113 protein-coding genes, 1 tRNA gene and 2 riboswitches (1 of these 116 only partly in view) are annotated in these 115,343 nt (G+C 39.7%); of the genes, 42 read left to right on the forward strand and 72 right to left on the reverse strand.

Translation table 11 applies throughout. The annotated features are described in order from the left end of the window. The 3 genes from F565_RS0106920 to purL all read right to left on the reverse strand — a co-directional run. On the reverse strand, positions 1-20 hold the beginning of the coding sequence (locus tag F565_RS0106920; protein ID WP_020212478.1) for a fasciclin domain-containing protein. The gene continues 541 nt to the left of window position 1, outside the view; the window shows 20 of its 561 coding nt (coding positions 1-20); the start codon lies at positions 18-20; its stop codon lies beyond the left edge, outside the window. Between the two features lie 286 nt (positions 21-306). Beyond that, positions 307-627, reverse strand: a complete 321-nt coding sequence (locus tag F565_RS0106925; RefSeq protein ID WP_020212479.1) for a DUF4288 domain-containing protein — start codon at positions 625-627, stop codon at positions 307-309. Positions 628-826: 199 nt separating this feature from the next. Further along, positions 827-4,486 carry a phosphoribosylformylglycinamidine synthase gene (purL, locus tag F565_RS0106930; protein WP_020212480.1) on the reverse strand — a complete coding sequence of 1,220 codons (3,660 nt, stop codon included), beginning with the start codon at positions 4,484-4,486 and terminating at the stop codon, positions 827-829. Between the two features lie 198 nt (positions 4,487-4,684). On the opposite strand from purL, the gene F565_RS0106935 reads away from it, so the two are divergent. Next, on the forward strand, positions 4,685-4,960 hold the full coding sequence (locus F565_RS0106935) for a type II toxin-antitoxin system HigB family toxin (protein ID WP_197062250.1): 276 nt from the start codon (positions 4,685-4,687) through the stop codon (positions 4,958-4,960). Between the two features lie 2 nt (positions 4,961-4,962). Then, on the forward strand, positions 4,963-5,322 hold the full coding sequence (locus F565_RS0106940; RefSeq protein WP_026299930.1) for a helix-turn-helix domain-containing protein: 360 nt from the start codon (positions 4,963-4,965) through the stop codon (positions 5,320-5,322). A 187-nt stretch (positions 5,323-5,509) separates the two neighbouring features. Here the strand turns inward: F565_RS0106940 and F565_RS0106945 are convergent, their stop codons facing one another. The 3 genes from F565_RS0106945 to F565_RS0106955 form a co-directional block, all read right to left on the reverse strand. Further along, on the reverse strand, positions 5,510-5,914 hold the full coding sequence (locus F565_RS0106945; RefSeq protein ID WP_020212483.1) for a hypothetical protein: 405 nt from the start codon (positions 5,912-5,914) through the stop codon (positions 5,510-5,512). 61 nt (positions 5,915-5,975) lie between these two features. Beyond that, positions 5,976-6,626: a DUF1579 domain-containing protein gene (locus F565_RS0106950; RefSeq protein ID WP_020212484.1), complete on the reverse strand. Its 651-nt coding sequence runs from the start codon at positions 6,624-6,626 to the stop codon at positions 5,976-5,978. A 61-nt stretch (positions 6,627-6,687) separates the two neighbouring features. Then, positions 6,688-8,316, reverse strand: a complete 1,629-nt coding sequence (locus F565_RS0106955) for a hypothetical protein (RefSeq protein ID WP_020212485.1) — start codon at positions 8,314-8,316, stop codon at positions 6,688-6,690. A 189-nt stretch (positions 8,317-8,505) separates the two neighbouring features. On the opposite strand from F565_RS0106955, the gene F565_RS0106960 reads away from it, so the two are divergent. The 4 genes from F565_RS0106960 (at position 8,506) to F565_RS0106975 (ending at position 11,083) form a co-directional block, all read left to right on the forward strand. Then, the gene (locus tag F565_RS0106960) at positions 8,506-8,943 is read left to right on the forward strand and encodes a PaaI family thioesterase (protein ID WP_020212486.1); all 438 of its coding nucleotides are present in this window, start codon (positions 8,506-8,508) and stop codon (positions 8,941-8,943) included. Between the two features lie 77 nt (positions 8,944-9,020). Beyond that, entirely contained in the window at positions 9,021-10,076 is a 1,056-nt protein-coding gene (locus tag F565_RS0106965; RefSeq protein ID WP_020212487.1) for an isochorismate synthase, read from the forward strand. A gap of 150 nt (positions 10,077-10,226) precedes the next feature. Further along, on the forward strand, positions 10,227-10,943 hold the full coding sequence (gene bshB1, locus F565_RS0106970; protein ID WP_020212488.1) for a bacillithiol biosynthesis deacetylase BshB1: 717 nt from the start codon (positions 10,227-10,229) through the stop codon (positions 10,941-10,943). Positions 10,944-11,007: 64 nt separating this feature from the next. After that, a tRNA-His gene (locus F565_RS0106975) sits at positions 11,008-11,083 on the forward strand. A gap of 167 nt (positions 11,084-11,250) precedes the next feature. On the opposite strand, the gene F565_RS0106980 is transcribed toward F565_RS0106975, so the two are convergent. From F565_RS0106980 to F565_RS0107005, 6 genes are all read right to left on the reverse strand, one after another. Next, positions 11,251-11,661, reverse strand: coding sequence for a hypothetical protein (locus F565_RS0106980; RefSeq protein ID WP_020212489.1), 411 nt, complete (start codon positions 11,659-11,661; stop codon positions 11,251-11,253). A gap of 19 nt (positions 11,662-11,680) precedes the next feature. Beyond that, positions 11,681-12,205: a hypothetical protein gene (locus tag F565_RS0106985; protein ID WP_020212490.1), complete on the reverse strand. Its 525-nt coding sequence runs from the start codon at positions 12,203-12,205 to the stop codon at positions 11,681-11,683. A 2-nt stretch (positions 12,206-12,207) separates the two neighbouring features. Further along, complete coding sequence (locus tag F565_RS0106990; protein ID WP_020212491.1) at positions 12,208-12,468, reverse strand: hypothetical protein; 261 nt, start codon at positions 12,466-12,468, stop codon at positions 12,208-12,210. 92 nt (positions 12,469-12,560) lie between these two features. Further along, positions 12,561-13,355: an ABC transporter ATP-binding protein gene (locus tag F565_RS0106995; RefSeq protein ID WP_020212492.1), complete on the reverse strand. Its 795-nt coding sequence runs from the start codon at positions 13,353-13,355 to the stop codon at positions 12,561-12,563. Then, on the reverse strand, positions 13,356-14,390 hold the full coding sequence (locus tag F565_RS0107000) for an iron ABC transporter permease (protein WP_020212493.1): 1,035 nt from the start codon (positions 14,388-14,390) through the stop codon (positions 13,356-13,358). It abuts the gene before it with no gap. A gap of 3 nt (positions 14,391-14,393) precedes the next feature. Next, on the reverse strand, positions 14,394-15,530 hold the full coding sequence (locus tag F565_RS0107005) for an ABC transporter substrate-binding protein (RefSeq protein ID WP_020212494.1): 1,137 nt from the start codon (positions 15,528-15,530) through the stop codon (positions 14,394-14,396). Positions 15,531-15,578: 48 nt separating this feature from the next. Further along, a riboswitch (cobalamin riboswitch) is annotated at positions 15,579-15,782 on the forward strand. 29 nt (positions 15,783-15,811) lie between these two features. On the opposite strand from F565_RS0107005, the gene F565_RS0107010 reads away from it, so the two are divergent. Together F565_RS0107010 and F565_RS0107015 are read left to right on the forward strand one after the other, a co-directional pair. After that, on the forward strand, positions 15,812-17,641 hold the full coding sequence (locus tag F565_RS0107010) for a TonB-dependent receptor plug domain-containing protein (RefSeq protein WP_020212495.1): 1,830 nt from the start codon (positions 15,812-15,814) through the stop codon (positions 17,639-17,641). A 6-nt stretch (positions 17,642-17,647) separates the two neighbouring features. Continuing rightward, positions 17,648-18,718 carry a YncE family protein gene (locus F565_RS0107015; protein WP_020212496.1) on the forward strand — a complete coding sequence of 357 codons (1,071 nt, stop codon included), beginning with the start codon at positions 17,648-17,650 and terminating at the stop codon, positions 18,716-18,718. Between the two features lie 236 nt (positions 18,719-18,954). Here F565_RS0107015 and rpe read toward each other — a convergent pair whose 3' ends face one another. Then, complete coding sequence (gene rpe, locus F565_RS0107020) at positions 18,955-19,617, reverse strand: ribulose-phosphate 3-epimerase (protein ID WP_020212497.1); 663 nt, start codon at positions 19,615-19,617, stop codon at positions 18,955-18,957. Positions 19,618-19,866: 249 nt separating this feature from the next. On the opposite strand from rpe, the gene F565_RS0107025 reads away from it, so the two are divergent. The 3 genes from F565_RS0107025 to F565_RS0107035 are packed head-to-tail and all read left to right on the forward strand — an operon-like array spanning position 19,867 to position 25,335. Further along, a complete protein-coding gene (locus tag F565_RS0107025; RefSeq protein WP_020212498.1) occupies positions 19,867-20,940 on the forward strand; it encodes an efflux RND transporter periplasmic adaptor subunit in 1,074 nt (357 codons plus the stop codon). 2 nt (positions 20,941-20,942) lie between these two features. Next, positions 20,943-24,026: an efflux RND transporter permease subunit gene (locus F565_RS0107030; RefSeq protein WP_020212499.1), complete on the forward strand. Its 3,084-nt coding sequence runs from the start codon at positions 20,943-20,945 to the stop codon at positions 24,024-24,026. Between the two features lie 10 nt (positions 24,027-24,036). Then, the gene (locus F565_RS0107035) at positions 24,037-25,335 is read left to right on the forward strand and encodes a TolC family protein (RefSeq protein ID WP_020212500.1); all 1,299 of its coding nucleotides are present in this window, start codon (positions 24,037-24,039) and stop codon (positions 25,333-25,335) included. A gap of 596 nt (positions 25,336-25,931) precedes the next feature. Here F565_RS0107035 and F565_RS0107040 read toward each other — a convergent pair. From F565_RS0107040 to F565_RS0107060, 5 genes are all read right to left on the reverse strand, one after another. After that, complete coding sequence (locus F565_RS0107040) at positions 25,932-26,795, reverse strand: sigma-70 family RNA polymerase sigma factor (RefSeq protein ID WP_020212501.1); 864 nt, start codon at positions 26,793-26,795, stop codon at positions 25,932-25,934. A 147-nt stretch (positions 26,796-26,942) separates the two neighbouring features. Further along, positions 26,943-28,655, reverse strand: a complete 1,713-nt coding sequence (locus F565_RS0107045; protein WP_020212502.1) for a hypothetical protein — start codon at positions 28,653-28,655, stop codon at positions 26,943-26,945. Beyond that, entirely contained in the window at positions 28,645-29,196 is a 552-nt protein-coding gene (locus tag F565_RS0107050) for an RNA polymerase sigma factor (protein ID WP_035642105.1), read from the reverse strand. Before F565_RS0107050 ends, F565_RS0107045 begins: the two co-directional genes overlap by 11 nt. A gap of 51 nt (positions 29,197-29,247) precedes the next feature. Further along, positions 29,248-30,105: a hypothetical protein gene (locus F565_RS0107055; RefSeq protein WP_154652556.1), complete on the reverse strand. Its 858-nt coding sequence runs from the start codon at positions 30,103-30,105 to the stop codon at positions 29,248-29,250. 72 nt (positions 30,106-30,177) lie between these two features. Beyond that, on the reverse strand, positions 30,178-31,140 hold the full coding sequence (locus F565_RS0107060; protein WP_020212505.1) for a hypothetical protein: 963 nt from the start codon (positions 31,138-31,140) through the stop codon (positions 30,178-30,180). Positions 31,141-31,243: 103 nt separating this feature from the next. Between F565_RS0107060 and F565_RS0107065 the strand changes: the two genes are divergently transcribed. Both F565_RS0107065 and F565_RS0107070 read left to right on the forward strand, forming a co-directional pair. Then, the gene (locus F565_RS0107065) at positions 31,244-32,002 is read left to right on the forward strand and encodes an LA_2272 family surface repeat-containing protein (protein WP_020212506.1); all 759 of its coding nucleotides are present in this window, start codon (positions 31,244-31,246) and stop codon (positions 32,000-32,002) included. Between the two features lie 4 nt (positions 32,003-32,006). Next, positions 32,007-32,609: a CDP-alcohol phosphatidyltransferase family protein gene (locus tag F565_RS0107070; protein ID WP_020212507.1), complete on the forward strand. Its 603-nt coding sequence runs from the start codon at positions 32,007-32,009 to the stop codon at positions 32,607-32,609. A gap of 79 nt (positions 32,610-32,688) precedes the next feature. On the opposite strand, the gene F565_RS0107075 is transcribed toward F565_RS0107070, so the two are convergent. Beyond that, positions 32,689-33,057: a TM2 domain-containing protein gene (locus F565_RS0107075; protein WP_020212508.1), complete on the reverse strand. Its 369-nt coding sequence runs from the start codon at positions 33,055-33,057 to the stop codon at positions 32,689-32,691. Between the two features lie 41 nt (positions 33,058-33,098). On the opposite strand from F565_RS0107075, the gene F565_RS0107080 reads away from it, so the two are divergent. Then, positions 33,099-33,977, forward strand: coding sequence for a hypothetical protein (locus F565_RS0107080; protein ID WP_020212509.1), 879 nt, complete (start codon positions 33,099-33,101; stop codon positions 33,975-33,977). A 1-nt stretch (position 33,978) separates the two neighbouring features. On the opposite strand, the gene F565_RS0107085 is transcribed toward F565_RS0107080, so the two are convergent. The 5 genes from F565_RS0107085 to F565_RS0107105 all read right to left on the reverse strand — a co-directional run bounded on the left by F565_RS0107085 (position 33,979) and on the right by F565_RS0107105 (position 40,063). After that, complete coding sequence (locus F565_RS0107085; protein WP_020212510.1) at positions 33,979-35,430, reverse strand: TlpA family protein disulfide reductase; 1,452 nt, start codon at positions 35,428-35,430, stop codon at positions 33,979-33,981. A 173-nt stretch (positions 35,431-35,603) separates the two neighbouring features. After that, positions 35,604-36,482, reverse strand: a complete 879-nt coding sequence (locus F565_RS0107090) for a hypothetical protein (RefSeq protein WP_026299931.1) — start codon at positions 36,480-36,482, stop codon at positions 35,604-35,606. 135 nt (positions 36,483-36,617) lie between these two features. Then, positions 36,618-38,951 carry a polyribonucleotide nucleotidyltransferase gene (locus F565_RS0107095; RefSeq protein WP_020212512.1) on the reverse strand — a complete coding sequence of 778 codons (2,334 nt, stop codon included), beginning with the start codon at positions 38,949-38,951 and terminating at the stop codon, positions 36,618-36,620. Between the two features lie 147 nt (positions 38,952-39,098). Continuing rightward, on the reverse strand, positions 39,099-39,368 hold the full coding sequence (gene rpsO, locus F565_RS0107100; RefSeq protein WP_020212513.1) for a 30S ribosomal protein S15: 270 nt from the start codon (positions 39,366-39,368) through the stop codon (positions 39,099-39,101). Between the two features lie 230 nt (positions 39,369-39,598). Further along, positions 39,599-40,063, reverse strand: a complete 465-nt coding sequence (locus tag F565_RS0107105) for a GAF domain-containing protein (protein ID WP_020212514.1) — start codon at positions 40,061-40,063, stop codon at positions 39,599-39,601. Positions 40,064-40,144: 81 nt separating this feature from the next. Between F565_RS0107105 and xrtF the strand changes: the two genes are divergently transcribed. The 6 genes from xrtF to F565_RS0107135 all read left to right on the forward strand — a co-directional run bounded on the left by xrtF (position 40,145) and on the right by F565_RS0107135 (position 44,955). Then, positions 40,145-40,696 (forward strand): exosortase family protein XrtF, encoded by a 552-nt coding sequence (xrtF, locus tag F565_RS0107110; RefSeq protein ID WP_020212515.1) that lies wholly within the window; start codon positions 40,145-40,147, stop codon positions 40,694-40,696. Beyond that, positions 40,674-41,108 (forward strand): exosortase F system-associated membrane protein, encoded by a 435-nt coding sequence (locus tag F565_RS0107115; protein WP_020212516.1) that lies wholly within the window; start codon positions 40,674-40,676, stop codon positions 41,106-41,108. Before xrtF ends, F565_RS0107115 begins: the two co-directional genes overlap by 23 nt. A 43-nt stretch (positions 41,109-41,151) precedes the next feature. After that, the gene (locus F565_RS0107120) at positions 41,152-41,568 is read left to right on the forward strand and encodes an HYC_CC_PP family protein (RefSeq protein ID WP_020212517.1); all 417 of its coding nucleotides are present in this window, start codon (positions 41,152-41,154) and stop codon (positions 41,566-41,568) included. Positions 41,569-41,636: 68 nt separating this feature from the next. Beyond that, positions 41,637-43,907: a TonB-dependent receptor gene (locus tag F565_RS0107125; RefSeq protein WP_020212518.1), complete on the forward strand. Its 2,271-nt coding sequence runs from the start codon at positions 41,637-41,639 to the stop codon at positions 43,905-43,907. A gap of 208 nt (positions 43,908-44,115) precedes the next feature. Further along, positions 44,116-44,457 (forward strand): heavy-metal-associated domain-containing protein, encoded by a 342-nt coding sequence (locus tag F565_RS0107130; RefSeq protein WP_020212519.1) that lies wholly within the window; start codon positions 44,116-44,118, stop codon positions 44,455-44,457. A gap of 111 nt (positions 44,458-44,568) precedes the next feature. After that, the gene (locus F565_RS0107135; protein WP_020212520.1) at positions 44,569-44,955 is read left to right on the forward strand and encodes a hypothetical protein; all 387 of its coding nucleotides are present in this window, start codon (positions 44,569-44,571) and stop codon (positions 44,953-44,955) included. 546 nt (positions 44,956-45,501) lie between these two features. Here the strand turns inward: F565_RS0107135 and F565_RS0107140 are convergent. Beyond that, positions 45,502-47,868 (reverse strand): hypothetical protein, encoded by a 2,367-nt coding sequence (locus F565_RS0107140; protein WP_020212521.1) that lies wholly within the window; start codon positions 47,866-47,868, stop codon positions 45,502-45,504. 335 nt (positions 47,869-48,203) lie between these two features. After that, entirely contained in the window at positions 48,204-49,154 is a 951-nt protein-coding gene (locus F565_RS0107145) for a LysR substrate-binding domain-containing protein (protein ID WP_020212522.1), read from the reverse strand. A 117-nt stretch (positions 49,155-49,271) separates the two neighbouring features. Between F565_RS0107145 and F565_RS0107155 the strand changes: the two genes are divergently transcribed. After that, positions 49,272-49,769, forward strand: a complete 498-nt coding sequence (locus tag F565_RS0107155) for a Dps family protein (RefSeq protein ID WP_020212524.1) — start codon at positions 49,272-49,274, stop codon at positions 49,767-49,769. A gap of 95 nt (positions 49,770-49,864) precedes the next feature. Beyond that, entirely contained in the window at positions 49,865-50,512 is a 648-nt protein-coding gene (gene can, locus F565_RS0107160; protein ID WP_020212525.1) for a carbonate dehydratase, read from the forward strand. A 53-nt stretch (positions 50,513-50,565) separates the two neighbouring features. Here the strand turns inward: can and F565_RS0107165 are convergent, their stop codons facing one another. Then, positions 50,566-51,057, reverse strand: a complete 492-nt coding sequence (locus F565_RS0107165) for a DUF4199 domain-containing protein (protein ID WP_020212526.1) — start codon at positions 51,055-51,057, stop codon at positions 50,566-50,568. A gap of 52 nt (positions 51,058-51,109) precedes the next feature. After that, positions 51,110-52,315, reverse strand: coding sequence for an LETM1-related biofilm-associated protein (locus F565_RS0107170; protein ID WP_231559604.1), 1,206 nt, complete (start codon positions 52,313-52,315; stop codon positions 51,110-51,112). Between the two features lie 268 nt (positions 52,316-52,583). Here F565_RS0107170 and F565_RS0107175 point away from each other — a divergent pair, with 268 nt between their 5' ends. Continuing rightward, entirely contained in the window at positions 52,584-53,186 is a 603-nt protein-coding gene (locus F565_RS0107175; protein ID WP_026299933.1) for a DUF4142 domain-containing protein, read from the forward strand. Positions 53,187-53,203: 17 nt separating this feature from the next. Then, on the forward strand, positions 53,204-53,368 hold the full coding sequence (locus F565_RS22830) for a lmo0937 family membrane protein (protein ID WP_020212530.1): 165 nt from the start codon (positions 53,204-53,206) through the stop codon (positions 53,366-53,368). Between the two features lie 303 nt (positions 53,369-53,671). Here F565_RS22830 and F565_RS0107180 read toward each other — a convergent pair whose 3' ends face one another. From F565_RS0107180 to F565_RS0107225, 10 genes are all read right to left on the reverse strand, one after another. Then, positions 53,672-55,474, reverse strand: a complete 1,803-nt coding sequence (locus F565_RS0107180) for an acyl-CoA dehydrogenase family protein (RefSeq protein ID WP_020212531.1) — start codon at positions 55,472-55,474, stop codon at positions 53,672-53,674. Positions 55,475-55,513: 39 nt separating this feature from the next. Further along, positions 55,514-55,882, reverse strand: coding sequence for a four helix bundle protein (locus F565_RS0107185; RefSeq protein ID WP_020212532.1), 369 nt, complete (start codon positions 55,880-55,882; stop codon positions 55,514-55,516). Between the two features lie 75 nt (positions 55,883-55,957). Further along, the gene (locus F565_RS0107190; protein ID WP_020212533.1) at positions 55,958-57,139 is read right to left on the reverse strand and encodes an acetyl-CoA C-acyltransferase; all 1,182 of its coding nucleotides are present in this window, start codon (positions 57,137-57,139) and stop codon (positions 55,958-55,960) included. Between the two features lie 44 nt (positions 57,140-57,183). Beyond that, positions 57,184-59,574 (reverse strand): 3-hydroxyacyl-CoA dehydrogenase/enoyl-CoA hydratase family protein, encoded by a 2,391-nt coding sequence (locus F565_RS0107195; protein WP_020212534.1) that lies wholly within the window; start codon positions 59,572-59,574, stop codon positions 57,184-57,186. 72 nt (positions 59,575-59,646) lie between these two features. Continuing rightward, entirely contained in the window at positions 59,647-60,096 is a 450-nt protein-coding gene (locus tag F565_RS0107200; protein WP_020212535.1) for a MarR family winged helix-turn-helix transcriptional regulator, read from the reverse strand. Positions 60,097-60,283: 187 nt separating this feature from the next. After that, positions 60,284-60,994 (reverse strand): DUF2071 domain-containing protein, encoded by a 711-nt coding sequence (locus F565_RS0107205; protein ID WP_020212536.1) that lies wholly within the window; start codon positions 60,992-60,994, stop codon positions 60,284-60,286. 80 nt (positions 60,995-61,074) lie between these two features. Beyond that, positions 61,075-62,037 carry a hypothetical protein gene (locus F565_RS0107210; protein WP_020212537.1) on the reverse strand — a complete coding sequence of 321 codons (963 nt, stop codon included), beginning with the start codon at positions 62,035-62,037 and terminating at the stop codon, positions 61,075-61,077. A 44-nt stretch (positions 62,038-62,081) separates the two neighbouring features. Continuing rightward, positions 62,082-62,585 carry a hypothetical protein gene (locus tag F565_RS0107215; RefSeq protein WP_020212538.1) on the reverse strand — a complete coding sequence of 168 codons (504 nt, stop codon included), beginning with the start codon at positions 62,583-62,585 and terminating at the stop codon, positions 62,082-62,084. Between the two features lie 183 nt (positions 62,586-62,768). Further along, positions 62,769-64,553 carry an AMP-dependent synthetase/ligase gene (locus tag F565_RS0107220; protein ID WP_020212539.1) on the reverse strand — a complete coding sequence of 595 codons (1,785 nt, stop codon included), beginning with the start codon at positions 64,551-64,553 and terminating at the stop codon, positions 62,769-62,771. Between the two features lie 138 nt (positions 64,554-64,691). Then, the gene (locus F565_RS0107225) at positions 64,692-65,282 is read right to left on the reverse strand and encodes an LURP-one-related family protein (RefSeq protein WP_020212540.1); all 591 of its coding nucleotides are present in this window, start codon (positions 65,280-65,282) and stop codon (positions 64,692-64,694) included. A 242-nt stretch (positions 65,283-65,524) separates the two neighbouring features. Here F565_RS0107225 and mutL point away from each other — a divergent pair, with 242 nt between their 5' ends. Genes mutL through F565_RS0107245 form a run of 4 tightly spaced genes read left to right on the forward strand, consistent with a single transcriptional unit; the run spans position 65,525 to position 70,206 of the window. Continuing rightward, a complete protein-coding gene (gene mutL / locus F565_RS0107230) occupies positions 65,525-67,405 on the forward strand; it encodes a DNA mismatch repair endonuclease MutL (protein ID WP_020212541.1) in 1,881 nt (626 codons plus the stop codon). Beyond that, positions 67,402-68,223, forward strand: a complete 822-nt coding sequence (locus F565_RS0107235) for a rhomboid family intramembrane serine protease (RefSeq protein WP_020212542.1) — start codon at positions 67,402-67,404, stop codon at positions 68,221-68,223. The genes mutL and F565_RS0107235 overlap by 4 nt, the downstream gene beginning before the upstream one ends. Positions 68,224-68,227: 4 nt before the next feature. Further along, a complete protein-coding gene (locus tag F565_RS0107240) occupies positions 68,228-69,130 on the forward strand; it encodes a rhomboid family intramembrane serine protease (RefSeq protein ID WP_026299935.1) in 903 nt (300 codons plus the stop codon). Between the two features lie 32 nt (positions 69,131-69,162). Then, entirely contained in the window at positions 69,163-70,206 is a 1,044-nt protein-coding gene (locus tag F565_RS0107245) for an endonuclease/exonuclease/phosphatase family protein (protein WP_020212544.1), read from the forward strand. A gap of 1 nt (position 70,207) precedes the next feature. On the opposite strand, the gene F565_RS0107250 is transcribed toward F565_RS0107245, so the two are convergent. The 18 genes from F565_RS0107250 to F565_RS0107350 form a co-directional block, all read right to left on the reverse strand. After that, entirely contained in the window at positions 70,208-70,822 is a 615-nt protein-coding gene (locus F565_RS0107250) for a WbqC family protein (RefSeq protein ID WP_020212545.1), read from the reverse strand. Between the two features lie 16 nt (positions 70,823-70,838). Next, positions 70,839-71,210 carry a four helix bundle protein gene (locus tag F565_RS0107255; protein WP_020212546.1) on the reverse strand — a complete coding sequence of 124 codons (372 nt, stop codon included), beginning with the start codon at positions 71,208-71,210 and terminating at the stop codon, positions 70,839-70,841. 69 nt (positions 71,211-71,279) lie between these two features. After that, positions 71,280-72,977 carry a signal peptidase I gene (lepB, locus tag F565_RS0107260; protein ID WP_020212547.1) on the reverse strand — a complete coding sequence of 566 codons (1,698 nt, stop codon included), beginning with the start codon at positions 72,975-72,977 and terminating at the stop codon, positions 71,280-71,282. A 48-nt stretch (positions 72,978-73,025) separates the two neighbouring features. Next, positions 73,026-73,724 (reverse strand): 4-hydroxy-tetrahydrodipicolinate reductase, encoded by a 699-nt coding sequence (gene dapB / locus F565_RS0107265; RefSeq protein ID WP_020212548.1) that lies wholly within the window; start codon positions 73,722-73,724, stop codon positions 73,026-73,028. Between the two features lie 2 nt (positions 73,725-73,726). Beyond that, the gene (locus F565_RS0107270) at positions 73,727-74,296 is read right to left on the reverse strand and encodes a DUF5683 domain-containing protein (RefSeq protein WP_020212549.1); all 570 of its coding nucleotides are present in this window, start codon (positions 74,294-74,296) and stop codon (positions 73,727-73,729) included. Next, positions 74,296-75,195, reverse strand: coding sequence for a ParB/RepB/Spo0J family partition protein (locus F565_RS0107275; RefSeq protein WP_020212550.1), 900 nt, complete (start codon positions 75,193-75,195; stop codon positions 74,296-74,298). The genes F565_RS0107270 and F565_RS0107275 overlap by 1 nt, the downstream gene beginning before the upstream one ends. Next, the gene (locus tag F565_RS0107280; RefSeq protein WP_020212551.1) at positions 75,192-75,968 is read right to left on the reverse strand and encodes a ParA family protein; all 777 of its coding nucleotides are present in this window, start codon (positions 75,966-75,968) and stop codon (positions 75,192-75,194) included. Before F565_RS0107280 ends, F565_RS0107275 begins: the two co-directional genes overlap by 4 nt. A 127-nt stretch (positions 75,969-76,095) precedes the next feature. Then, a complete protein-coding gene (locus tag F565_RS0107285; protein ID WP_020212552.1) occupies positions 76,096-77,913 on the reverse strand; it encodes a T9SS type A sorting domain-containing protein in 1,818 nt (605 codons plus the stop codon). A gap of 202 nt (positions 77,914-78,115) precedes the next feature. Continuing rightward, entirely contained in the window at positions 78,116-79,000 is an 885-nt protein-coding gene (locus F565_RS0107290) for an SDR family oxidoreductase (RefSeq protein WP_020212553.1), read from the reverse strand. A gap of 148 nt (positions 79,001-79,148) precedes the next feature. Beyond that, positions 79,149-79,358: a hypothetical protein gene (locus F565_RS22835; protein WP_154652557.1), complete on the reverse strand. Its 210-nt coding sequence runs from the start codon at positions 79,356-79,358 to the stop codon at positions 79,149-79,151. Positions 79,359-79,572: 214 nt separating this feature from the next. After that, on the reverse strand, positions 79,573-80,859 hold the full coding sequence (locus F565_RS0107300; protein ID WP_020212555.1) for a Glu/Leu/Phe/Val family dehydrogenase: 1,287 nt from the start codon (positions 80,857-80,859) through the stop codon (positions 79,573-79,575). Positions 80,860-81,334: 475 nt separating this feature from the next. After that, positions 81,335-82,054, reverse strand: a complete 720-nt coding sequence (locus F565_RS0107310; protein WP_020212556.1) for a DUF72 domain-containing protein — start codon at positions 82,052-82,054, stop codon at positions 81,335-81,337. Next, positions 82,051-82,782: a hypothetical protein gene (locus F565_RS0107315; protein WP_020212557.1), complete on the reverse strand. Its 732-nt coding sequence runs from the start codon at positions 82,780-82,782 to the stop codon at positions 82,051-82,053. The genes F565_RS0107310 and F565_RS0107315 overlap by 4 nt, the downstream gene beginning before the upstream one ends. A 147-nt stretch (positions 82,783-82,929) precedes the next feature. After that, positions 82,930-84,060: an alpha/beta hydrolase gene (locus tag F565_RS0107325; protein ID WP_020212558.1), complete on the reverse strand. Its 1,131-nt coding sequence runs from the start codon at positions 84,058-84,060 to the stop codon at positions 82,930-82,932. A 204-nt stretch (positions 84,061-84,264) separates the two neighbouring features. After that, positions 84,265-84,618, reverse strand: coding sequence for a 50S ribosomal protein L19 (gene rplS, locus F565_RS0107335; protein WP_020212560.1), 354 nt, complete (start codon positions 84,616-84,618; stop codon positions 84,265-84,267). 176 nt (positions 84,619-84,794) lie between these two features. Beyond that, the gene (locus tag F565_RS0107340; protein WP_020212561.1) at positions 84,795-85,277 is read right to left on the reverse strand and encodes a DUF4352 domain-containing protein; all 483 of its coding nucleotides are present in this window, start codon (positions 85,275-85,277) and stop codon (positions 84,795-84,797) included. Between the two features lie 76 nt (positions 85,278-85,353). Continuing rightward, complete coding sequence (locus tag F565_RS0107345) at positions 85,354-85,707, reverse strand: nuclear transport factor 2 family protein (RefSeq protein ID WP_020212562.1); 354 nt, start codon at positions 85,705-85,707, stop codon at positions 85,354-85,356. Positions 85,708-85,774: 67 nt separating this feature from the next. Continuing rightward, on the reverse strand, positions 85,775-86,632 hold the full coding sequence (locus F565_RS0107350) for a helix-turn-helix domain-containing protein (protein ID WP_020212563.1): 858 nt from the start codon (positions 86,630-86,632) through the stop codon (positions 85,775-85,777). Positions 86,633-86,836: 204 nt separating this feature from the next. On the opposite strand from F565_RS0107350, the gene hxlB reads away from it, so the two are divergent. After that, complete coding sequence (gene hxlB / locus F565_RS0107360) at positions 86,837-87,430, forward strand: 6-phospho-3-hexuloisomerase (protein WP_035642118.1); 594 nt, start codon at positions 86,837-86,839, stop codon at positions 87,428-87,430. Positions 87,431-87,465: 35 nt separating this feature from the next. Continuing rightward, on the forward strand, positions 87,466-88,101 hold the full coding sequence (gene hxlA / locus F565_RS0107365; RefSeq protein WP_020212566.1) for a 3-hexulose-6-phosphate synthase: 636 nt from the start codon (positions 87,466-87,468) through the stop codon (positions 88,099-88,101). A 100-nt stretch (positions 88,102-88,201) separates the two neighbouring features. Here the strand turns inward: hxlA and F565_RS0107370 are convergent, their stop codons facing one another. The 4 genes from F565_RS0107370 to F565_RS0107385 all read right to left on the reverse strand — a co-directional run bounded on the left by F565_RS0107370 (position 88,202) and on the right by F565_RS0107385 (position 90,069). Beyond that, positions 88,202-88,708 (reverse strand): GNAT family N-acetyltransferase, encoded by a 507-nt coding sequence (locus F565_RS0107370; RefSeq protein WP_020212567.1) that lies wholly within the window; start codon positions 88,706-88,708, stop codon positions 88,202-88,204. 142 nt (positions 88,709-88,850) lie between these two features. Beyond that, complete coding sequence (locus tag F565_RS0107375; protein ID WP_020212568.1) at positions 88,851-89,111, reverse strand: DUF6952 family protein; 261 nt, start codon at positions 89,109-89,111, stop codon at positions 88,851-88,853. Further along, positions 89,092-89,406: a thioredoxin family protein gene (locus F565_RS0107380; protein ID WP_020212569.1), complete on the reverse strand. Its 315-nt coding sequence runs from the start codon at positions 89,404-89,406 to the stop codon at positions 89,092-89,094. Before F565_RS0107380 ends, F565_RS0107375 begins: the two co-directional genes overlap by 20 nt. Positions 89,407-89,430: 24 nt before the next feature. After that, positions 89,431-90,069 (reverse strand): peroxiredoxin, encoded by a 639-nt coding sequence (locus tag F565_RS0107385; RefSeq protein ID WP_026299937.1) that lies wholly within the window; start codon positions 90,067-90,069, stop codon positions 89,431-89,433. Positions 90,070-90,272: 203 nt separating this feature from the next. Here F565_RS0107385 and F565_RS0107390 point away from each other — a divergent pair, with 203 nt between their 5' ends. Both F565_RS0107390 and F565_RS0107395 read left to right on the forward strand, forming a co-directional pair. Continuing rightward, positions 90,273-92,192, forward strand: coding sequence for an amino acid permease (locus F565_RS0107390; RefSeq protein ID WP_020212571.1), 1,920 nt, complete (start codon positions 90,273-90,275; stop codon positions 92,190-92,192). Positions 92,193-92,509: 317 nt separating this feature from the next. Then, positions 92,510-93,268: a slipin family protein gene (locus F565_RS0107395; protein ID WP_026299938.1), complete on the forward strand. Its 759-nt coding sequence runs from the start codon at positions 92,510-92,512 to the stop codon at positions 93,266-93,268. An 89-nt stretch (positions 93,269-93,357) separates the two neighbouring features. Here the strand turns inward: F565_RS0107395 and F565_RS0107400 are convergent, their stop codons facing one another. The 6 genes from F565_RS0107400 to F565_RS0107425 all read right to left on the reverse strand — a co-directional run bounded on the left by F565_RS0107400 (position 93,358) and on the right by F565_RS0107425 (position 99,235). Beyond that, complete coding sequence (locus tag F565_RS0107400) at positions 93,358-94,617, reverse strand: voltage-gated chloride channel family protein (protein WP_020212573.1); 1,260 nt, start codon at positions 94,615-94,617, stop codon at positions 93,358-93,360. Between the two features lie 38 nt (positions 94,618-94,655). Further along, positions 94,656-94,728, reverse strand: a riboswitch (Fluoride riboswitch). Between the two features lie 28 nt (positions 94,729-94,756). Further along, positions 94,757-95,659 carry an alpha/beta hydrolase gene (locus F565_RS0107405; RefSeq protein ID WP_020212574.1) on the reverse strand — a complete coding sequence of 301 codons (903 nt, stop codon included), beginning with the start codon at positions 95,657-95,659 and terminating at the stop codon, positions 94,757-94,759. A 33-nt stretch (positions 95,660-95,692) separates the two neighbouring features. Beyond that, entirely contained in the window at positions 95,693-96,052 is a 360-nt protein-coding gene (locus F565_RS0107410) for a heavy-metal-associated domain-containing protein (RefSeq protein WP_020212575.1), read from the reverse strand. Between the two features lie 43 nt (positions 96,053-96,095). Beyond that, positions 96,096-96,860, reverse strand: coding sequence for a TIGR02757 family protein (locus F565_RS0107415; protein ID WP_020212576.1), 765 nt, complete (start codon positions 96,858-96,860; stop codon positions 96,096-96,098). Between the two features lie 39 nt (positions 96,861-96,899). After that, complete coding sequence (locus F565_RS0107420; protein WP_020212577.1) at positions 96,900-98,573, reverse strand: DUF8201 family protein; 1,674 nt, start codon at positions 98,571-98,573, stop codon at positions 96,900-96,902. Next, positions 98,573-99,235, reverse strand: coding sequence for an ABC transporter ATP-binding protein (locus F565_RS0107425; RefSeq protein WP_020212578.1), 663 nt, complete (start codon positions 99,233-99,235; stop codon positions 98,573-98,575). The genes F565_RS0107420 and F565_RS0107425 overlap by 1 nt, the downstream gene beginning before the upstream one ends. A 137-nt stretch (positions 99,236-99,372) precedes the next feature. On the opposite strand from F565_RS0107425, the gene msrA reads away from it, so the two are divergent. Then, a complete protein-coding gene (msrA, locus tag F565_RS0107430) occupies positions 99,373-100,047 on the forward strand; it encodes a peptide-methionine (S)-S-oxide reductase MsrA (protein WP_020212579.1) in 675 nt (224 codons plus the stop codon). A 205-nt stretch (positions 100,048-100,252) separates the two neighbouring features. On the opposite strand, the gene F565_RS0107435 is transcribed toward msrA, so the two are convergent. The 3 genes from F565_RS0107435 to F565_RS0107445 all read right to left on the reverse strand — a co-directional run bounded on the left by F565_RS0107435 (position 100,253) and on the right by F565_RS0107445 (position 102,424). Next, positions 100,253-101,356 carry an AI-2E family transporter gene (locus tag F565_RS0107435; protein ID WP_020212580.1) on the reverse strand — a complete coding sequence of 368 codons (1,104 nt, stop codon included), beginning with the start codon at positions 101,354-101,356 and terminating at the stop codon, positions 100,253-100,255. 133 nt (positions 101,357-101,489) lie between these two features. After that, positions 101,490-101,777, reverse strand: coding sequence for a DUF7683 domain-containing protein (locus F565_RS0107440; protein WP_020212581.1), 288 nt, complete (start codon positions 101,775-101,777; stop codon positions 101,490-101,492). A gap of 104 nt (positions 101,778-101,881) precedes the next feature. Further along, positions 101,882-102,424: a hypothetical protein gene (locus tag F565_RS0107445; RefSeq protein WP_154652558.1), complete on the reverse strand. Its 543-nt coding sequence runs from the start codon at positions 102,422-102,424 to the stop codon at positions 101,882-101,884. Between the two features lie 147 nt (positions 102,425-102,571). On the opposite strand from F565_RS0107445, the gene F565_RS0107450 reads away from it, so the two are divergent. Further along, positions 102,572-104,434 (forward strand): ABC-F family ATP-binding cassette domain-containing protein, encoded by a 1,863-nt coding sequence (locus F565_RS0107450; protein WP_020212583.1) that lies wholly within the window; start codon positions 102,572-102,574, stop codon positions 104,432-104,434. Between the two features lie 65 nt (positions 104,435-104,499). After that, positions 104,500-105,138, forward strand: coding sequence for a hypothetical protein (locus F565_RS0107455; protein ID WP_020212584.1), 639 nt, complete (start codon positions 104,500-104,502; stop codon positions 105,136-105,138). Here the strand turns inward: F565_RS0107455 and F565_RS0107460 are convergent. Both F565_RS0107460 and F565_RS0107465 read right to left on the reverse strand, forming a co-directional pair. After that, positions 105,135-105,389 (reverse strand): DUF7218 family protein, encoded by a 255-nt coding sequence (locus F565_RS0107460; protein ID WP_020212585.1) that lies wholly within the window; start codon positions 105,387-105,389, stop codon positions 105,135-105,137. The genes F565_RS0107455 and F565_RS0107460 overlap by 4 nt on opposite strands. Before the next feature lie 158 nt (positions 105,390-105,547). Then, positions 105,548-106,249, reverse strand: a complete 702-nt coding sequence (locus F565_RS0107465; RefSeq protein WP_020212586.1) for a hypothetical protein — start codon at positions 106,247-106,249, stop codon at positions 105,548-105,550. 320 nt (positions 106,250-106,569) lie between these two features. Between F565_RS0107465 and F565_RS22315 the strand changes: the two genes are divergently transcribed. The 7 genes from F565_RS22315 (at position 106,570) to F565_RS0107500 (ending at position 114,086) form a co-directional block, all read left to right on the forward strand. After that, positions 106,570-107,727: a proline and serine-rich protein 1 family protein gene (locus F565_RS22315; protein ID WP_020212587.1), complete on the forward strand. Its 1,158-nt coding sequence runs from the start codon at positions 106,570-106,572 to the stop codon at positions 107,725-107,727. Between the two features lie 105 nt (positions 107,728-107,832). Further along, positions 107,833-108,051, forward strand: coding sequence for a DUF2188 domain-containing protein (locus tag F565_RS23390; protein WP_020212588.1), 219 nt, complete (start codon positions 107,833-107,835; stop codon positions 108,049-108,051). Between the two features lie 177 nt (positions 108,052-108,228). Further along, positions 108,229-108,657: an Hsp20/alpha crystallin family protein gene (locus F565_RS0107480; RefSeq protein WP_020212589.1), complete on the forward strand. Its 429-nt coding sequence runs from the start codon at positions 108,229-108,231 to the stop codon at positions 108,655-108,657. Between the two features lie 90 nt (positions 108,658-108,747). Then, entirely contained in the window at positions 108,748-108,912 is a 165-nt protein-coding gene (locus F565_RS22840) for a hypothetical protein (RefSeq protein WP_020212590.1), read from the forward strand. Between the two features lie 32 nt (positions 108,913-108,944). Further along, positions 108,945-110,111, forward strand: a complete 1,167-nt coding sequence (locus F565_RS0107490; protein WP_020212591.1) for a glycosyltransferase family 2 protein — start codon at positions 108,945-108,947, stop codon at positions 110,109-110,111. Positions 110,112-110,194: 83 nt separating this feature from the next. Further along, positions 110,195-111,526 (forward strand): dihydrolipoamide acetyltransferase family protein, encoded by a 1,332-nt coding sequence (locus F565_RS0107495; protein ID WP_026299941.1) that lies wholly within the window; start codon positions 110,195-110,197, stop codon positions 111,524-111,526. 79 nt (positions 111,527-111,605) lie between these two features. After that, positions 111,606-114,086: a T9SS sorting signal type C domain-containing protein gene (locus F565_RS0107500; protein WP_020212593.1), complete on the forward strand. Its 2,481-nt coding sequence runs from the start codon at positions 111,606-111,608 to the stop codon at positions 114,084-114,086. Positions 114,087-114,133: 47 nt separating this feature from the next. On the opposite strand, the gene F565_RS0107505 is transcribed toward F565_RS0107500, so the two are convergent. Next, on the reverse strand, positions 114,134-115,165 hold the full coding sequence (locus F565_RS0107505; RefSeq protein ID WP_020212594.1) for a helix-turn-helix transcriptional regulator: 1,032 nt from the start codon (positions 115,163-115,165) through the stop codon (positions 114,134-114,136). Positions 115,166-115,343 lie beyond the last annotated feature (178 nt).

A 115,343-nucleotide genomic window follows, 5' to 3' on the forward strand; every position in this document is an offset into this window, starting at 1 on the left:
AAAATTTTTGAAGTTTTCATGGTTTGTTTTTTTAAATGTTTATAAAGACAGATACGCCACAAAACAAATCATGGTTTTTTAACAGGAGAATTTTTAGAAAACATTAACTTTTGCCAAAGTAATCCTTTTGTTGCGGAGGTTGATATAGTATATATTTTATATTCAGGATTTAGCATTGTGTTGCCATTTCGATACACATGTTACTATCTGTATATCAGATTTCACCGGATTCAGGTGGCGGACTTATATGAACTATCACTCTTCTGTAGAAAATTTTCCTTGCTATTGTTGCGGAAAAGACCCATACTATTTTTCTTTATTTTTAATATTGCCTATCAACTCATCTTTGCTGATAGCAAACCGGTTTGCTCTTTTATTAGATATGTCGCCGTAGTCTGTCCACATAAGTTCTGCGCCATCTTCAATATTTTCATATATGGGTAGTAAATCTCCAATACCCACAAAGGACCATTGCATTTCTTTATGGTTAGCATTAATGAATTTGTATTCTTTTTCCTTACCTATTTTTAAGCCTTTTTTATAGGCTTCTTCAGGAGATTCAGCTTTTACTAAGTGTGTGTTTCCCCAAGTTGTTACCCTTCTTAAATCGTTAGTTTTGTTACTCACAACCGGTTCGCACTTTTCGATAATTTCAATCAGGTACCATTGTTTATTCTGATTAGCTATTTATTCTGAAGTTTGCATTTGTAGCTTTTATTATATTTGGGAATATACTAAATTAATAAAAGCAAAAAACGCCCCCATTTCTGGAGGCGTCTATCATCTATTATTTTTTGTCTGAAAATCTAACAGTCCAATAATCTAATTATCTCTTCTCAATCCACTCACGGGCGTTAACAAACGCTTCGTGCCATGGCGAAACCTCATCAGTACGGCCTTCAGGGTAATAAGCCCAGTTCCACTGGAACATAGAGCGCTCTATGTGCGGCATCATAACCAGGTGGCGGCCATTGTTGCTTGCCATCATAGCAATATCAAAGTGCGAGCCGTTAGGGTTAGCCGGGTAGCCGTTGTAAGCGTATTTTGCCACAACATCATACTTATCTTCGGTGTAGGGTAAGTCGAATTTACCTTCACCATGAGATATCCACACACCCAGCGTACTGCCGGCAAGCGTGCTTAGCATAACCGAGCTGTTTTCCTGCACAGTAACCGATGTAAAGCCACTTTCGTGTTTTTTACTGTCGTTATGCAGCATGCGCGGTTTTACTTCATGGTCGGGGTTTATAAGGCCAAGCTCTATAAACAGCTGGCATCCGTTACAAATACCTACCGATAGTGTATCTTCTCTCGCAAAGAATTTTTCTAAAGCAATTTTAGCTTTTTCGTTATAAAGGAAAGCACCTGCCCAGCCCTTAGCCGAACCCAGTACATCGCTGTTGGAGAAACCTCCCACAGCACCAATAAACTGAATATCTTCAAGTGTTTCACGGCCGGAAATAAGGTCGGTCATGTGTACGTCTTTCACATCAAAACCGGCAAGGTACATGGCATTTGCCATTTCACGTTCCGAGTTACTGCCTTTCTCACGGATAATTGCCGCTTTAGGGCGTGGTTTAGACGGGTCTAACACCACTTTTTTACCTGTAAACTGGCTCGGGAATGTGTATTGTAACGGTTGGTTTTTGTAGTTGTTGTAACGCTCCTGTGCTTTTTGTTTGCCACTTTGTTTCTGGTCAAGCAGGTAAGAGGTTTTAAACCAGGTATCCCTTGTTTCTTTAACGTCAAAGGTATAGTTGGCATCGCCGTTTTTAACGGTTACCGTGTTGCCCTCTTTAGGCTTGCCTATAAGAGTGAACGCTACGTTGTTTTTAGCAAAAACTTCTTCGACAGTAGTATCTGCCTGAATAACAATCGCAATGTTCTCAGCAAATAGGGCTTTTACAGTATCAGCTTCGTTAAGGTTTGTCAGGTCGTAATCAGCACCCAGGTTAACCTCGGCAAAGCTCATTTCAAGAAGTGTAGTTATTAAACCACCGCTGCCTATATCGTGGCCTGCTGCAATTTTACCGTCTTTAATTAAATCTTGTATAGTATTAAAAGCATTTTTAAAATTGGCTGCATCCCTGATGCTAGGTACTTCGCTGCCCACTTTGTTAAGCACCTGCGCGAAAGACGATCCGCCAAGTTTAAAGGCATCGCCGCTAAGGTTAATATGGTAAATGTTACCGCCGTTCTTTTTAAGTACAGGCTCTACCACTTTACGAATGTCGCTACAGTTACCTGCGGCAGATATTATCACGGTACCCGGGGCAATAACATCGCCATCAGGGTATTTTTGTTTCATGGAAAGCGAATCTTTACCGGTAGGGATGTTGATGCCCAGTTCGATAGCAAAATCGCTGCAGCCTTGTACGGCTTCATACAAACGGGCATCTTCGCCTTCGTTCTTACAAGCCCACATCCAGTTTGCCGAAAGCGATACGCTTGCCAAACCGTCTTTAAGCGGAGCAAAAACAATGTTTGATAAAGCCTCGCCAATAGAGTTACGGCTACCCGCAACAGGATCTACCAATGCCGAAACAGGGGAGTGGCCTATAGTAGTTGCTATACCTTCTTTACCGGCATAATCAAGCGCCATAACGCCCACGTTGTTTAACGGTAGCTGAATAGGGCCTGCCGTTTGCTGCTTGGCAACTTTACCGCCCACACAACGGTCTACCTTATTAGTTAACCAGTCTTTACTGGCCACGGCTTCAAGCTGCAATACCTGGTTAAGGTAATCGTGCAGTTTTTCCTGTGTATATTCAGGGTTGCTGTAATTAACGGCAACCGTTTTGTCTTCCATGATGGTTTTTGGCGAAGAGCCAAACATGTCTTCCAGCGCAAAATCCATTGGTTTTGCATGGGTTGTGGCACTCTCAAAAGTAAAGCGGTGGTCGCCTGTTACATCACCCACAGCATACATAGGGCTACGCTCACGATCGGCAATGCGTTGCAATGTATCAATATCTTTTTGCCCAATAACAAGGCCCATACGTTCCTGGCTCTCGTTACCTATAATTTCTTTAGCCGAAAGCGTAGGGTCGCCCACCGGCAATTTGTCAAGGTCTATTTTACCGCCTGTCTCTTCTACAAGTTCGCTAAGGCAGTTTAAGTGTCCGCCCGCACCGTGATCGTGAATAGAAACAATAGGGTTAACATCGGCCTCTACCAGTCCGCGTACAGCGTTAGCGGCACGTTTTTGCATTTCGGGGTTAGAACGCTGCACGGCATTAAGCTCGATACCTGATGCAAAAGCACCTGTATCTGCACTTGATACTGCTGCACCACCCATACCTATGCGGTAGTTTTCGCCACCCAGTATAACAATTTTGTCTCCCACCTGTGGTTTTTGCTTGGCCGCCTGGCTGGCTTTACCATAGCCTACACCACCGGCAAGCATTATTACTTTATCAAAGCCTAACTTACGGCCTTCTTCCTCATGTTCAAACGTAAGTACCGACCCTGTAATAAGCGGCTGCCCGAATTTATTACCAAAATCAGATGCTCCGTTAGAGGCTTTTATTAATATATCCATTGGGGTTTGGTACAGCCATTTGCGCTCGTCCATACCCTCTTCCCATGTCCTGTTTTCTTCCAGTCTTGAGTAGGCCGTCATGTACACAGCTGTACCTGCAAGAGGGAGCGATCCCTGCCCACCGGCAAGCCTGTCGCGAATTTCTCCGCCTGCACCCGTAGCAGCACCATTAAAGGGCTCTACCGTGGTAGGAAAGTTGTGGGTTTCTGCTTTTATTGAGATAACAGAGTTAAATTCTTTAATCGCGTAGAAGTCGGGTTTATCAGCCGTTTCAGGGGCAAACTGCTGTACGCGCGGGCCTTTTATAAACGCCACGTTGTCTTTGTATGCCGAAACGATATCGCCCGGTGTCTCTACCGATGTTTTCTTGATAAGCTTGAATAACGATGATGGTTTTTCTTCGCCATCTATTACAAACGTACCGTTGAATATTTTGTGGCGGCAGTGCTCGCTGTTAACCTGAGAGAATCCGAATACTTCGCTGTCAGTTAATTTTCTGCCAAGTTTGGTTGCCAGGTTATTAAGGTAATCTACCTCTTCCGGGTTAAGCGAAAGCCCTTCCTGTTTATTGTAAGCCGCGATATCCTCAATTTCGAGGATAGGCTCGGGCTTGATGTTTATAGTGTAAATGTCCTGATCAAGGCCGTCATACTTTTGCGAAAGCATAGGGTCGAATTTGGCATCGGCCTCAGCTACTTTCTCAAACTCCTCGATGCGGATAATGCCTTCGATGCCCATATTCTGGGTAATCTCTACAGCATTAGTGCTCCAGGGCGTGATCATGGTGGCACGTGGGCCAACAAAAAAATCCGTAAGGACGGATTTTTCTATTTTATGCGCGTTGCCAAAAAGCCAGTTTAATTTTGAAATATCCTCTGCCGAAAGCTGGTTTTGCGACTGTACTGCAAAAACCGTATTGGTCTGGTTTCCGAAGAAATGGATCATTAGTATGTGTGTTGTTGTTTAAGGTGCAAAATTAATCAAAAAAGCGGAATTAGGCAAGTGTAAAAGAGTTGATTTGAAAGGCGATAAATTTGTTGAACAGGCATAGTTTTAGTTTTCAAATTGAAAACTTTTTAGTAATTTTGTTGAATGAAGGTGTTGGTTAAGAAGACGGTTTTATTTTACATAAAAAAATATCCAATGGCGGAAATGCCGTTAATGATTTGGTATAATGATTTTTCTAAAAATGAATTCGCTAATTTTAATGAACTTAAAAAGGTTTATGGGAATGCCAGTATTGTAAACAACGGAAGGGTTGTATTTAATATTAAAGGAAATGATTTCAGGTTAATAGTTTCAACAAATTTTTTGCAGGGTGCATGTTATGTTATTTGGTTTGGAACTCACAAAGAATATGATAAAGTTAATGTTGAAACAGTTGTATTTGATACTTCGATTTTAACGGAAAAAAAATAAAAATGATGAACTGGAAAGTATTAAAGACGGAAGAAGATTACAATAGTGCTTCGATGCGTATGATGGCTATATTTCATGCAGAGCCAAATACACCTGATGGTGATGAGTTAGATATGCTTATAGTTTTGATAAAAGATTATGATGATAAGCATTATCAATTACCTGAGTTAGATGCACTGGAAGTAATTAAATATAAAATGCAGGAGCGCGGAATAAAAGCAAAAGACCTTGAGCCTATTATTGGAAGTAAAGGCCATGTTTCTGCAATTTTATCAGGTAAGCGTGAAATTACATTAAAAATGGCTCAAAAATTAAAAAAATATTTTGACATACCTGCTGAGGTATTCCTTCATGGGGTATAAGTATCTTTTTAATAAATGTTACCTTTAGCTATTTGTCATAACAATAAATCCGGCCGCATAGCCGGATTTATTGTTAGTGGAAATTCGTGTAATTCGTGGCACGTTACCTCTTCCTCTTCAGCACAATTTCCATACTCTTAAATTCATTTTGGCCTTGTTTAGTGTCGTAAAATTGTAGGTGATGAGGTTAACCGCTTATTCTTGAGTTATCATAATCTTTATCAAAGTGCGTGCTTACAAATTCGAGTGCTTCTTTGTATGCGTTATCTGACCAGTCGCCAGTTTCATAAATAAAATTGGTGTCGATATCACACAAACAAATTACCCCGTAATAGGAAAGTTGGATAACAAATTTATTTACATTACCTTCAAATATCGCAAAGCTATCTTTGGTGTTGGCTACCCCAACGCACTTACCGGTACGAACAGTTGCCTTGTAAAATTTCAGCTTTTCGAATACTAATGGGAGCGAGTCCTTTATCATCAAATAAAAATCTTTCCCAAAGCCATCATAACGGTTGGTAAATTCGGTAAACGTTTCTTCGACATGTTCATCGCAATCGCCAAGCGCCTCAATGATAAAATCTTCCATAAATTAAAGTTTTACTATGTAAGCAAGCTATTATATTGAAATTTGTATGATAGATGGCAAGCTATTTCTTCCTCTTCAACACAATTTCCATGCTCTTGAATTCCTTTTGGCCTTGTTTAGTATCGTAGGTTTCAAGCTTGCGGGTATTGGCATCTACAAAAGTATACACCTCGCGCATGTTTATATTCTTTCCGGTAATGGGGTCTATCATTTGGCCTGTAAGGTTAATAGCTTTTACGGCTTCGTCATAATGGCCTTTAGTAATCATCATGCCGGTACCCATATTGTCTATCCAGGTAGAGGTATATTCGCCGCTCTTGTTGTTGTATGCCAGGGTGCTTTTGCCTTCAAACGGCATACCCATCATGGTGCCGCTGTAAAAGGTTTCCTGGTAATGGCCGCTTAGTATCATCCTCACTTCGGCTGTGGAGGTGTATGCTTCAGGCAGCGCATCGGGGTTCATCCAGAAGGTCATGGTAACATCCCATTTCCCCTGTTCGTCGGCCATCATTTTGTGGGCAAAACCGGGTGTGGCATAGTCTTTCCATGCCTGCTCTGTTTGCGCGGAGTCAAGAGGTTTATCGTTAACCGTGTCTTTAACAGGTATAGTATCGTTCGTTTCGGTAGTGGCTGAGGTTTGGATTTTTACGCCGTCTTTGCACGATATTAAACACAGCGTAAGGGCACAAAGGGCAATGCAGGTACTTTTCATAATTATTGATTTTAAGTTGGTTGCCTAAAATTATGAAAAATACCTGAATTACAGGCAATAATTATTCTGCCGGAGCGGGCTGGCTTTCGTAAGCACCCATATCCGGTGCAGATGCACTGCGGGCAACACCTTTAATGTCCGGACCTACGACTGCCGCAACTACAGGGTCGGCACTGCCTTCAGGACCTGGATTTGCAGGGGTTGCAGCATCATTGGTAATAAGGTTTAGCTTATTGTTTGGTGCATCTTCAAACCTTGGCCTGTTATTATTAGCTGTTTTTGCAATCACGCAGGTGTTATAGTAGGTGTCGTCTGCAGTAGTGTTTGTTTCGTACTTATATAAAGAGTTATTGGCAAGCTGGTTGCCTGTGTCTACCAATTTTATAAGGCAATGGTTAAATACCGATTTAAAGATAGTGGTATCATTACCCGTTGGAGGAACAAATTTCTCTAACGATATGCCTAAATTACCGGATCCATACATAATACAGTTATCAAAAGAGGCAACCATATCAGAATAGCGCGTTACATTGCCAACATCCCAGTAATTGTTCATAAGCACAGGTACCTGGTTGTAGCTGTTAAAGTAGTTTGCAAAAGTACATTGCTTAAAACTGTGCGTACCGCCCTGTACTAAAGAAAGCGATGCCTGGCCTGCATTGTTAATTACAAGGTTTGTACCTGTAGTATTTCCATGTATGCTAAAGAGGCCAAAGTTTGTGCTGTTGTATATTTGTGAGTTGTTGATTTTTAATTTTGGTATGGTATTGTTGTCGCCAATTGGTGCCTGGGCAAAAATACCTATGTTGGCATTTTTTACGGTAAGGTGGTTAATGGTATTATCTGCTTCTGACATTATTAAAACCGACCCCCATTGTCCGGGAATATCATGGAAATCCGGCTCAAGCCTGTCGCCTTCAAAAATCACTTCATTTTCTAAAGCGGCTGTAGACGATTGCGAACCATTAACTTCCAGCCTTGCGCCGGGACGAACCATAAGCCCGGAATCGGCATGAAAGTGTATCCTCGCGCCCGGGTCTACCACAAGTGTTTCACCAGATGGGACATTGGCATAGCCATATATTACATAAGGCTTGGTGTTTTTCCAGTGGTATTCGTCATCATGATCGGCATGGTCTAAGTTAAAGCCGTAAATATAAGTAGGCTCGGTAGTATTACTATCGCTGTCATAACGTACAGCTTCATAAAGTCCCTCATCGTTGCGCTGCGGGAACAAAAAGTAAGCGTCCTGTACAAGGGTAACGAGTTCTACCTTTTGGTTGCCGTTGCTGCTTGTAAACTGTATGTTGTCGGTATATAAAAATGTGGTATTGTCATTGGCATAGTCAGTATAATCTATAGTGGTTTCTATAAAAACAAACATACTGTCCTTTGCTAAAAGCTCTACATTGTTAAACACCTTGCCGGGAACACCATCTACCATAAGACGGTATTTAGAGTTTTCTGCCTGGCCCAGTGCTATACGTGGAATGCTAATGTCTTTATTGCTGCGGTTGTATACCTTTAGTGTATAAGTGCTTGATCCTACGTTGGTAAAAACGGTATCGAGGTATACTGTATCGCGCGAAAATTCGAGTCCGCCGGTGCTGGGTTCAAATTCAAAATCATCACGGCAAGAGGTAAAGGTTACGGCAAAGCCCAGTAAAAGCAATAGTAAAAGATGGCGCATAGCGTTAAACAATTTTTGGTAAAAATAGCTATTAATTTATAATTTTTAAAGGCAATCTAATGGTTAACGCGGGTAAAGTGTTTTTAGTTTGTATTTCGTTGTTTATTGTTAGTAGTTTATAGTTTTATTGCAGCAATTCCCCCTTTGGGGGTTAGGGGGCTTTTTCTATCTTTACAAAAACAAACCACAATGGCATTCGATAAAGAAAAAGCACTTAAAATGTGCAACGACTATAGTAAAAATACATTAATGGAAACTCTGGGTATTGTTTATACCGATGCTGCCGAAGGTTTCCTGCAGGCAACTATGCCTGTTAACCCGCGTGTACACCAGCCCATGGGGTTACTGCATGGCGGGGCAAGTGTAGCATTAGCCGAAAGTGTGGGCAGTGCAGCATCGCTTATGTTTGTAAACCCCGAATTGCAGGAGGTTAGGGGTATAGAGATATCTGCAAACCATTTGCGCAGCAAGCGCGAAGGCGTGGTAACGGGTACTGCACGGATTGTACACCAGGGCAGGAGCCTGCACTTATGGGAAATAAAAATTACCGATGAAGAAGACAGGCTGATATCGCTTTGCAAAATAACCAATATTGTCTTGCCAAGGAAGAGAGCCGGGGGAGAGTAGTGGCAGTATTCAGTCGCAGTTTTCAGAAGGCTGCATGTAAAATTTGTGTGAATTTGTGAAATTCGTGTAAAGAAAAAATGAGAAATATATTTTTAAAAATAAAAGAACAGCTTGCTGCGCAATTGCCTTTTGCGGTGTATAGTAAACCTGGCAGTGAAGCTATAACCGGTGTTTTTCAAAAGGATGATGCACAGTATAGCCCTGATGACTTTAAAAAGAAAGGTTTTGTGTTTGCTCCATTTGAAGGCGAGGCGGTTTTTATTCCGTTTGATGCTGCTGAGGTTGTAAATGCCGAAATTGAAGTGGGCGGCTTTAAAAAATTACAGCCTAAATCGTTCGATATTAATAAGGAAGCCAAAGCCGATTTTGAAGCATTGGTAGCTAAAAGTGTAGCGGCTATAAACACCGGGCAGTTTAAAAAACTGGTTACATCACGCACCGAAGCTGTTGAGTTTGATGATGCCGATGTTACCCTGATTTATGAAAAACTGTTGTACACTTATCCTGCGGCATTCAGGTACTGTTTTTACAGTCCTCAGTCCGGTTTATGGATGGGGGCAACGCCGGAACAATTGCTTAAGGTAGAAAATAATACCGTACACACAGTGGCCCTTGCAGGTACACAATTGTTTACAGAAGAGCAGGAAACCGTTTGGGAAACCAAAGAGCAGGAAGAGCAACAGTTTGTAACCGATTATATTCTAAAAGAACTGCGTGAACATGCTGCCGACATTGTTACCACCGAGCCGTACACCTTTAGGGCGGGGAATATTGTGCATATAAAAACAGATATATCGGCAGAGCTAAAAATGGATAGTAGCATAAAAGATGTTATAAGTACATTGCACCCTACACCTGCAGTATGCGGCTTACCTAAGGCTGATGCCAAAGCTTTCCTAATACACAATGAAGGTTACGATAGGGGGTTTTATTCGGGTTACCTAGGGGAACTTAACGCAGATGCTGCTACAGGCCATCATAAAACCGACCTTTTTGTTAACCTGCGCTGTATGAAAATAGAGGGCAATATTGCAAACCTATACATAGGCTGCGGCATTACTAAAGACAGCAACCCGGAGAAAGAATTTTTTGAGACGGTAAATAAAAGTATGACGATGAGAAAGGTGCTTTAAATTTAGATTTAAGAATGTAGATTTTATATTGAACTTCGATTATCCAAATTACTATCTTTATCAAAGGTTGTACGACCTAACTCTGCTACTTTGAAACTTCCTCCACAAAATCTTTGTAACTTTGCAGCTATAAATTTTGCAATTACAATAATGAAATTAGATATACTTGTTTTTGGTGCCCACCCCGATGATGTAGAATTAAGTTGCGGTGGTACAATAGCCAAAGAAATTTCGCTTGGTAAAAAAGTCGGGATAATAGATCTTACCCGTGGAGAGCTTGGTACCCGCGGCACTGCCGAGATAAGGGATGAAGAGGCAGACAATGCCGGAAAAATATTAGGTGTAGCCATTAGGGAAAACCTGCGTTTTCGCGATGGTTTTTTTACTAACGATGAAGAGCACCAGCTTAAGGTAATAGAGATGATACGCAAGTACCAGCCGGAAATTGTTATTGCCAATGCCATAGAAGACCGTCATATAGACCACGGGAAGGGCAGCAAGCTTGTTAGCGATGCTTGTTTTCTTTCAGGACTGCGTAAGATAGAAACTCAGCATGAAGGTATTAGTCAGGAGACCTGGAGGCCGGCAGTGGTGTACCATTACATACAGTGGAAAAACCTGAAACCCGATTTTGTGGTAGATATTACCGGATTTATAGATGTAAAAGTAGCATCGCTTATGGCATATAAGTCGCAATTTTATGACCCAAACAGTACAGAACCGGTAACGCCTATTGCAACAAAAAACTTTAAAGAAAGCATTTTGTACCGTGCAGCCGACCTTGGGCGACTCATAAATACTGAATATGGCGAAGGTTTTACAGCCGAAAGGCATGTGGCAGTGAGCAGCTTAAGCAATTTGATATAAAAAAATTTAAATTTTGCTTGCAGAAACAATAACAGTATAGTATATTTGCACTCGCAAAACAGATGGTGGTTTTAGCTCAGTTGGTTAGAGCGCTAGATTGTGGTTCTAGAGGTCGCCGGTTCGAACCCGGTATTCCACCCTTATTTCAACCCTTCAGGAAACTGAAGGGTTTTTTTATGCTTAGTATTAATACTCAGATACAATATAAGCCAATACACCATAAGCTAAACATATATACATGGTCTAACAATGTAAAATGCTTTTCTGTCGAAGTAAATATTAGCAATACACTTTTTAAGGGATAATGTTACTCTCCGGCGTGGGTGTTGCCACGGTTAACCTTGTTATCAGGGTTAGAATTATCATAACGTCCTTTCTCAGTATCGTTATTAAAGTCGCGGTTCTCTGCAGTTTCTATATCTTCGGCTTCGCTCGCAGTGCCACGGCTTTTACTAACAACTTCCCCATCATCGCGGGTGGTGTTGTCATTTTCACTTACCGGTGGCGCTTTCTTTTCATCAACATCGCGGGCTCTTTGCTGTGTTTCAACATCGCCGTTTTTCTTTTTATCCAGTTCGGCCTTTAATTTATCAGATGACGGATCATAATTTTTAGGCAGGTTATCGCCACTAAAACCTTCGTTTTTATCGCTTTGCTTTTCCTGTCCATTTATTTTTTTATCGCCAAGGTCTTTAGTATCGTCTGTTCCCGGTATCATAAGTTTTATTTTTTTGTGGTTATCTAAAATTCATCAGGGCTTCATAATGTGATTGTACAATTGCATTTACTGTAGTTTCCAGCGAAATATCAAGGTTTGTATACCCTTCTTTAAGCGTTCCGTCGCTTTTAAAATAATCTGATAAGGATGATTGTACAGGCGTATTATTATCAGTGTAAATTTGTGTCACAGTAAAAGTCAGTGTATATCGGTTCTCATAAAAAGTGAACTTCATAGTATACTGTATGCGATGCTCAAACTGTTCGCCCAGATTAGTATAATAAAAAGCATTTTTTTTAAAGCCTGTAATCGTTATAGTGTTGTCTGTTACATTAGTAAAGTCATAGCCTTTATCCTGGTCAATCTTCCTGCGTTGCCTTTCTAAAGCCCATGTTTTTGTAACCGAGACAAGCTTTTCGGGTTTAGTAGCAGGAATACTTACATCAATGGGTTCAAAGCCACCTTCGCTCAACTTCATTTCGGGAGGCTGTGCACTGGCAATGCCGCAGATAAGGATTATAAACAGGCTGTAAAGCTTTAGCATGGCTATACTTTTTTAAGGGCTTTTTCAAACTCATCTTTAATCCTGTCGTGCGATACTAAAAATGGTTTTTTATCTATAGAGATGTTTATATCGTCGCCATCAATAGTATACGAACCTTCAAAATTGCCAATAGGGGTACTGCCCTCAAACTGGCCTTTTTGCTCATCGCCTGCAAAGGTACCTTTGTCGCCTATGGTACTCTTTATTTTGCTTATTAGACCAGACTTATCTCCGGGATATTTTAATGTAAACTGATTGCTCATAATAATTATATTTAGTGTGTTATGTAAATATAATCATTGTATAACCTATTACTGTTTAGCTTTTGTTAAACCTTATAGACTGTAATTTTAGTTTACTGTTTAATGATGAAACTTCTTTTTTCGGCATCAAAAACAATTCCGTCATCATTAAACAATGTATCAAATATATCAGATTCAATGCACCCCTGCGGAGTGTCCTGTAGCACAATATTGGGTGTCATAATAATAAGTTCGTCGCTTAATTGTAATGCCAGGTCCAGGTCGTGAGTAGAATATAGGATACATTTATTTTGTTCTGCAGCCAGTTTTTTAAGCAGCCGCAGTAAGCTAACTTTATGCTGAAGGTCTAAATGTGTAGTGGGTTCGTCAAGAATAATAAGCGGGGTATCCTGCGCCAGTGCCCTTGCTATTAATACCTTTTGCAGCTGGCCATCGCTTATTTCAAAATGTTTTTTATAAGATAAATGGTCTGTCTGGGTAAGTTTTAAAGCCTCGGTTATTTTAGAGCGGTCATCTCCCGACAGGCTGCCCACCCAGTTAGTATACGGCTGGCGGCCAAGGGCAACAAGTTCATAAACAGTAAGGTTACTTGGCGGCAGGCTTTCGGTTAAAACAATGCTAAGCTGTTGTGCAAGGTCTGCCGGAGTGTAAGCTTCAATGTTTTGTCCGTTAAGTATAACACTGCCTGCCAGTGGCTTTTGTATGCCTGTAAGCGTTCTAAGCAGTGTGCTTTTACCAATACCATTTGCGCCAATAAGAGCAGTTAGTGTTCCGCTTTTAAGCGTCAGGTTAATGCCCGGCGCTATAACATGGTTTGCTTTTTTAGTACTGTAACCAATGGTTATGTTATTTGCCTGCAGTATTGTTTTACTTTTCTCCATAGCCATTTAATTAAAGATGCCTTTGTGCCTGTTAAGCAACAACCCAATAACTACCGGAGCACCTATTATAGATGTTATGGCGTTTATGGGGAGTACAAAAGAACTTCCCGGCAATTGCGTAAAAATATCGCATAACAGCATAAGCACACTGCCAATGAGCAGCGTTGCCCAAAATAAAACGTTGTGGCTGCTGGTTTTAAAAAGGAGTTTTGCCATGTGTGGCACAACCAGGCCTACAAATGCTATAGGCCCGGCAAAAGCGGTTATACAACCTGTAAGCAGGCTGGTAGCCAGTATAATGACAAAGCGCGTACGGTTAAAGTTAATACCCATACTCTTGGCATAACGTTCGCCAAGTAAAAGTGCATCAAGAGGCTTGAGGGTAACGGCTGCCATAATCAGACCCATAAGAACGACGAGAGCGAGTAATACAATGTTGTTCCACGGAAGGTTACCAAGGCTTCCTAATGCCCAAAAGGTGTATTTCTGAAGTTGTTCGGCAGTACTAAAATAGGTTAATACACCTACTATTGCACCTGTAAAACTGGTAAACATCAGTCCTATAATAAGTATAGCCATAGTATCGCGCAGGCGTTGCGCAACGGCTAATATTGCCAGTAAAACAATGAAACTTCCTGCCACCGATGCCAGTACAATACCATAAGCCGAAAGAAATACCCCCGCCAGCGCAACAGGAAGCATACCCGATGCCAATATTACAAAAGCCACGCCCAGGCTGGCACCACTGTTAAGCCCCAAAACATCTGGCCCCGCTAATGGGTTTCGGAAAAGCGTTTGCATGAGCAGCCCGCCTATAGATAAGCCTATGCCCGCTAGTAATGCCGTTATAGCTTTGGGCAGCCTGTAGTTTATTATGATGTATTGCCAACTGGTTTTAGATGCTTCGCTACCGGTAAGGCTCTGTAAAACATCAGTTAGCGGGATTTTAACCGCACCCAGGCTTATATTCGCAAAGAAAAACACAAGTAGGGCAAGCCCTAAAAGTGTAAAAAGCGTGATATGCAGGCGGTTGTTTTGCAATTGTTATTTCAATTTTTCAAAAAAGTTTAACTGGTATCCCGGCAGCAGCTCAGGATGTAAAATGCTTATCAGGTCTTTTAAAACCAGGTCGGGGCGGTTAGGGGCAAGCTCAAAATACAACAGCCCGCCGGTTGCGCCTTTTTTGTTACTGTACGAATATACCTGTTTGTTTTTAAATGATTTAAATTGCGCATAATGCGGGTTGGTATCGGTCATTTCCTTAAGCGATGTAAACTGGCTTGGGCCTATCCATACATCTGCATTTTCGGCTTTTTCCAGCACGGTTTCAAATGACAGGCTTATGCTGCCCGTGCCTGCGCTGTCTGCCCAGAGGTAACTGGCTCCGGCATCTTTTAAAAATAAGGCACCCCAGCTTCCACCCTGTGGCATGTACCACTGGTCCTGAAATAACGCCCCTGCCATAACCGTAGGTTTGCTGCTTACTTTCTGCGCCAGTTTTAGGGCTTCGTGATAATCTTTCTCAACTTTATTAAATAGTGCATTGGCCTCTTTTTCTCTGCCATAAAGTGCCCCGAAAAATTTAATCCACTCTGCTTTACCAAGGGGAGACTGCTCTGTCCAGTCGCCATTATAAATTACCTTAATGCCGCTTTGTTGCAGGCTGTTCAGGGTTTTGTTCGTGCTGTTTATCCCAAACGCTACAATAGCATCGGGTGCAAGATCCAGTATTACTTCTGTATTAAGGCTTTCGTTGGCTCCGGCTTCTTTTACCTTACCGGAATCTATCCTTGCCCGTGTTTTAACCGATGATATATAATCGGTTCCCGGGAAACCCACCAGCGTGTTTTCTACACCAAGCATTTCCAGCGAAGGTATGTGTGTGGTAGAGGTTACCACAACACTCCTTAAGGGAACGGGAATAATGATGCTGTTCTTTAAACTATCGGGCAGTACTGCGCCTTTGCGCTGCATTACATAAGTAAAACCTTTAGTAGCATCCGGCCACGGCTGGGTTACCTTTACTACGGTAAAACCATCATAATTATATATTTGCAGGCCTTTGGCGTACTTAACGGTATTTGCGGTTTTTTCGTTGTGTGCCGTTGCAGGCTGTACATCGTTTTTACATCCGGCAAATGCCAAAAACAGGATAATCAACAGTAAATAAAGCTTTCTCATAAATAAAATTCAGCAGGTGCAAATGTATAAATTAAATAATTCAATATATCTTTGTGCCACACTTAAGGTTGCATTGCGCTGTCGCCGTAATGCATTAAAAGGGAATCGGGTATAAAAAGCCCGGGCTGTTCCCGCAACTGTAAGCTTATCCCGCAAGGGAGGCTGTTGTTAACTGCAAACCACTGTTTTTATAAACGGGAAGGTAAACAACAGCACGCAAGCCAGGAGACCTGCCTTAACTGAAACGAATAACGGGCCTTCGGGAAAAAGGTTCAGTAATTATGACGCTGAAACAATTTATTTTACCGTTCTTTCTTTTACTGTGCCACACCCTTGTAGCGCAGCAGGATAGTATTGTACAACTTAAGGAAGTTGTAATATCCGACACGCAATTGCGCGATTTCTCTGGAACACAATCTGTCCAGAAATTAAACGATTCAGTTATTGGCAGGAATGCCGCTTCGCTAACTTCATTACTGCAATACAATACCGTTATTTATTTTAAGGAAAATGGTTTGGGCATGGTGTCATCGCCATCTTTTCGTGGTAGCACTGCGCAGCAAACTGCCGTAATATGGAATGGCATCAACATCAATTCGCAGTTTAACGGGCAAACCGATTTTAATACCCTAAACACCCGCGATTTTAATGTAATATCTGTAAGGGTAGGGGGAGGCAGTGTTATTTATGGCAGCAGTGCCATAGGCGGCAGCATCCATTTAGATAACGAACTGGCTTTTGATAATAAATTTACTAATGAACTGCGCACCGATTATGGAAGTTACAATACTTTAGGCGTAAATTATAAAGTGGCAACGGCTACAAACAGGTTTAGTACCAATGTGAGCATTAGCCACAACAGCAGCGATAATGATTATAAATTTCCCGGCTATAATGTGCGTAATGATAATGGGCAATACAAAAACACAAGTTTAAATGCTGCCTTTGCCTACAGGCTAAATGCGAAAAACGTATTGCGACTATACAGTTATTTATTTAATGGCGAAAGGCATTTTGCCCGAACGATATCTGCACCATCACGCAGTTTGTATGACGACACCAATACCCGAAATTTACTGGAATGGACGGGTAATTACAACCGTTTTACATCGCGGCTTAAAGTAGCCTATTTACAGGAAAAGTATAAGTATTTTGAAGATTTTGCTACGGACAGTTTTACGTTTGGGCAGGTAAAGACATTTATTAGCCGCTATGATGCTACTTATGATTTTAGCTCTAAGCTAAAGCTGAATGCCATTGCCGATTATACCCAAAACAATGGCGAAGGATCTGATATTTTAAATCATAAACGCAATGTAGGGTCGGGCAGTTTATTGATGAAACATGCGCCTACAGAAAGGTTTCAGTACGAACTTGGCATCCGTAAAGAAATTAAAAATGCTTACCAGAGTCCGCTTTTATTTTCTGCCGGGGCAAATGTAGGTGTTGCTAAGTTTTACAGCCTTAAAGTAAATGCGTCGCGCAACTTCAGGATACCTACTTATAATGACTTGTACTGGCAGGGTAGTGGCAACCCTAACCTGAAACCCGAAAGCTCCTATCAGGCAGAAGTGGGTAATGTATTTAGCTATGCGGGTGCTACCCTTAGTGTTACAGGCTATTACATAAAACTACGTGATATGCTGCGCTGGGTGCCCGATTCCGGTAATATATGGCGGCCTGAAAATGTGGGAAAAGTAAGCACCTATGGTGTAGAATCTGTTTTAAGTTACCAAAAGCAATTTGGCCACAGCCGCGTTACGTTTAATGGCACCTATGCCTATACAGTATCGCGAGAAGACGGCAGCAGTAACCAGTTAATGTATGTGCCTAAGCATAAAGCCACAGCAGCACTGGCGTATGCCTATAAAAATATATCTGTATATTACAGGCACCTGTTCACTGGTGAGGTTTTTTACACAACCGATAGTTCTGCCGGGATAGATCCTTATAATGTATCTGCCATTGGTGCAGAGTATACTTTTAAAGTGCTTAAAGGCTGTAGCCTGGGCGCGCAGGTTAGCAACCTTTATAATACTGAATATTTAAATGTGGCATCGCGGCCTATGCCGGGGCGCAATTACAATGTGTACCTTAACCTAAAATTTTAATATAACATGAAGCTTAACAAATTACTATTTACAGTACTTGCTGGATCGCTCTTTTTTGTGTCTTGTAGCAGTGACGATGATAACACAACTACGCCGTCTGGCGCTTATGCAAATGGCGTAATCGTACTAAACCAGGGAAATTTTACTTCGGGTAATGCATCGGTATCATTTATATCAAATGCTTTTGCGGTAGAAAATAATATTTTTGATGCTAACCTGCTGGGCCAGCCCTTGGGAGATACCGGCCAGGACATAGGTCTTAACGGAGATTTTGCTTACATAGTGGTAAATAACTCACATAAAGTAGAGATTGTAAACCGATATACATTTGCCCCGATAGCCAGCCTGCAAACAGGCCTTACCAATCCACGTTATATTACATTTGAAAATGGAAAAGGATATGTAACCTGTTGGGGAGTAGGAGAGATTGCGGCAGATGACTATATAGCTGTAATAGACCTTGCTACAAATACCCTTACAAGTACAAGGATTCCTGTTGCCGAGGGGCCTGAAAAAATTATTGCCGAAAACGGTAAACTTTACGTAGCCCATAAAGGTGGCTATGGCATGGGTACTACAATTAGTGTTATTAATACAACTACCAACACCGTAGAAACTACTATTGAAGTAGGTGCTATACCGGGATCTCTTGAAGCAGAAGATGGTACATTATATGTGTTAAGCGAAGGTTATCCTTACTATGCAAGTACAGAAACTGCAGGTAGGTTAACGAGGATTAACCTTAGTAATAACAGGGTTGTTGCCACAACTGATTTCCCTAATATTACGCACCCATCTAATCTTGTTATAGAAGATAATGCAATGTATTACACTATTGGTACAGCTGTTTATAAAACCGATTTGTTAAATACTACTTTGCCTATAACTCCATTATTTAATACATCTGCCCAGAGTGTTACCGGCATAACCGCTTTTGATGTTGAAGACGACCATATTTATGTAGGATCAGGCTCATACACCGCTGCCGGGAAAGTAAATATTTACTCTCTTACGGGTGCACCACAGCAGTCGCTTACTGTAGGTATAGCTCCCGCGGGTTTTTACTTTAACAATTAAAATTAATCAGGTTAGTACACCTGATTAAGCAATAACCCATATAAACTGTTTTAAATAAGGCAGTTTATATGGGTTATTTATTTTTCCTGAAGGCTTAGGCAATAGTATTGTTAAGAATTCTGTTATTTTTCCAAAAAACAAGCTGCGATCAGTTTATGCCAATCTTAAGTAAGCAGCCTGTGTAAGGATTAATAATAGTTTTAACCTTCCTTAACCATATTCCTTAATAGTTGTTATTATATAGCTGTAAGCTTTTTAAGGCCTGCAATGGTTGTTACAGGGTTTTCTGCCCTAAATACATAATTGCCTGCCACAAGCACATCTGCTCCGGCCTCTACAAGTTGTACAGCATTTTTGTCGCTTACACCGCCATCTATTTCTATAAGTGTAGATGCGCCGTTGCGGGTAATGATCTCTTTTAGCTTACGTATTTTAGCGTAGGTATTCTCTATAAAACTTTGTCCGCCAAAGCCCGGGTTAACGCTCATTATACATACAAGGTCTATATCGTTTATAACATCTTCCAGCAGGTTAACGTTAGTGTGCGGGTTAATAGCAACACCTGCTTTCATACCTTCTGCCCTTATTGCCTGCAGTGTGCGGTGCAGGTGGGTAGAAGCCTCGTAGTGCACAGTAAGGTTATTTGCACCAAGCTGTGCAAATGTTTTTATGTACTGGTCAGGGTTTACGATCATTAAATGCACATCGATGGTTTTTTTTGCATGGCGCGAAATAGCCTCCAGCACCGGCATGCCAAAAGATATGTTAGGAACAAATACACCATCCATAATATCAACGTGAAACCAGTCGGCATCGCTGTTGTTAATCATTTCGATATCGCGTTGCAGGTTGGCAAAATCTGCCGAAAGCACAGAGGGTGCAATTAAAGTGTTTTTCATTAAGGTAGTTTGTTGTTGTTTACGGGTACAAAGATAAATTTAAGTTGCACAGTAACAAAACAAGCTGTCATAAAGTATGTAAATGTGGATTTTTAATATTACGTTTTCGTTAAGTGAAGGCTCATTTGCAGCTTTAGTATTAAAAAACTATAAATGACGTATTTAATTCAGCATTTTTTTGTGTTAAAGTATAAAAATTAGTCCCTGTTTCTGTTAGCTTTGCTAATAATAGATAGTTTTACACATAACATGAAGGTCAAATATATTGTATATACACTAATAATTGTTGGTATTGGTGCGCTTGTTTATTACAGGATATCCGAAAATAAAAAGCAAAAAGAAGAAATGTCAGGTGGCGGAGGTAAGGGTAACAAACCTCCAATGTCGGTAAGCGGCGTGGTGGTAAACCCCGGTGAGTTTAACAATACACTCTCTCTTTCGGGTTCTATAGAAGCTAATGAGCAGGTACAAATAACCAGCGAAGTATCTGGTATTGCACAAAATATCTATTTTAAAGAAGGGCAGACGGTACAAAAAGGAGAGGTGCTTTTAAAAATTAACGATATAGAACTTCGTGCCCAGGGTGGTGCCACTAAAACAAGGCAAAACCTGGCCTCTGAAAATGAACGCAGGGCAAAACTACTTTTAGAAAAAGAGGCAATTAGCCAGGAAGAATATGACATTGCCAGTGCCGATTTTAAAACTGCACAGGCACAAACACAACTGCTTAATGCGCAAATTGCAAAAACATCTATACGAGCGCCCTTCTCCGGTACTATTGGGCTTCGCAATATATCGCCCGGTACGTATGTAACACCTCAAACCTTAATTACTACATTGGTTAACAGTAGCGATGTAAAAATTACATTTTCGGTACCCGAAAAATATGCCTCGCAAATGAAGGTAAATTCTAAAATTACTTTTACCGTAGCGGGAGATTCTGTAAAACACTCGGCTACTATATATGCCTTAGAGCCGGCTGTAGAGGCAGCTACACGTACACTGCGCATGAGGGCACTGGCTCCTAACGCTAACGGGAAGCTTTTGCCGGGTACATTCGCAAACGTTATCCTTACGCTCGATAAAACGGCTAATGCCTATGTTGTACCTACTGAGGCTATTGTGCCGGTACAAAATGGCAAAAAAGTTTTTATATCTCAAAACGGCAAAGCTAAAGAAGTTATGGTAGAGACCGGCACGCGTACCGATAAAGACATTGTAGTGCTTACCGGTTTAAAACCGGGAGACACAGTATTAACTACCGGTGTGCTTACACTAAAGAATGATAGTCCGGTTAAAGTATCGGTAACGCCTAAAAAATAAGTATGAGTTTATCTACCTTAAGCATAAAGCGCCCGGTACTTACTATAGTAATGAATGTAGCCATAATCCTTTTCGGGATCATTGGATATACTTTTCTTGGTGTTCGCGAGTTCCCGTCTATAGACCCTGCACAAATATCGGTTCGAACCAGTTATGCCGGTGCCAACGCCGATATTATTGAGTCGCAAATTACAGAACCGCTGGAAAAAGCCATCAACTCTATAGATGGTATCCGTAATATAACATCGTCCAGTAACCAGGGGTCCAGTAACATTACGATAGAGTTTGAACTCGAAAAAAACCTTGAAGAGGCGGCTAATGATGTGCGCGATAAGGTATCGCAGGCAGTACGCAGCCTCCCGCAGGATATAGATGCGCCACCGGTAGTGAGTAAAGCCGATGCCGACTCTGAACCTATCATTACAATGACCGTGCAAAGTGGCACGCGTAACCCGCTTGAATTAAGCGACTATGCCGAGAATGTAATTGCCGAGAGGCTACAAACCATTCCCGGTGTAAGTAGTGTACAAATATGGGGGCAAAAAAGGTATGCCATGAGGCTGTGGGTAGACCCGGTAAAGCTGACTGCTTATGGTATTACAGTTGCCGATGTGCGAAACGCCCTCGATGCCCAGAATGTAGAGTTGCCTACCGGAAAACTTACCGGTGCCAATACAGAGCTTACCGTAAAAACACTAGGTAACCTGGCAAGTGCCGATGAGTTTAATAACATAATTATTAAGGCAGATGCCGATAAGATCGTTCGGCTTAGCGATGTAGGCCGTGCCGAATTAGGGCCGGAAAATCTTGAAACCAGGATGACCAACGAAGGTAAGCAGCTTGTAGGCCTTGCAATTATACCTCAGCCGGGAACCAATTATATAGAAATTGCCGATGCTTTTTACAAACAGTATGACCAGTTAAAAAAAGAACTTCCTGCCGACCTGAAGCTTAATATAGCCATAGATAATACTGTTTTTATAAAAAAATCGGTGCTTGAGGTTGCAGAAACCCTTGCTATATCTATCATACTGGTAACCCTTATTATATACCTTTTCTTTCGTGACTGGGCTATAGCCTTAAGGCCGTTGCTGGATATTCCTGTGTCGCTTATTGCTACGTTCTTTATAATGTACATTTCAGGTTTCTCTATCAATGTGCTTACCCTGCTTGCCATTGTACTTGCAACCGGCCTTGTGGTAGATGATGGTATTGTGGTTACAGAGAATATCTTTAAAAAAGTAGAGGAGGGAATGAGCCCTATAGAAGCCGCTTTAAAAGGATCTAACGAAATATTTTTTGCAGTAATATCTATCTCCATTACGCTGGCGGCAGTATTTCTTCCTGTAATATTTTTAGAAGGCTTTGTGGGTAGGCTTTTCAGGGAATTTGGGGTGGTAATTGCGGCTGCCGTATTAATATCTGCATTTGTATCCCTCACACTTACACCCATGCTTAACGCCTACCTTATAAAAGGAGGAGTGCATAAAAAGTCTAAATTCTACGATTTTACAGAGCCTTACTTTGTAAAGCTAAACAGCGGATATGCCGGTATGCTTACAAACTTTATGAAGCGTAAATGGGTTAGCTTTCCTATACTGGTAATTTGTATAGGGCTAATTGCTTTGTTTTTTAGCATCCTTCAAAAAGAAACCGCACCTTATGATGACCGAAGCTTTGTAGGCTTAAACATTACCGCCCCCGAAGGCGCTTCTTACGATTATATGGACCGCTTTATGGTAGAGATGGACAAGCTTATAACCGATTCTATTCCGGAGAAAAAAGTAAGCCTTATCATAACATCGCCGGGTAATGGCGGGTCGGCATCAGTAAACAGCGGGCGTATACGTTTAGCACTTACCGAACCGGAAGACCGTGACCGTACCCAGAAAGAAATTGCAGCCGACCTTACCAAGTGGACCAAGAGATATCCTGAAGCAAAAGTATCAGTATCAGAACAGCCTACTATTGCTGTAAACCGCCGTGGCGGTTTCCCTATACAATACATAATTCAGGCTCCGGATTTTGAGAAGCTTCAGAAAAAGATCCCTGAATTTATGGATGAGGTGGGCAAAGACCCAACTTTTTCTATGACCGATGTTAACCTTAAATTTAATAAACCCGAAATTAACGTAACTATAGACAGGGCTAAGGCACAAAGCCTTGGCGTATCGATGCTCGATGTTGCACAAACATTGCAGCTATCGTTAAGCGGACAGCGTTTTGGATATTTTATGATGGGAGGCAAGCAGTACCAGGTTATAGGCCAGTTTGATAAACCCGACCGCGAAAAACCATTAGACCTTACTTCTATTTACGTAAAAAGCAATACAGGCCAGTTAATACAGTTAGATAATCTTGTTAGCGTTACAGAGCAAAGCAGCCCGCCGCAGCTGTACCATAACAACAGGTTTATGTCGGCTACGGTATCGGCAGGGCTTGCGCCGGGAATGAGCATAAGCGATGGTATAGACGCTATGGAGCGCGTAAAGGCAAAAGTGCTTGATGATACCTTTACAACAGACCTTAGCGGTGAATCGCGCGATTTTGTAGAGAGTAGTTCTAATACGCTTTTTGCGTTTGGCCTTGCCTTATTGCTTATATACCTTATACTTGCCGGCCAGTTTGAAAGTTTTATAGACCCGTTCATCATAATACTTACCGTGCCTATGGCCGTTGCCGGGGCGCTACTATCGCTATGGCTGTTTGGGCAAACCTGGAATATCTTTAGCCAGATAGGTACGATCATGCTTATAGGCCTGGTTACTAAAAATGGTATATTGATAGTAGAGTTTGCCAACCAGCTTCGCGAAGAAGGCAAGCCTAAATATGAAGCCATTATGGAGTCGGCAGAGTCGCGACTTCGCCCTATATTAATGACCAGTTTAGCCATTGCCCTTGGTGCATTGCCCATTGCAATGTCGCTTGGTGCAGCCTCTACCAGCCGTATAGGTATGGGTGTGGTAATTGTGGGTGGTACGGTATTCTCGCTGGTGCTAACCCTGTTTGTAATACCCGCTATTTACTTTATGTGGTCGCGCCCTAAAAAACACCGCCCGGAATTTGATGCTATTCAGGATTTGTAACATTCACTTTATGAAGTTTTGCCTTTACATACTTTTCTTTCTATTTGCAGCCAACAGCTTTGCGCAGGATCAACTCTCTGTAGAAGATGCTGTAGCGGTTGCGCTTAAAAATAACTACGATATAAAACTCGCGGCTAACGACCTTAAGATAGACGAGCAAAACGTAAGCCTGGCTAATGCCGGGCTGCTGCCTAACCTTTCGGGTACACTTACGCAGAATAACAATATACAAAACTCCCGCCAAACCCGTACCGATGGTACCGTGCAAAGCCTGGATAATGCCCGTAATAACAGCATTAATTATGGTGTAAACCTGGGATGGACAATTTTTGACGGTTTTAGGATGTTTGCGCGATATGACCAGTTGAAGGAATTGGAAAAACTGGGCCAGACCGAACTTAAGTTTACCATACTTTCCCGTGTAAACGATGTTATGCTTACTTATTTTAATGTGGTGCAGCAACAGCAAATGCTAAAGGCGCTGGATACTGCCATTGTAATATCTACACAGCGTGTTACCACGGCAAAAAACAGGTTTACCATAGGTAAGGCTGCCAAGCTGGAGGTACTTAATGCACAGGTAGACCTTAATACCGACCAGACTAATTTTTTACGCCAGAAAGAGCAGTATGAAAACACCAAGACGTTCCTTAACGAGCTTATGGCACGTGACCTTACCAGTAAATTTGTAGTAGCAGATTCGGTCGTGGCCGATGATAAACTTAAGCTTGCCGACCTGATGAACCTTGCCAATGGGCAAAACCCGCAGATACAAATTGCCCTGATTAATAAACGTGTGGCAGAACTTAACCTTAAGCAGGTACGGTCTGCCCGCTATCCGCGTATAGGAATTACTACAGGCTATATTTTTGCCGAGAGCGAATCCAGCCTTGGGTTTGCAAAGGAGAACTCCTCACGCGGTCTTAATTATGGAGTAACGGCATCTATAAACCTGTTTAACGGTTTTCTGCAAAAACGTAATGAGAAGATTGCCAAAATACAAATAGAAAATACCGATGTGCTTATACAGCAGCAAACACAGGCAATCAATTCGCAGTTAATATCGGCGTATCAAACGTATTTAACCAATTTGGAGTTAGTACAACTTGAAGCAAAAAATGTTGATATTGCGAAGCAAAACCTTGATATTACTATGGAAAAATACCGTATAGGTACCATTACTACACTTGAGGTGCGTACGGCGCAGCTTAATTATGTAAACGCTATAACCCGTAACAGCACTGCCCAATATAATGCTAAAGTATCTGAAGTGGCATTAAAGGTATTGGCGGGTAATCTTTCGTTTTAATTTTTCCGGTAGACCGCAATTCAAATAATTATACCGTTTACCAACATCTTAACCTGATTTTTAATTTCTATTTTCTAAACTTTTACCACAAGGGTCACGAAGTTTTACTAAGTGCACAAGGCTATGTAAATAAAAAATATGCGCATACCGCTGCAAGTGGAAAAACACTAAGCTGGTACGGAAATCTTTGTGTCCTTCAATCCTGATTATCAGGATTGTTATCTTGATAAAAGTGTTGAGTTTAGTTTATGTTCCATGTGAAAAACTTTGAGCTCTTTGTGGTAAAAAATAAAATTGAAGTTGATAAATAAATTACTGTATATTAATAATTAGTATTATTTCTTACTAAAATTTAAATCTATAACAATTTTTTGTAAGGTGTTAACGTTATAGTACTGAGTTAGTACAATTAGGTATACCCATAAAAACAAAAAACTCCGGTAATCAGCCGGAGTTCAATCATCAATCAAAAAACGAACAGTTATTGAAACTGTTTGTACTGTATGTGTAATAGGGTATACTGCATATTAAACCGCCAAAATACAATATTTATTTAAAATATGAAATTTTGGCGGCTCTTTTTTGCAATAGCCTTATTATCCAAGGTATGTTTTAAGTATTTTGCTGCGCGAAGTGTGTTTTAACCTCCTGATAGCCTTTTCTTTAATTTGGCGAACACGCTCGCGGGTAAGGTCAAAAGTTTCGCCTATTTCCTCAAGAGTCATTGGGTGCTGGTCTCCTAAACCAAAGTAAAGACGAACAACATCGGCCTCACGTGGTGTAAGTGTTTCAAGAGCCCTTTCAATTTCTGTACGAAGCGATTCGTGAATAAGTTCCCTGTCAGGATTTGGAGATTCGCCCGAACGTAATACGTCATAAAGGTTAGAGTCTTCACCCTCTACAAGCGGCGCATCCATCGATAGGTGGCGACCGGAGTTTTTCATGCTCTCTTTAACATCGTTAACGGTCATGTCCAGCTCTTTTGCAATTTCTTCTGCACTTGGGGCACGCTCGTTACTTTGCTCAAGCAAAGCATACATTTTATTAATTTTGTTTATAGATCCAATTTTGTTAAGCGGCAAACGTACAATACGCGACTGCTCTGCAAGTGCCTGCAGGATAGACTGACGGATCCACCAAACGGCATAGGATATAAATTTAAAACCACGCGTTTCGTCAAAACGTTGTGCAGCTTTTATAAGCCCTAAATTTCCTTCGTTAATAAGATCGGGAAGTGTTAATCCCTGGTTTTGATACTGTTTTGCCACCGATACCACAAAACGCAAGTTAGCCTTAGTCAATTTTTCCAGTGCTCTCTGGTCACCGGCTTTAATACGTTGTGCTAACTCTACCTCCTCATCTGCTGTGATAAGATCTACTTTTCCAATTTCCTGAAGGTATTTGTCTAATGAAGCAGTTTCCCTGTTGGTAACCTGCTTGGTAATTTTTAATTGTCTCATGTAAAAATCCTGAGTTAATTTAAGTATTCAGGTAGTTATACGTAGTGAATGGCAAAAAAGTTACAAAAGCAAAACCTAAAATTGAAAATTTAACAAAAGCGCTACCGTAGCTTAATAGGGTAGCGCTTAATAATCAACTAACTAAACTTATTTTTTAGAAGTAAATAAATCAAAATTAAATTGTAACCCTGCCTGTACCCCAAAAGAATAAGGCTGGCCGTTGTTAAAGGTATTCACGTAATATTTAAAAACAGGTTCGGCATTAATTTGCAAATAGGGCTGTGGCCTATAATAAAAATGTAAGCTTATGGTGGTGCTAAAACCTACATCTTTTACATTTTTGTTACTGCCCAGCCATAGGTTTCCCATATTGTTTTGTGCATACACGACATTTTTAGTAGTAAAGATGGCACTAAAGCCACCTATTATACCTCCGCCAAAGTTATCTCCCTGTAGATTATAGGTAACCTCTACCGGTACTTCAGCAAACTCAATTTTCTGGATAATATTTACGGTAGCTCCTCCGGATTGTTGTGCGCCTAAATGTTTAATTATTGCAGCGTTAGACCCATTACGGGAATAGCTTATATTGGTGTAATTTTCCGGAGATAGTATGTGTACATACCCGTTAGGATTGCTGCCTGTACCCGGAACAACACTATACGTGTTTTGAAAAAATGCATTTTGCGTAGTATGTTCTAAGCCTGTTATGGCTATACCTGTACGCATACCCCATTTGCTGGTAAAGTTATAACCCATGTAAGCTCCATACCCTAATTGCGCTTTTGTGCTTGTTGTGTTGCCTGCCAGTAATGCATCTGGCAATAAAGCATTTTTAAGACTATAAGTTGCAGGTGTACCGTATCCAAAAACATAAAACGGCTTAAAATCAGCAATGCCATTTTTATCGCTTTTAAATATGTTTTCTTCAACAGTATCTTTACAAATAGCCGTAGCATCTGCTATTGTAGCATTACATAAACTATCGGCAATTTGCGAAATAGTGTCTGTTAGTTGTAAGGCGTTTTCAGATGGTATAGGATTGTTGTTGCTAATCGTGATTTTGTCTTTTGCATCGTCCGTAGTGTTAATACTATTAGCCGTATCATTTGTTTTAGCCTCATCTGTTCCTGCCAATGCGCCGTCTCTTTTGCCTAAACTTAAATTTTTACTTTTGCCATTGCTAAAACGAGAATTGCCTTTAGCAGACCGGCGATTTTTGTTTAATGACGGATAGGAATTTTCAGGGCCTGCAGCTGCCGTACTATTATTTGCATTGTTATTTTTAGCTGTTGCCTTAGTGCTGCCAACCGTAATACCGGATTGTTTAGTTGTATAAGAAGATGTATTGTTATTAGGAAGTTCAGACTTGCCGTCCTTATTTTTAGCCGATGATGTATTGGTTTCTTTTACATTACCATCTAACGTGTTTTCAGGCAGTTTTTTGCCTTTACTATTTAAAGTTGAGGTACTCTTGTTATTCAGGTTATTACCCACAACTTTGTTTCCGTTATTAGGTTCTGCATTTTTATGAGATGACGCACCATTTTCTGTATTAGCAGGTTTTTTAACTAAATTGGCATTTCCATTATCAATAGAATTCCCAGTTGTTTTAAAACCATTTTCATGTTCCCGATCCTTAATTAAAAAATATCCGGATACTACTATCAGGGCTGTTAGTAATGTTAGTACAACTGTTTTAATTGCAGTTGAAGCCTCAAGCCAGAACAGCGGTAAAAACCTCGATTTCTTTTTTGGAAGGTCTTTTTTAAGGGCATCCCATACCGCATTGCCCGGCTGCTTTTGCAGGCCGTCCAGTTTTTCGCGGAATGCTTTCCCTATATCTTTTTTATTTTCCATGGTTCAAGCTGTAGTTAGGATAGGAATGCCTGTTAGTAATTTTATCTTTTAATATTGCTTTAGCACGGTGCAGGTTAGATTTTGATGTGCTTTCTGATATTGATAGCATTTCTGCAATTTCTTTATGCGAATAATCGTCGAGCTCAAATAAGCTGAATACTAAACGGTACTGGTCTGGTAATTGCTGCACGAGTGATAATATATAATCTGCCGGAAGGTTCATTTCCTCATCGGTTACAACAGCATCATCGGGCAAATCATCTTTTACAGGTACCAGTTGCAGTGTTTTTTTAAAGCTGTCTATAGCCTTATTAATAGTAATGCGTTTCATCCAGCCTTCAAAGGAACCGTTACTTTTGTATTTGCCTATGCTCGTAAAAATTTCAATAAAGGCATTATGCAGGTTGTCTTCGGCCTCGGCCTCGTTCCTGCAATACTTTAAGCACAACATAAAAAGCATGTCTTTATATAAAAGATATAGCTCCTCCTGATGGCGGGAGCTATTCTTAATACAGCCTTTTATAAGTTGTTCCTGGTTCAAGGAGGTGTGGTGTGTTGGTTGATGTGGTTTAGATTAAGCAGCAGTTGGTGCTTACTCGTTATAATAATAAAAAATTTCCTGTGTAGTTTGGTAAGGCATCGAGGTAAAAAAAGTATGGGTTATATAATTAAGATCATTAAATGCAGAGTCATAATTATAAATACCTCCCAGATTTTTTAAATAATAATTACTGTTTTCTGCTACAGATGTTACAAGGTCACCCATTAGCGTTATATTATTTGTTTGCGTTACCGTTTTTAAACGGTTGGCCGGCACAGGTATGTTATAATATTCTATGTTTAATAAGGTATTGCTGTCCAGCATTGCCTGTTTATAGGTTACCGGTTTCCCGTCCTCAAAAATCAACATCTCGTTTTCATTAGGAGAGTTGCGTGCATAGAACAGGCCATCTTCGTTGGCATTAAAAGTGCCCCATATTTCGCTACTACCGCTCTGAGTATAATGAATTGTAACAGTGCATGAATTGTCTGCGGCATAGCTCATTGTTTTACGATAGTTTATATCGACTGAAATAACCGATAATTCTGTAATGCGGCCAAGACTATCATAGTTAAAAAGCGATGTAGACAGGACTGTATTTGCATTATCGTAACTAATTACCGAAGCAGTATTGCTTGTATGTGTATATACTGTAGTGGATTGTAAATTATGAAAGTGGTTAAAAGTACTGTCGGCAACAACATAGCCACTTTCAAAATACTGTACATTTTTACCAACGTACTCAGTGTCGTTCATACCATCATACATTTCTTTAGACGGATAATAGGTTTCTACCCTTTGTAATGTTAGCTCGTTTGCCGGATTTAGGGTACTTTCTGCAATATTGTCTGCAGAGCATGATGCCAATGCAATAGCGACTGATAGCAATAAATAATTTTTCGTTTTCATAATAGCAATTTTATGTTATACCCTATAGTCAGCACAGGTAGTAAAAGGTTGCGTTACGTTGTAAAATTTTTTCTAAAAACCTAAATCAACCTCGTTTTCCATCTTCCGTATATAAAAATCAACCTTTTGGTGCGCCTTATTAAAGAACAGTTTCCTGTCGCGCGTACCCGAAAGGTTAAGCGATTTTGAGTTTTTTACCTGGTGCTTAAAGTAATCGGCAGCATTGGTGCAGGTATCTGTATCCTGTGTTATAAAATATCCCAACATAGTGTACGGTACAAAAAGCGATTGCTGTTTAGGAGATGATACCAGCACATTATTGTTAAGGATAAGCAACTCATTATAATATAAATGAAAATTGTTGCTGCCATTACAGCAACGGTCTTCGGCAGTTTGCAATATTTTTTTAAGGTCGTCGCCCAAAAGCAAGGCACTTGGCAGGGATAACAAACCCGACTGGTAAAAATAATATATTTGTTGCAGTGAGCTGTTTATAGTGGTGTCGTTCCATATTTCGTTTACCTCTACATGCTCATAAACGGCTTTAAGTTTTGTGCTGTGCTGCAATAATGACTGGTCTACCGTAAAAGACTCAAAATTTTCCTGGTTCTGGGTTCCTGCCAATAAATTAAGCCAAACGTACAGCTTAAATTTAGAGAGCAGCGTACCACCTATGGTATAAAACAGTGGGATATCTTTTGCCGAATAAAACATTCGCGCATTGGGCTCATCAAGATAATCGGTAAGTTTCTCTGCCGATTCTTTAAAGTACTTGCCCATATCGGCCATGGTGCGTATCTCGCTGGTCTTTTCTACAATTACTTTTTTGCCATCGTTAAAAAGCACGTCCATAGACAGGCCAAAGTGGCGGCACAGGGTTATGGTTTCCTCTATAGAAAATTTACTTTTTTGCGATACCCGCCTGTGGGCAGCATCATAGCTTATGTTTAATACAGTTGCTACAACATCTATTACAGATGTTGCTGCGCCCGACTTTTGCCGGATGGCTTTTAAAAGAATATCCTGATTATTCATAATATTTGCGATTATCGCAAATGTATGTTTTATTTTAATTTGTTAGCGCAAATACAATTGTTGTTTTCGCGATAGCTTTGGTTAAGCATTAAATCAAACTATCATGAAACTAAACATCTTACTTATGGCTACCTTACTTTTTACGGTTATTGCCTGCGCACAGCAAAAGCATAAAACCCACTTTCCGGTTGGTCTTTACACTAAGCCCAATACCACAATTTATGGGTTATCTGTTGGTGTTGGGTCTAACACCTATCAAAATTCCGATTCGGTTAGTGTACGTTCTAACGGCATCAGGATAGAGCCCATTTCTCAGGCACTGCTTATAGCTACACTAATTTTTGGCCCGGACCAGGTAAATTACCCTAACGACCCTGCAGATTTTGCTGCTTTCAACAAAAAATTTCCTGTAGAGATCATTAACGGGTTAAATATTTCCTGCGGTACTAATACCTTTGCTAACGTTAATGGCATTACCGTATCGGGTATTACACAGTCGTTAAAAAATACAAACGGCCTATCTGTAGGAGGGTTGGGCAACAGCTCTTTCAGGAACAACGGCATCCAGATTGCCGGTGCAGGTACCAGTGCTATTTACAGTAATGGTATTATTATAAGCGGCCTTAACACAACTGTTTATAAAGGTAATGGTTTGCAGGTGGGTGGTTTTAACCAGTATGTGCATTTTACCGGAGTACAGGCAGGTATTTATAATGACATAGAAAACAAATCGGAAAGTTTTACAGGATTACAAATAGGGTTGTTTAACCGCACCAAGAAATTGAAAGGCATACAAATAGGCCTCATTAACATTAATGAAAAAAGAATACTTCCTTTTATTAACTGGAACTTTAAAGACTAAAACAATGAAAAATATACCCTATATACTTATCGCTTTTCGGCTTGTACTGGGCCCTGTAATGATTGCTGTTACTTACAACTATGGCACGGCTGCCCGAATGTTTTTGGCATTGTTAATTCTGCTTGGCATATTATCTGATATTTTTGATGGTATAATTGCCCGTAAACATGGTGTTTCTACAGAGAGGCTTCGTCGTATGGACAGCCAGATAGATGTTGTTTTCTGGCTTTGCACAGGCTGGTGTGCCTGGCTGCTTAACCCCGAAATTATTAAAAATAACCGATATGCCATAGCAACCATTTTTATAATGGAAGCCTTAACGTATGTATTCAGTTTTTTAAAATTTGGCAAAGAAACCTGTACCCATGCGTTATTGTCTAAATTATGGGGCATAACATTGTTTGCAGCTTTTATATCAATAATAGGATTTGGCTACGGCGGTATCCCGCTTGCGCTTGTAGTAATTTTCGGGATACTCTCACATATAGATGTGTACCTTATCATCTTATTATTGCCCCGCTGGATGCATGATGTGCCCAGTTGCTATCATGCCTGGCTTATAAGGCAGGGTAAAGATATTAAGCGAAATAAATTGTTTAATGGGTAAACAATTACTGGTATTAAAAATCCCCATACTACATTGTAATATGGGGATAATTTTAAACTATAATTATTTTGTAGCAGTATTATAAAGTTTTAGTATAGCTGCCGCCATTAGGCTGAAGTTCGCCGGTAATGATCCTTACAAGGTCGATTATCCACCAGATTAAAAAACCACCAAGAGTTAACAACTGAACGATTCCCTGCCAGATGTACCCAAGGTAAAAACGGTGAATACCTAAAACGCCAAGAAAAATGCAAAGTAGCAATGCCGTAACCTGATTGGTTCCGCCCGATGCTGCCGGAGAAGAAAGCTCCTCCATAGTGTCAGGTTTTTCAGCAACTGTTGTGCTGTTTGCAGCTGTTGCGGTTCTTTGTACGGGGAACGAAGCATAAGATGCTGTTAAAGAACCAAACACTAATGCAATTAGCGAGAATAATAATCTTAGTTTCATATTTAAAATTTTAAGTTTGTATCAAATATAGGACATTAATAATGAGAACTAAATTCGTTTTAACACTTTTGCTTACCTCTTTTATGCTTTTTGCCCAAAATAAGTATGAATATTATGGAGCGGTAATGCTTAATGGTAATGTTAAAGAAGCCATACCTTACAGATTGGTATTTACTGAAACTAAAGGTGTTGTAAATGGCTACTCTGTAACCGATTTAGGCGGTGCGCACGAAACAAAAAATAATATAAAAGGCACCTATAATGATGCTACAAAGGAGTTTATTTTTAAGGAAGAAGGAGTGTTATATACAAAATCGCCGGTAAGCGATGATATGTTTTGCTTTATAAACTTTACAGGCAAAGTAAAGCTGGTTAATAAGAAAAGTAATTTAGAAGGTAAATTTAAAGGGCTTTTTAAAAACAGGCAAAAGTGTATAGACGGTACAATGGTTTTAATAGGGTCTGTAGGGCTATATGAAGAATTAGAGAAAGCCAATAAAAAACTACAAAAAACTAAAGATGTAAAAGCTTCGGTTAAAGCAAGGGCTAATCCCATAGCTCTTTTAGACAGCCTTAAAGTTAATAAGCTTATAAAAGAGCAAACACTTACCATATTTGTAGAATCTAAAAAGGTAGATTTAGAAATTTGGGACAATGGTAAAGAAGACGGCGATGTTATTAATGTGTACCAAAATGACGAACTTATATTAAGGAACTACACAGTAAGTACTAAAAAGAAACTAATTAGTGTAAACCTTGTTAAAAAGAATGTGTTTAAAATTGTAGCTGTTAATGAGGGTACTATAGCACCAAATACAGCAATGATAAGGCTTGTAGATGGCGACCGCACCTTTGAAGTGCTCTCTGACCTTAAAAAGGATGAAAGTGCATCTATCACGATTTTAAAAAGAGATCAATAAGCTATAGTTTACTGATCTCTTTTTCCAGTTTATCCATTTCAGATGGTGGTGCAGCATACTTAACGGCTATTTCTCCTTTGCTGCCTATAAGTATGTACCAGGGTATAGAGATGCTTTCGGTGCCGCTAAAGTGGTGGCTCACACTACTGTCTAACGCTTTGTTGGCCCTTATGTGGTGGCCCTGCAGGCCATAGTGGCTTATCATTTTCTTCCAGCCTTCATCGCGGGCGTCCTGATCTATAGATATGTATACCACTGTTATATCATTGGCGGCAAGCAGCTTGTACAGCGCGTCTTTATACTTAAATTCGTCGCGGCACGGCCCGCACCAGGTAGCCCACACATCTATGTATAGTTTTTTGCCGGGAAATTTCTTAATCAACTCCTCCAGCGAGTTAATGTTGGCATAGTTATCTACGTAAGCAGCGCCCTGTGGCAGGTTGCCACTCTGGGCAAAGAAGGCTACAAGGGGTGCCATTTCGGTATCCAGATATTTTGTGTAGCTACTGTTAGGGTAAGCCTTTTTAAAATCAAGATAACTTTCAAGGGCATATTTTTCCATCTGGCCTTCGTATACATTTTGGTGCTGAGTTACCGCAAGGTAGTATTCTGCATTTTGGGCAGGTATGTAGCGCAGGTGTTTTTTGCGTATCTCTTCACGGCTCAGTTTTGTATCCTCTGCAATTTTTGTGACGTCAAACCCCGCTTCTTCATAAGTTTTAAAATATTCATACCCCATAAGGTACCAGTAGCCAACTGGCAGCTTATTAATGTATTCCTTATCAGGCGTAACTTTATCATACAGGCCTTTCCACAAAATATTAAAGGCTTCGGCAACAGGTGCACCGCCGTTATACTTTACATGGCTGTGCTTTGAAAAAATAGCCAGGCTCATGGCGGTAGTGTAAAAATACTGGCGCTCGTAGAGCAGGGGCTGCAAATAGCCGGGAGGGCTGGCCGCATTGATGGCGCTGATGTCGGCATTGTATTTTGAATCGAAAAAGGCTTCAAATTCGGCAGGCGACTCAATTTTTGCGGCTTCCTGCGCCAGGTTATACATTAAAGTTATCCTGTAGAAGGGCAGCACGCCAGCGTAGCGTTTTTGAAGGGCGTCATCGGTTCCGGTTATTGCATTGTTAACCTTGCCTTCGTTTTCGGTGATAGTCACGGTGTATTGCCCGCCGGGTGCGGCCACAATATTACCTGCCCACAGGTAGTTATAAAAAATATCAATGAAGCTTACTTCATCTATATCGGCAATAATTTTAAAATTACCTTTGGCATCAACCTTGGCGGTGTAGTATATATCAAACCCCGAGGCGCCATTAACCGGGGCAGTGTAGCGAAGTGTTTCCGGCAGCTTCCCATTAATTTTCCCTTTAATTATTATTGGCTTTGCCATTACACTAAAAGCTGTAAGGCAGAATAATAACAGGAATAATTTTGATTTCATAGATGTGGCTGGTTTTTTAAAACTTAAAAGTAGGAAAAAAACCAACACGCTTATGCTATGCTGTACTATTTATCAAGCTTTAATAAATACAAAATTTATCATTTTTATGTAAACAAAAAACCTGCTACTTTTCAGTAACAGGTTAAAAGCCTGATTTTAATTAATATGAAGTATTAGTTATTGTAAAAATAAAATGTTTCGGCCTCATAGGGTGCTTCGTGTAACGATCCGGAACCTTTTGTATAAACGGGATAATTAAGAGTATTGAAAGTAGTTTCAAAATTAGCATGACCATCATAGCTTTTAAGGAAATAATTACAATTTAATGCGGCATAATCATCAAATCCGGTTCCATCCATTATAGCATTATTAGTTTCAGCTACAGTTTTTCGCATATTTTGAGGAACTTCAATATCATAATATGTAAAAGTTACTGTTTCGGAATAGTTAAGGGCTGACAATGGTTTGTCTCCGTCATATATTACTGTGTCATACATAATATTGTCACTTAGTTCGTATCCGCTTATAAATCCGTTATCTGTAAGATTGTAAGTAATGCCCGGGCTTAAAACTTCTCCGGTGGTACCATCATAGTTGCTTATTGCAACAGTATTGCCAGTAGTATAGTCAAACAATGATATTCTAATGGGGGTACCGTTGTTATACGTATTAGGCGAGCTTGTTTTTTTCTTTACCATGCGTCCTGTATCATCATAGGTCCTTTCTATGATCCTGTTAGTAACGCCATATTGTTCAAAGCTTTGTGTATACATATTATTGCTATATGTATGCGTAATTATTTCTTCTGCCTGGTGTTGGTAGTTAAATAGTGTATCAGCGGTAATATGTCCATTTTCAAAATACTGTACTTTTTTATATGCCGGGTAATTACCCGCAACATAATCGGCCTCTCGCGGGGTGTAGGTTACAATTTTATTTAATTCGGGCAATGCAGTAGCTGCGTGATTTATAACTGATGCCTCTTCGTTTGTACAAGCAGTAAACATTAATGCCGTAATGCCTATAAGACTAATAATAATTTTTGTTTTCATAGTAATATATCTTTGTTGATTTATCATTAGTCGAATATTTAAATAAAGGTTGCGTGTAATATCTGAATCTTTTAAAACAAAAAAAACCTGCCACTTTTCAGTAGCAGGTCATTATATAAATTTACACCTTATAAATTATGATTCTGTAGATTCATTATTTTCAGATGATTGCGGAGCGTCGTCATTACGGCGTTCTTCTCTTGGAGCACGGTCACGAGAGTTTCTGTCGTCTCTTCCCGGTCCGCGGTTATCACGTCCACGATTGTCTCTGTTATTATCCCTGTAACCACCACGGTCATTATCTCTTGGACGGTCGTCACGCTCTCTCGGAACATAATTTTCATCTCTTGGAGGACGTGGAAGCAACGCTTTGCGCGATACTTTTTCTTTACGTGTTTTAGGGTCTATACCAATGTACTTAACATCAAAAACATCGCCCATGTTTACCACATCGGTTACATTTTCTGTACGTTCCCATGCAAGTTCAGATACGTGAAGTAACACCTCGTTGCCCGGAGCATCAAGATATTCTACCACTGCACCAAAATCAAGCATTTTTATAACCTTAACGCTATATGTTTCGCCCACTTGTGGCTTAAATATAATAGAGTCAATTTTGTTAAGAACCGCTTGTATACCTTCCGGGCTTGTACCAAGAATTTCTACTTCGCCCTGCTCGTCAACCTCGTTAATAACGATAGTTGTACCGGTAGCTTTTTGCAGTTCCTGTATAACTTTACCACCCGGGCCTATAAGCGCACCTATAAATGCACCAGGAATAGTAACTTTAATAATTTTTGGAGAGTGGCGTTTCACTTCTGCCCTTGGTGCATCAATAACTTCTATTAATTTACCAAGAATGTGAAGGCGTCCGTCACGGGCCTGCTCAAGAGCTTTCTCCATGATCTCATACTTAAGGCCTTTTATTTTTATGTCCATCTGGCAAGCAGTAATACCATCGGCAGTACCGGTTACTTTAAAGTCCATATCGCCTAAGTGGTCTTCGTCTCCAAGAATGTCAGAAAGTACAGCCCAACGGCCTGTTTCATCATCAGATATTAGTCCCATTGCAATACCGGAAACCGGTTTGATCATCTGGATACCGGCATCCATTAGTGCAAGAGTACCCGCACATACAGTAGCCATAGATGATGAACCGTTAGATTCTAATACTTCAGAAACGATACGCACAGTGTACGGGTTCTCTGCAGGGATCATGTTTTTAAGGGCACGTTGTGCAAGGTTACCGTGGCCTACCTCACGCCTTGATGTACCACGTAGCGGTTTAGCTTCGCCGGTAGAGAAAGGAGGGAAGTTATAGTGCAGGTAAAATTTCTCTTCACCCTGCTCTGTAGGTCTGTCTATAATGTTAGCCTCACGCGATGTACCAAGGGTTACCGTAGCAAGAGCCTGAGTTTCGCCCCTTGTAAATAAAGCCGACCCGTGTGTAGATGGAAGGTAATCTACCTCACACCATATAGGGCGAATTTCGTTAGTTTTCCTTCCGTCAAGGCGTGTGCCATTATCAAGGATTACGTTACGAACAGCTTCTTTATTGGTTTTAGAAAGGTATTTGCTTATAAGGTCGCCGTTTTCAAGCAGTTCCTCATCTGTAAATAACGCTTTTACTTCTTCTTTTACTGCAGCAAATTTTTCGGTACGCTCATGTTTTGCAGAACCTTCGCTGGCAATTGCAAAATATTTATCATAAGAAAGTTCGCGAACTTTAGCCAATACGGTTTCGTCCTTTTTTTCTTCCTCATACGTTCTTACTTCTTTTTTGCCTACAGCTGCCTGTAGCCTTAGCTGTGCAGCAATCTGTACTTTAATGGCTTCGTGGGCAAATTTAATAGCCTCGATCATTTCAAGTTCAGATATCTCTTTCATCTCACCTTCTACCATGGCAATAGAGTCCATAGAGGCACCAATCATCATATCGATGTCAGACAGGTCAAGTTGTGCTTTGCTTGGGTTAATGATAAACTGGCCATCTATCCTTGCTACACGTACTTCAGATATAAGTGTTTCAAAAGGAAGGTCAGAAATTGCAAGAGCGGCAGATGCGGCAAGGCCTGCAAGTGCATCCGGCATAACTTCGTCGTCATGGCTCATTAGTTGTATCATTACCTGCGTTTCGGCATGGTAATCTTTAGGGAAAAGTGGGCGCAATACGCGGTCTACTAACCTCATGGTTAATACCTCGCCATCGCTTGGCCTGGCTTCACGCTTAAAAAAGCCCCCTGGGAAACGACCCGCAGCAGCAAATTTTTCGCGGTAATCCAGCGTAAGTGGTAAAAAGTCTATACCAGGGCTTGCAGAACGGGCAGATACTACAGTGGCAAGCAGCATTGCATTGCCCATTTGTACTACTACTGCGCCGTCTGCCTGCTTAGCAAGTTTACCGGTTTCGATCGAGATGCTTCTTCCATCTCCCAGATCGATAGTTTCTTTAATAACGTTAGGAATCATACGTTTTAATTCTTTTGATTAAACAATGGGTTGTTGTTGTGTTGTTTTGTGTGTGTAGTTGCTTAGCACCCAATGAAAAACCAAAACTTTTTAATGCAATGTGTAAAAAAACAAAAAGAGGCGCGCAGGCACCTCTTTTCATCTTGATTATTTTCTGATGTTTAGTTCTTTGATAATCTCACGATACCTGTTGATATCTTTCTTTTTCAGGTAGTCAAGAAGGCTCCTTCTTTTACCTACCAGTTTAACAAGCGAACGCTCTGTATTAAAATCGTGGCGATTTTTTTTAAGGTGGCCTGTTAAGTGGTTAATCCTGAATGTAAATAATGCAATCTGGCCTTCTGATGAACCTGTGTTAACAGCAGCTCCGCCGTGTTTTGCAAAAATCTCTTCTTTAACTTCTTTAGTTAAATACATGCTAATATTATTTAAATGATTATTATGTAGCCAGGGAATATCCCTGATTTGGATGCAAAGGTAAACATTATTTTTACACCTGCAAGGGTAAAAAAGTTATAAAGTTTTTAGCAGCAAAGTTACATAGTGGCAAAGTTGCAAAGTTTTAACTTCCTAAATCTAAATTATTTAAGGCAATGTAAATAAACTCTGCAACTTTGCCACTATGTAACTTTGCGGCTTTCTTAACGCTACTTTACTTCATACAGTTTCGCTACCTCTGCATTTACAAACTCTAAAAAACGTTCGTCAAGATCTGTAAAAGCATCCGGTACATTAGAGTCTATGTCTATCTGGCCAATATTTTCACCATTAACAAACAGCGGCACTACAATTTCGCTCCTTACATTTATGCTGCATGCAATATAATTGTCCTGCGCCTGCACATCGGGCACTACAAAGTTTTTGCCGGATATAGCTACCTGCCCGCAAATACCACGGCCGAAAGGTATAACAGTATGGTCTGTCTCGTCGCCGGCATAAGGGCCTAATATAAGCTCTTCTTTATCGCCATTGCGAAAGTAAAAGCCCACCCAGTCATAATAATCTATATTTTGTTCCAGTAAATGGCATACCTGTAATAACCTCTCTTCCCTAATGGTGGTGTCATGGTGCAGTATATCAATTACTTTCGGTTTTAATTCTTCAAAGGTCATAATGTTAAATTATAATTTACTACAAAAGTATTTATTAAACGTGTTTGTATTTCTATATTTTTGTTAAAAATAATTTCCTTAATGAGTATCCTTAAAAAGAACAGGTCTTTTTTTATTTTTCTTGCAAAGTTTGGGCTTAGTTACCTGTTACTATCTGGTATCTATTGGCTTTATCTTAGCCAGTACAATGCCCAGTTAAAAGAACCCGACGGTATGACACGGATTGTAGCGCAGCAAAGCAGGGATATAGATGTGTTTTTAGGAGAAAATGTGCGCCTGGAACAATGGAAAACCGAGGCAGCCTTTAGGGTTTTTGTAAATGATAGAAACGTGGCACGCGTAGTAGAGGGCTGTAATGCTATTAGTGTAATGATATTGTTTGCGGCATTTATAGTGGCTTTTTCTACAACTTTTAAAAGAACGGCTCTTTACATAATAGCAGGTATAGTCATTATACATATACTTAATGTAATTAGGGTGGGGCTGCTTAGCCTGGGCTTTTACTATTATTATGACTACAGGGAGCTGTTGCACGATATTTTGTTTCCGCTCTTTATATACGGTGTAGTTTTTATATTGTGGGTATTATGGGTAATTAAATTTTCGGGCAATGCAGCAAAAGTTAAAGCTTAGCGCTAACAGGTGGTTTGGTATTATAATACTGTTTGTATTACTGGTAATGGTCCGCATATTTCAAAAACACCTTTTTTACGACCCGCTTATCAGGTTTTTTCAGTCGCCTAAAACTAATTTACCCCCTTATGATACCGTAAAACTTTTCCTTGGGCTTGCCTTCAGGTACCTGCTTAATAGTCTACTCTCGTTAGGCATACTATGGCTGGTGTTTAAAGATGCGCAAATTGTAAAATTATCGGGTATGCTGTTGTTTGTTTTTTTTCTGGTACTTGCAGTGGCACTGTTTATAGTTTTAAATCTTGGCGAACCCAGCCTGCTTGCCGTTTTTTATATAAGGAGATTCTTAATTCAGCCGTTATTTTTAATTCTATTCCTGCCCGCTTTTTATTACCAGAAACACATGCGGTAATTTAACTTTTATAAACGGGCTTAAATGCCTAATTTTGCACAACATGAAACCGGCTAAGCACATAAGCATAATTTTAACCCTCCTTATATTGTTCTCTAATATAGGGCTGGCACTAAATGTGCATTATTGCCACGACATGGTTTCGGGCATTTCGCTGACGTACAAGGCCGATCATTGTGAGAAAAAAGCAATGCCAAAATCGTGCTGCGCCATGGCTTCAAAAGCCGATAAAAAATGCTGTAAAAGCCATGTGGTTAAATTACAGGACAAGACAGATCAGGTTCTTGTAAAATCACTTACGCTCGATTTGGGTGTATTTTACCCGGTAGCAGTATGGAACCCCTTGCAGGCATTGCATACCGGTGCGCCGCTTACAATAAAAGAAAATCCTTCTTTTTATTGCGACTCGCATGCACCGCCGCTCTTTAAGCTCTATTGCCAATACATTTTTTACGCCTGAATTTAAGATTAATATCCCTGTTCCCAATTACCGTGGGGATAGGTCTTTATTAATATTAAATTCTATTTATGCATAAACTATTTTTAATAGCTTTCCTGCTGTGTGCAACATTGTTGCAGGCGCAGGAAACCATAAGCGGCAAAGTGCTCGACGAGCAAAACCAGCCGCTCCCCGGGGCATCCGTATACTGGAAGGATACCTCTGTAAGTACATCATCGGGCAATGATGGTACGTTTACCATACCTTACAACCCGCAAAATATGTACCTTGTAATTAGTTATATAGGCTATGTTACAGATACTGTTCATGTACACACCCCGCAATTTATTTCGCGCAAACTAACACCCCAAAAAAGCAGCGACCTTACCGAGGTTGTGGTAGATAAAACCCGAAAAAGCTTAGAACGCTCTCAGCTTAAAACGGCAAATGTTACCACTATGGGCAGTAAAGAACTGCTTAAGGCTGCCTGCTGTAACATTGCCGAAAGCTTTGAAACCAACCCATCTATAGATGTTAACTTTACCGATGCACTAACAGGCACCAAGCAAATAAAAATGCTGGGGCTTACAAGCCCATACCTGCTAATCGCGGAAGAAAACATTCCGGCAATACGTGGGGCATCTCAGGCGTATGGACTCTCATTTGTGCCGGGCACATGGGTAGAGAGCATACAGATTACAAAGGGTGCCGGGCCGGTGGTTAACGGTTACGAAAGTATATCGGGACAGATAAACTACGAGCTCCTTAAGCCCATGAACGACATTCCGTTTTTCCTGAATGCCTATGGCGATACAGGGAGCCGGTTTGAACTGAATACCCATTTCAACAAAAAAGTTTCCGATAAGTGGAGCTCATCGCTTTTCCTGCATGGTAATGCCCGTGTGGCTAAAAACGATATGAATAATGATGGTTTCCTTGATAATCCGTTAGGTAAACAGTTTAACATCATGAACCGCTGGCAGTATGCCGATGCTGAAAAAGGCTGGGTAAGTTTCCTGAACTTTCGCTACATGCGCGACGAAAAACAGGGCGGGCAGCTAGATTTTGACCCTGACAGGGATAAGTTTACAACTAACAACTGGGGCTCTGAAATTAATACCGATAAGGCAGATGTTTCAGCTAAGCTGGGATACGTATTCCCGGATATGCCTTACCAGAGCATTGGCCTGCAAACGGCTTTTAACTGGCATAAGCAGGAATCGTATTTTGGGTTTAACCAATATAATATCCAGCAAAAAAGCCTGTATTCTAACCTGATATTTAACTCTATCATTAGCAATACGCTTAACAAATTTGCTACAGGTATTAATTTTACGTATGATGATTATAATGAGTACGTATATGTAAACCAACTTAATGGGTTTAACGGAGACAGGTATGACAGGATAGATAATTCTGCCGGAGCATTTTTTGAATATACGTATGATAATGCCAATAACTTTAGCGTTGTGCTTGGCGGCCGTTTTGATGTGCACAACCGCCTTGGGGCTTTTGTAACACCAAGGTTGCACATGCGTTACAACCCGTGGAAATCGGCCACTATAAGGGCATCTGCCGGAAGGGGAAAAAGGGCTGCTAATATTTTTGCTGAAAATCAGGCGCTTTTTGGCAGTTCGCGCGTCTTTCAGGTGCTGCCGCAGGGGGCAGGGGGTAAGGTATATGGCCTTAACCCGGAAATTGCGTGGAATTATGGCGTAAGCTTTGTGCAAAATTTTCCTGTGTTTGGCAAAAATGCCGAGTTTGTAGTAGATTTTTACCGTACCGATTTTAGCAACCAGGTAGTTGTAGATTTGTATGCATCGCCTCAGCAGGCTTTGTTTTATAATCTTAACGGAAAATCGTATGCCAACAGCCTTCAGGTAGAACTTAATTATGAAATTACACGCCATTTTAATATCCGTACGGCATACAAATACTATGATATTAAAACCAATTATGTAACCGCAGGAGCACAGGAGCGTCCCTTACAGGCTAAGAACCGTTTTTTTGCAAATGTTGCCTATGAAACCCATGTGCATGAAGGCGGTAAGCAATGGAAGTTTGACGTTACTTATAACTGGATGGGCAAACAACGCCTACCGAATACAGCCACAAACCCTGTTGAAGACCGGATGGGCAATTACTCGCCGTCGTTCTCGCTTTTTAATGCACAGGTAACGCGCAGCTTTAGCAGCGTTTTCGAAATGTATGCCGGTGCAGAGAACATAGGCAACTACCGCCAGAAAAAGGCTATTTTAGGAGCCGATGATCCTTTTGGCGCGTATTTTGACAGTTCTATTGTATATGCGCCTATTTTTGGGCAAATGTATTATATGGGGCTACGGTTTAAAGTGAAATAATAGAGAAAATTAATTTACCATATAGAAACAAAGGTTTTAATAAATCTTAAAGCAGGCATAGGAATGCATTTTTCACATAGATGCTTTTGGGAAGCAAAGCTTCGGCTATGTGTACTATCTATACTTCTGTGAAAAAGTGTTTTATATGCCTATGTGGTAATAGTTGCAATAACATGATTAAAAATAAATAAATTTAAAAATATAAAAAATGAAAAAACTTGTTTTAGTAATGCTGATAATGCTTGCCGGTATAACCACACAGGCACAGGAAAAAAAGAATAAAAATGCCAAATACGATATTGAGGTAAAAGGCAATTGCGACCAGTGCAAAAAACGCATAGAAAAAGCTGCTTACAGTGTTAAAGGAGTTAAGAGTGCTGCCTGGAGTGAGGAGAATGGGAATTTGCATCTGATTGTAGACGAGTCTAAGTGCAGTGTAAGCGATGTGCGTGCTGCTGTAGCAAAGGCAGGGCATGATACGGATAAGGTAAAGGCAGATGATAAAGATTATGAAAACCTGCATTCCTGCTGCCAGTATACAAGGGGATAAATTTAATGGGTGCGCTAAAATTTTTAGCGCACTTTTTTATTTAAAAAAACTTAATACAGAATGGACATTGTATATGCAAATTGATATAACTTTGCACTACAAATTAATTATATGAACAGATTAAGAAAAATAATAAACAACAACAAAGGGGTAGTTGCCTTTTTGCTTGTATTGTTTTTTCTTACTGCGGGGCTTTCTAAAAGTTTTGTATCTGCCATATCGTTAAAGGCTAAAAAAGAAGTAGCTGAACGTAATACCAGCTCTAAGCATGTACTTACATCTTTAAATGGAGCAGGGTCGTCGTTAAGCTTTTTAGACCAGCTTAAGGATACGGACTCTGATGATTTTGAGTTTGCTTTTTTTGGTAATTATCTAAATACACAATTACTGCCTGTTATTGCTAAAGAGCACAAATTCTCAGAATTTGTTGCTTATAACACTATATATCCCGGCCAGCTTTACGATTTGTACTGTAACTGGAAATTTCATCTTTCTTAAATAATTATTGTAATATCTGCTACGGCAGGAATATTAGTTATTATAATTACCCGCCTGTATATTAACTTTTCACATTTTCTTGAGTTTTAATACTCATCCCGCTGCCTTTTGAATTTATTTTTTTCAAATGGATGCCTTAACATTACGTTAATACGGGCTTTACAGTTACATAGCCTTAAAAATAAAGTTGTTAATTGCCCGGAATGCCGGAAATGCAATCTGCCTGTTTGCTTACCGGTATTCCATTTTTTTAAGTTTATAACCTTGGGCACATTAACTATTAATGCTAAACTTATAGATGTTTATGCTTATATGTGTAGCTAAAAGTAAAGTACTGTGGTAACACAGTACCTGGTGTTTTTTAATTAGTTGGTAACAAAAAGCCTCCTGAGCAGAGGAGGCTTTTTATCTAATTTGTACACTGGATAGTAAAGGTATTGTGGCAACACAATGCCTTGGTGTTTTTTAATTAGTTGGTTTGAAAGGCCCCTTGAGCAGAAGGGGTCTTTCTGTTTTTATACCGCAAACAGCAATTTATGTTTGCCGCTATTTTACTGTAATTGTTTTTGTTTCAGATATTAGCTTGCCATCGGCACTAAATCCTTCTATAAATAGTTTAATATTTTTTTGACCTGTTTTAGGTATGTCAAATTTAAAGGCCCCATTTTCATCGGTCATAACATTAGGTATCCAGCTAATAACCCCAAAGTTTACAAAACCTTCATTTTGTGTAGACAGGTAGCCTACATTTTTAAACGGAAGTATTTTGCTGTAACCGTTTTTAAGGATAATAGTTGGCGTTGTATTTTTATTTACAGGTTTTGCCCCTTTGTTAAGATATATCCTTATTACCCCAATATTGTTTCTTACAGAAGGTACAATGGCATGAGCGTTCATGTAAATTTCGTCAACCTCGCTCATTTGTATCTGGGCAAGCATGCTAAAATCAAGAGCCATTATATTATCTATATATATAATGGGCGAGCTCCTGCCTCCATTTACAGATGTAACACCGCGGCCATAAATGGTTACGTTACCTACACTTTCATTAACATCAAAACCGCCATAAGTTTTTATAAAATTCAACAGGTTCTGGTACATGTTAGCCTGCATTTCAGATATTTTGTAGCCTCTCAGGTTGCCGTTACCCATAATGTTTGCATACTTAAGTTTCCTGGCTTCAATTTTAACCTCTTCAAGTTCTACGGTACCTTTTTCAACATTGGGGGCAGCGTTGTAGCTTGCCGTTCCGCTGGCAATAGTATTGTAACAGTAAGGCGTTGGCAAAAAATTCCTGGCAAACTTTTTATTGGCATTTAATAGCTGTGGAGCTAATGTAAGTTCTTTTGGCTTCTCACTCTTTTTCAACAAAGTAAAATTTACATAGGTAGAATCGGGCACTAAGAGATTGTTAAACGTAAAGTTGCCCTTCTCATCTACATCAGTAACTTCATCAATGCCGGATGTTAAAGAGTATAGCCTAACCTTTGCAAACTGCGTTGGGCCAGCCAGTTTGGGTACAGCTCCTTTAAGTACAAGCCCCATATCAAACGTATAGGTGCTTTTTGGTGGGTTCTTTACTATATTATGCCAGCTGTATTTGCTTTTTTGAGATAATAAAAATAAATCTAACTCATAACTCTTTGCCTTTGTAAGTGTAGTAAAATAATATTTGCCGGATGCTTTTTTATAAGTGTCTATATAGGGCAACAGGAGGAATGAGCTGTAAATATCATTTGTAGTATCATAGCTGCGGGTATCTTCCGGAAGTATAGATATGCTAAGGTTCATATTAGCATAATTTACTTTGCCCTGATAAGCCAGTGTCTCTATGGTTTGCCCGGTTTCATTAAACGTAGTTGATAATGTAGCTGTAGGATACCTGTAAATTAACCTTTCTGCAAGCGGGTTAAGATCGCCGTCTAAAACCCGTATCGTATTCATACCTTCAGGGATATCGGCATTGTTAATAGTTAACTTAGATACCAGGCTGCTGTTAAAGCTAACTTCATAGATTGTAGCATCTTCATCTTTATGGATTACTACATACAGGGGTTTACCACCAAAGGAATTAAAGGTAACCTTGTTGGTGCTTAGGGTAATGATTGTTTTATCGGGTGCAGAAAAATCGTTAACTTCTAATGCTACCCCTTTTATTTGTGGTACAGGAAAAGCCTGCTCATGCTTTATACCATCTATATTTACAATAGCTTTGTAACCAGTACCTGTATTTGCCGGTAATGTTATACGGCCGTATCCCAGTTTATTTATTTGTATGGTTTGTACAGGCTTGCCGTTGGCATCTGTTATATCTACAGATTTTACAGTTGTGGCATTATGGTTACAATCTGAAACGCTGATGCCTAAAATATTTGCGGTTTCGCTAAGCATTGTACCTCCTTCCGGGTTGATTTCGATATTAATTTTAGAAGGGTCTGGGCCCGCAAATACATTGCCGTTACCTTTAGTAGTATTTATTATTGTAATTTCATTAATTGCAGATTCGTCTTCAATAAAATTATTCATCCAGTTGGTGTAAAACTGCAGGTAATATTTTCCGGACCTGAAGCTGCTGTTTAATTTAAAGTTGCCGGTAAAGCTGCCTATATTTGCGTAAATTAACTGGGTATCTACAATTTTGCCGGTATCGTCTATAAGATTTGCAAAAACATTAATGGTAGTAAAAAAAGGCAGGTTTTTTTTACGGTGAAATACATATCCTTTAAACCATATTTGCTCGTTTGCCATGTAAATGCTTTTGTTGCTTTGTACATGTATGTTTTCCCTGTCCAGAAAAAAATAGTCTGTAAGTACTTTGGCTATGGTTTCTTTTTTTGTGTCCTGTGCGTTGGTGTTTAAACAGTTAAAGGTGAGTAAGAGAGGGCAAAGAAAGGCAAGAATAATCCGTTTCATTGTAAGGTGGTGGTTTTTTTATTGATTGGTTATGTGTGCTTATAGTAATAATGCTAAAATATATTTTTTAGTATAATAAAAGAGGTAAACTGATTATAAATTTCGCATTCATCACCCTTAAATAATCAAATGTATCTTGGCATATCTGCATTAATTTTGAGATTGATATACTTATTTACGATTATTACCACATATTAATAGCTATCATTAACAAACAAGCGATTGATTATAGAGGGAACTCTATTCAGCAATCGACTGTCTTTATAAATCGTTAAAATATATGAATCCAGGGCGGGTGGCCTATGGCATTGTGGAATATTTAACGATTATTAAGTTTATTTAGCCCTGTTCAACGGGCTGCTTATCGCCACATTCTGGAATGCTATGGCACCACGTACCACACCAGATATTGTACTGCGCAATGCCTCTATAATATGCAGCTTTAATTCTTTTTTAGAATAGATAAGGCTTACTTCGCGCGACGGTTTAGGCTCTTTAAACTGGCGCAGCTTGGCCTTACTTTTTTCGTTCATATCCAGCGTATGCAGATAGGGCAGCAATGTCATGCCCAGGCCTTCATCTACAAGGCGCACCATAGTTTCAAAACTACCGCTCTCTATCTGGAAATGATTGCCGGAAGGTAATGATGCTGCCCTGCAAATATTAAGCACATTGTTCCTAAAGCAATGCCCGTCCTGTAGCAACAGTATATTATTGAGATTCGCCTCAAGATCTTCCACGTCAAATTCCTTCTTTTGATAGGCAGCATTATTCTCTGGTACGTAAGCTACAAAGGGCTCATAATACAGCACTATTTCTTTAATGGTTTCTTCGTCCAACGGCGTAGCGGCAATGGCGGCATCGAGCTGGCCATTCTTTATCATTTTAATAAGTTCCTCTGTAGGCCGTTCCTCTATAATAAGGTTAACCTTTGGGTATCTGTTTATAAAATTTGCCATAAACATAGGCAGCAGTGTGGGCATAACCGTAGGAATAATCCCAACCCTGAAATCGCCTCCTATAAAACCCTTTTGCTGGTCTACAATATCTTTAATACGCCCACTTTCGTTAACTATATTCTTCGCCTGAGTAACTATTTTAAGGCCTACATCGGTAAGTTGTATGGGTTTTTTGCCACGGTCAAAAATTTGTACATCAAGTTCTTCTTCAAGCTTTTGTATTTGCATGCTAAGGGTAGGCTGGGTTACAAAGCATTTTTCGGCGGCAAGCGTAAAGTTTTTATGCTCTGCTACAGCTAATACATAATGTAGTTGGGTAATGGTCATCTATATAGATTTTTATGATAAAATTATAAAAACCATTGATATTACCTATAATTTTAATGGTTATTTTTACTTAAATTTAATCACGAAAACACTTACAACAACTAATATATAAGCCTTATGAAATCTAAAGAAAAAGACACCTTAAACATACTGGGATTACCTGTACAGGAAAGCGAAGTTATAGCGGCAGAGCTTAATATTTTACTTTCTAACTTTCAGGTATATTACCAAAACCTGCGTGGCATTCACTGGAACATCCGCGGAAAACGTTTCTTTCAGCTGCATGTAAAATTTGAAGAGCTATATAATGATGCCCAGGCAAAAATAGACCTCGTTGCAGAGAGAGTTTTAACATTGGGAGGCACGCCCTTACATACATTTGAAGATTATATTGCCAACAACAAACTCGCTGTGGGCAAGAACGTATCTAAAGATACAGAGGCGGTGCATCTTGTAATGGCATCTTTAGCTGATTTGTTGCAAATTGAAAGGGTGATACTGGATGAAACTGCAAAAATAGGCGATGAAGGTACTAACAGTATGATGAGCGACTTTATTGCCGAGCAGGAAAAAACTATATGGATGATGAAAGCCTGGAGCGAAGAAGAAATATAAGATAACCATTTTTGTTACTTTAATATTTTTCTGCTAAATTCGCATGTAGGGCAAGTCCTATATTAAAACCTGCAACTACTTACAAAATTAATATTATGGCACAGGACGATTTTTATAAAAAGATATTAGATAACAATAAAACATGGTCTGAGACCAAACTGGCTGAAGATCCTGATTATTTTAAAACGCTTGCGAGTGTACAAAAACCACCATTGTTATGGATAGGCTGCAGCGACAGCCGTGTACCAGCAAACGAAGTTATAGGCGCGGTGCCCGGAGAGGTATTTGTACACCGTAACATTGCAAACATGGTTGTGCATAGCGATATGAACATGCTAAGCGTGCTCGACTATGCTGTAAACGTACTTAAGGTTAAGCACGTTATTGTTTGTGGTCATTATGGCTGTGGCGGTGTTAAAGCTGCTATGGGCAACGATAGTATAGGTATTATAGATAACTGGATTCGCCACATAAAAGATACCTATAGATTAAACCATCAGTACCTCGACTCTATTATGGATGAAAAACAGCGTTTTGATGCCTTTGTAGAACTTAATGTTAAGGAACAGGTTACAGATCTTGCCAAGACATCTATAGTGCAAAACGCATGGGACAGAGGCCAGGAACTGGTGCTGCACGGATGGGTATATGGCCTTGAAACGGGTATAGTAAAAGACCTTGGCGTAAACTTTTCTAATAACCATGAACTATCTAAAGTAGACCGCCTTAATTTTTTAATATAACAATTTACAATTTATACATGACCCTCTTTGCCTTGTGGCATTGAGGGTTTTTTTTATTGCAATGCCTTCAACGTCTTTTTAGTAAACGCTGCCACAATAAGCGTAGTAACAACACCCATTATTGGTGCGCCAATAAGCCCTTGTATAATATAGCTTTTCAGGTTAAAATAGGCTTTGGCATCGGGTAAGGTTGAGAATTTTTTGCTCACAGCATAGCTTATGGCATTCTCAAAAAAATGTGGAGTAATATAGGTTGAGGTTATGTACTGAGATAGCGGACTAAGCACGGTTACTATTGCGGTTATAATTAGTCCGGTTTTTATACCCTGCCCATACGTCATGGTGCCGCCATAATATTTTTTGCGGGCATTTAGTAATGCAAAAACATAAATTAAAATGGCAGGTATGGCAATAAGGTTGGTATAAATAGGGTGTTTATCTATATGGATATCATGAAGTCCGGCCTGTTTTTCGGCAAACATCCATGCAAAGGTCATTACTGTAAATACAAGAGCCCATTTAATTTCTATTGTAATACGTTTCATGCAGTGGTATTTTATGGTTTACCAAATATAGCAATTTGTAGTGTTATACCAGTCAGTCCAAATCCCTTTCTAAATTCTCATTTAATACACTCGGCAATAGCTGCGGGATGAATTTAATAAGTAATGGCAACAGCAGGCTACCGCCCGGCAATAAAAATATGGTAAGAGAGGGCACGGTTTTACAAATTTCGAGCAACTGCTTTTTTACCTTTTTCTTTTCCTTGTCGTTAAGGTTACGGTGGGTAGAGTGGGTAAGCAGCAGTACGAGTTCGCCATTGTTGCTAAGCTCTTTAACCAACCTGTTTTTATTTCGGATTATAAGCTGTTTAACACTTTGCGATGCATGGTCGTAAAAATGCTTAACAGGGTTACTGTATTTAAAATATGGGATGTCTTTTTTATTGATGCGTAAAAAAACATCGTAAGATGCCATGCTTTCGGCGGCGGCTTCATCAGTTAAACCCAGGTTTTCAGATAGGCGGAACAAAAAATCAATCTCCGTTTGCTGCGCCATACCGTCACTCCAAATTGCCATAGATGCCATGTCGAGCAGGTAATTTCTCTCGGACTTCGACTCAAAATAATCATAGCTTCTATCCAGTTTCCCTTCGGCATTAATCTCAGAAATTTTGGTGTAGCGTACAGATGCTTCAAAAAGTTTTATCAGCAAATCATCATAATCCGTTTTATGCTCTTTACTGTTCAAGGCATTTGCACCGATGCCCAACACGGTTTCTTCGAGTTTTTTAAGGTATTTTTGCGGTCGTTCCCTGTTTAGCAAATACTGTCGAAAAGCCAGCACATCCATAAACAGTAAAGCGTTGGTAAGTATGTGGCTAAAGCTTCGGCTAAAAATATTTTCGTTGGTTTTAATGCGGCCGTCCAGTATATTTTCGAGCTCATGGCTTGGACCGGATGATGGTAACACCCTGTTTAAAATACCAAAACCACCAGGCTCCATTTCTTTATAAAAGGCAGTTGCTTTAGCAATAAAATCGGTAATATCTTCAGTTTGGTTAATAAGCCTGTACACATCATATAGTGTGTTAAGCAGTGCGGCTTTAGTAACCTCTTCGGTATTCCAGCCTTTAGTTTCGCGGGCATCAATATTATTAAAAGAAAGCACGTGACCATATATAAAACCTGTGTCCCGTATTGCCCGGTAAAGAGCATGGGAATTTTCATACACAGACAGCCTGTTTTTAAGCTGCCCAAAAAATTTATCTATCCATCCGCTGGCAGAAGGGTTAATCATCATCAGGTTATTATGCTGCAAAGCTATGCAAATTTAGGCTGGTAATTCTTATTAATAGTAGCAAAGTAGCAAAGTTTCAAAGTAGTAAAAAAGCAAAACAGCAAAGTTAACAGATGCACTCTGTAACTCTGCAACTTTGCTGCTTTGAAACTTTGCCTCCTGCTAAAACACATTTAATATTTCCCTAACACTTATTGTGATAACGCTAACAGCAGGGCATGTATTTATATTCTAATTTCGTAGAGAACAAATAATTACAAACAACCTGATCATGAAAAAGTCCTCATTATTTAGTAAAGCGATTTTAGGAGCAGCAGTAGTAACCATGTCTTTTGGTATGGGATCATGCAAAAACGAGCCTAAGGCCGAAGACCCGAAAGAAGTTGCAGAAGATGCAAACGAACAAAATCTTGATACGGAAGCTACCGACAGTTTAGAAGATGATTCTCAATATCTTGTAGATGCTGCCGAAGTAGACCTGAAAGAAATAGAACTTGGCAAACTTGCTGAGACAAAAAGTACTAATGCAGATATTAAGGCATTAGCAAAAATGATGATAGATGCACATACTAAAGCATCTGCTGCAACTAAAGATCTTGCTGCTAAAAAAGGTATTACACTTCCTGCTGCCTTAACTGATAAAGGCGAAGATGCACGTAAAGACCTTAACGATAAAACCGGTGCCGACTTTGATAAAGCGTATGCTAAAGCAATGGTAGACGGGCATGAAAAAACAATTAAGGAAATAGAAAAAGCATCAGAAAAGGCTAAAGACCCGGATGTAAGAACATGGGCTGCACAAATGCTGCCTGAACTAAGAAAACATCTTGAGCATTCTAAAATGGCTAAAGATAAAGTAGACGCGGTTAAATAACCGTAATAAATAATACTATGAAAAATATACTGTATATAATTGCCTTAATACTGGTAGTAATATGGGCTTTGGGCAGCTTTGCTTATCATGTAACCAGTGCTGTCATTCACCTGCTGCTCGTAGTTGCAGTTATCATGATTTTACTCAACCTATTGCGTGGCAACAGGAAGCGCATAGACTAAGAGGAAACTTAGGCAATTACATCGAAAACCCGCTTTGATTATATCTTAGCGGGTTTTTGTATTAAAGATAATTTATAGAACCCCAGAGAGGTGTCATGTTTATAGAATTGGTGTAGAGCTTTAATAAGAGTTCCGGAGGAACGGCATATTTCATGCCGTTCCTCCGGAACTCTTTACCGTTAGATATAATAAACTTCTATAAACATGTCGCTTCTCCGAAGCTGAAGCAATTGCTGAATACAAAAAAGCCGATACAAATTAACTTGCACCGGCCTCTTCTAAATTAACTTAAAAAACTAAGTCTTAAAACGGATAGCTGTTTTCGTCTACCAGTTTTGCCGCAATGGTTTCCCTTAAGGCAACTACATTAGGCATGTTATTGTATTTAGTAAAGCGCCTTAAGCCCATAAGCATCATGCGCTGCTCATCGCCTTCGGCAAAAGAGGCTATCCCTTCTTTACCTTTTGTATTTACTATATCTACCGCTTTGTATAGGTACAGTTGCGCCATGGCAATTTGCTCTTTTACAGCAGCGGCACCTTTATTTTTAGCCAGTTTCTCGGTACGTAAAATAACCGATTCTGCCATGTATATTTCAATCAGTATATCAGATGCTGCCATGAGCAACTGCTGGTGCTCATCAAGCGCAGGGCCATATTTTTGTACAGCACTGCCGGCAACCATAAGGAATGCCTTTTTAAGCTTGCCAATGATCTCTTTTTCTTCAGCAAAAAGTTCGCTGTAGTCAGGAGTATCAAAAGAGGGTATTCCCATAAGCTCTTCAGCGACCTTCATTGCCGGGCCTAAAAGGTCTACGTGGCCTTTCATGGCTTTTTTAATCAGCATACCCACGCTTAGCATACGGTTAATCTCGTTAGTGCCTTCATAAATACGCGCAATACGGGCATCCCTCCAGGCACTTTCCATAGGGGTGTCTTCGCTAAAGCCCATACCGCCAAATATTTGTATTCCTTCGTCAGAACAATTCTGGATATCTTCAGATACCGCTACTTTTAGTATAGAACACTCAATAGCAAATTCCTCTACACCTTTAAGCTCGGCATCCTGGTGGCTTTCGCCATTGGCAACACGTGCGTTAATACGGTCTTCAATATTTTTTGCAGCACGGTAAGCAGCACTTTCTCCGGCATAACAGTTAGCAGCCATTTCGGCCAGTTTAGCACGGATAGCGCCAAAGTTTGCAATAGGTGTATTAAACTGAACCCTCTCGTTAGCATATTTAACAGAAGCAGACGTTACCCTGCGCTGTGCATCAAGGCAGGCGGCAGCAAGTTTAATACGGCCTACGTTTAGCGCATTCATAGCTATTTTAAAACCATTGCCTCTTTCGCTCAGCATATTCTCTACCGGTACTTTAGTGTCGTTAAAGAAAACCTGGCGGGTAGAGGAGGCACGGATGCCCAGTTTATGTTCTTCCTCGCCTAACGATATTCCGTTAGCAGGGTCGTTCTCAACAATAAAGCCCGTAATATTTTTATCGTCGCCAATTCTTGCAAATACAATAAACACGCTGCAAAAACCAGCGTTAGAGATCCACATTTTTTGGCCGGTAATTTTATAATGTGTACCGTCTTCGCTTAAAACCGCTTTGGTTTTACCGGAGTTGGCATCGCTGCCCGCTCCGGGCTCGGTAAGGCAATAGGCACCAAACCACTCACCCGAAGCTAATTTGGGCACATATTTAAGTTTCTGCTCCTCGGTTCCGTACAGCGTAATAGGCATGGTACCAATACCCGTATGTGCACCAAACGCTGTAGAGAACGAACCCGTAGCACCCGATATATAATCGCATACCAGCATAGTGCTTACAAAGCCCATACCAAGCCCGCCATACTCTTCAGGAACGGCTACGCCAAGAAAGCCAAGCTCTCCGGCTTTGCGCATCGTTTCTTCGGTAAAAGCATAATCTTTTTTCTCGAAGCGGTCTTTGTTAGGCCATATTTCGCGGTCGATAAACTCCTTTACAGAGTCGCGCATCATAAGTTGCTCTTCAGAGAAATCTTCGGGCGTAAATATATCTTCACTTTTTGTTTCTGTAACAAGGAACTGGCCGCCCCTCGCTAATTGTTTTTCTATTGTTTCCATAATTTAGATTTTTAGATAATAGATGAGAGATAATAGACTTTAGTCTGCAGACAAAGTATTTTGAAAACCCATCGTCATCCTTTGAAATTCTTCTATTTTGTTTTCGAGACTTTCAGTAGTCTCTTCCGATACATATTTTCTGTGCTGTGCTAATAATAATTGCGTCTGTAGTTCGAAAGAAGAACCCAATGCAATGTCTATAAAGTGCCTAAACGACTTATTAGTTCTACTTGAACCTTCAGCGATGTTAGAAGGCATTGAAATAGAACATCTGTCCATTTGACTTTTTAGTCCAAATTTTTCATGAGATGGAAAAGTGTCTGTAACATCAAGAACTATTTTAGCAATCTCCATAGCCATCTGCCAAATTTTTAATTTTTTGAAATTATGTCTTTTAAAATCAGTCATTAAGCATTTTTTTCTTTATGTTATTGATATACAGGGAGTTGTCTATTATCTTTTATCTAATATCTAATGTCTTCGCTAAAGAATTTCAAACACCCCTGCAGCACCCTGTCCAGTACCTACGCACATGGTTACAAGGCCATATTTATTGCCCCGGCGTTTAGCTTCGTCAAACAACTGAACCGATAATTTCGCCCCGGTACAACCCAGTGGGTGCCCCATGGCAATTGCACCACCATTAACGTTTACAATATCTTTATTGATGCCTAACTCGCGTATTACAGCAAGCGATTGCGATGCAAAAGCCTCATTAAGCTCTATAAGTTCTATGTCTTCCAGTTTTAAACCTCCCTGCTGTAATGCTTTAGGAATAGCTTTTACCGGACCAATACCCATAATGCGTGGTTCTACACCGGCTGCGGCATAGCTTACCATGCGGGCAATAGGCTCCAGGCCAAGTTCTTTAACCAGGTCTTCGCTCATTACCATTACAAAGGCAGCACCGTCGCTCATTTGCGATGAGGTTCCTGCCGTAACACTACCGTCGGCAGCAAAAACAGGCTTTAATTTACCCAAAGCTTCAACAGATGTATCGGCACGGGGACCTTCATCCTTTGTAACCGTATAACTTTTAGTAGCCTTTTTACCATTCTCGTCTACGTAAACCTGCTCTACGGTAATAGGTACTATTTGTTTGTCAAATTTACCTTCGGCCTGAGCCTTAAGTGCTTTTTGATGGGACTGAAATGCAAATTCATCCTGGTCTTCGCGGCTTACTTTAAACTGTTTAGCCACGGCTTCGGCAGTTAAGCCCATGCCCCAGTAATAATCTTCGTGGCCTGCTTTGGCAGCCTGATAATCAGGTACCGGTTTGTAGCCACCCATAGGAATAAAACTCATGCTTTCGGCACCACCTGCAATAATGCAGTTGGCCATACCACTTTGAATCTTGGCTGTAGCCATAGCTATGGTTTCCAGTCCGCTGGCACAGTAACGGTTTACGGTTACCCCGGGAACATCGTCTACCTTAAGCCCCATAAGGGAAATAAGGCGTGCAAAGTTCAATCCCTGCTCTGCTTCCGGCATGGCGTTACCCACCATAACGTCGTCTATGCGTGTTTTGTCGAAATCAGGCAATTCATTCATTATGAACTGTATGGTTTCAGCAGCCAGTTCGTCAGGACGTTTAAACCTAAAAACTCCCTTTGGCGCTTTGCCTACCGCAGTACGGTACGCTTTAACTATATATGCTGTTTTCATTGTAGATTTTTGATTTCAGATTTCAGATTTTCACTCAAACCTAATTAGTTACGCAAAGGCTTTCCTTTAGTTAACATAAACTGTATTCTTTCAAGAGTCTTTCTCTCGCCGGTAAGCGATAAAAATGCTTCCCTCTCAAGGTCAAGAAGATACTGTTCCGTAACAAGGGTAGCTTCAGATAAATCGCCACCAGCCATAACGTAGGCCAGCTTGTTGGCAACTTTTTTATCATATTCAGATATGTAATGTCCGGCTTCCATACTATCGGTACCCACTAAAAACATTCCTAAAGCCTGTTTACCAAGAACTTTAACATCCTTACGTTTTATGGGTTGTATGTATCCTGCTTCGGCAAGTAGTTTGGCATGTTTTTTAGCCTCTGCAAGCTGCCTGTCTTTGTTTACCACAATAACATCTTTGCCGTGTTGCAGTATTCCGGTATCAAAGGCTTCATAAGCCGATGTTGATACTTTTGCCATTGCAATGCTTAAAAAATATTCCTGCAGTACGTTAAGCTCCACATCGTTTTTATGGAAAAGGTCAGACGCTCTTAAAGCCATCTCTTTACTACCGCCACCGCCGGGAATAACACCTACACCAAATTCCACTAAACCAATGTATGTTTCAGCAGCAGCCACAACCTTATCGGCGTGCATGCTCATTTCGCAGCCACCTCCCAGTGTCATGCCGTGAGGGGCAACCACAACCGGAATAGAAGAATAACGAACACGCATCATGGTATCCTGAAACAGTTTAATGGCCATATTAAGCTCATCATATTCCTGTTCTACAGCCATCATAAAGATCATGCCTAGATTAGCTCCCACAGAAAAGTTTGCTGCCTGATTGCCTATTACAAGTCCGTCATATTCTTTCTCGGCAAGGTCAATCGCCTTGTTAATACCCTGCAGCACTTCGCCACCTATGGTATTCATTTTACTCTGAAATTCAAGATTGATGATGCCATCGCCAAGATCTTCGATAATGGCACCGCTGTTGCTCCATATTTTTTTGCTTTCGCGAATGTTGTTCAGTATAATAAACGCATCCTGCCCCGGAATTTTCTTTTGCGATTTAGAGGCAAGGTCATAATAATAGGTAGCCCCTTCTTTGATAGTGTAAAAGCTTTTATTGCCACTGGCCAGCATCTCTGTTACCCATGCGGCTGGTTCCTGACCTTCAGCTTTTATAAGTTCAATTCCTTTTTCTACCCCAATGGCATCCCAAATTTCGAACGGGCCATTTTCCCAGCCAAAACCGGCTTTCATGGCATCGTCTATTTTATAAAGGTCATCGGTAATTTCAGGAACGCGGTTAGCCACATATGCAAAGGTGCCTGCAAAGTTTTTGCGGTAAAAATCGCCTGCCTTATCTGTACCTTTTATAAGTACCTTAAAGCGGTCTATAGGTTTATCTATTGTTTTTGTAAGTTCTAAAGTAGCAAACGATGCTTTTTTTGCTGCGCGGTACTCTAAAGTATCTAAATCTAACGATAAGATATCTTTATCTACTTTTTTGTAAAAGCCCTGTCCGGTTTTGCTGCCCAGCCATTTATTAGTCATCATTGTGTTGATAAAATCGGGCACTTTAAACAGTTCGTGCATTTCATCATCGGGGCAGTTTTCATAAATACCCTCGGCAACGTGCACCAGAGTATCTAAACCTACAACATCTACCGTACGGAAAGTGGCACTTTTAGGCCTGCCTATAACCGGTCCGGTAAGTTTATCAACCTCCTCTATGGTGAGGCCCATGTCTTTAGCCTGCTTAAAGAGACTCATGATGCCATAAATACCTATTCGGTTACCTATAAACGCCGGAGTGTCTTTAGCAACTACGGTTGTTTTGCCAAGGAATTTTTCGCCAAACATAGCCAGGAAGTCCAATACTTCTGTAGAAGTTTCAGGGCCGGGTATAATTTCGAAAAGTTTAAGGTAACGTGGTGGGTTGAAAAAGTGGGTACCACAAAAATGTTTTTTGAAGTCCTCGCTACGGCCTTCGCTCATAAATTTTATAGGAATACCCGATGTATTAGAGGTAATTAGGGTGCCGGGCTTACGGTATTTTTCGATGTTCTCGAAAACTTTCTGTTTAATATCAAGGCGTTCTACAACTACCTCAATTACCCAGTCGGCCTCAGCTATTTTGTGCATGTCATTTTCGGTATTACCGGTAGATATTCTCGATGCAAATTTTTGGTGATAAATAGGGGAGGGTTTGCTTTTTAATGAGTTGGCAAGATGATCGTTCACGATCCTGTTCCTCACAGCTTTACTTTCAAGGGTAAGGCCTTTTTTTTGCTCTGCTTCGTTAAGTTCCCTGGGCGGGATATCTAGAAGGAGCACTTCTACACCTATATTGGCAAGATGGGCAGCAATGGCCGATCCCATAATACCGGAGCCTACTACGGCTGCCTTTTTAATAGTGCGTTTCATTTATTTTCTATTTTTAAGTTGTGTAATGAAGGTTGCCAAAGGCTGATTTCATTAGCACTTGTGTTGTTTATGTTATTCTGACTGTTCGCCGTTAAAGATCTTTTTCTCGGCGATAAGATCATTAATCACTTCGGCAACTTCTATAAAATGTTCCATCTTTTCTGCCGATATGTGCTGTTTAACAATGTCGTTAAACTTAAGCACTGTATCGCGGCTTAGCTCTCTTTTCTCTTTTCCCAGCTTGGTAAGGTGTATAATTACACCACGTCCGTCTACCGGGTTTTTTTTGCGTACTATAAGCCCTTTGTCTTCCATACTTTTCAGGGTACGGGTAAGGCTGGTAGGCTCCATACCCATTTGAGGGCCTAATGCCGTAGATGATATACCGTTTTCTTTATCTATAGACAGGAGAGCAAAACCTATAGACATGCTGGCGCCATATTTTGAGGCTTCTTCATTATACATGCGTGATACTGCCTGCCATGTAGCCCTTAGTATATAATCAATCGTCTTCTCTTTCATGTGTTTGTTATTTCAAATATACAAATAAATAGTATGCATGCATATTAAATAAATGTTTTTTTTCTGTTGTCAATAAAAATTGGTCGGTTTTTTTAGCGAGATGCTAAAACTACCTTAGTAAATATAGTAATTAATTTCAAAAGGGTGGATAAATAAAAACTCCCCTTATGGGGAGTTTAGCTTAATTTTAAGGGATTCTTTGCAGCATTTGCCATTCGTGTTCTATATTTTTCATGAGAAGTGCATTGTCAAAAACAACACTGCCTTTTGGAAAACGTATTTCATCTTCAAAATAAGATGATTGTACACTATGTACTGCAAGGGCAGAAACCTGCCAGGATAAGGTATGCAGCTTTACGCCATCAAAACCTTTTCCTGCGGGTGTGTAACCTAAGGAGCCATTTTGAAAGAAGGCTGAAGCACTTTCTAAATTTTCGAAAATTGAAGTTTGTGGAAATAGATTGCTTTGCGACGCGCTGATAGAAAGGGTTGTGGCATCGTTGCTTACAAACCCGACATTGTAATTGCCGGCTTGCTCATCTACACTAAATTTTGCCTTATAGTGCTTTCCGGGGAACAACCTGCCGCCTGCAATTGTATTTATGTAACTTGACGTATCCCGCCGTGGAATGTAAACGCCCTGCTTTGTTATACCATTTTCATCCCATTCTACTGCAAAACGGTGTGCACCATTCTCTGATGAAATGCCTAACATGTCATTAAATCCCTTTGGTTTAATATTTTTTAGTCGTATCAGGCAAATGCCCATTATAGCACGGCCATTATGCAGCAGTGGCCTGAAGGGGGCAGGAAGCAGTGCACTTGCCACATCAGGATCTAAAGTGTAGTTTATTAAAATTCGACGATCAATGTAACCATGAATGGCAGGAATTTTCATAATCAAGCAATATAATAGTGTTAACAGTAAGTATACGACTACTTTAAACTAAGCTAAACTCCCCTTATGGGGAGTTTAGCTTAGTTTTTATCTATAAGATAATAACTGTTACCTGTGCCATCCGGGTCGTTGTATGCCCTGTATACAATTGGTGCATTAAAATTGATGTCTTTTTTAAAAATGCTTTTCAATTCGCGTTTTATGGCTTCTTTTTCCCGTTTAAGCTGCACGGTATCGGTTATACTTGTGGTTGTGTAATAATTTACAGTAGGCACTATGTGGTTTAAAATAGCGCGGGGCTCTATCCTTAATAGTGTAGGTTTAGTACGAATTTTTTGCAATGCGATAGGAAAGGTATATTTGTCATCAATAGCTGCCTCCAGGTCTTTTGCATATTCAATGATCTCGTTGGTGTTATTCCATTTTAACTTCTTGTCTGTATCACGATCTATAAGGTCGCTGGCATTACGGGCTAAGGTGTAAGCATTAACCAAATAACCTTTTTCATCATCCTGTTTTGCTAACCGGTAATAATCATTCACGCTTTTACCCCAGTTGCCAAAGCCAAAAATATCAACGGCATATATTTTCCAGCCCTCATCTGTAAGGCCGTAGGTTATAACAAGGAGTGAATCAAACTGGTGGCCGGACACTTTTAAAACAGATATGTACGACTGTGGTTTATCGTTACTAAAAGTAAAGGTATAATCATGTTCTTTAGAGGTTACTTCTGTTTTTACGTACCTCTCTGTATTGGTTACAAAAAATTCATCGTATACTGAATACTTCGGCTTAAATATCCCTTTTTTAAAAAGATCAGATGGTTTTATAGTACTGGTTTGCCTGTGTTTTTTATATTCGGGAGATTCTAAGGCATAATATATTTGCAGGTTGCTGGTTGCCATAGCGGCGATAAGGCTATCGTTTTTGTTACTAATTGTTTTGCGTAGTTTAGCATCTATGCTTTTGTTTGCTGTAGTATTTCCTGAATTGCAGCTTTGCAGAATGATTAATGCTAAAAATAGTAGTAAAATTTTTTTCATAAAGTGGTGTGGTTGGCAAATAGTGCATAGGGGATTTATAGATATTACTCTTTCTTCCTAAACCCTTTTATAGTTAACAGTACCGAAGCTGTAGCATCCGGGTTAGTGCTGTCTTTATCGCGAAAATTAAATATGCTTACTTTCCTTACTGATGATAATTCTATACGGTAATTTTCAGGATCGGTAACATACTTGTCGTTAACCATGAGTTTTATAATCGTAGCCCTTTTAATTTTTGAAGATCCTGCCTTCAACGATTCAATAAAATCTTTCAGGGGTATAATATCGCCCTGTAGTTTACGTGTTATTAAGGTAGCGCCTTCAGCATCTGCTTTAGATGTTTCAGCCTTAAAAACTTTTGTTTCCAGTATATTATCGGGGTCAAGATATATGTGCGGCCTGTCTATCTTAACGCTGTCCAGGTACACCTCCCCGGGTTGTGCCGTAAGTGTTTTAGAAATATATATAGGTTTTCCTGAGTTTACTTTTTCCTGAGCTATTGTAAGTAATGGCAATGATAGCAGGGCAGCAATCAATAATTTTTTCATGACAATCTTTATTCTAAACTTTTTATAATTTTTTCTTTCGTGTCAGTAAGCAGTAGCGTGTTATTGCTGTAAATCCCCGCTGTTTTGGCAGTTTGCTAATGTAATTATTTTTTTAATTACCCACGAAAAATAAACTGTGGCTATTGCCAACAAAAAACTCCCCTTACGGAGAGTTTAAATGTATTAAATTTTATCAGAGTTGCCATATATCTTCTCATACAGCTTTTGGTATTTTTCTTTAACAACCTTACGTTTCAGTTTTAGGGTAGGGGTCATTTCGCCACCTTCCACACTCCATACTTCGGGGGTTATCTCAAATTTTTTAACCTGCTCCCAATGCCCGAATTTTTTATTGATACCGTCTACCTCTTCCTGTATCCTGTCGTGCACCTCTTTGCTGTCGGCAATTTCCTGGTTAGAACCCAGGGTGAGCCCTTTGCGCGACGCCCATTGTTTTACAAAGGCAAAATCCGGCTGAATAAAAGCAGCAGGCATTTTTTCGCCATCGCCTATAACCATTATCTGCTCTATAAAGCGGCTTTGCTTCATAGCGTTTTCTATAAGCTGTGGTGCAATGTATTTACCACCGCTGGTTTTAAACATTTCCTTTTTACGGTCGGTAATTTTAAGGAAACCTTCGCTGTCTACATTGCCAATATCTCCGGTATGAAAATATCCGTCTTTTAAAGCCTCGGCCGTTTTCTCAGGATCGTTAAAATAGCCCATCATTACATTAGGGCCTTTGCAAAGTATCTCGCCATCTTCGGCAATTTTTACTTCTACACCTTTAAGTAATTTACCTACAGTGCCTATTTTAAAGCCCCTGTTTCGCTGGTCGTTAACCGCAATAACGGGAGAAGTCTCTGTGAGTCCGTAACCCTCCATAACCGGAATTGTTGCAGCCGCAAACACACGTGCGAGCCTTGGCTGTATGGCAGCGCTACCGCTAACCATAAGGCTTAAATTACCACCCAGGCCTTCTTTCCATTTACTGAAAATAAGTTTACGTGCCAGCCATAGTTTAGCGCCATAAATTGGCCCGTTGGCACCATAAGGTTCATATTCAAGACCAACATCTACTGCCCAGAAAAACAGTTTTTTCTTGATGCCTGTGAGTGCCGACCCTTTTGCAATAATAGCGTCATACACTTTTTCCAGCAGTCGCGGTACGGCTGTTATAACATGGGGCTTAACCTCTTTTATGTTGTCGCTTACTTTTTCTATGCTCTCTGCAAAATAAATAGATACTCCCACATATTGATATATGTACAAAATCATGCGCTCATAAATATGGCATACGGGCAAAAAGCTGAGTGCTACACTTTCGCCTTTTACAAACGGTACCCGCTCTTCGCTCATTAGCACATCGCTTACAATGTTCTTGTGCGAAAGCATTACGCCCTTTGGTCTGCCTGTAGTACCCGATGTGTATATTATGGTAGCAAGTTCATCTTCTTTAATGGTATTCTTTATATCTTCAACCTGCTGCTGGTTAGAGGTATTTTTACCCAATTCTAAAATCTCATTCCAGTTTTTGCAGCCCTTAATATCGTCAAAAGAATAAATTTCTTTCAGCCTGGGTACATTGCCTTTAATGGAATTTATCTTGTCAAACAATCCCTGGTCAGAAACGATGCAGTATGTAGACTCCGAGTGATTAAGGATGTATTCGCAATCCTCTTCAGATATTGTAGGGTATACCGGTACGTTCTGTGCGCCCGTTTGCAATATGCCTATATCGATAATATTCCATTCGGTCCTGTTAGTAGAAGATATAACGGCTATTTTGTCATTTTTTTGTATGCCCAGGCGCAGTAATCCACGCGAAAAAGCGTTGGCTTTATCAAGGTATTCCTGCGTTGAGGTTTTTACCCACTCGTTTCCGTACTTGGTTACCAGTGCTGCGGTAAGGTTATATTTTTCGAGCTGGTAGTATGGGAAATCGAATAAACGGGTTATGTTATCCATAAATTTTAAGAATATAATATCTATGCAAATTATGAAATATTATTTTATAAACCAATAATTTCAGGATATCATATTTTTTAATACCAATAAAAAACCACCCGTAACTATGGGGTGGTTTGGTAAAAAATATCGTAAATGTTACTTGCTTTCCTTAAGTACCATATCTATGGTTATAGCGCCTGCAAGTATGGCAATTTTACTTTCCCTGTCAAGATAGTCAGGGCTTACCATAACGTTATACTTATCTGCGGTGGTAAAAATCTCTTTTAAGGCACCTGCCCATTTTTTAGAGATCACACCAATTTGCGCTCCCTTAGCATCCTGAATGGTAAAATTCCAGGCTTTCCAGTCGCCGGTAATTTCGGCAATAAGAACCTCTGATGGGTTGTATATCTGAAAAGTAGGCTTAAAGAATTTAAACTTCTGTTTAATAGTTCCCAATACTGTTCCTTTAGGATCTGCAATGGTAATTTTTGACATCCAGAACGTCCATCCGCGCGATATCGTAGCCTCTACGCCGCCCTCTGCATTTTGAATTTCCAACAGGAACGGCAGCATAGGTTTATTAAGTATTAGCCTTAGTGCTTTTTGCCCTGCAGTAAGCTTTTGTTTAATGGCGCCTACATTTTCGCCTTTGTCGTTAAATACATTGTACTGGTTTTCAAATTTAAACATGTTTACTTTCTCATCAATGAAAAAGCTGTTAGCATCAAAAAAATTAGAACTCATCTGGTGGTTTGTTGGTTAAAAATTGTGGTGTGAAGGTAAAATAATTTCATAAACTTATATAATCTGTAAGATAATGTTTAGGATAAATTTAAGTAATGTGGTTTAAGCGAAGCCCCGCAAGCCCCATTCATCTAAAAAATAAATAATTACCCTACGCCCACATTTCAAAACCAGCATCCTTCCCCATTCCACAATAAATATGTAACTTTGGGCTACTAATATTACCGTTATAAAACCATACAATGTCGAGCATTATACAGTTACTTCCAGACCATGTTGCCAACCAGATCGCTGCCGGAGAGGTGGTGCAACGGCCGGCATCGGTGGTTAAAGAATTATTGGAAAATGCTGTTGATGCCCGCGCTACAGAGATTAAACTCATTGTAAAAGATGCCGGTAAAACCCTTGTGCAGGTTATAGATAATGGCCTGGGTATGAGCGTTACCGATGCGCGGCTGTGCTTTGAGCGCCATGCCACATCCAAGATTCGCCTTGCCGAAGACCTTTTCTCGCTGCATACTAAAGGCTTTAGGGGAGAGGCACTTGCTTCTATTGCGGCTATTGCCCACGTAGAGCTTAAAACCAGGCAGGAGCAGGAAGAGCTGGGTACACACCTTGTTATAGAGGGGAGTAAATTTACCTCGCAGGAAGTGGCGGTATTGCCTAAGGGCACGTCGTTTTCCGTAAAAAACCTGTTCTTTAATATCCCTGCACGCCGCAATTTTTTAAAAAGCGACACAGTAGAGTTTAGGCATATTGTAGACGAATTTGAGCGTGTTGCCTTAGCACATGCCAACATTAGTTTTATGCTGTACCACAATGGCAGCGAAATGTTTAACCTGCCGGCAAGCAATACCCGCCAGCGTATTGTAAACATTTTTGGCGGACGTACCAACGAGAAACTTGTTCCTGTTAAAGAAAGTACTGAGATAGTAGAGATTCAGGGGTTTGTAACCAAGCCGGAGTTTGCCAAGAAAAACAGGGGCGAGCAGTTTTTTATTGTAAACAACCGTTTTATAAAAAGTGGCTACCTGCACCATGCCGTTATGGCGGCTTACGAAGGCCTGCTTAAAGACGGCTGCCAGCCCGGGTATTTTATTTATCTGGATGTGCCGCCCAATACTATAGATATTAACATTCACCCTACCAAGACCGAAATAAAATTTGACGATGAGCATGCGCTCTACGCCATTATGCGATCGTCTATAAAACATAGCCTGGGGCAGTTTAACGTGAGCCCGGTGCTGGATTTTGAGCGTGATGCCAACCTTGACACACCTTATAATTATGAGGCTAAAGAGGCTGTAATGCCCGAAGTTCATGTAGACCGTAACTATAACCCGTTTGCTGTAGAAGAAAAACCTGTAAGGTCGGCTTCCATGTCATCGGGGTCGGGAAGTTTTTCGTCGCCCTCGTTCAGGAAAACGCAGTCGCAGCCTGCCTGGGAGAGTTTGTATACCGGTATAAGCACATCATCATCGGAAGATATTGCCGAAATTAATTTTGAATCGGAGGAAGTTACCGGCTCACTCTTTAACGATACCGAAGTGGAGCAGGCGGTGTATAAAACCTACCAGATACATAAAAAATATATTGTAAGCCCTATAAAATCGGGGCTATTGATAATAGACCAAAAGCGTGCCCACCAGCGCATTATGTATGAGCAGTTTTTGCGCAGCATAACTGTGCAACATGCTGCAAGTCAGCAATTGTTATTCCCGTTGGTACTGCATTACAACAAGACCGAACTGGAACTGATTAAAGAAATGCAGGATGCGCTGCAAAATACCGGTTTTGTATTTGCCGAAATTAACCATGACCACATTGTAGTATCGGGACTTCCGGTTAATGTGTCCGAAAGCGAAGTCTCTATTTTACTGGAAGAATTAATAAACGACCTGCAGCAGGAAGTACCCGATAGCAGTTTTAGCCAAAGCGACAGCATAGCAAAATCTATGGCACGAAGTTTGGCGGTTAAAACAGGAGTACTCCTTAGCGAGCGTGAGCAGGAAAACATGGTAAACTCCCTTTTTGCCTGCAAGGAGCCCAATGTTTCACCTTTTAATAAACCAACTTTCATTACCCTGAGTGTGGAAGACCTTGATAAACGATTTGCAATATGATGCGTATAACCGAGACTGTTAAGCACTTAATAATATTAAACATTGTTTTTTTTATAGGGAGTTATCTGGCTCCCGGTGTTGTTGATTATTTAACACTGCACTCGGTGCAAAGCGATAAATTTAAGGTTTGGCAATTGATCACACACATGTTTATGCATGGTGGCATACCGCATATCTTTTTTAATATGTTTGCACTATTTTCTTTTGGCGGATTGCTTGAGCAGATGTGGGGACCTAAAAAATTTATTTTCTTTTATATCTCCTGTGGTCTTGGGTCTGCAGCATTGCATTTAGGAGTTACTTATTATGAGTTACAACATGTTTTAGATGGTGCATCGATGCTTAATCTTGATAAGAATACATTGCATGAAATACTTAATGTAAATTTTTCTGATGGAAAGTATCTGAGAGGCGATTTATTTAAGGCTCAGGTTGAACCTATTTTAGCACATGCCGGAAAGATAGATCTTGTTAATCAAAACCCCGGTAGCTTTCAAAGCCTTTTTGACGCTGCACGATTAAATCAGATACCTATGCTTGGTGCATCAGGTGCAATATATGGTTTGCTTGTAGCGTTTGCCTTTATGTTCCCCAATGCCGAGTTAATGCTTATGTTTATCCCTATCCCTATAAAGGCAAAATATTTTGTGCCGGTACTACTTGCCTACGATTTATTTTCCGGAGTAAGGGGGCAGTCAGTATTTGGCGGCAGTAGCGATGGCGTAGCACACTTTGCGCATTTAGGAGGGGCAGTGTTAGGCTTTTTAATGATGTGGTACTGGAAAAAAAATCAATACAACGGCAACCGCTGGAACTAACTTTATGAGCATAATAAACGATTTAAAAATGGAATATAGGGTGGGGGGCATTGTGCAACGCCTTATTTTTTGGAACGTTGGCCTTTTTGCCATCCCCATGGTCGTGTTCAGTATTTTGTCGCTCCTTAATGTAGATATTTCTTTTTTGCGCTGGGATATTCCCGGTGCTACCGATTGGCTCAGCCTTTCATCCAATCCTGCCGATTTACTCTGGAAACCCTGGTCTATAATAGGCTATGCTTTTTTGCATGCCGGCTTTACACATATACTGTTTAATATGCTTATGCTGTTTTTTGCAGGCAGGCTGTTCCTTACATTCTTTACCCAAAAGCAATTGTTTGGGGTGTATGTTCTCTCTGCAATTTTTGCGGGTGCGATTTTTATACTGGGCTATCAAACATTGCCCATGCTTACGGGTGTAACTACTAAAATGGTGGGTGCATCGGCATCTATTATGGCATTGCTTATAGCTACGGCAGTCTACGCACCAACTTATAGTGTTCGCCTTATGCTTATTGGTACGGTTAAACTGTGGCACATAGCCCTGGCATTTGTTATAATCGACCTAATTTATGCTTCTGCCGAAAATACAGGTGGGCATATAGCACACCTTGCCGGCGCATTGTTTGGATTTGTTTATATAAAATTATTGAAAAACAGTACAGATCTGACTAAAGGGATCTCTGCAATTACAGAGGGTTTGGGTGGTTTATTTAAAACGCGCAAACAACAACCTTTTAAAAAGGTGCACCGCAATCCTGCACCGTCTACACCAAAGGCTGCAGGCACAAGGCCTAAGAGCATTACACAAAAACAAATTGACGATATTCTTGATAAAATAAGCCGTTCCGGATACGACAGCCTTACCAAAGAAGAGAAGGATTTTTTATTTAAAGTTGGTAAATAATAAGTAGTTTTGGTACTACACAAAGGCAGTAAATGAAAAAACTCTCGTGGTTTAATAAGGTAATCTATTTTCTCAATATTGTGCTTACTGTCCTAACAGTAATAGCATACATATTGCCGTTTATGGCGCCTAAACTTTTCCCGCTGCTGTCAGTTTTTACGCTGGTTATGCCGCTCATGTTGGTGCTTAATTTTATCTGCTTTTTGTATTGGATGTTTCAGGCAAAGAGGCAAATGCTGCTTAGCGGTCTTATACTCTTGCTGGGTATTACTTTTGTGAGTAAATTTTACCGTTTCTCGGGCAAAGAACTTCCTGCCGATAAAGACGATTTTACATTAATGAGCTACAATGTGCGCCTGTTTAATTTATACGACTGGCTGCCCGACCGTGACATTGCTACTAAAATACCTGCGTTTATAAAAGAACAAAACCCGGATATTTTGTGCCTGCAGGAATATAACAAAATAGGCGATACCTCTTTTAAGAGCTATAAATACAAATACATTTTTAAGATGGCCGGCCAAACGGGGCAGGCTATCTATTCACGTTACAAGATTATAGGCAAGGGCGATATACAGTTTCCGGGTTCTGCTAATAATGCCATTTATGCCGATATTAAGAAAGGTAAAGATACCATACGGGTATACAGCATGCACTTGCAGTCGATTAAAATAAGCCCTGATATCCACGAAAATATAGACGAAGAAAAATCTAAAATTATCTTTAACCGCATTAGTGCAGCATTTAAAAAACAACAGCTTCAGGCAGAGCTGGTTGCAAAGCATAAAAATGAATGCCCATACCCCATGATTATTTGCGGCGACCTTAATAACAGCGCATTTTCTTATGTTTACCGTAGTGTGAGGGGAAATATGAATGATGCTTTTGAAGAAGCCGGGAAAGGTTTTGGCAGGTCATACGATTTTAAATATTATCCTGCCCGGATAGATTATGTGTTTACCGATAAACTTATTGATGTAAAACAATATACTACGTTTTCCAGTTTCATAAATTCAGACCATTTTCCTATAATGACACGCCTTTGTTTTGAAGCGCAGAATGACGACGAAAAGTAAATTATAGATTTTGGCTCTTTAAATATTCAAGCGCATAACGGCCTTCGTTAAACAAAAGGTCGAGTATGCTAAGGTTGTTAATGTACCCATGCTTATCGCCAAATACCTGTGTATATTCTTCAAATTCAGATGTGTCTTTCTTACCGTTCACTAAGTAACGAAAATCGGTTACATCTTTAGGCTCCAGTATAAATTCATCTGTCTTCTTGTAGCTAAGATCCATACCGAGACAAGAAGTTATAACTTCTAAAGCCTGAAAATTAAGATCCATCATAAAGGTGTGCTTTTTCTCGAATACAGGGCGGATATCATCTTCAAAATACTCAAAGAAAGGGGAAGCCCTGTAAGCTGCCTCAAGCGATTTAAAATGCTGCTTACGCCAGTCAAATGCCTGTTCTATCTTAACATCCTTAAACATTTGCCTGCCTTGCTCTACATTATGCTTAACCGGTATATTAAGTAGCTGTATACCGTTAGGGCTGTATATATACATACGGTTACGATTGGTTTGCTTCTGGAAGTTATCCTCCACTTCAAAGGTTACCGAATCTGCTTTGGCCATTGCCACAAAATGGCTTATAGAAGGAAAGTAAGTAGGGTGTATTAAAATGTCCATTAATAAAGGTATCTGGTTATTTGTTGATTTGGTTAATTTGAAAATTGCGCAAACCATTAAGCTTGTTTGTTATACTCTCCAGTAAAATTCTTGAGTCCTGATATTGCTTTTCAGTTATAAAATCAAGTTCAAATGAAATAATTATCTGATTTAAAACTTCTACTGCTGAACTGAAAGCCATAACTGTAAAATGTGCTTTATCTTTATAAGAGTTTCTTGCAGAGCCTTCAGCTACATTAGAACATATTGATATTGCAGCTCTTCTTAATTGGCTTACCAAGACATATTTTTCTGAATCAGGAAAACCAGATGTCAACTTATAAATAGTCTTGGTAAATTCTTTAGCTTCAATCCAAACCTCTAATTTTTCAAAAGAGTACACATACATTTTCTAAACAAATTTATTAACCATTAAATCAAATAACCAAATTAACAAATAATCGAATTATCAATAAATCTATTCTGCAGTTTTACGTTTCTTTCTGAAAAAATCAAAAACAAACCATGCAACTAATAAGCCAATAAAATATTTAAAATACGATACAGGTTCGCCACTACCGCCCACGGTAGTAAACAGCCTCTCCCAACGAATTTTTTTGCTTATGTTGCTCCATTTAACATCCTGGTCTAAACTCATCCAGATAAATACCGGTTTACCTACAATGTGGTTTTCGGGCACGAAGCCAAAATAACGGCTGTCTAAAGAGTTGTGGCGGTTATCTCCCATCATCCAGTAATAATCCTGTTTAAAGGTATACGAAGTAGCAACCTTACCGTTAATACGAATTTCGTTACCCGTAACTTTAAGGTCATTGTTTTCGTAATCGGCAATAATAAGTTTGTAAAGCGGTAGTGTCTCTGTAGTTAAAGCAACAGTTGCTCCTTCTTTTGGCAGAGTAATCGGCCCCATATTATCTTGTGTCCATGCAGGCTGGTTACCGGGAAACACACCCGATCCGTCCTGGGCTATAACCCTTACAACAGAAGCTATGCCTGCAAGTTTTTTAAGTTTATCTGCTTTTTCAAAAGTAAGGTTTGCAACAAAAGAGCTGCCGCCACCATCGGTTAGCTTTATCTGAGACTGGTTTATCAACTCAACCGGAATACCATTTAAATCGGTAACAATATATAGTGAACCGTCATTTTGCTGCCTGTAACCCTTAACGTAGTTCTTAATAGCCTGTATCTGTTCGTTAGTAAACCCGGGCGCAATAGTGTATGATTTGGTTACATCTGTAATGCCAAGTTTTTCAAGTTCATAGGCAGCTACCTGCCCGTTAGTGGTAACAGTGTAACTATACTGTACTTTAGCCCTGTCAGAAAGTTTAAGTTCTGCCCCGCCTATATAAACAATACCGTTACGCACTTCAAGAACATCTCCGGGCACACCTACGCAACGTTTTACGTAGTTCGTTTTTTTGTCAATGGGTTTATGTACCGGTGCGCTTTTAGGGTTTGTGTAATACGTTAAAGTATCTGCCGGCCAGTTAAATACAACAATGTCATTTTTCTTAACTTTCTCAAAGCCCGGCAGCCTCATGTAAGGCAGTTGTGGCCAGTTGCTGTACGAACGTTTGTTTAAAACAGGGATAGTATCGTGTACCATAGGGGCAGCAACAACCGTCATGGGTATACGTGCACCATAATTAACTTTGCTTACAAAAAGAAAATCGCCTACAAGCAATGTTTTCTCTAATGATGCTGTTGGTATATTAAACGGCTGTAATACATAAGTGTGCACTATTGTGGCAACCACAATAGCAAACAGTAACGAGCTTACAGTGTCGCCGCCTTTGCTTTTAGCCCTTAAGTCGCGCTCTTTAATGTGGTTTACGTCCTGAGTGTAGTTAATATAATAGATATAAAAACCGAGGGTTACAATACCAAGAACAGTATCTGTAGTGGTGTTTTTGCCAAAGCTGCGTAATGTTTCTACCCATACTACCGGAAACATTATAAGATTTACAACAGGTACAAAAAGCAATATTACCCACCATGCAGGGCGGCCAATAATACGCATTAAAACTACTGCGTTATAAACCGGTATAGCAGCTTCCCAGGCTTGCCTGCCTGCTTTTTGATACAATTTCCATGTGCCTAAAAAATGTACTACCTGTACTGCAAGGAAAAATATAAACCATTGTACTATTGTCATCTCTTCTATAATTTTTTATATCTATATGTAGTATATTACATAAAAATGTTACAGGCCTAAAACATCTTTCATACTATAAACGCCTTGTTTGCCTATAATCCACTCTGCGGCTATAACGGCACCCAGCGCAAAACCCTCACGGTTGTGGGCAGTATGTTTAATTTCTATAGCATCTACTTCGCTGTTGTAAGTAACAGTATGCGTGCCCGGTACACCCTCAACTCTTTTGGCATCAATAAAAATATCGCCTTCTTTTGGATTGCCAATGGCCCAGCCTGCATAGTCAGAATTATTAATGATATCTTTAGCCAGTGTTATGGCAGTACCGCTTGGCGCATCAAGCTTTTGGGTATGGTGCACTTCTTCCATAGATACCTTATATTGCTTAAGGTTTGCCATCATTTTAGCGAGGTAGGTGTTAAGCTCAAAAAAAATATTTACACCAAGGCTAAAGTTAGAGCCATATATAAAAGCACCCTTTTTTTCTTCGCACAGCTGTGCCATATTATGGTAATGTTCCAGCCAGCCGGTTGTGCCACTAATAACGGGAACATTGCTGTTTAAACAAGCCGATATATTGCCTATCGCAGCATCAGGAATACTGAAATCTATTGCAACATCGGCATCTTCCAGACCTTCAAAGCTATCATTGCTTTTTTTTCTTAAAACTATTTCGTGGCCTCTTTGCAAAGCAATATTTTCTATCACTTTACCCATTTTGCCATAACCTAACAGTGCAATTTTCATGGTTAAAACTTGTAGTTTAGGGTAAGCCCTAAATTGTATTTGTAGTCTATTTGATTTTGCTGTACAGAGGGTAGCAGCGAAAGGTTCTCGTTTACGTTAAACTGCTTTAAGTGGGCATCTACATTGGCATCTACAATATTTAGCAGGTAAATACCAATGGTAAAAAACATGGAAAGGTCGCGGTTGCGCTGGTAAAATTTCTGGCCCCTTATAAGCCTGTCGCCATTAAGTTCAGACAGGGTTCCTGTAACCGGACGGCCGGCAAGTTTATCTTTATAGGCATCGCGGTATTCATGGTACTTTTTATTATTCCAGCTGTAGTAATAAATACTAAGGCCCATACCACCCCAGGCAATAGGTGCTTTCCAGTACCTTTTGTTATATATCTGGCCAAGGCCCGGTACTAACCCCGAATAAAATGCAGCCCTGGCAGGTGCCAACGGATCCATTTTATAAGGCTTAAGCAGTACCGAGTCCTGTTTTATAATATCTACTTTTAGTTCGTTATCCTGCGCAAAAGCCGGTAACGAAAAAAAGAATAGTGTTATGAGTATGAAAAGTATGTTTTTCACTAACCTTTTATAAGTTTAATGATCCTGTTAAAATCTTCCTGAGAGCTAAAAGGTATCGTGATCTTTCCTTTTCCTTTGCCGTCTATCTTTACATCAACTTTCGCACCAAAAAAATCAGTGATCGTTTTTTGTTCTTCCTGCTCTACATTAAATGAGCTGCTTTTGGCTGGTAGTTTTTCTGCGGGGGCAGGAGTACCCTCGTGGTAACTCTTTACTAAAGCCTCCGTTTCGCGTACCGAAAGGTTTTCGCTCACAATTTTCTGGTAAATATCTGCCTGTGCGTCGTGGTCTTCTATGTTAATAATAGCACGCCCGTGACCCATGGTTATAAAACCATCGCGTATGCCGGTCTGGATAATAGGGTCAAGCTTTAACAGGCGAAGGTAATTAGCAATTGTAGAGCGTTTTTTGCCCACACGGTCGCTCATTTGCTCCTGTGTAAGCTGTATCTCGTCTATAAGCCTTTGGTAAGAAAGGGCAATCTCTATAGGGTCAAGGTCATGGCGCTGAATGTTCTCTACCAGTGCCATTACTAACGAGTCATTATCGTTTGCAATACGTATGTAAGCAGGTATATGTGTTAGCCCGGCAAGTTTAGATGCGCGTAGCCTTCGTTCCCCACTAATAAGCTGGTATTTGTTATATTCCTGTTTACGTACGGTAATAGGCTGTATAACACCAAGCTCTTTAATAGAAGTGCTTAATTCGCGTAATGATTCTTCGTTAAAATTTGTCCTGGGCTGAAAAGGGTTTATCTCTATGGCATCAATTTCCAGTTCGATTATATTACCCACCACTTTATCGGCGTTTTTATCATCTACCGATTTAATGTCATTTTCAGGATCTTTTAATAATGCCGATAATCCCCTCCCAAGGGCTTGCTTTTTTATGGCTTTCATAAACCTACTTTACTGTTTTTCTTTATAATTTCTTCGGCAAGCTGCAGGTAATTTGTAGCACCCTTGCTTGTAGCATCATAGTTTATAATGCTTTCGCCATAACTTGGTGCTTCGCTTAATTTTATATTACGCTGAATGATGGTGGTAAAAACCATATCATGAAAATGCTTTTGCACCTCTTCCACAACCTGGTTAGATAACCTTAAGCGCGAATCATACATGGTAAGCAACAGTCCTTCTATATCTAACTCCGGATTGTGTATTTTTTGTACGCTCTTTATAGTATTTAACAGTTTGCCTAAGCCCTCCAGTGCAAAGTATTCGCACTGTATAGGTATTACAACGCTATCGGCAGCAGTAAGTGCATTAAGTGTTAACAGGCCTAAAGATGGTGCGCAGTCTATAAGTATATAGTCGTACTCGTCTTTAACGCTTTCCAGTGCCTGTTTAAGCATGTATTCCCTGTTCTCCTTATCTACAAGCTCTATCTCAATTGCAACAAGATCTATATGTGCAGGTATAACCCACACGTTTGGAGCAGAACATTCTATGATAGCCTCTTTTGGTGTGCTGCTGTGTTCGAGTATTTGGTAGGTGCCAATCTCAACAGTCTCTACATCTATGCCAAGTCCCGAGCTTGCGTTAGCCTGGGGGTCGGCATCGATCAATAGTACTTTTTTTTCGAGTACGCCCAGCGAAGCCGCCAGGTTTACCGATGTTGTTGTTTTACCCACGCCGCCCTTTTGGTTGGCAATAGCAATGATCTTACCCATTTATGTTTGAAATTTTGGAACGGTAAAAATACGATTATTTATGGTTCCTGAAAACGGAAATTGTTAACAATACTAAATAAAAAAGCCGCACTGTGCAGTGCGGCTTAGTAATAAATATATGGTTGGTTTATTGTACTATAAGTTTTTGTGAAGCAGAAATGTTGCCTGACTCTAACTTAATAACATACATACCTGCAGATAGTGCAGACAGGTTGATGTTTTTACTTGTGCCACTTACTGTAGTTTCATAAACTTTTGCACCTGTAAGAGAGTATACACTTACATGGCCATTGTCTATATTGTTATAAGTAAGGGTTACATTTTTATTTGCAGTTGGGTTAGGGTATACGCTAAAGTTGTTAGCTTTTATAGTACCTGTACCAGCCGTAACAGCTTCCCATACTACATTATCTATAGCAGCACCGTTGTGTATAGCATCGGCAGTAATTTTAAAAGCAATAAAGCCTTGAGTAGTAGAAGCCGGTATAACGATGTTAGCATGATTTACAGATGTATCTGTTACAGAAATAGGTTCTCCTACGGCAGTAAATGTTGTAAAATCAGAAGCGCTGGTAAGTGTTCCTATTTGTACAGTAATGTTGCCTTCCGGTATTACACCGTTAGCGGCAAGTTTGTAAGTATCAAAAGATAATTCGTGAGCACCATCTATAGTAGAAACTTCCGGGGTTACAAGGTATCCTGGAGTGTTTGCAGCAAAAAGGCTGTAAAATACTGCAAACTGGTTAGTTTCGTCTTCTGTTTCGCCGGTGTATACTAATGGCATACCTGTACTTGCACTCCAGCAATTTTGCGGGAAAGCACCCGTTGTAGCAATTGTAAAGTTAGAGAAATCCTCATTTAATGTTTCTACAGCAACACATGCAGGTTCAGGAACTGCTTCCCATACTACATTATCTATAGCAGCACCGTTGTGTATAGCATCGGCAGTAATTTTAAAGGCGATAAAGCCTTGAGTAGTAGAAGCCGGTATAACAATGTTAGCATGATTTACAGATGTATCTGTTACAGAAATAGGTTCTCCTACGGCAGTAAATGTTGTAAAATCAGAAGCGCTGGTAAGTGTTCCTATTTGAACAGTAATGTTGCCTTCCGGTATTACGCCGTTAGCGGCAAGTTTGTAAGTATCAAAAGATAATTGGTGAGCACCATCTATAGTAGATACTTCCGGGGTTACAAGGTAGCCAGGAGCGTTAGCTGCAAAAAGGCTGTAAAATACTGCATACTGGTTAGTTTCGTCTTCTGTTTCGCCGGTGTATAATAATGGCATTCCTGAGCTTGCACTCCAGCAGTTTTGCGGGAAAGCACCCGTTGTAGCAATTGTAAAGTTAGAGAAATCCTCGTTTAATGTTTCTACAGCAGCACATGCAGGGGCAGGAACTGCATCCCAAACAACATTATCTATAGCAAGTGCATTGTGTACAGAATCAGCCGATAGTTTAAATGCTATGTGGCTGCCCGCAGGAGCAGATGGTATTATAATATTATTATATGTTTCTACGTCGGCAGTAGTAATAGTTATTACATCGCCAAAGGCAACAAATGTTGAAGCATCTGCTACATCGCTAATTGTACCTACCTGTAATAAAACGGTACCGTTTGGTACTGAACCGCCCATTCCAAGTTTGTATGCGTCAAAAGATAGTTGGTGTGTGCCATCAAAATTAGATACTTCAGGGCTTATTAAATAAGCATCGGTATTAACTGCAAACAGACTGTAAAAAACAGCATACTTATTACTTTCAGTTTCGGCGGTGTAAATTCTTGTTGCGCCTGATATAGACGACCAGCAGTTTTGAGGGAAAACACCTGTAGTGCCAATAGTAAAATCTGTAAAATCTTCGTTTAATGTTGTCTGAGGTTCACATTGCGCGTTTGCAAAAAGAGTAGCGCAAAGCATGCCTGCAGAAAGTAAAATTTTTTTCATGCGGTTGTTTTATTTAGATTCAGTAAGAATAATAATTCGGGGCAAATATAAATAATTAATTTATACTAAGTCTAAATAAAGCGATTAAAATCCATAAAAAAAGGCAGATTTTTTTTCTGCCTTTTTTTATTTCCCAGTCGTAGCGGCGGTTTTTAGCCGGTTAGTAATTATAACTAACTGCGACAGAAAACTGTGACCGTAATTATTCTTTATTTCTTTTTGCTTTAATCATGGCTTCGAGCATATCCCATGTTTCTTCGGGTATGGCTTCGAGCAGGTTAAACTGGCCTGCACCTTTAAGCCATTCGCCACCATCTATGGTTATAACTTCGCCATTTACATAGGCAGAAAAATCAGATACTAAATATGCGGCAATATTTGCCAGTTCCTGATGGTCGCCCACACGCTTTAAAGGCACTTTTTGTGCGAGGTCAAATTTTTCCTGAAGATCGCCGGGCAATAGCCTGTCCCAAGCACCTTTGGTAGGGAAGGGGCCGGGTGCAATGGCATTACTGCGAATGCCATATTTAGCCCATTCTACCGCGAGGCTACGTGTCATGGCCAGTACTCCGGCCTTAGCAGTAGCACTTGGCACCACGTAGGCAGATCCTGTCCAGGCATACGTGGTAACAATATTTAGTATAACCGATGATGGTTGTTTTATGTCTATCCAGTGTTTGCCAAAGGCAAGCGTACAGTTTTTAGATCCTTTAAGCACGATATCTATAACAGTGTCAAAAGCGTTTGCCGATAAACGTTCTGTAGGAGATATAAAATTGCCTGCTGCGTTATTTAGCAAAACATCTACTTTTCCAAAAGCTTCAAGCACTACCTTAAGCATATTTTCTACTTCTTCATAATGCCGAACGTCGCACTGTACGGCAAGGCATTTCCCACCGGTTTGCTCTTCGAGTTCTTTAGCCGTATTTTGAAGTTTTTCAAGATCGCGGGATGTTATGGCAACCTTAGCACCCAACTCCATAAAATATTTTGTCATGGCTTTGCCCAGTCCGCTGCCACCGCCGGTAACTACTATTACTTTATCGTTTAGCGCGCCATCGCGCAGCATTTTATCGGTATAGCTCATTTTTGTGTGTTTGTATTGTAAATATATAAAATATTATGCATGCATTAGTTTACTGCATGTTAAATACAGGTTATGCGTTAAAAGCACAAAAAAAGCCGAACCCACGTGGGTTCGGCTTTAATTTAGTTAAGCGTGATTTAAAGGCTTATTATTTTTTAACCCTTATAGGGATAAGTTTTTTCTGGTTTTTTTTAACCTGCATAAAGCCTACTGCCATGAATGCTAAAAATACAGGGTACAGCGTAATAAATACGGTATGTACAGGGAGATTTAAAATCAGTGCAAATGCTATATGAAGTATTGAAATCACGATCATGCCTACAGTTCCGATTGTAAAAAAGGGATTTAGATTTTTCATTTCCTTTTATTAGGGGATTAATTGATTATAAATTTACGGTTTTATATATGGCTTAGTGTTAAAAGTAAATCTTATTTTAAGCCATGTACCTATATTTAACTTAATTGCAATTTTCGTGCCTCTTTTATTGCCTAAATACTTAGTATAGATGCTTTAATTGCAATATACGTAATCGCAATGGTTATAGTTTTTCAGGCTAATCCCCTTAATAATTCTAATTTTCTATAAAACTTACTGTGTTGCCTACAGATTTGTTGAGTAAATATGTTTGTGCTACTTTTTTTACTGCCAATATATAGGCTGCAACTCGCAATGTTACATCATACTGTGTTGCAGTAGTATATACATCGCTAAAGCTTTGCTCCAAAATATCGTTTAGCCTATTGTTTACCTGCTCTATAGGCCATGACTCATGCAGTGAGTTTTGCAGCCATTCAAAATAAGATACTGTTACACCACCGGCATTGGCAACAATATCTGGCACTACAGTTATATTCTTATCTTTCAGAATAGCATCTGCATCGCTCGATACCGGCCCATTTGCGCCTTCTACAATAAGGCTGGCTTTTATGTAAGGAGCATTAGCTGCTGTAATAACATCCTCTTTAGCAGCAGGTATTAATACGTTTAAAGGCAGCAATAATAATTCGTCATGTTCTATAGCTTCTGCTTTTGGGTATCCTGTAATGCTTTTGTTATTAAGATTGTAATACAAAATAAGTTCCGGGATGTTTATTCCGGCAGGGTGGTATAAGGCGGTATTAATATCGCTTACAGCAACTACTTTAAGCCCGGCTTCATATAAAAACTGAGCTGTGTGCAGGCCTACATTGCCAAAACCCTGAATTGCTACGGTAGAATGGCTTATGGCCAACCCTAATTTTTGCATTGCCAGTAAAGTAACACTGCTTACGCCGCGGCCGGTAGCTTCAGTTCGCCCTAAAGACCCACCCGCATTTAAGTGCTTGCCTGTTACTACAGCATGAATGGGTTTGCCGTGCAGTAAAGAAAATTCATCCATAAGCCAGCCCATTTCGTCTGGCCCCGTGCCCATATCCGGTGCAGGTACATCTTTATCGGGACCAAAAACATCTGCCAATGCTTTTGTGTAGGCACGGGTTATGCGTTCCAGTTCTGTTTTAGAGTGTTGTTTAGGGTCAACTATAATTCCGCCTTTAGCACCTCCAAACGGGATACCAGTAACTGCCGATTTCCAGGTCATCCACGCCGCAAGCGCTTTAACCTCTTCAAGGTTTACAGCGGTATCATAACGTATTCCTCCTTTAGATGGACCCAGTACTGTAGAGTGAATAACGCGGTAGCCTTCAAAATTTTTTTCCTGGCCGTTGTCAAGTTTTATAGAAAAATTTATAAGCACCTGTTTTTCCGGGCGCTGAAGTGTTTCACGTAATGACTGTTCTAAATTTAATATATCGGCTGCAGTATTGTACCTGTCCAGCATAGATTGAAATGGGTTTTGTTGTATAGCTGTTGTGCTCATTGTATTATAATAGGTATGTTGAATTTTTATTTTGTAACTGTATTGCTATTTGTATGCCGAAACAGTTTAGTTTTTTTAATATGTCTGTTTTTCAGGTTATTATTGCCGGCTACAACAATACGGGCATGTCATTATGATAGGGTATGTTACTGCAAAACGATAGTGTTTGTGGCTATTAGATTTCATTGACTAATAATTTAATTGATAGTTTTGTATAAAAAGAAAAGCCCCTTTACAAGTGTTGTAAAAGGGCTTAGTATATTTTTTTAAGATGTTATACACACGCACTCCTGCAACACAAAAGTATTTTCATGCAGCAGCACATATTTGCGATATTGTTTATTATAAGTGCATTCATCGTTGGTATTCTAATTTGATACTGCAAATATATTCATTTTTTTTATTACTCTATAAAAATAGTAGATTAATAAAAAAATATTTTCATATTAATAATATTCTTTACTATGTAGTTAACTTATAGGTTTTTAAATTGCTGTGCGTTTATAATGGCGGCACTGCTTGCTGTATTGTTAAAAAAAATAAATACCTCGCTACAATTTTTCTTCGAAGAGATATCTTCCTGTAATTCCTTTAGTTCATCTAAAGTATATTCCGAATAGAACAGCCGCGGATTGCCATGCAGCCTTACATAAACTATTTTTGTAGTAACAACAACAGCCGTAGGCAGCTTAGGGTAATTAACTGTGCAAAAAGTTATATTATTTTTAGCCAAAGCATCGTATACGTCCTGGCGCCACCAGCTTTCGTTGCGAAATTCTACCACGTTTTTAAAATCAGGGTTTAATGAATCTATGATAAGTCCAAGCCTGTCTTCGCTATAGCTAAAACTTGGCGGGAGCTGAAACAATATACATCCTAACTTATTGGCAAGGCCTTCTTTGCAAACGGCATATAGCTGATTTATTTCTTCCTTACAATTGTCAAATTTCTTAATGTGGGTAATTTGTTTGGGTGCCTTTACGGAATATATAAAATCGTCAGGAGCTTTGTCGTACCAGTTTTTCATAACCCTGAGTGTAGGGAATTTATAAAAAGTAGCATTTATCTCGAAAGTTTCAAAATGCCGGCAGTAAAACTCAAACCATTGTTTTGAAGGCATATCTTCAGGGTAGAAAACGCCTTTCCACCGGCTGTTGTAATAGCTGGAACACCCTATGTACAGTTGTTTTTTCATTTATGTAGTTCCTGGCAGTTAGTGCAAAAAAAGCTGCGGCGTTTTTTAACTCCGGTATACTCTTTATAAAGTGGAAGGTCGCAGCGCTTGCAGATTTTTTTACTGTGGGCAAGCCAGTGCTTTTTAAGTTCATCTTTTTGTTTCCAGCGCAAAAAATCAAAGCTATAATTGCGGGCCTCTGTAACCATAGCATCAATCTTATCGGGAGGTATTTTTCCAATTAAAGACTCCGGATGTATGTGTACCCTGTATAAAACCTCATTCTTAATAATGTTGCCCACGCCGCTAAATATATCCTGTTCCAGTAATGCATCGCAGGCCTGTTTATTAGGGACTTCCTGTAGTTTAAGCTTTGCTTTTTCCGGATTCCAGTTATCATTCATTACATCTGCGGTAAAGTCGTAATGATCGTTTACATCACCTTCCAAAACCTTTACAGCGGCAGTATAAAAGTTAAGTTCGCCGTTACTAAAAACAAACCCGAGCCGTAGCAGCGACTCCTTACGCTCATTAATTCTATAAGTGCCAAAGAGTAAAAAGTGTATGCGAATTGTAAAACCGTCGAAGCAAAGCAACAGATGTTTGCCCCATGTTTTAATGGCATTAAGTTTTTTGTTCTGAAGCCTGTCCATATCTATTTTTGCATTGCCGGCAGCAGATAATACAACCTGGCCAGTAAAAATATCGGCAGCTTCTTTAGCTATTATAATACTTGGTCCTTCGGGCATGAGGTAGTAGCTTGATTACTTAAAGATACAATAGGTAAGCATGATGCATTTTATGTTTACATAACTTTTAACATGAAAATTTTACGTAAAAATAAAAAAGTCCTTTCTGCAACTACAGAAAGGACTTTTACAAAAGGCTGCGGTTTCCTATAAACCTAAAGCACTTTTTAAATTTTTAGCAGCCAGGCCCTGTGCATCTTTAGCTTCAGGAACTACAGTTGCCATACCAAAGAATTCGTGGGTAACACCGTCATATAATTTATATTCGGTATCTACGCCGGCATCTTTAAGTTTATCGGCAAGTAATTTACCTTCGCTTTGAAGCGGGTCAATTTCGGCACCAATTATCAAAGTTTTAGGCAGGCCTTTAAGGTTTGCTTTTACAAGGCTTAAACGAGGGTCTGCAGACTGCGCTTCAGACGCGTAGTTTTTTACAAACCAGCCCATCATTGCTTTATTGAGTGGTTTTGCATTAGCATATTTTACATAGCTCTCCGCATTCATATCGTTATTAGCTACTGGGTAAACCAATACCTGATATAACGGCAGCATGATCTTTTTGTCGCGCGCCATAATACTTACGTTAGCAGCAAGGTTACCACCGGCACTTTCTCCGGCCACGGCAACTTTACCTGCATTACCGTTAAACGAAGCTGCATTTTTAAGTACCCACTGGTAAGCATCAAATGCTACAGTATGTGCAGCAGGGAATTTTTTCTCCGGCCCTTTAGGATATTCTACAGACACTACAATGGCACCCGTTTGCTCACAAAGGCCTTGTGCACCTGCATTATAAACATTAATATCGGCAATTACAAAGCCACCACCGTGGTAATATACAATTACAGGATATGGTGCTTTACCTTCTTTAGGAGTATAAATACGCACATGAGTAGTACCGCCTGTTACAGGTATTTGTTTGCCTATGGTATCGCAAAGCGGGTTAGGCATAACAATATTATGTTCTTTCATTACTGCCATTACAGCATCGGTAGGGGTAGGCTGTTGGCGTGCCTCTGCGGCAGTAAGGGTTTCTATAGGTTTACCGCCCAGGCTGGCCAGTTTTTCTATAACTACCGCCATTTCCGGTTTAATGTTAGTTCCCCATTCCGGTGCAGGGCCTTTTGGTTCTAATTTTACTTCTTTATTTTCTTTAACAATACTGTCGTTCATCTCTTTTTCGGGAGTTTCTTCTTTTGCTTTGTTACACGAAAACAGGGCAGCCATGCTAAAACAAAGCAGTGCCATTTTTGTTGCTTTAATAAATGTAAATTTCATAATATTCAGGGTGTTTTGATTTATAATGCTAAGTTATTCTGAATATAACTAACAAAATGTTAACCACTTTGCTAAATATTTTATAATTGTATGAAGTGTATTGACAATGAAATTAAAGCAACAGGCTTTAAGCACTACGATTATAAAGCAAAAAAAAATCCTTCCCGTTGCCGGAAAGGATCTTTATATAACTTGAACGAAAAATTATCTTCTTCTTTTTTCTTTGATCTTTGCTTTTTTACCTGTAAGATCTCTGAAGTAGTAAATACGGGCTCTTCTAACTTTACCACGTTGGTTAAGTTCGATTTTTTGAAGTGCAGGCATGTTTAATGGGAAAATACGCTCTACACCTACAGCACCACTCATTTTACGGATTGTAAAAGTTTGAGTAATACCAGCGCCTCTTTTTTGGATAACAACCCCTTTAAAGAACTGAGTCCTTGTTTTTTCACCCTCTTTGATCTCGTAGTACACCGTTAGTGTATCACCAGCTCCAAATTCAGGAAAATCTTTTTTTGTAACAAACTCGTCTTGTACGAATTTAATTAAATCAGACATGATTTTTATGTTTAATTGTTTAAATCAGAGCAACATATACACGATTATCGCCAGAGGTTGGTCCGAATGCGGGTGCAAATATAAAACTATTTTTTTAGAAGTAAATATAAATCAGGTTATTAAATTGATTTAATTGTTTTAAAAACTATAATGGAAGTGCTTCAGATTATTGAACTTTACTTTTCTACAATTATCCTATATCTTTTATCTTCTATAAATAATTCCTTTGGGGTAGCTTTATCAGGGAAGTCGAAAAATACGATCCTGTCGATTTCCTTATGGGGTTTAATTTTTGTTTTAGTACCTGTGAATGATGTTTGTAACTGTATAAAGCCATAAAGGCTATCTTGTTCTGTTGAAATGTAAACATTGGCAAAATCAAAGTTGCAGTCTTTTTCACCTTCATTTTTTAAAGTAAGCTTAAGTTTTACAAATTTCATCCCATCATCTGCAAAAGTTACGCTGGTTGATGACATGTTATTTGAATTGCCGACGGTATGTTGGCTTACTGAAGAAGATTGGTTTGAGCCTGAAAGTACATAATCTTCAGATACCTTTCTAAATTTAACCGTTAGCCCTTCTATATTACTTTCCTGAGCTTTTATGCTCGCCACAACTATAATACATAGTGCAATTACAAAATTTATACGTTTCCTCATTTTATACCGCTAATAAATTCCTGTTTTAATTTATGGCCGCTAAAGTAAACAATTAAAGTAAAATTTAGCAGCAGGATTAAACCTCCTCCACATCCATAACACTTATCAAATTATTTTCAAAAGTATATACGTGATTTACTTTTCCGTCAAATAGAACGTTACCCTCCAGGTCTTTAACAAGTTGGTTAACTTCAACTTCAATTTTGCCATCTGCCCGTTGTGTAATTGATGCAGGTTCTACCTTTGGGTTTATTTCGCTCCATTGCTTTGTCCAGTATTCGCGTACTGCCTCGTGGCCTGTTACATAATCACCTTCAAAAGCTTTAGGCCAGCGCACGTTACTATCCATGAGCAACAGTACGGCATCAATGTTACGGCTATTAAAGCCTATATAAGCCTTTGTTATAATATCTTTATAGTCAGAGTTCATGATTTATTGTTTGTGTTATATAGAGTAAACTTAAGGCTTTTTTTTAACCTGCTAAAGTAATTGAATACTACACCAGCGTATTAAATTTAGACTCTATATGTGCCCGTGCCTTTTTCTGAAATTCCTCCGGGGTTTCTCCGGTTTGCTTTTTAAAGAACCGGCTAAAATATGGCCTGTCGGTAAAGCCAAGGTCGTAAGCTATTTCTTTAATGGTAACATCGCTGTGTATAATTTTACGTTTGGCCTCCAGTATAAGCCTGTCGTGTATAATTTGTGTGCCGGTCTTATCAAGCTTTTCCCTTAGTATCTGGTTCAGCCTTTTAGAGCTAATACCCAGTTTGCCTGCATAAAAGTCAATATTGGTTACCGTTAAGAAATTACCTTCCAGCAACATTAAAAATTCGTACACCCGTTTTTGATGAACATCATGGCCGGAAAATTCGTGCTCCTTTACAGTTATAAGCTTAAGCAAAAATACTTTGAGCAAAGCCTGTAGCATGGTAAAGTTATTACCGTTGTTATATTCTTCCTCCATTATCCTGTAAATATCACCCAGCCCTTTTGCCGACGTTTCATCTAAGCGCAGGCACGAAAATTCTCCCTGAACATTAAATATCCTGAACAGGTCCAGTAAAAAGTCCTTGTCCTCTTCTTCCAGCATCGATCTTTTAAACGAGATAAGCTCACCATTTTTACCTGCTTTATTAAGCTGATGAACACGGTAGGGCGGTATAAGGTAAATCCAGTCGCCTTTAATGCCATAAGCAGGATCGCTTATGCCGTGCAGCGGGTCTTCGTTTTTAAGCCATACCACCTCAAAAAAATCCTTGCGCCCCGGATCGTTTAAATAACTGGGCGGGCAGTTGTTTAAATTCCTGATGTAGAGCAACGATTTTTCGAGGGTGGGAATAGGGGTTTCAATCATACGTGTAAAAGTAACACTTATTAAAATATTAGCATAGGATTATTAGAACATTATAGAGGACTATTCGGAAATACCGCTGTTTTATAGTGGTTTATGATTATTTTTTGTTCGCAATGTTTCCATATAGTCCCATGTTATGCGCTGATTGTATAACTACCTGCCTTTGCAATGTGCCTACTTTTACCATTGTTAAAACAAGCTTATATGCAAACGCAGAATGAAGTACACAAGCAGGAGCTGGTGGATAATCTTAAGATGAGCCTCGACCTGATACTGAATGAGAATTTACAACTATCGCAAAAAATAGATTTAGAAACCCTTGTACCCTTTATAAATTACATAAGGCAGTCACCGCGCATTTTTATACTATCGGCGGGGAGGTCCGGGTTTGCAATGCGCTCTTTTGCAATGCGGCTTATGCACCTTGGCCTTACCGTTTATTTTGTGGGCGAAACCACCACACCCGCCATACAACAAGGCGACCTTTTAATTGCGGCATCAGGTTCAGGCACTACCGCCGGTATTGTGCGTGCTGCAGAAAAAGCCACATCTACAGGGGCAAGCCTTGTGGCCTTGACAACAAATACAGCATCTCCGTTAGCTAAACTGGCTAATCATGTGGTTTATATCCCGGCAGCAGAAAAGGAAGACCATGGGGGAGACAAATCTAAACAATATGCAGGCAGCCTGTTCGAGCAGTTTTTACTCCTTTTAATGGATGCCGTTTTTCAGTCGCTCTGGAAGCTGGATGGCACCCCGGCTGAAGAACTGTGGAAGAGGCACGCCAACTTAGAATAAACACATTTAATTTTTAATAATAAATAAATACCATCATGGCAAAATTACAAGTAGCAATAGATTTATTGACAACCGAAGAGGCATTAGCATTAGCAGCAAAAGTAGCACCGTATGTAGATATTATAGAGTTAGGCACGCCGCTTATAAAAAATATGGGTACGGCAGTAATAACGGCAATGAAAAATGCACACCCTGATAAACTGGTTTTCGCCGATTTTAAAACGGCAGATACGGGCGAGCTTGAAGCAGATATGGCGTTTAAAGCCGGTGCCGATTTAGTTACCGTTTTAAGCACTGTTGGTAACGCAACAATAATAGGTGCTGTAAAGGCAGCTAAGGCACACGGTAAAGGAGTAGTGGTAGACACTATAGGTAATCCTGACCGTGTTAAGAGGGCACAGGAAGTTATAGAACTGGGTGTAGAATTTGTAGAGCTTCACGCCGGCCTTGACGAGCAGTGGACACCGGGTTACTCTATTCAGGTTTTAATTGATGAAGCAGCACGTGTAGGTGTACCGGTATCTATTGCAGGTGGCGTTAACATAGATAACATTGCAGCAGTAGTAAAAGCAGGGGTGAAAGTTGCCGTTGCCGGTGGTGCCATTTATGGTGCCGAAGATTCTGCCGCAGCTGCAAAGGCACTTCGCGAAGCAATTGATGCTGTTAAGTAATACTGTTACTTTCATAAACACTATGGCCTCATTAAATTTTAATGGGGCTTTTTTATGTTTGAAGAAAATAGGCTAAAAATGTTTATAATATTTGAAAATATTATTTCAAAACTTTTTCAAAAGCTTTTCTTGCAGATCCCCGAAAGGTTACTTCTCCGCAGTAGGTATAGCCAAGTTTTTCAAATATTTTAAGCATGCCTGCATTATCATGATTAGTATCTGCTTTCAGGCTCTTAATATTTTTATTTAGGGCAAAAGCTTCTATATAAACCAGCATTTGTTGTGCAAGCCCCTTACCAAGAAATTGTTCAGAGATAGCAACCCTATGGTACACTATAAAATTGCCGTTGGTAAGCCATTCGCCTTTAATATTTGCATATTCGGGCTCGTCATTTACAATTACAGCACAATACCCTGCAATAGTATCATTATTTGTAAGTACATAACCTGTTCCTTTTTTAATATCTGTAGCAACAACTTCGGGGTTAGGATATCCGTCCTGCCACTGGCTGCTGCCATCCATCCTTCTTCGTTCTATTCCTGCTTTTAGTATTTCCCATATATAAGGTGCATCATTTAATGTTGCCTGCCTGAAGGTATAGTCCATTATCAATTATTTAATTTGTTTTAAATATTCTTGTATAAAATTCTAAATTTTAATTACAGTAACAAAGCCTGTTGGCTTAATAAATATATTAAGCAAAAAACGCCCTCATTACTGAGAGCGTTCTTATCTGAATTTAAAATAACTAATTCTTATCTATGGCACCAAGTACGCGCATCATGAATGCATTAAGCGCCGCTTTTTTGTCCATTCCGTCTTTTATCATTTTGTTTACCTCGAGCGCACCATACATGTTAGAGATCAGTTCTCCCACAACATCCAGCTCTTCGTCTTTAAGCGACGGAACTTCGGTAAGTGCCTCCAGCACCTCCAGGGCTTCTATAACGTAGTCCTGGTCGTTATCCTCAATAAATTGAGTTAAGTGCTTAATTACTGGTAACTTCATTTACAAGATCTGTTAAAACTTCTACTTTATTTGTTTGTACCTGGTTTACAAGTACCCCGTTTTTAAATGTTGCAAAGGTGGGCAGGTTATCTACCTTGGCCAGTTTGCGCGACTCCGGGAAATTTTCGGCATCGGCAAGTACAAAGGTAATGCCGTCGTTTTCACTCGCCAGTTTTTTAAACTTTGGCTTCATGATCCTGCAGTTGCCGCACCATCCTGCCGAGTATTGTACTACAACAACCGGAGCACCGGATACGATCTCTGCCAAATTATCTTTTTCAAGTTCCTGTAACATGATGGTAATTTTATAAGTTTTTAATTAGTTAGAAGCTAAGTAAGACGCAACACCGCTACGGTCTGCAGTCATAGCCTCTTTACCTTCTTCCCAGTTAGCCGGGCAAACTTCGCCTTTAACCTGTACATGCGTGTAAGCATCTATAAGCCTTAAGTACTCGTTTACATTACGGCCCAGTGGCATATCGTTAATGCTTTCATGGAAAACTTTACCATCTTCGTCTACAAGATATGTAGCACGGTAGGTAACGTTGCTTCCTTCAAGAACTACAGAGTCTGTATCTTCGTTATAACCGCTTGCCTCAATATCAAGAATATCAAGAATGTTTGCTAAGTTTCTGTTAGTATCTGCAAGTATAGGGTAAGTAACGCCTTCTATACCGCCTTTATCTTTAGGTGTGTTTAACCATGCAAAGTGAACCTCGTTAGTATCGCAAGATGCACCTATAACTACAGTATTCCTTTTTTCGAATTCGCCTAAAGCAGCCTGGAAAGCATGAAGCTCTGTAGGGCATACAAAAGTAAAATCTTTAGGATACCAGAATAATAATACTTTTTTGTTATTGTTAACTGCCTCCTCAAAAACGTTGATTTTTAGGTTGTCGCCCATTTCAGAGATAGCGTCTACGGCAATGTTTGGGAATTTTTTTCCTACGAATGACATATTGTTTGTGTTTTAGTGATGAATGTTTTTCTGATTACAAAAATAACGCAGTTGTCTCTATTATATGTATAAACATTATAACAATTTTCTATCAACTTATAGAAAACGCCTATGTATTATAAATTAAGAATTATTTAAGAATAAAGCAAAACTGTATTGTTTTTTTTATATTTGTTAGCTGCGCATAAAAACCAAAACCCATAATGGCATTAAAAGACCTCTTTAGAAAAAAGAACGTTCAGGACATATTAAACCAGGTAGAAAATAATGATGGGCATGATTCCCTTGGCAGGCACCTGGGGGTTAGAGACCTTGCTGCCTTTGGTATTGCCGCTATTATAGGTGCCGGTATATTTAGCACCATAGGTAAAGCCAGTGCCGATGGTGGTCCTGCTGTGATTTTTCTTTTCCTGTTTACGGCCATTGCCTGTGGTTTTGCCGCCTTTGCCTATGCCGAATTTGCCAGTATGGTACCGGTGTCAGGCAGTGCGTATACTTATAGTTATGTAGCTTTTGGCGAACTTGTAGCCTGGATAATAGGGTGGGCGCTCATTATGGAATATGCCATAGGCAACATTACGGTAGCCATATCCTGGAGCGATTACTTTACCGGCCTGCTCGACAGCGGGGGCATACACCTGCCGCAGTGGGTACAAATGGATTACCTTACGGCCTCTAACGGCTATACCGATGCTATGGCGCTTATGCAGGGCGGTAAAACCTTCGAAAATCTTGATGCCGGGCTTCAGGCTGCTTATACTGCATGGACTACAGCTCCCGCAATAGGTGCCTTTCATTTTGTGGCCGACCTTCCCGCACTTCTTATTATTGTAATTATAACCTGCCTGGTATACAGGGGTATGAAAGAGTCGCGCAATGCCAGTAACCTAATGGTTGTGGTTAAGCTCTGCATAATACTATTGGTTATTGCCGTAGGTGTATTTTATGTAGATACTGCCAACTGGGACCCGTTTGCGCCTAATGGTGCCAGTGGGGTTCTCAAAGGGGTATCGGCAGTTTTCTTTGCTTATATAGGTTTTGATGCCATATCTACCACTGCTGAAGAATGCAAGAACCCGCAACGCGACCTGCCTCGTGGCATGATGTGGGCCATTATAATATGTACCGTTCTCTATGTAATTATCGCACTGGTACTTACCGGTATGGTAAGTTACAGCGAGCTTAATGTGGGCGATCCGCTGGCATTTGTATTTACAAAGCTTAATCTTAAATGGATGAGCGGCATAATAGCCGTAAGTGCTGTTATTGCGATGGCAAGTGTACTATTGGTTTTTCAGATGGGGCAGCCCCGTATATGGATGAGCATGAGCCGCGATGGCCTGCTGCCAAAGCGTTTTAGTAAAGTACACCCTAAGTTTAAAACGCCATCTTACGCCACAATCGTTACCGGTTTTGTAGTGGCTGTACCGGCTTTGTTCCTTAACCTTACTATGGTGACAGACTTGTGCAGTATAGGTACCCTCTTTGCTTTTGTACTGGTATGTGCAGGGGTTTTGGTACTGCAAAACAAACCGGGAATACCAAGGGGCAAGTTTAAAACGCCTTATGTAAACGCTAAATATTTAATGACCATAGGGCTTATTGCAGGCCTTGCATTATCCTACATTTATAATAAAGAAGGAGTGGAGGCATTTGTAACTAATACCAAAGAGGTTAATAACCCCACAACTATTGTAACATCGCTTACTAAAGAACAAACTACCCAGGTTTACAACTCATTACTTGCTCGCGATGTAGCCACCGGCAACCAGGACCTTGAAAGTATCCTTTCCCGTTATGAAAGCGACCCTGCCCAATATGAACGCTTAGTATCTGAATTGCCTATAGACGATTCTTTAAAATATGAAAGCGGTTTAAGCCTGTTTAAGCACAAAATACCCATGTGGATATTCCTAATTTCGTTGGTATTGCTGTCAGTTTGGGCTTACCGCCAAAACTTGTCACTTATACCGCTATTAGGGCTTATTTGCTGCCTGTACATGATGGCACAGCTAAGCGTGTGGAACTGGATATACTTTACAGCATGGTTACTTATAGGCCTTATTATTTATTTTAGCTTTAGCCGAAAAAACAGTAAATTGAATATTAAATCAATAGTATAAATGTTGTAATACGATGAGTATATCAGAAATTCATCATTATGATTTAACGAATATATCGTAATAGTTAATAACTCTAAAAAAATCATTCTGCAACTTTAGCATCATTTATATAAAAACACTTCAGCCTTTGCAGGGTTCCCGTTTAAAACCTGACTAAATTTAGGTGTTAAATGGCAACATCTGCACTAAGTATAAATCGTATATCTGCCTGAAAAATAATAGGTTTAAGGCATTCGCCGATGGTATATGTCGTCGTAAATTAGTACTGCTTTTTGAGGCATCACTTTTGCCTTAGCAGCAATAACCAAAACAATTAGATGATGACACTATTACCTATTATCGGGATCATTATCCTGATACTATTATCGGGTTTTCGCATTGCACAGGAATACCAAAGGGCGATTGTTTTTCGCCTGGGGCGGTTTACCAACGTAAAGGGGCCGGGGCTGTACTGGATTATACCCTTTATCGAACGCCAGCAAACAGTAGATATCCGTACTAAAACAGTCGACCTTGAACAGCAGGAAACCATTACAAAAGACAGCGTTACCATAAAAGTAAATGCCGTTATGTGGTTTAAAATTACCAACCCCGAAGATGCTATTATTAAGGTAGCCGATTACAACAAGGCGGTATACCAGTTCTCTGTTACGGCATTGCGAAACATTATAGGGCAGCATTCGCTTGATGAAGTATTGCGCGGCCGTGAACAGATAAACGCCACATTGCAGAAAATTGTAGATGCTGCCACCAATTCGTGGGGTATAAAAATAGAGATGGTAGAGATGAAGGATGTAGAGATACCCGAAGCAATGCAACGCGCCATGGCCCGCGAAGCAGAAGCTATTCGCGAGAAACGCGCCCGTATTGTAAAAGCCGAAGCTGAGCTCGAAGCCTCTATAAAATTAACGCAGGGTGCCGCCGAAATGGAAAAAAGCCCCATTGCCCTCGAACTTCGCCGTATGCAAATGCTATCGGAAATTGGTATTGACAACAATACAACTACTATTGTTTTGGTACCGTCGGATTTCTCGAATGCTGCACGCAGTTTTACCGAAATGGTAGCCAAACAGTAGAGACGTTGCACTGCAACGTCTAAACGTAGAGACGCATTGAATGCGTCTCTAAAACATATCAACAAAGACGCAGTAATCCTGCGTCTTTGTTATTTACGGGCAAACCTTCCGTAAACATACCCTTTAGCCCCGCCAATAACCTGCGAGGAGTAAATACCCTTATTACCGGACACAAAATAAGCCACAATGCAGGCAATGGCAATGTATAGTCCGCAGTTTAAACCAAAGAGCTCTATACCCATAAGCGTACAGGCAATAGGGGTGTTTGTCGCACCGGAGAAAACCGCAACAAATCCCATTCCTGCCAATAGGGCAATAGGAAGCGGAACCACCATAAACAGCGCACTGCCTAAAGTTGCGCCTACAAAGAACAGCGGGGTGACCTCGCCACCTTTAAAACCTGCTCCAAGGGTAAAAGTTGTAAGCAATATTTTTAAGAGAAAAGCATAGGGTGGTTGTGCTACTGTAAATGATTCGACTATTGTAGGTACACCAAGCCCTATATATTTTGTCGTTCCCATAAAATATATGGCTATGGCTAAACATAAACCGCCTGTAAAGGGGCGTAGTGGTGGGTATGCTATCTTCTTAAAAAAATCACTAAAAAAGTGAACCAGCCTGCTAAACAACAATGCAGCTAATCCAAACAGTACCGCAACACCAATGGTATATGCAACGTTTATCGGAGTGATTGCAGGAACATTTGGTATTGAATATCGGGTATGGGAAACCTTCCAGATGGTACAGGAATAATTAGCAATATAGGCAGTTATAAAGGCGGGGAGAAGTCCATTATATTTTAGTTTGCCAATAACCATAACCTCTAACGCGAAAATAGCTCCCGCTATGGGCGTACCAAACACCGATGCAAAACCGGCGCTTATACCCATAATAATAATGATTTGCCTGTCTAAGTTATCCAGTTTAAACCAGTGCGTAAATTGGTCGGCAATGGCGCCGCCCATTTGAACAGCAGTACCCTCACGACCTGCCGATCCTCCAAATAAATGGGTTACCAATGTACCAAATAGTACTAAAGGCGCCATTTTAAAAGGGATTATCTGCTTTGGGGTATGCAGTTCTTCCAGCAAAAGGTTATTTCCTTTTACAATGCTGTTGCCCCAGTAGTGGTAAGTTAATCCTATAATTAATCCGCCTATGGGTAATAAGGCTATAATCCAATTGTGTGCTTCGCGCCAGTTGGTAACCCAATTTAAAGTGGTAAGGAAAAATGCTGAAGCGCAGCCTGTCGCAAAACCTATTGCTATACAAAGCAGCAGCCATTTTACAATTAATACAATAACAGATTTGGGATTTGCAATGTGCCTTTTTAAATTTTGATTTGTCATATCCGGTGAATTTAAATACGTCTACTGTGGCATAAGCCATTAAAGTAGACGTCATCAGCTACAAATAAAATTTGCGGGCGGTTTAGGGCAGACATCATTGCCATATACTACAAAAGTACTAATTTTTGTTTGCTTATGGTTACAGAAATTTATTGGCAATCATCCAGTTCTTTAAATTATCCATCCACTTATCTTCGGTAGTTTTATTGTTCATGCCATAGCCGTGACCTCCATGCGGGTACAAAAGCATTTCGCTGTATACCTTGTTTTTAATGAGTGCCTCGTAGTAAGTTATACTGTTACCAACAGGAACTACAGTATCATCGGCAGAATGTACTAAAAACGCAGGAGGTGTTTGTGCATTTACCTGCAACTCATTCGAATATTGTTTAATGGTAGCTTCGTTAGGGTTTTTGCCTATCAGGTTATCACGGCTGCCCATGTGGGTAAGGTTATCAGAAAAACTGATTACAGGATAAATAAGTATCGAAAAATCAGGTTTAAAAGACGTGTGTTTTGGATTCTCAATAACTTCCCTGTTGTATTGTGTAGATGCTGTTGCTGCAAGGTGCCCACCTGCCGAAAAGCCCATAATGCCAATTTTAGCCGTGTCAAGGTTCCATTCAGTAGCACGCTCGCGCACCATCTGGAAAGCACGCTGCACATCCTGTAACGGCCCTATGCTCTTGTCTTTCATAATAGAGTCGTTTGGCAAACGGTATTTTAAAACAAAAGCTGTTACGCCTATGTTGTTTAATGCTTTGGCAACATCGGCACCTTCGTGCCCCATTGCCAGTGCCCCATAACCGCCGCCGGGACAAATAATAACAGCACTGCGTTGTGCACCCGGTTTTAATGGTTTATAAACGGTAATTGTAGGTATAGATACGTTAACGGTATGTACATAGCCCTTTGTGCTGTTTATTTCTTTGTTAGGAGCTGGCTTGCTGTTAGGCACCGTTTTATATAATGGGATAATTTCCTGAGAATGCATTGTAAACATGCCAAAAAGGGCAATTATGGAAGTAATAATTATTTTCATGGTATTCCTCAATGATATTTTAAATTTGAGTGATTATTGTTTCTTACAACAATCGTCGAGGCCTGCGTAAGCAATTGCTTCGGCTTTAACATCGTCGGCATCATAGCCCAGTTTGCTAATGGCCTGTTTTATTTTGGTAAGATTGGTCTTTTTAGAATTATAGGTTACTTTAATAGTCATGGCTTTTTCATCGAGCACTACCATTTGCACGCCTTTTTCTTTCAATAGCGTTCGGTTGAATTTATCGCCGCAACTTTCGCAGTTTTTACAATGGTCGCAATAAATGGCGGTTTTTATAGTAGCTGTTTGTACCGTTTTTTGTTGTTGTGCAGAAAGATTGGTGCTAAACAGTAAAGCAGTAAATGCAATAAGAATGAATTTTATAGATTTCATAATAGTTTGATTTGTTTCAAAAATAAGGAAAAACAAGCGATATCTAAAACCCTTCAAAAACACCCAATCCAAAAAGGGCGAAATCATATTTTACAGGATCGTCTTTATCAAGGGCGCGTAGTTGTGCATCGAGTTCTGATAAGGCTTTTGCATCATTCTGCTTTCGGGTGAGCAAGCCAAGTTTTCTGGCAACATTGCCGGTATGTACATCAAGCGGGCAGGAAAGCAGGGCAGGCGAAATATTCTTCCATAGGCCCAGGTCTACACCGGCGTTGTCGTTTCTAATCATCCACCTTAAATACATATTTATCCGTTTTGCAGCAGAGCCTGCCAGTGGGTCGCTTACATGTTTTTGCGTACGGTTTTGATGCTCAACCTCAAAGAAAACTTTTTTAAACTGATTGATGGCAGGTTGCAGGCTATCGGAGTTCTGGTGGATCGTAAAAACACCCTCAAGCCCGTTGTGCTGGGTATAAATATGTTTTAAGGCAGTAATAAAAGTGGTAAAATCGCCTCCGTTAAAAGTGCGGTGCACAAAAGTTGCCAATGGTTCTAAATGATTTTGGTTATGGTTCATAACAAAATCATACGGGCTGCTGCCCATAAGCGCTACCATTTTTTTTGCGTTATTAATAATCATTTTCCTGTTTCCCCAGGCAATAGTGGCGGTAAGGAAACCGGCTATTTCACGGTCTTCTTGCAGTGTAAAAAGATGCGGAATCTGAACCGGGTCTGATTCTATAAAATCGGGGTTGTTGTATTGCAGTACTTTATCATCTAAAAACGATTTTAATTCTAAAATATCCATGGTCTCTTGCATGGTGCAAAGGTACAAAAATGCAGTAAATTATTTTTTAGGTGTTTTGGCAGAGTAAAACCCATCTTTAATGTCTTTGGTACGCAATTGAGGTGTAATACCAAGCCTTTTTTGCATAAATTCAATTTGAACCCTGTTTACGCAGGGTAGAGGGCCATTAGCGGTACCAAAAAGCAAAAAGTTATGTCTGGGCGAATAATACTCCAGGTTTCCTGATCTCACTTTTTCAAACTGCATGTTGGGGTATTTAGTAATCGTTTCGGGCAGGTATAACTGTTGAAAGGTAATTTTGCTTTGTTCATGGTGGTGCTTATTTGTTGTAAGCGCAGATAGGCCAAAACTAAAAAAAGTGACAAATATCATTGAGGAACCGGCAACAACAATAATTTTATAAACACCGGCATTTACTTTTATATAATTATATAACGCTGCAATAACAAACAAAGACCCTGTTAGGGTTAAGTGCAAAAAATACCTGAACTGTGGCGAAGTAAATAGCACAGCCAAAAAATTTACAAGCAGTGCCACATAGGCCAGGCGGTATTTTTTGTCATTAATAATGCAAAATGGCATAATAAAAAGTACTGCAAGAGTAACCTTATTTACTATGCCGGCAAGCCCATCCTGTTTTATCCAGTATAAAAGTTTGGTTGTAATAGCAGTTCCTTCGGGCAGTAAGCTGCCGTTACGCTTATAGCCATAACCGCTATTTATATAGGCCATTAAATCAAGCAGTTCTTTAGGGATTGCCCAGTCTGAATTTGTTTTAAAAAAACCAAACGGATACAAAGGGTAACCACTCGATAGTATGTTTTTAAAAACCCATAGCACCATTATGGGCATGGCGGCTGCAAGCGCAAATTTTATGTTTTCTTTTTTTAAAAGCCCGGTTATAAATATAAGCCCTAATGGTGCTATGGTAAGTTTTATAAATACTAAAAATGTAAACAGCAGTAATGCAACTTTAAAATTACTGTTGCTGTTATTGTCCTTAATATAAAGATGCAGCACTATTGGGGTTAATAAAAGCAGGGGTAAATCTGGCGAAGGTACATCTAAAAACAGGAAAGGAAATATAGTACATAATGGCATAAAACTTAACCAATATTGCTTTCCCGGCTGGCTTAATGCATGTCCTTCTGTAATGCAGTATGCCATGCATAGTATAAAAACAAAACCGTTAATATCGTTTATCCTGCCGGTTAAAAAACTAAAGTTAGTGCCGGCCTGTAGTACATGCCATGCCGAATTTTGAGCGAAAAATATATGCAGGTTGGCAATTCCTTTTACAAAGCCATACTGGTTAAGCCATTTAATGGTTTGTATATAATAACCCTCATTGTCTATTATAAATGGGTATTGCGCGCTTTTTAGCAATGCGCCAATGCTTACTATGGCAATTACAATTTTTAAATAAAGGGGAAGCTGCATGAGGCTTGTATAAAATGCAAGTAGCTGCTGCTTTACCTGCGCCTTGTAATAAATGCCGCACGATAAACTTAATAATGACCATGTTAAAAGGCTTGGAGCTCCTAACGGAAAGAAAAATGCAGTAAGTGTAAAGCCACATGTTAAAAGTACCACTCCAAGCAGCCAGGTAATAACTGTATTTTGAGTTTTAAGTTTTAACACATTAACAGTTATTATACCTAACGGAAGTGTAATTATAAATAAAAAAAGCCAGTATGCCGCTATAACTATCATTATGGTACTATATGTCCGTCGCTCATTACCAGTTTACGGTCGGCCATATCGGCAAGCTGGGTGTTGTGGGTAACAATAACAAAGGTTTGCCCCATTTCGTTACGCAATTTAAAAAATAAATTATGCAGATTCTCGGCCGAAGCTGTATCAAGATTGCCAGATGGTTCATCGGCAAAAATAACTGCCGGGTTATTTATAAGCGACCGCGCTACCGATACACGTTGCTGCTCACCACCCGATAGTTCTCCGGGCTTATGGTTTATGCGGTGCGATAAGCCTAAGTAATCTAAAAGCCTTTTCGCCTCTTTTTCGGTTTCGGCTTTGGGTTTATTAGCAATATAAGCAGGAATACACACATTTTCGAGTGCCGAAAATTCCGGCATTAACTGGTGAAACTGGAATATAAACCCCAGCTTAAGGTTGCGAAAATTAGATAATGCCTTATCTTTCATGTGCAATACATCCTGTCCGTCTATAGTTAGAGAAGTATCTGCCTTAGGGTCGGCTTTATCAAGTGTGCCCAGTATTTGTAAAAGAGTAGTTTTACCGGCACCAGATGCACCTACTATAGATACTATTTCGCCTTTAGGTATGTAAAGATCTACCCCTTTTAATACGTGCAGGTCGTCATAATATTTATGTATATTTTTGGCTTCTATCATTAGTGCGGTTTTGCACAAAGAAACAAACATTTTAAAACATAATAAATCTTTTTTGGCACAATATTTCGTATGTATACTTGTAAAGTTTAGTTAACAACCCATAGCGGGCAAACCCAACAATTAATTTTTAGAGATATATGAAAAAAATAGCAGCCGTATTACTGGCAATGTTTGCTATATCATGCCAGGGCGCACCAGATGCCAACCCTAAAGCATTGGCAAAAGTTACTGATGAAGTAAAAAAAGGAGATATAAAAAAGGACAATGCTAAAACAGAAACTGCCATATTTGCCGGTGGCTGTTTTTGGTGTACCGAAGCCTTTTTTACCGACCTTAAAGGGGTAGAAAAAGTAGTATCCGGCTACATAGGCGGTACTGTTGCGAACCCCACTTACAGGCAGGTATCATCTGGCGCGACAGGTCATGCCGAGGCTATAGAGATTACCTACAACCCTAATGAGGTGGCGTATGAAGACTTGTTAGAGATATTTTTTGCCACACACGACCCTACAACCTTAAACAGGCAGGGTAATGATGAGGGTACGCAATACCGCAGCGAAATATTTTATACCACGCCTGCGCAAAAGGCATCGGCGGAGAATTTTATTAAACTGCTTACCGACCAGAATATTTTTGAAGGTAAAAAGATAGTGACTAAAGTATCATCTGCCGGCAAGTTTTATCCTGCAGAGGATTACCATCAGGATTATTTTGCCCTAAATGGCGATCAGCCATATTGCCAAATGGTTATTGCACCAAAAATGGATAAGCTTAAAAAGAATTATAAGTCGAAACTTAAAGCTGTAAAGTAGTTTAGGTTTGATGTTAATGCAAATCGCCCGGGAGTTATTCCGGGCGATTTTTTTTATGGTTGATAGTATCAATTTTTACATGGCCCGCCAGTTTAGAGAAGCGGAGCTTCACCTATGTTTTCTTTTAAGAAGCATAGAATAATTATAAAATCTATGTCTCTATGTGGTAAATTTAATCTGACTGTAAGATTTAAATTTAGTAGACTTACTCCTCCAACGGTGGCAATTCCTCATCGGCAGGGATCTTACTTTGGGTTTCGGCAAGGTCGTCTTCGCCAAGCACCATTCCCCACGGCTTAAGGCCCTCTACACGGTCGAAGATCACTTTAGCAATGGCAATAACCGGGATGGCAAGAAACATACCTGTAATGCCCCATATCATTTCACCCACTACAAGCCCCAATACGGCGGTTAAGGTATTAAGCTTAACTTTAGAGCCTACTATTTTCGGCATAATATAATTGCTGTCTACAAGGTGAATAACTATCAGGGCAATAACCACAAAGAGTACGTGACTGGCATCGGCAGTGGCAAAGGTTACCAGTACCGATAGCATTAGCGATACAAATATGCCCACATAAGGTATAACGTTAAGTATGCCTGTGAGTATGCCTAATAAAAAGGCATATTTAATACCCAGTATGGTAAACACTATGCAGCTAAGTACAGCTACTATAGCCATTTGCAGCAACAACCCAAGAATGTATTTACGTATAATATATTGTATACGGTCTACCACTTCGCGCACTACAACGCTATGATTGTCATGAAATAAAGCCAGTATAAAGCGCAGTAGCAGGCTGCGGTGCATGAGCAGGAAAAAAGTGTATAGAAATATAAACACCATAAACAACAGTGAGGAAGACAGCGATATCAACGTAGCACCTACAAGGGCGGTACCGCGGCCTAAAGCTTCAGATGTGGTGTTGTTTATATATTCGGCCTGCTTGTCGTTATCTATATGAAACGAGTGGGCAATCCATGTTTGCAAAGCCTCAAGCGATTCCATAAGCTGTTTCTGGAAAGCGGGAATATCCTGTGTAAATTCAGATAACTGGCTACCTAAAAGTACCATAACCCCGCTAATAACCCCAACAAGTACTATAAGTACTACAAAAGATGACATAGCTCTTGGGAACTTCATTTTACGTTCCATAAAGTTGGCAAACGGTATAAGCAGCATGGCAAAAAGTAGCGCAATAATAAGCGGTGCCAGTATGGTTTTGCCTATAATGGCAATGTAGCCTAAGGCAAGTATGCTAATGGTTATGTGAGCCAGCTTGGTGTAAAACGGAGTAGATTTTATCATGAGTAGTTGGGGTACTTAACTTGGGTTATCAAAACTACTCGTTTTTTGTAAGTCCTGCTATTTATTTAATTTCAAATTGGGAATTTTGATGCTTAAATCTCCAAATCTAATTCAATATCCGGTGATATTATATTTAATCTTTATATACTCCAAATCTTGCCAAGGTATATGTGTATTTTTCAAAATTAAAATTGATATTTTCTTTTAAAATAGCCTTTAGTTTAATAGCCTCTTCTTGTTCAATTTCGTAAGCAAATATAAGTTCGTAATCGTCGGCAGGTTCAGGAATAAAGATGGTCAGCAAATCATCCAGAGATATATAGCCTATATTAATTTCAGTGTACAGGGTTTCGTCTATACCATCCCATTCCTCAATAAATGTTTCAATCCTAAGCAGGTTTTCGCGTGTGTATCTATTCATGGGCAGGAAAGTTTACTTTCGTTTACACGAAAGTTTAAAAAAGGTATAAGTTGAGATATTGTATAATATCGTATAAATATTTACATCATTAGTTACGAAGTTATTTAGTCCTTTATCCATTCAGCAGCTTCATTTCTTATATGTATATCAAAATGATTTAAGAACATGTTTTTTAGGACCCGCGAATCGCCGTAATCATTTTGATATTTAATCAAATCCATAGATTTGTTAACAGCAAAAAATGTAGCTTCATCATAGTCACTTACTTCATATTTGAAACCAGTAGTTATTTTAAGGAAACTGAATAATTTTAATTGTCCCTCTCTGTTCAAATCCTTGAGGTGTTTCTCTTGGTGCCAAAATAGGTCCAGCACTACCTCTATAACCTGTTCGTTAGTAGTGTGTGTGTTTTTAGAGAAATTTTTTATTACAAAATCCATCATGGTTAAATATACCGGCTGATAATCATGATAGCCATTGTCTACTGTGGCCACTAAATGCGTGATGAATGAAAACCGGTTCCATTTGTTTTCAAGAACAGCTTCCTGCAGTTTAGCATTAAGTATATTCACGAAGTTATCCTGACTCGCTATGGCATGCAACGCCTCGAAATTCGGGAATATGATAGTGCCTGAATAGGGTGTCAAATCGCTTTTTGCTAAATAATAATCAAAAGAATGCATAATTAATTTTAAGGAAACTGCTGTTCAAATATACAAACAATCTTCAATTCGTAATTCGTAATTTTTAATTCGTAATTAATAAGTTACTTTTGCAAAAAAAAATATCCCAGCGTGAATTACCTTTCAGTAGAGAACATATCCAAGTCGTTCGGCGAGCGTACCCTTTTTGAGGGTATATCTTTCGGTATCAATAAAGACCAAAAAATTGCTTTCGTGGCAAAAAATGGTAGTGGCAAGACCAGCATCCTTAAAATTATTAATGGTGATGATACGCCCGATACCGGTCAGGTAATTATCCGCAAGGAAATTAAAATGGCATTCCTGTCTCAGGAGCCTAACCTGGATCCTGAACTAAGTATTGAAGAAAGTATATTTGCGTCGGATAGTGAGATTCTTCACGTTATAGAGGCGTATGAAAAAGCATTGGAAAACCCCGATGATGGGGTGGCTTACCAAAAGGCTTTTGAGGGTATGGAGCAACACAATGCCTGGGATTTTGAAACGCAGTATAAGCAAATCCTGTCGAAGCTTAAAATGGACGACCTTAAACTTAAGGTTAAAAGCATGAGCGGTGGGCAAAAGAAACGCCTTGCACTTGCTATTATCCTTATTAATAAGCCCGATTTGCTTATCCTGGATGAGCCTACCAACCACCTTGACCTTGAAATGATTGAGTGGCTGGAGAATTATTTTGCCAAAGAAAATATTACATTATTTATGGTTACGCACGACCGTTTCTTCTTGGAGCGTGTGTGTAACGAAATTATAGAGCTTGAAAACGGTAAGCTATACCAGTATAAAGGTAACTACAGCTACTACCTTCAGAAAAAAGAGGAGCGCATAGCTGCCGAAAATGCAAGTATAGATAAGGCACAAAACCTTTTTGTTAAGGAGCTTTCATGGATGCGCCGCCAGCCTAAAGCACGTACTACCAAGAGTAAATCGCGCCAGGACGACTTTTATGTTATTAAAGAAAAAGCACAAAGCCGCCGTAAGGAGCATGTGGTAGAGCTTGAAATTAACATGGAGCGTATGGGCAGCAAGATTTTAGAACTGCATAATATAAGCAAGGCTTTTGGCCCTAAAAAGATACTCGATAACTTTAGCTTTAACTTTAAAAGAGGAGAGCGCATAGGTATTATAGGTAAGAACGGTACAGGTAAGTCTACATTCTTAAATATGATTACTCAGCAGCTTCCTGTAGATAGTGGTAAAGTTGTAGTGGGCGATACTATTAAAATAGGTTATTATACCCAGAGCGGTATTAACCCCAAAGAAGGCCAGAAGGTTATTGATGTTATTAAGGAGTATGGCGAATATATTCCGCTTAGCAAAGGCAGGACAATAAGTGCTGCACAGCTTTTAGAGCGCTTTTTATTCGACCGTAAAAAACAATACGATTTTGTAGACAGGCTTAGTGGTGGCGAGCTTAAACGCCTTTACCTGTGTACGGTACTTATACAGAACCCGAACTTCCTGATACTGGATGAGCCTACAAACGACCTTGATATTGTTACGCTTAATGTACTGGAAAGTTTCCTTTTAGACTATCCGGGATGTTTACTTGTAGTGAGCCACGACCGTTACTTTATGGATAAAATTGTAGACCACCTTTTTGTGTTCAGGGGCGAAGGTATAGTAGAGGATTTCCCTGGTAATTATAGCGATTTCCGTAGTTATGAAGATAGTGCCGAACCTGCAAAAGCCGAACTTAAACCCGTGGGCGACAACAAAAACTGGAAACAGAACAATGTAAAACCGGGCCTGACATTTAATGAGCAAAAGGAGTTTACAAAAATAGAAAAGGAACTTAAAGACCTTGAATATGAAAAGCAAACCATAGAAAAGCAATTTTCTGACGGGTCTGTTGCTGATAAGGACATTGCCCAAAAAGCAACCGACCTGGAGAAGGTGCTTAAAGCGATTGATGAGAAAACAGAACGCTGGTTTGAGTTAAGCGCAAAATTGGAATAATATTAAGTTGGCAGTTTTCAGTCGCAGTTTGGCAGCTGAAAACTGTGACTGAAAACTGTGACTAAATGAGGATAGCGTCCTACATATCTTTTCTTTACAACTCCGTAAACGAGCACGGGGTGCATTCGCCGTTTGTGTTTGGGCTTGTTACTAAAGGGTTTTACAGGAAACAGCCTTTGATTACCGATGTTAAGTATAATCCTGTTGTGGGATTAAACAATAAGACTTTAAATATATTATTTAGGGTAATAGCTTATTTTAAATCGTATAAACTTATTGTTTTAGGAGATGATGTCGTTGCAACCGCAGTAGCCGAAACCATGCGCCAGGCTGCGGAAGAGATAAACACCAAGATATGGTTTTATTCTACCTATGTGGCAGTACCGGGAGGTGTAGAGCTTGCCATACTTGCCGGCAAAGATACCGATTCTCTTTTACCATTAATGCAACAGCTTAAAAGCGATATAAATAATGACAGTATTGCTGTTGTTGCGAACATTCATGAAAGTGATGCTATGGTGCAGGCATGGGAAGCCATAAAAAAAGACCCAAATGTAACGGTCAGTGTAGACGCGTATCATTTAGGCCTCCTGTTTTTTAGGAAAGAGCAGCAAAAACAACATTTTATAATCCGACCTTCAAAATCAAAAATTACAGATGCTCTTTTGGGCATCCGTACCCTGTGGGGGTTATTGCTACGCTAATTATTTCTTAGGGCTTTCATTAATTCGGCTTTAGTCATTTTAGACCTGCCTTCTATTCCCACTTTTTTAGCTTCGTCATAGAGTTGCTGTTTGGTTTGGTCTTCATAAGCTTTGGCTTTGCCGCCCCTGTGTTCTGCCTCCTTACTGTTAGAAATCCTGGCACTTTTTTCTTTACTGTAACCTTTGTCTCTAAGGGCCTCGTACTGGTCTTTATCCTTAACCTGTGGGCCCGGTGATTTTCTTCCCGGCATAACAATAGTATTTAATTGGTTTCTATACTATAAAGGTACTAAATGGTAAAAAGCTAAAGCGTTAACCATCAGCTAAAAGTAAGCTAAATAAACGCAAAAAATAAGGTGCACCCTTTTGGGGTACACCTCATCAAATATTCAGGAATCGAGCCTGATTATTAGTTTGCAGCGTCTTTAGCTTTTTGGTTTTCATCACCTTTAGCCGTCATACGTTCCCATTTAAATTTAGGGGCAAATTTAAGTTTAAGGCCAGCAATTTTTCTGTTATCTTCACCTGTAAGGCCTTCTTTCTCTACAGTATTTTTTCTTGCATCAAGAGCTTCATACCAGGCTTTTACTTTATCAAAATCCTGTCTTGAATACGACTCATGGTTAGCATCAAATGTATCAACAAATTTTTGGTACACACTAAGTATGTTGTCTTTATTAACCCATCCAAATTTCATATCATTTCCTACTACGTTACCTGCACCAAAGTACATATCGGCCATAGAGTTTCCGGTTGCCGGAGCAGTATTGTTAGCAGCAGCTTCTTTTTCCATTTTAGCTTTAGCGTCAGATTCGGCTGCGGTTTTTACACCTTCATATTTAGATTTTGTTTCATTAATCCTCTCCTGAGCTTTTGCATCATTTTCAAGTGTTGCTAAAGCAGCTTCAGCTTCGGCAACCCTTGCCTGATATCCGGCTTCTATAGCAGCCCAGTTAGCAGATCTTTCGGCAGCATCAAGGCTGTTTACAGAGTCTACATATACCACATAATGGTCTACATTTTTTTCGGCAGTGTCTTTTGCCTCATTTTTGCAAGATGCAAAACCTGCTGCTATTGCGGCAGCTCCTAATACTAATTGGAAACTTTTCATAATGTTTATTTTAAGTGTTTGTTACTTTTGATGATTCAAATATCGTTCGATTTTATTATCTATAAAAATTTTAAGCTTTTTATTAAGAATAGTTTAGTAAAATTGTGCTTATTTTAATAATTTTAATATTATGTTAACGTATCAATATGTCGTAAAAGTAAGGTTTGTAATTAAGCGTTATTATTGTGCTATACATTTTAGGTATATTGTTATAAAATATTATTTTTGGCATATAAATTGTTTAATAACTATTAAATGGTGTTAATTTTACCACCAAAAAAACCAATTTTATAAAATATTAACCTATAAAGTATAACACCATGAAAAACATTACTTTACTATTTATTGCGCTCTTATTAAATTCATTTGCAGGCAGTGCCTATGGTATTGCTTTGGGTAATCTTACAATTTTTAGCGAAGATGGCTCTCGTTTTTATCTCGAAATTAACGGGCAGCGTTACAACACTATTGCTCAAACTAATGTGCGTATTGAGGGTTTACCTAACCCATATTATACCTGCAGGATAGTTTTTGCTGATGCCAATAAGAAAGTGTTGCCCAATAAAAATATTATGCTGGCCGATGATAACGGTGTTATGCAGGATGTAACTTATTATATAAGGAAAGACAGGAAGGGGAGGCGAAATCTTAAGTTTCACTCTTTTGTACCTGTACAGCAAAATAATGTAAGGCCGGCTAATTGTGCCGTATACCAGTTTGGTACGCCAAACAATATGATAATAAAGCCGGATGGTACTTATTGCGGTCAGCAGGTTGCACAGGGTGGTTCTAATGGAGACTCTTTTGGGGTTAATGTAAATATGGGAGGCGTAGGCGTAGGTGTAAATGTAAATGCGCCGGGCCAGGGAACAACTACCACTACTACGACTACAACAACCACGACATCCGGTAATAGTTATGGGCAAAATTCAGGAAACCACCATGGCAATGGTTCTAATAATGGTGGTTACGGTAATGGTAATAATAATAATAATAATAACGGCAATTATGGCAACGGTAATGGCAATTACAATAACGGAAATAATAGCGGCTACAACAACGGTAATGGCAATTACAATAACGGAAATAATAGCGGCTACAACAACGGTAATGGCAACAATAATAACAACAGCGGTGGTACTGTAGTGCTTAACGGCGATGGTACAGATGCGAAAGGTGTATGCCGTGCGCCTATGAACCCTGCCGACTTTGAAGTTGCTAAAGCGGTTGTGAGTAATAATAAGTTTGATGATACCCGTATATCTACTGCTAAAGAGGTTTTAAGAGCTAATTGTGTTTCGGCGGCGCAAATATTGTCGCTCGTAAATTTAATGACGTTTGAAGATAATAAGCTTGATCTTGCTAAATTTGCTTATACCTACTGCCTGGATAAAAATGTCTATTTTAAAGTGACTTCGGCATTTACGTATGAACACTCGAAAGAAGAGCTAAACGACTACATTAAGACTGTGCAATAGGGTTGTGTTAATTTCGCAATTGTTTTCGTAAAATTATAATTTCTTTAATACTCTGTGCGTTAGGTGCTTTGTATTTTTGTGTATGTATAATTTAATATTTAAGTTATGATAGCACGTAAAATATACCACGTTACGACTAATGGTAACCTTGGATGGAAAAGCATGATGGAAAATTCCTGTCGTACATCAGTTTCAGGAATAAGTAAGCAAGACGTTGTTAATCGTACTATAGCAATGGCAAAACACCACGCTAAGTGCTCAGTAGTAATACATAAGCGTGATGGATCTATAGAGGAAGAAAAAACGTATCCTATAAATAGCTAACCGTATATATCATAAAATAGAGAAGCCACCTTTACGGTGGTTTTTTCTATTAAGAAAAAAGTGAAAATGACAAAACGACATAAAACGCGACATTTTGTCATCTATTTTTATATTGGAATAAATCTTGACTATACCTTATCAAATCAGTAAGATTTATAACATTTAAAATATAAAAACATGAACGTAGTAAAACGCAATTACAGCAACGGATACCCGGTAGTGATGGATCAATTTTTTAAAGACATTTTAGGTGGAACCCAATACACTCAAAAGGCGGTACCACCAGTAAACATTAAGGAAACAGAGCAGTCATTCACTATTTCTTTAGTGGCTCCGGGGCTTAAAAAAGATGCCTTTGCAATAGAAGTGGATAAGAAATTATTAACGATATCGCACACAGTAGCGGTTGAGGAAGTTAAAGAGGGGGATGGTCAATATACAAGGAAAGAATTTACCCAAAACTCGTTTAAAAGGTCGTTCACTTTACCGGAGAATGTAAATGAGACCGACATAAATGCAGTGTACCAGGATGGTGTATTAAATATTACACTTCCTAAAAAAAAAGAAGCACAACAGGAAACAAAAAGAGTGATTGAGGTTTTATAATGATTGATTGGTTAGTTAAGAAAGCGCCCCGCAACGGGCGCTTTTTTGTTGGTATTTGTTTACAGTTCATTAAATTGCTATCTTTATATTATGGATACTAAAGACGAAAAATATAATTTAGAGAATATTCCGGATAAACTTTGGGATGCTATTCCTGACGATTTTAAAAAATCAGTTGATAAAAATATAGATCAAAAGCTAAAGGGGGATGTGAAGCCTGAAAAGAATGATACATTGAAAAATGACATTGCTTAACTAAGAACAGGCCAAATTACTATCTTTGCCGCATGCAGTTATCCGTTATTATTCTTAACTACAATGTCCGCTTTTTTTTAGAGTTATGTGTGCTTAGTGTGCAACAGGCCATTAAAGGGCTTGATGCCGAAATAATCGTGGTAGATAATAATTCTCCCGATGATAGCTGTAGCATGATAAAAGAACGTTTTCCGCACATTACCCTAATAGAAAATAAAGAAAATTCAGGTTTTCCTAAGGGAAACAATATAGGTGTGGCAGCCGCCAAAGGCAAATACGTTTGCATACTTAACCCCGATACTGTTGTTGCAGAGGATACCTTTTCAAAAATTTTAGCATTCGCTGTGGCGCAAAGCAATTTTGGTATTGCAGGTTCCAAACTTATAGATGGTCGCGGACAGTTTTTGCCCGAAAGTAAACGCGGTGTGCCAACCCCCTGGGTTGCTATTACAAAAATTGGTGCGCTATATAAGGCTTTCCCAAAATTTAATTTATTTAACCGTTACTACGCCCAGCATGTTCCCGAAAATGAGAATGGTAAAGCAGATATTCTTGTAGGGGCTTTTATGCTTATGGAGCGCGAGCTTTACCTTGATGTGGGTGGGTTTGACGAAGACTGCTTTATGTATAGCGACGATATAGACCTGTCGTACACTGTACTAAAAAAAGGGCTTGATAATTATTATTTTGCAGGAACATCTGTCATACATTATAAAGGGGAGAGTACCGTTAAGGACGGTGCTTACATGAACCGCTTTCGCGAAGCCATGCAGTTTTTTTACCGTAAGCATTTTAAGCAGTCGGCTGTTTTTGATGTGCTTATGCGTGCAGGAACGCTTGTTTTTGCGCTTGCCAAGAAAAACAAAAAAGCTCCAGTATACAATCTGCAGCAGTATATATTAATTTCTGATGACGAGGTGTTGCGCGAAACCCTGCAAAGCCAATTGCAAAAAAATGTGCTGCGAACTACCGCATTTAAAACAGATGCCTTATTTTTACATAACAATGGCACTGAAATAATTTTTGACAATGCGTTTATAAATTTTGGCAACATAATTAGTTTTATGGAAACCTATAAGGCTAATGGTTTTACTTATAAAATAAAGCCTGCAAATGCCGCTTTTATGTTAGGTAGCAACAGTAGTAACGATAGGGGTGAGGTAATAAAGCTTGAAAATTTTATTGCAAAAAATGTCTAAAAATTACATACAAAAAAGCGTTGACTCATTTTTTTTATTAAATTCGCAAACATAAATACCAATTTCACCTTTAGGTTAACGATATGGCAAAATTTGAACTAAGATTACCCAAGATGGGTGAGAGTGTTGCAGAGGCAACCATTACTAACTGGTTAAAAAAGGTGGGCGACCACATTGCGGCAGATGAAGCTGTGCTGGAAATTGCTACCGACAAGGTAGATTCAGAGGTGCCATCAGAAGTTTCGGGTACGCTGTCTGAAATATTTTTTAAGGAAAATGATGTTGTGCAGGTAGGCCAGATCATTGCATATATAGAAACAGAGGGTGGCGTTGTAGTAGATGCACCAAGCGAAGAAACTACAGCCGCTAATATTGATATAGCCGCAGTAGAGAAAACTTTTGAAACTGCTAAAGACATTATTGCAGCCCCGCTTGATTTTTCTGATTCAGAGAAATTCTATTCGCCACTGGTTAAGAACATAGCAAAAGAAGAAGGTATCTCATTAGCCGAACTGGAAACTATTGCAGGTTCCGGCAAAGATGGCAGGGTTACTAAAAGCGATATATTAGAGTATGTGTCTAAAAGACAAACTCAAAGCCCCCTAATCCCCCAGGGGGGAACTCCGCAGGCAGCAACCAAACCTGAAACTTCAAACTTTAAACCTGAAACTGTTGCAGCTAAGGTTGCGCCGGTATCAGTAAACGGGCAGGACGAAATTGTAGAGATGGACCGTATGCGCAAGCTTATATCAGGCTACATGGTGCAGAGTGTGCAAACGTCGGCTCACGTGCAGTCGTTTATAGAGGTAGATGTTACCAATATTGTAAAATGGCGTGATAAGGTTAAAACCGCATTCGAGAAGAGGGAAGGCGAGAAGCTTACTTATACCCCCATATTTATGGAGGCTGTAGCTAAAGCGTTAAAAGACTATCCGGGGCTTAACATATCTATAGATGGTGACTACATTATTAAAAAGAAAAATATAAACCTGGGTATGGCAGCAGCCCTGCCTAATGGTAACCTTATAGTGCCGGTTATTAAAAATGCCGACCAGCTTAACCTTGTGGGCATGGCAAAAGCTGTGAACGACCTTGGTAACCGTGCGAAGGCCGGCAAACTAAAGCCGGATGATACACAGGGCGGTACTTATACGGTTACAAATGTGGGTACTTTTGGCAGTGTGTTTGGTACGCCTATCATTAACCAGCCGCAGGTAGGTATACTTGCACTGGGTGCCATACGTAAAGTGCCTGCCGTTATAGAAACTCCGGAGGGTGATTTTATAGGCATTCGCCAAAAAATGTTCCTGTCGCACAGCTACGACCACCGTGTGGTAGATGGTGCTTTGGGAGGGTCTTTTGTAAAACGCGTAGCCGAATATCTTGAAGCATTTGATGTGAACAGGGATTATTAAATCTCTTAAAATAAATTATATAAGAGCCTCATTTTTGGGGCTCTTTTTGTGTAATATTGTGGCACCAATCAATAAAACAATGAATAATAAAATTACCTTTCTTATAGCGTTGCTATTTTCTCTGATTTTTAATGCCGCGTATGCACAGGATGGCGCTAACGACCCTACTTTTAATCCTACAGATACTGGTTATGGTAATGGAGCAGACGGATATATCACTAGTGCATCGGTACAATCAGATGGCAAAATTATTATTGCCGGATCTTTTTCACATTATAGTACACAGGATAGAAAATGTATTGCACGTGTTAATACAGATAAAACTTTAGATACATCTTTTAATGTGGGTACGGGGGCCAATGAAATAGTAAGTACTACTGCAATATTATCTGATGGAAAAATACTTATAGGCGGAAATTTTACAAATTATAACGGCTTTGCAGTTAATAAAATAGTGAGAATAAATACAGATGGTAGCCTTGATACAACATTTAATGCACCCGGTATTGGTTTGCAAAATGATATATCAAAGCTAATTGTTCAGCCTGATGGGAAAATAGTAGTTATTGAAAACTCTTCATATTTTGATCCGGTTTTAACCAGTAAAATTGTTCGTTTAAATGCAGATGGCAGCACAGATAATACATTTGTCCCGGGTATAGCTATTGGCATCAGTTTAAGAAATATGGCTGTACAACCAGATGGGAAAATTATAGTTGTTGGAGATTTTTCTCTTTTTAACGATGAGCCCCATAATAAAGTTGTTAGACTTAATTCTGACGGTACTTTAGATACTGCATTTAATCCTACTTATGCGGGTGAGTATCCATCAGCTGTAGCAGTTTTAAACAATGGTAAATTCTATATAGGCGGAGTTGCCTACCGTGTAGATAATATCCTGGTTTCCGGAATTCAGCGTTACAATGAGGATGGAAGTACAGATGCTACTTTTACTACAGATGCAAATACTAATCCACTATATGTAGTTGACATATTAACCCTACCCAATGATAAAATAATTACCGTTGGCGGTGTCTTGAGCAGGCTTAATGCAGATGGCAGTACAGATAATAGTTTTGTAAATGGTGGTTTTGACTACGGATCGGCAAATGCATTAGCAAGAACGCCGGATGGTAAATTAGTTATCACTGGTGATTTTGCAGCATATAATGGTTATACAGAAAGTTATATTGTAAAGATAAACGAAGATGGTTCAAACGATACTTCCTTTACATTAGGTAATGGCACGGGAGCAGATAACGGGATAACTGCTACAGTAAGCCAAGCTGACGGCGGAATTCTGATTATGGGTTATTTTAAACATTACAATGGTGTTGCTAGAAATGGTTTTGCCAGGATAACTGAAGACGGAATATTAGATGAAACTTTTAATCCAATTATAGGTGCTAACGAAAAAGTACATGCTACTGCATCTGCACCGGATGGTAAAGTGTATATTCAAGGTATTTTTGAAATTTCAGGCGGCGTGACTGTAAATGCATTAAGACGTCTTAACGCAGACGGAACATTAGATACGAGCTTTGACACTGGCCTTGGTTTTACTTCGAGATATGGACCTCTTGACTCATCAATGGTTCTTGAAATACAGCCGGACGGTAAACTACTTGTAGCCGGACATATTCTTTCTTACAACGGAGTGTCTGCAGGTCAGGTTATACGCATTAATACGGATGGCAGCCTGGATACATCTTTTAATATGAGTGTAGTATCTGTGCATGATGAAAGAAATATAAGATTTATAAAAGTATTGCCAGAGGAAGGAAAAATCTATGTTGTGGGCGAAAGTACAAACGGAGCCGTGCAAAATACAGTTACGCGACTTAACAGTAACGGTAGTCAGGATAATTCATTTACACCAATTACCAGCGAATCATTAAGAAATATAGAAGCTTTTACTATACAGCCCGATGGTAAAATATTAATTGGCGGATTAAATATTGAAGATGCAGTTTCTAACATGTTTCTGCGTTTTAATAGCGATGGTACTCCCGATATTGTGTTTTTTGATGGGTTAAGTAATTATGTACAGTTGATCTGTCCTCAGCAGGATGGAAAAATAATTTTAACGGGGATGTTTGATAACGGACCCGACCGTCCAAAAAATATGATTAGAATAAATAACGACGGAACTCTGGACGATACTTTTGTGACACAATCATACTATATAAACGATATAAGAGGGATTGTTCAGCAGGAAGATAAACTGGTAATAGCCGGATATTTTACTACATATGGTTCCGCAGGCCGTAACCGCATTGCCCGTATAATGAGTAGCGGCAGCATGGGAACAAATACACCGGAAGCTGTTAATAATAATGTTATTGCCTACAGGAATAATGATGCGCTACAAATAACATCATCAAACCAGGTTATAAAAAGCGTGCAGGTGTATGACCTTGCAGGCAGGTTATTATCAGATGATAACAATGTAAATGCTATAAATACATCTATAGAAGATTTAGCACCAGCGCGTAAAATACTTATAGTAAATATAAAATTGGCAGATGGTACATCAGTTTCTAAAAAGTTGTATTACTAAATAAAAATTAAGCTACACTATGAGGTCCCGCCATTTGGCGGGACTTTTTATTTTACATCCTTTACTTGCTCCACATAATGCTTTACGGCATTTTCTACCCTGCGTTTTATACGTGCCTGCAGGTTGCGCGGCGACATCACCTTTACACATTCGCCAAAGCCAAGTATTTCTTTTTCGAGCTCAAAATTAAGCACCACATCTATACGGATAATTATACCGTCTTCATTTTCGCTAAGCACTACCTGCGAGTGGTGCAGTGGTTTTGTAATAACATAAGGTGCATTTGTTTTATCAAACTTAAGGATAACCCTGTGTGCACGGTCGCGTTCAGATTTTGTTACACCTATAAGGTCGTTGAAGTACCTCTCAAAATCTATCCCTTCATATTCTAAATAAGGCTCTCTGGTAAGCGGCTGAAATTCCACTATCCTGTCTAACGCCATTGTGTGCAGGTGTGGGGTCTTTTTGCGTTTGGTTATAAGGAACCAGCGGTTGCGGTGTTCTTTAAGCAGGTAAGGGTAATAAATTTCTTTACTTGGCTTAAGTGCTTTAAACGACCGATACTCTATAAGCAACGGCATTTTATTAAGAATGGCCTGGTATAATGGGTTTATATGCTCTATACCCTTCAGCTTTTTGTTATCATCAAACTGTATAAAATTCTTTGTCTTTTTAGCCGACTTATTAACGTTATTCTCCAGTTTGGCAATAAGTTCGCTCATTTCATCAAAGTAATTAAAACCGTTAAGCTGTTTTAATACACTAACAATTTCCTTCATCTTATCCATATCGGCATCATTAATGCGCGACTTGGTAATGCTGTAATTAGCATCTTCATAAATATAAAAACGCTTATCGGTAACAATAATAGGGGCATTGTACCCCAGGCTGTCGCTGCGCATAACCTGAATGTCGGCCTGTATGGTGCGCTTGCTTACACCGCTGGTAATTCCTTCATATTCGTAAAGTGCATTAGCTACCTTTTCTATAATATCATCCAGTGTCCATTTCCTAAAGCGGTTTTTAAGGCACTCATCTATGGTTTTATAGCGCAGCAAGGCAAGTTTATTAGTAGCCATATTATCGATTTAAGCTTTTTTAGTTGAAATGATACCGTCAAAAATAAGCAAATTTCTGTTTTACTGCGCAATGTAGCTGCGCAGTAAAATTTTTAATGTGATAAAAGGGCGTAAATATTTTTTTAATTCGCTTGTAATCAACGTGTTTAAAAATAAATTTAAAATAGTTTGTACTGCG

The sequence above is a fragment of the Flavobacterium rivuli WB 3.3-2 = DSM 21788 genome (assembly GCF_000378485.1).
Lineage (GTDB): Bacteria > Bacteroidota > Bacteroidia > Flavobacteriales > Flavobacteriaceae > Flavobacterium > Flavobacterium rivuli.

Bases quoted from the DNA above. Each gene is read 5' to 3' on its own strand.
- purL (WP_020212480.1), bottom strand. From the start codon at position 4,486: ATGATCCATTTCTTCGGAAACCAGACCAATACGGTTTTTGCAGTACAG.
- F565_RS0106935 (WP_197062250.1), top strand. From the start codon at position 4,685: ATGGCGGAAATGCCGTTAATGATTTGGTATAATGATTTTTCTAAAAAT.
- F565_RS0106940 (WP_026299930.1), top strand. From the start codon at position 4,963: ATGATGAACTGGAAAGTATTAAAGACGGAAGAAGATTACAATAGTGCT.
- F565_RS0106945 (WP_020212483.1), bottom strand. From the start codon at position 5,914: ATGGAAGATTTTATCATTGAGGCGCTTGGCGATTGCGATGAACATGTC.
- F565_RS0106950 (WP_020212484.1), bottom strand. From the start codon at position 6,626: ATGAAAAGTACCTGCATTGCCCTTTGTGCCCTTACGCTGTGTTTAATA.
- F565_RS0106955 (WP_020212485.1), bottom strand. From the start codon at position 8,316: ATGCGCCATCTTTTACTATTGCTTTTACTGGGCTTTGCCGTAACCTTT.
- F565_RS0106960 (WP_020212486.1), top strand. From the start codon at position 8,506: ATGGCATTCGATAAAGAAAAAGCACTTAAAATGTGCAACGACTATAGT.
- F565_RS0106965 (WP_020212487.1), top strand. From the start codon at position 9,021: ATGAGAAATATATTTTTAAAAATAAAAGAACAGCTTGCTGCGCAATTG.
- bshB1 (WP_020212488.1), top strand. From the start codon at position 10,227: ATGAAATTAGATATACTTGTTTTTGGTGCCCACCCCGATGATGTAGAA.
- F565_RS0106980 (WP_020212489.1), bottom strand. From the start codon at position 11,661: ATGATACCGGGAACAGACGATACTAAAGACCTTGGCGATAAAAAAATA.
- F565_RS0106985 (WP_020212490.1), bottom strand. From the start codon at position 12,205: ATGCTAAAGCTTTACAGCCTGTTTATAATCCTTATCTGCGGCATTGCC.
- F565_RS0106990 (WP_020212491.1), bottom strand. From the start codon at position 12,468: ATGAGCAATCAGTTTACATTAAAATATCCCGGAGATAAGTCTGGTCTA.
- F565_RS0106995 (WP_020212492.1), bottom strand. From the start codon at position 13,355: ATGGCTATGGAGAAAAGTAAAACAATACTGCAGGCAAATAACATAACC.
- F565_RS0107005 (WP_020212494.1), bottom strand. From the start codon at position 15,530: ATGAGAAAGCTTTATTTACTGTTGATTATCCTGTTTTTGGCATTTGCC.
- F565_RS0107010 (WP_020212495.1), top strand. From the start codon at position 15,812: ATGACGCTGAAACAATTTATTTTACCGTTCTTTCTTTTACTGTGCCAC.
- F565_RS0107015 (WP_020212496.1), top strand. From the start codon at position 17,648: ATGAAGCTTAACAAATTACTATTTACAGTACTTGCTGGATCGCTCTTT.
- rpe (WP_020212497.1), bottom strand. From the start codon at position 19,617: ATGAAAAACACTTTAATTGCACCCTCTGTGCTTTCGGCAGATTTTGCC.
- F565_RS0107025 (WP_020212498.1), top strand. From the start codon at position 19,867: ATGAAGGTCAAATATATTGTATATACACTAATAATTGTTGGTATTGGT.
- F565_RS0107030 (WP_020212499.1), top strand. From the start codon at position 20,943: ATGAGTTTATCTACCTTAAGCATAAAGCGCCCGGTACTTACTATAGTA.
- F565_RS0107035 (WP_020212500.1), top strand. From the start codon at position 24,037: ATGAAGTTTTGCCTTTACATACTTTTCTTTCTATTTGCAGCCAACAGC.
- F565_RS0107040 (WP_020212501.1), bottom strand. From the start codon at position 26,795: ATGAGACAATTAAAAATTACCAAGCAGGTTACCAACAGGGAAACTGCT.
- F565_RS0107045 (WP_020212502.1), bottom strand. From the start codon at position 28,655: ATGGAAAATAAAAAAGATATAGGGAAAGCATTCCGCGAAAAACTGGAC.
- F565_RS0107055 (WP_154652556.1), bottom strand. From the start codon at position 30,105: ATGAAAACGAAAAATTATTTATTGCTATCAGTCGCTATTGCATTGGCA.
- F565_RS0107060 (WP_020212505.1), bottom strand. From the start codon at position 31,140: ATGAATAATCAGGATATTCTTTTAAAAGCCATCCGGCAAAAGTCGGGC.
- F565_RS0107065 (WP_020212506.1), top strand. From the start codon at position 31,244: ATGAAACTAAACATCTTACTTATGGCTACCTTACTTTTTACGGTTATT.
- F565_RS0107070 (WP_020212507.1), top strand. From the start codon at position 32,007: ATGAAAAATATACCCTATATACTTATCGCTTTTCGGCTTGTACTGGGC.
- F565_RS0107075 (WP_020212508.1), bottom strand. From the start codon at position 33,057: ATGAAACTAAGATTATTATTCTCGCTAATTGCATTAGTGTTTGGTTCT.
- F565_RS0107080 (WP_020212509.1), top strand. From the start codon at position 33,099: ATGAGAACTAAATTCGTTTTAACACTTTTGCTTACCTCTTTTATGCTT.
- F565_RS0107085 (WP_020212510.1), bottom strand. From the start codon at position 35,430: ATGAAATCAAAATTATTCCTGTTATTATTCTGCCTTACAGCTTTTAGT.
- F565_RS0107090 (WP_026299931.1), bottom strand. From the start codon at position 36,482: ATGAAAACAAAAATTATTATTAGTCTTATAGGCATTACGGCATTAATG.
- F565_RS0107095 (WP_020212512.1), bottom strand. From the start codon at position 38,951: ATGATTCCTAACGTTATTAAAGAAACTATCGATCTGGGAGATGGAAGA.
- rpsO (WP_020212513.1), bottom strand. From the start codon at position 39,368: ATGTATTTAACTAAAGAAGTTAAAGAAGAGATTTTTGCAAAACACGGC.
- F565_RS0107105 (WP_020212514.1), bottom strand. From the start codon at position 40,063: ATGACCTTTGAAGAATTAAAACCGAAAGTAATTGATATACTGCACCAT.
- xrtF (WP_020212515.1), top strand. From the start codon at position 40,145: ATGAGTATCCTTAAAAAGAACAGGTCTTTTTTTATTTTTCTTGCAAAG.
- F565_RS0107115 (WP_020212516.1), top strand. From the start codon at position 40,674: ATGCAGCAAAAGTTAAAGCTTAGCGCTAACAGGTGGTTTGGTATTATA.
- F565_RS0107120 (WP_020212517.1), top strand. From the start codon at position 41,152: ATGAAACCGGCTAAGCACATAAGCATAATTTTAACCCTCCTTATATTG.
- F565_RS0107125 (WP_020212518.1), top strand. From the start codon at position 41,637: ATGCATAAACTATTTTTAATAGCTTTCCTGCTGTGTGCAACATTGTTG.
- F565_RS0107130 (WP_020212519.1), top strand. From the start codon at position 44,116: ATGAAAAAACTTGTTTTAGTAATGCTGATAATGCTTGCCGGTATAACC.
- F565_RS0107135 (WP_020212520.1), top strand. From the start codon at position 44,569: ATGAACAGATTAAGAAAAATAATAAACAACAACAAAGGGGTAGTTGCC.
- F565_RS0107140 (WP_020212521.1), bottom strand. From the start codon at position 47,868: ATGAAACGGATTATTCTTGCCTTTCTTTGCCCTCTCTTACTCACCTTT.
- F565_RS0107145 (WP_020212522.1), bottom strand. From the start codon at position 49,154: ATGACCATTACCCAACTACATTATGTATTAGCTGTAGCAGAGCATAAA.
- F565_RS0107155 (WP_020212524.1), top strand. From the start codon at position 49,272: ATGAAATCTAAAGAAAAAGACACCTTAAACATACTGGGATTACCTGTA.
- can (WP_020212525.1), top strand. From the start codon at position 49,865: ATGGCACAGGACGATTTTTATAAAAAGATATTAGATAACAATAAAACA.
- F565_RS0107165 (WP_020212526.1), bottom strand. From the start codon at position 51,057: ATGAAACGTATTACAATAGAAATTAAATGGGCTCTTGTATTTACAGTA.
- F565_RS0107170 (WP_231559604.1), bottom strand. From the start codon at position 52,315: ATGATGATTAACCCTTCTGCCAGCGGATGGATAGATAAATTTTTTGGG.
- F565_RS0107175 (WP_026299933.1), top strand. From the start codon at position 52,584: ATGAAAAAGTCCTCATTATTTAGTAAAGCGATTTTAGGAGCAGCAGTA.
- F565_RS22830 (WP_020212530.1), top strand. From the start codon at position 53,204: ATGAAAAATATACTGTATATAATTGCCTTAATACTGGTAGTAATATGG.
- F565_RS0107180 (WP_020212531.1), bottom strand. From the start codon at position 55,474: ATGGAAACAATAGAAAAACAATTAGCGAGGGGCGGCCAGTTCCTTGTT.
- F565_RS0107185 (WP_020212532.1), bottom strand. From the start codon at position 55,882: ATGACTGATTTTAAAAGACATAATTTCAAAAAATTAAAAATTTGGCAG.
- F565_RS0107190 (WP_020212533.1), bottom strand. From the start codon at position 57,139: ATGAAAACAGCATATATAGTTAAAGCGTACCGTACTGCGGTAGGCAAA.
- F565_RS0107195 (WP_020212534.1), bottom strand. From the start codon at position 59,574: ATGAAACGCACTATTAAAAAGGCAGCCGTAGTAGGCTCCGGTATTATG.
- F565_RS0107200 (WP_020212535.1), bottom strand. From the start codon at position 60,096: ATGAAAGAGAAGACGATTGATTATATACTAAGGGCTACATGGCAGGCA.
- F565_RS0107205 (WP_020212536.1), bottom strand. From the start codon at position 60,994: ATGAAAATTCCTGCCATTCATGGTTACATTGATCGTCGAATTTTAATA.
- F565_RS0107210 (WP_020212537.1), bottom strand. From the start codon at position 62,037: ATGAAAAAAATTTTACTACTATTTTTAGCATTAATCATTCTGCAAAGC.
- F565_RS0107215 (WP_020212538.1), bottom strand. From the start codon at position 62,585: ATGAAAAAATTATTGATTGCTGCCCTGCTATCATTGCCATTACTTACA.
- F565_RS0107220 (WP_020212539.1), bottom strand. From the start codon at position 64,553: ATGGATAACATAACCCGTTTATTCGATTTCCCATACTACCAGCTCGAA.
- F565_RS0107225 (WP_020212540.1), bottom strand. From the start codon at position 65,282: ATGAGTTCTAATTTTTTTGATGCTAACAGCTTTTTCATTGATGAGAAA.
- mutL (WP_020212541.1), top strand. From the start codon at position 65,525: ATGTCGAGCATTATACAGTTACTTCCAGACCATGTTGCCAACCAGATC.
- F565_RS0107235 (WP_020212542.1), top strand. From the start codon at position 67,402: ATGATGCGTATAACCGAGACTGTTAAGCACTTAATAATATTAAACATT.
- F565_RS0107240 (WP_026299935.1), top strand. From the start codon at position 68,228: ATGAGCATAATAAACGATTTAAAAATGGAATATAGGGTGGGGGGCATT.
- F565_RS0107245 (WP_020212544.1), top strand. From the start codon at position 69,163: ATGAAAAAACTCTCGTGGTTTAATAAGGTAATCTATTTTCTCAATATT.
- F565_RS0107250 (WP_020212545.1), bottom strand. From the start codon at position 70,822: ATGGACATTTTAATACACCCTACTTACTTTCCTTCTATAAGCCATTTT.
- F565_RS0107255 (WP_020212546.1), bottom strand. From the start codon at position 71,210: ATGTATGTGTACTCTTTTGAAAAATTAGAGGTTTGGATTGAAGCTAAA.
- lepB (WP_020212547.1), bottom strand. From the start codon at position 72,977: ATGACAATAGTACAATGGTTTATATTTTTCCTTGCAGTACAGGTAGTA.
- dapB (WP_020212548.1), bottom strand. From the start codon at position 73,724: ATGAAAATTGCACTGTTAGGTTATGGCAAAATGGGTAAAGTGATAGAA.
- F565_RS0107275 (WP_020212550.1), bottom strand. From the start codon at position 75,195: ATGAAAGCCATAAAAAAGCAAGCCCTTGGGAGGGGATTATCGGCATTA.
- F565_RS0107280 (WP_020212551.1), bottom strand. From the start codon at position 75,968: ATGGGTAAGATCATTGCTATTGCCAACCAAAAGGGCGGCGTGGGTAAA.
- F565_RS0107285 (WP_020212552.1), bottom strand. From the start codon at position 77,913: ATGAAAAAAATTTTACTTTCTGCAGGCATGCTTTGCGCTACTCTTTTT.
- F565_RS0107290 (WP_020212553.1), bottom strand. From the start codon at position 79,000: ATGAGCTATACCGATAAAATGCTGCGCGATGGCGCGCTAAACGATAAA.
- F565_RS22835 (WP_154652557.1), bottom strand. From the start codon at position 79,358: ATGAAAAATCTAAATCCCTTTTTTACAATCGGAACTGTAGGCATGATC.
- F565_RS0107300 (WP_020212555.1), bottom strand. From the start codon at position 80,859: ATGAGCACAACAGCTATACAACAAAACCCATTTCAATCTATGCTGGAC.
- F565_RS0107310 (WP_020212556.1), bottom strand. From the start codon at position 82,054: ATGAAAAAACAACTGTACATAGGGTGTTCCAGCTATTACAACAGCCGG.
- F565_RS0107315 (WP_020212557.1), bottom strand. From the start codon at position 82,782: ATGCCCGAAGGACCAAGTATTATAATAGCTAAAGAAGCTGCCGATATT.
- F565_RS0107325 (WP_020212558.1), bottom strand. From the start codon at position 84,060: ATGAAATTTACATTTATTAAAGCAACAAAAATGGCACTGCTTTGTTTT.
- rplS (WP_020212560.1), bottom strand. From the start codon at position 84,618: ATGTCTGATTTAATTAAATTCGTACAAGACGAGTTTGTTACAAAAAAA.
- F565_RS0107340 (WP_020212561.1), bottom strand. From the start codon at position 85,277: ATGAGGAAACGTATAAATTTTGTAATTGCACTATGTATTATAGTTGTG.
- F565_RS0107345 (WP_020212562.1), bottom strand. From the start codon at position 85,707: ATGAACTCTGACTATAAAGATATTATAACAAAGGCTTATATAGGCTTT.
- F565_RS0107350 (WP_020212563.1), bottom strand. From the start codon at position 86,632: ATGATTGAAACCCCTATTCCCACCCTCGAAAAATCGTTGCTCTACATC.
- hxlB (WP_035642118.1), top strand. From the start codon at position 86,837: ATGCAAACGCAGAATGAAGTACACAAGCAGGAGCTGGTGGATAATCTT.
- hxlA (WP_020212566.1), top strand. From the start codon at position 87,466: ATGGCAAAATTACAAGTAGCAATAGATTTATTGACAACCGAAGAGGCA.
- F565_RS0107370 (WP_020212567.1), bottom strand. From the start codon at position 88,708: ATGGACTATACCTTCAGGCAGGCAACATTAAATGATGCACCTTATATA.
- F565_RS0107375 (WP_020212568.1), bottom strand. From the start codon at position 89,111: ATGAAGTTACCAGTAATTAAGCACTTAACTCAATTTATTGAGGATAAC.
- F565_RS0107380 (WP_020212569.1), bottom strand. From the start codon at position 89,406: ATGTTACAGGAACTTGAAAAAGATAATTTGGCAGAGATCGTATCCGGT.
- F565_RS0107385 (WP_026299937.1), bottom strand. From the start codon at position 90,069: ATGTCATTCGTAGGAAAAAAATTCCCAAACATTGCCGTAGACGCTATC.
- F565_RS0107390 (WP_020212571.1), top strand. From the start codon at position 90,273: ATGGCATTAAAAGACCTCTTTAGAAAAAAGAACGTTCAGGACATATTA.
- F565_RS0107395 (WP_026299938.1), top strand. From the start codon at position 92,510: ATGATGACACTATTACCTATTATCGGGATCATTATCCTGATACTATTA.
- F565_RS0107400 (WP_020212573.1), bottom strand. From the start codon at position 94,617: ATGACAAATCAAAATTTAAAAAGGCACATTGCAAATCCCAAATCTGTT.
- F565_RS0107405 (WP_020212574.1), bottom strand. From the start codon at position 95,659: ATGAAAATAATTATTACTTCCATAATTGCCCTTTTTGGCATGTTTACA.
- F565_RS0107410 (WP_020212575.1), bottom strand. From the start codon at position 96,052: ATGAAATCTATAAAATTCATTCTTATTGCATTTACTGCTTTACTGTTT.
- F565_RS0107415 (WP_020212576.1), bottom strand. From the start codon at position 96,860: ATGGATATTTTAGAATTAAAATCGTTTTTAGATGATAAAGTACTGCAA.
- F565_RS0107420 (WP_020212577.1), bottom strand. From the start codon at position 98,573: ATGATAGTTATAGCGGCATACTGGCTTTTTTTATTTATAATTACACTT.
- F565_RS0107425 (WP_020212578.1), bottom strand. From the start codon at position 99,235: ATGATAGAAGCCAAAAATATACATAAATATTATGACGACCTGCACGTA.
- msrA (WP_020212579.1), top strand. From the start codon at position 99,373: ATGAAAAAAATAGCAGCCGTATTACTGGCAATGTTTGCTATATCATGC.
- F565_RS0107435 (WP_020212580.1), bottom strand. From the start codon at position 101,356: ATGATAAAATCTACTCCGTTTTACACCAAGCTGGCTCACATAACCATT.
- F565_RS0107440 (WP_020212581.1), bottom strand. From the start codon at position 101,777: ATGAATAGATACACACGCGAAAACCTGCTTAGGATTGAAACATTTATT.
- F565_RS0107455 (WP_020212584.1), top strand. From the start codon at position 104,500: ATGAGGATAGCGTCCTACATATCTTTTCTTTACAACTCCGTAAACGAG.
- F565_RS0107460 (WP_020212585.1), bottom strand. From the start codon at position 105,389: ATGCCGGGAAGAAAATCACCGGGCCCACAGGTTAAGGATAAAGACCAG.
- F565_RS0107465 (WP_020212586.1), bottom strand. From the start codon at position 106,249: ATGAAAAGTTTCCAATTAGTATTAGGAGCTGCCGCAATAGCAGCAGGT.
- F565_RS22315 (WP_020212587.1), top strand. From the start codon at position 106,570: ATGAAAAACATTACTTTACTATTTATTGCGCTCTTATTAAATTCATTT.
- F565_RS23390 (WP_020212588.1), top strand. From the start codon at position 107,833: ATGATAGCACGTAAAATATACCACGTTACGACTAATGGTAACCTTGGA.
- F565_RS0107480 (WP_020212589.1), top strand. From the start codon at position 108,229: ATGAACGTAGTAAAACGCAATTACAGCAACGGATACCCGGTAGTGATG.
- F565_RS22840 (WP_020212590.1), top strand. From the start codon at position 108,748: ATGGATACTAAAGACGAAAAATATAATTTAGAGAATATTCCGGATAAA.
- F565_RS0107490 (WP_020212591.1), top strand. From the start codon at position 108,945: ATGCAGTTATCCGTTATTATTCTTAACTACAATGTCCGCTTTTTTTTA.
- F565_RS0107495 (WP_026299941.1), top strand. From the start codon at position 110,195: ATGGCAAAATTTGAACTAAGATTACCCAAGATGGGTGAGAGTGTTGCA.
- F565_RS0107500 (WP_020212593.1), top strand. From the start codon at position 111,606: ATGAATAATAAAATTACCTTTCTTATAGCGTTGCTATTTTCTCTGATT.
- F565_RS0107505 (WP_020212594.1), bottom strand. From the start codon at position 115,165: ATGGCTACTAATAAACTTGCCTTGCTGCGCTATAAAACCATAGATGAG.